Below are 115,343 nucleotides of genomic sequence, written 5' to 3' on the forward strand. Positions count from 1 at the left end.
CTTTCCCACGTAAAGTCGTTTCAATTGTTTCATTATCTGTAAAAAATACGTTGCGCATACGACTATCTTCCTTTCTGTAGACTTGTATGACAAGCATACAAGTTGGTTAGATTTAAGTAATTGATACCTTATATGGATATTACTCATATTATTCAAATGTCCGTTAACTTTTTATGAATAGCTTGCTAATTCATTTGACAATAGTATATTTTATGCCTATCTATTTCTGCTGTCAACTATTTTAGTAGAGCAATTTTTTAGTTATAAAGAGGTAGAAATTTCTGAATTTAATATCTTTTATCAATTTTCTTTTTATATAGGTACTAAGAACCCTCTTTATTCTATTCATCTCTTTTGGAAAGTCAAAATAATCCTTTAATATGGAAAAAATGTTTAATTATAAAAAATTTATTTTGAAATAATTTTAGTTTGCCTATAAAAGAATATTTTTTATTTTTTTGTCTATGCTGATTAGTGAATTACTATGAATATTCTTTCCTTTCTCTCTATACATATAAACTACATAGTTCTTTTTTATAATAATGGAGGTTATTATATGTTAAAACCAGATACAGCTATTATTTTTGGATTTCTTATCGAAGAAGCGGCCAGTCGATTAGACGATCAAGAGATTAAAGAAATTGCGTCTAAAGAGCTAGAGAATGGAGAATTGGTGTTTGAAGAAGCCAGTTATTTTTATAAACGCTTTTTTATCCCTGCTTCCTCTGAATTAAGACAAGCTCTTCGCCGAGAGGTCTTATCGCTTCATTTAACATTAAATCAAATTAAAAATGCTTATGGCAACGGATCCATGTCTAAGATTGCTCATATGCATCAAATTATTGCAGAAACTGAAAAATCAACAAACGAACTTAACAGACTTTTAAATCTTGCGTTCTATGAGGGTGAGGACGATCAGACATACGCCTCCTTCATGAATATTTTTTCAAATAAATCATAAAAAAAACCGCCCTTAAGGACGGTTTTTTTTATTGAACACCTTTCATTAAACGCTGAATTTTTGGCGAAATCATTAGTACAATTACACCTAAAATGACCGACACTCCGCCCAATGCAGCAAAATAAACAACTTGCGAAATGTTTTCATAGTATTGAACAAGCTGAGCATTGATTGCCTGCGCCGCTGCGCTTGTTAAGAACCATAAACTCATTGTCTGAGCAGAAAACGCTGCAGGTGCTAGTTTTGTGGTAGTTGATAGCCCTACTGGTGATAAACAAAGCTCTCCAACTACAACTAAGAAGAAGCTTAATACTAGCCATAGCGGGCTCGCTAACGTTTCGTTTCCATGAATACTAGCCGGGATAACCATGACAAGGAAAGAAAGCCCTGCAAATAAAAGTCCTAATGAAAACTTCTTTGGTGTAGAAGGCTGTCTGTTTCCTAATTTCACCCAAAGTGCTGCAAAAACTGGGGCAAATATAATAATGAATAACGGATTTAACGATTGGAACCAGCCAACTGGAATTTTAAAGCCGCCATACGTTAGCTGTGTATGATCTTTTGCATACGTTGCTAAAATTGTTGACCCCTGCTCTTGAATTGCCCAGAACATTACTCCAGAAATAAAAAGAGGGATATAAGCTAATACGCGTGAACGCTCATCAGCTGTTGTCTTGGGACTCTTATACATAACCACAAAGTAAATAATAGGAATAACAATCGCTAAAATACTTACAAATAAAATAACGCCTTCAACTGTTAAAATACCTGCTAAAGAAGTCAGTACAATAAAGATAGCAAGTACAACTACAGCAAGTGCAATAGTACCAAAAACTTTTTTGCGCTCTTCTGGTTTTAAAGGGTTTGGAACTTGTCTACCTGCACGCCCTAGGTTTTTACCTCGTGTAGCCATAAATACAATTAGACCTAAAAGCATTCCTACTGCCGCGATTCCAAAACCTAAGTGGTAGTTATACTTTTCACCTACTGTTGAAACAACTAGCGGCGCGATAAATGCTCCAGCATTTACACCCATATAGAAGATACTAAATCCAGCATCTCGACGGTTATCAGTCGGGCTATACATATCGCCCACAACGCTTGAAACGTTTGGTTTTAATAAACCTGTTCCAATGATAATCAAGAACATTGAAATAAACAGCGCTGTTACACCTGCTGGCAATGCAAGCACTAAATGCCCCAGCATAATAAATATACCGCCGTAAAACACCGTATTAGACGTACCTAAAATGCGGTCTGCAATCCAACCGCCAATAATTCCAGACATATAAACAAGAGAACCATAAATAGAAAAGATCGCTAAAGCGGTTCCTTGTTCCATTCCTAATCCACCGTTTGCAATTGTATCGTACATGTACAATACAAGTAGCGCACGCATTCCATAGTATGAAAAACGCTCCCAGAATTCTGTAAAGAACAAGGTAAATAAACCTTTAGGATGTCCGAAGAATCCTTTTTGAGGAACTGTTTCATACACTTTTTCTCTCTCTACCGACATATTCCTTAACCTCTCTTTCAACCGTAAACCACCATAGACAAAACTGTCAAAAAATTATGATGATATAAAAAAATAGAAACAAGAAAATTTTATTCTTATAAAATGATTCTGTCAATATCAGAATTTTACAATGAGTGCATAATATACGGTTTTTCATTATAAAATTGCACCTATAAAAAGCTTTAAATCAAGATTTCCTTTCTTAAAATATCTTTTTGAAAATTTTTTTATACAAAACCCTTGATTACAAAGCATCTGATTATCTACTTTTCATACAACCAGATAATATTTTTCTTTTTGGGGAATTTTTCTTTATATTTAAAAAGAAGCTTTATTCTTTTTAAATTATGCTTCCCTCAATCAAAAATATACTTTTTTAAAATAATAAAACCTTCTTTAAAAATGTCTCTTTTGTTATAGTAGATACTCTTTTTTCACCTATGTAATACTTTTAATATAAGTCATCCTCATTTTTTTATGTAAAAAAAGAGATAAAAGGTTTATTTTTCATCTCTTTTTTCACTGTGCCTACAATTTTACGTATTCACCATTTACCATTTGTCCTTTGTGAAGAGGAAACACACCTTCTTCTTTAGTGTATACAATCGTTCCTCTATTAATGGTAGTTAAAATAACGCTATTAAATACCGTTCCTTCATATATACTGTGCTTATGTTTGAAAACCATTCCTTCTTTTGTCACTTTTTCAGTTTGATCCAGATCAACGATAACCAAATCCGCATCGGCTCCTAGCAAAATGCTTCCTTTTTTGGGATATAAGCCGAATCGTTTAGCTGGATTGGTTGATACAAGCTTTGAAATGTGAGAAAGAGAAATCCCTCTAGTGATCGCTCCTTCACTAATCATTGCTTGCAAAGAGTACTGACCGCCTGATATTCCACCCCAAACTTTAAATAAATCATTCTGATGAGCTGTTTTTAACTCAATCGGGCAAGGAGAATGATCCGAAGAAATCATATCTACTTCCTCTGATTGAATACATGCCCATAATTTTTCTTTTTGACTCCTGCTGCGAAGAGGAGGTGCACACTTAGCCGTTACGCCAATTTCTTCAAAGTCTTCCTCTGTAAAAAGTAAATAATGCGGACAAGTTTCCAGCGTAACGTTCATTCCATTCTTCTTTGCTTCCGTAATAAGCTGCACTGCTTCATAGCTGCTAATGTGTACAAAGTGAAGCGGACATCCCGTTTCTTCACCGTACTCAAGCGCTTGCTTTACTGCGTTTACTTCTGCTACAACCGGTCGCGTTTCTAAATAATCTTTAATAGCCGTTTGCTTTTGCTTCTGTTTAGCCTGTTCAAGCTTTTGTATTAAGTCATTTCTTTCAGCATGCAGGGCAAGCACTTTATTTAGTTTTGCAATCTCTTTCATTCCTTCGTATAATGTGAGGTCATCTGAGAAATCAAATTCAGAACCTGCTTCTGACATAAATGCTTTAAAACCTATTACACCCGAATGAGCCATTTTGGCTAATTCTTCTTTATTACCAGGAACCAACCCTCCCCATAGACCGTAATCTACTACTGACTTTTGATCAGCCAGCTTTTTCTTTTCCCACAGCGCTGCTTCTGTTACGGTAGGAGGAACGCCGTTTAAAGGCATATCAAAATATGTAGTGCAGCCTCCTGCGGCCATAGATGCTGAACCGTAGTCAAACCCTTCCCAATGGTCTCGGCTCGGTTCATCAAAATGCACATGAATATCAATCATTCCAGGCAGAACATATTTGCCTTTAGCATCTACGTATTTTTTTGCTGGTATGCTAACACCTTGCGCTATTTCTGCAATCTTTCCTTTTTTAACACCTATGTCCGCTTTTACTATTTCGTCTTCTAACACGACCGAACCATCCCGAATAATTAAATCGTACATATTATCAAACTCCCCTTTACTTACTTCATCTTTTTGTTAAACGAAGTAGTCTGCTATTGTTCTATCATGCACTGTTTCCTTTAAAAAGTCTTTATCATTGTAAAGAACCCTGACACACAGACTGATTATTACGTCAGTTAATATAACTGAATTATCCGATTTTTTCATTCGCCATTTTGTCTAAACTTTTCTTTTTCATTTGGTCACTTTCACTAACTGAAAAGAGATGGAGACATAACTAAATCAACGGTCGAACAAATTGGATAAATGAAACCTACCTCCACTCTAACCATAAAAAAATCCGAACGAGTTTGATTCTCCATCAAGAATCAAACTCGTTCGGATCTTCCTTCAACTAATTTTGTCACAGTCTCTTTTAACTCTTTTTTACTTTTTGTGACATTGGCAACCTTACTGTAAATGTACTTCCTTTTTCTTGTTCACTTTCTACATCAATTTTGCCTTTATGTGTTTCTACGATCCATTTAGCGATTGCTAGGCCTAGCCCGTGACCTCCCATTTGACGGGATCGGGATTTATCAGCACGATAAAAGCGGTCGAAGATTCGATCCTTTTCGTCGGGATGAATTCCAACCCCTGTATCACGTACTTTTAATGTACATTCACTCCCGTGCTGAACCACTTGAATGTTTACACTTCCATGAGGAGTCGTATATTTAATCGCATTGTCTAACAAAATGTAAATCAGCTGAGTGAGACGCTCTTGATCTCCAGTTACAACTAATTTTTCAGGCGTATCCAGCTGCAAATCAATATGTTTAGAAATCGCTAGAGTTTCAACCGATTCCATTACCTTTTGTACCGCATCTGTAATATCAAATGGCATCATTGCTTTTTCTACTTTATTAGAGTCTGAGCGTGCAAGCGTAAGTAAATCACTGACGAGACTCGTCATCCGCTTCACTTCAGCTTTCATATTATTAATTAATTTTTTAGAGAAGGGATCTTCTGTTACTTCCTCCTGCATTTCTAAAGCGTTGATAGAAGAAAGCATAACGCTAAGCGGTGTCCTTAGCTCATGGGATGCATCCGCCACAAATTCTTTTTGCTTTTGGAAAGCTGTTTCAATTGGGACCATGGCACGTTTTGACATTAAGCGGCTGATATAAATGGCTACTCCTACAAACAGTACCGTAAGGCTCAGCATAATAATGAGGAGCCACTTTAACAGCTGATAAAGAAACGAAACGTCTTTTCCAATATAAAGCATCCCTAAAAATTGGCCTTTATAAAAAATAGGTTCCCCCGCCATCATTAAATCAATATCTATTTTGCCTTCCCCGTTTTGCCCTTTTACTCCTTCAATGTGCTCAAAACTAGGACGCGGGGCTTTTATTCGTTCTTTTCGCACTTCGTTTTCAATAGGGATCCATCCATCAATTAAATCTAACAAGTTAGAGCGAAGACGCTCACTCGCTTCGTTGCCCATAATAAGGTCCCCTTCAGGACTGATGACATAATAAAAAAACTGATCTTCACCGGCTACGACAATGTTTTTATACTCTTCTTTCGACTGTTGATTCGAACTGTTTACCGCTTGTTTAATTAAGATGCTTTGGACAATTCGAGACTCTTGTTTTAACATGCTATTTAAGTTTTGCTGCTGACTATTGGATACAACCACATACACCAATGCATAAACAATAAATACGAATAAAAGCAGAAACAGCATTAGCAATGCGCTGTATCGGAATGTTAAACGATTTTGCGTCTGGCTGAATAAATCTTGCTTTACTTTCTGTTTAGCCCTCGTAAGAAGTTTAGCTTTCAATTTTGTAGCCTACTCCGCGAATGCTTTGAATAAGATCTTGTTTGTTAAATTTCTCTAGTTTTTTTCGCAAAAGTTTAACCGTCGCATCAATCGTTTTAATCGAAACATCTGATTCATATCCCCATACCCTGTCTAAAATAATATCCCGGGAAAGAACTTGTCCTTTGTTTTTTACTAAAAAATCTAGCAGTTGAAATTCACGTGGACTTAATTGAATAAACTCCTCGTCAAACTGCACGGTTTGACTTGCTCTTTTTAATATCATACTGGCAATCTCTACTTCTTCTTCTAAAATTGGTGCATAATTACGACGAGCCAAAGCGCGAAGCCTTGCAAGCAGCTCGTCAATTTCAAATGGCTTAATAACGTAATCATCCGCTCCCGCATCTAAGCCTTGTATACGATCTTGAACCGCATCTTTTGCTGTTAACATAAGAATGGCCCCGGCGTATCCTTCTTTTCTTAGACGTTTACATACATCGATTCCGTCTCCATTGGGCATCATCCAGTCAAGAATTAACACATCATAATGTGCTTCAGATGCATAGTCATATGCATCATTCCCTTCCGTCACCCATTCGACGTTATAGCCTCCTTTTTTCTTCAGCATATAACTAACTAATTCACCTAGCTGCAAATCATCTTCTGCTAGCAGTACGTTCATTCTGCGTAACTCCTTCCTTCGTTTGATACATTTCCCTGCATCCTTTTGTTTACTTTATTATACAAAAAGAATCAGCAGAAACAAGCTGCCTCTACTGATCTCTTTTCATTTTAATTTTCCCTACCTGTATTAAGAACGAGAGCAAACTGCTGTTCAGCCGTTCGCATCTTTTGTACTTTTATGAATGACTAACGATTTGATTTGAATATGAAGGATTTGATCCATTAACAGTTTCTGTGACCTTTACAACACGCCGGCATATTTCAGCTCGTACACCTCTGTGCTTCAATTGTTCGACGATTTTTTCTAATTTGCTATAAGACGCTGTTTGTTTCATATCCATCCCCTCATTTCGTTAAGGTATTATTTATGAATCAAGTTTGTTTGTAATATCATACTTTTTCTTTAGCTTTTGTAACCATGTTGGATACTCTGTTTGGTATTTTTGATCAAGCAGCGTTTGCTTGATTTTTGCTTTGCTGTTTTCATATGTTGCTTTTTGCGCTTCTTTTTTGCCTGTTACTTTAATAATGTGATAACCGTATTCTGTTTTAACAGGATCACTTACTTCATTTACCTTCATTGAAAATGCTTTGTTGGCAAAAGCTTCGACCATATCGCCTTTTTTGAAGTATCCAAGGTTTCCGCCATCTGATTTAGAAGCTGTATCCGTTGAATATTCTTTTGCTAGCTTCGCAAAATCTTCTCCTTTATCAAGCTTTGCCTTTACTTCTTTTGCTGTTTTTTCGTCTGCTACTAAGATATGACTAGCTTTTACCTGTGCTTCTGTAGCTAGTGAATCTTTATTTTGATTAAAGTACGATTTCATTTCACTATCTTTAATATTAATAGTCGACTCGACCATTTTTTTTGCTTCAATATTCGTCTTTAAATCTTTTTTCAGCTCTGACAATTTTACACCGCTAGATGCTAATGCTTGATTTAGTGCATCTTCTCCACCGTACTGACTTTTAAGGTTTTCTAATTCAGCATTAATTTCTTTATCGGTTACTTTAATATTTTGTTTAGCTGCTTCTTTTGAAATGACTTTTTGTTCGATTAGTGAATCAAGGACACTTGATCCTCCTTGAGCAAGAAGAGCATCATACAGCTGATCTTTTGTGATTTTTTCATCACCAACGGTAGCAACTACCTTTGATTTATTCATTGCTACGGCACCAATAGCTACTGCAGCAATAATGACAACGGCTGCGATAATCATAATTATTTTGTTTTTAGACATCATTAAACTCCTTTTCCATTTCTCATTACTTACCTAAACTTAAACTTTTGCGCGTTGGTAACGGTTTAAGCTCAATTAAAGGCCTTGCAATCGTAGATACGTATTTACTCGACAACAGCCACGCCACTCCACAAGCTCCAATCAAAAGAATGCTGTATCCTTGTACACTTTCTATCCAGTCTCCAAAAGAAGATAAGCGAATATATTTAATCAGAAATCCATGTAGCAAATACACATAAAAGGTTTGAGCACCTCGAGATGTAAAAGACATCGTCTGTGTAGGGATCAAAGCTAAAAAGGAAACCGTCATTGCTAAGCTGATGCTATAAAATAGTGTACGAATGATCATTCCCTCTACTTGATTTACACCTAAGGAGGCATAAGATTTTGAACCAAATAGCCACTCCTTCTCAAAATCCGGTGCTACGTACTGGATCCACAGAGCAATAATGAGCAATGTGCCTCCAGCTATTTTCTTACAAGAAACAGACGTCAACTTTTTAAAATGTTCTTTTTTCATATAAAACCCTGCTAAGAAGAAGGGGAAGAATACAAATGTTCTAGAAAGACTTAACGTTGTTTCTAGCGGTTCACATAAGCCAATCATAATTCCTAAAACTGCCGCGACGGCTAAAGGATATTTGATCTTTGTAAAAATGAACAGCATCGCATTCCAACAAAATAAACTTAGTAAAAACCACAGTGACCAAGCTGGCTGAAATACTGAAACTTCAAATGACGATTCATCATACAGTTTATAATCGTATACCGCATAGATAAGTTGAAAGATAATATAAGGAAGTAATACTTTCTTCGCCATCTTCCACATATATCCTTTCTTTCGGTATCCTTTTGCAAAATATCCGCTTATTAAAATAAACGCTGGCATATGAAAAGTATAAATAAATATGTAGAGTGTTCGTAACCACTGTTCATCATTAATGAAGGGAGTTAACAAATGGCCAAACACTACCAGTACAATTAAGATAAATTTCACGTTATCAAAATACGCATCCCGCTTAGCCATTTGACTTCCTCCTTTCTTTTACGTTCTATGGATTTGTACGACGTGCTGCTGCGAATATCTTTTCTTTACATCCCTTACTATACATAGTGAAAATGAAAAAACAGTGAAAACTTTTCTTTTTTCTATTTTTAAATAAGGCGCCGCTAAATAAGTTTGACAAATGACGCCTCTTTCTCTACTATATAGATACGCACCCTATCCAATTCAATTTCGCTTGTTGCGGGACACTTAACCAGTACGGATGGATAGGGTGTTTTGTATGCAAAAAAGCAGAAGACCTAGGTCTTCTGCTTTTTATTTTGCTATAGGCTGACTGTCATCTTTTCCGTTTTCTTTTTTACTTTTTAAATAATAAAACAGATAACAAAAAAGGACAAATGGGATACCGCAGTATAATGCGATACGCTGACTCTTATCAAAAGCAAGTCCTACACAAGCAGCAAAGCATAAAACGAATGCTAAGATAGGAACGAGAGGATATAAAGGAGCTTTGTAAACAAGCTTTGATACATCATTTCCTTCTTTAATATAGCGTCTTCTGAACATAAAATGAGAAGCTGCAATAGCCATCCATACAGCTACCACTGCAAATCCAGAAATAGAAACTAATACTAAGTAAACAGTAGTTGGTGCAACCACGCTTGACAGCAAGGACAGACAAGCCACTCCCATGCTGATAAGCAACGAATTAAACGGAACTCCTTTAGACGTTACTTTCCCTAACCAGCTGCTAACCATTTTTTGATCGGATAATGACCAGAGCATTCTCGAGCATGCATATAAGCCTGCATTAGCGTTTGATAGTAAAGCTGTTAAAATAACCAAGTTCATAATATCTGCTGCATAAGGAATACCTATTTGATCAAACACCGTCACAAAAGGACTTTCTAACACTCCTGCTTGTTTCCATGAGATCAACCCAGATAGTACAAACATGGCGCCGATAAAGAAGAAGAATGTACGCCAAATGATATTTTTAATGGCTCGAGGTATGTTCTTTTCTGGATCTTCTGTTTCTCCCGCCGTAATACCAATTAATTCTGTTCCTGAAAAAGCAAAACTTACGGAAACCATTGTAATTAATACAGGCATAAGTCCATTTGGAAATAAACCACCCTCTCCTGTAAAATGAGAAAGCATCGGCGCTTTTTCATGACCGCTAAGGGGAATGAATCCAAACATCGCTGCTGCGCCTAAAATAATAAATACAATAATCGTTAATACTTTAATACTTGAAAACCAAAATTCTGTTTCGCCGAAAAAACGTACAGATGTTGCATTTAAACCAAATAATAAAAGAGCAAACAGCGCGCTCCATATCCAAACGGAAACGTCAGGAAACCATCTTTGCATAAGCAATCCAGACGCTGTAAACTCCGAACCGACAGATACCACCCAAGTCAGCCAGTAGAGCCACCCAACCGCAAAACCAGTACCCGGCCCTATAAACTTTGTAGCGTATACTTGAAATGATCCTGACACAGGCATTGCTACGCTTAGTTCCCCTAGACATATCATGACTAAATACATAATTAATCCACCGATTAAATAAGCAAGGAGCGTTCCCCCAGGACCTGCTGCATTAATTGTATAGCCTGAATTAAGAAACAACCCCGTACCGATAACGCCGCCAAGGGAAATCATAAATAAATGACGGCTTTTCATTTTTCTTTGTAACTGATTCATAGATGTTGTATTCTCACCCATTATGTACCTCCTTTTTATAGTAAACCCATACAAAAACTTGGTTTTTTTACATATTCTCTATAGTCTCTTCTCTGCAGGAGTAGGCTCTATTTCTTCGATATGTACGAATCTTGTATATTGTATACAATATACACTTCTTAAATCTTTTTACGATTATATCATTTTTCAGATTTTTTACAACATTGAATAGTAAAAAATATTTCAATAATTCTATTTTTTATATTCTAACTAAGATTAAATGAAGTGATATGATATGATTATTTTTACATCTGTACGTTCTTTCTTGCTATTTTTATACTCTTTCATCACCATGACATGAACAGAAAGAACGGCTGATGCGATATTTATTTTAGGGGGAAACAATGAACAAGGGGCCTATGATTTATCATTCATTAAAAGATCATGTATATAACTACATAGCAAGTCAACTTCAAGAAGGTACACTGCTGCCTAACGACAAAATAAATGAAGCCAGTATTTGTTCTCAGCTGAATGTCAGCCGAACGCCTGTAAGAGAAGCGCTTATTAAATTAGCTTCAGACAACCTATTAGAATACAGACCGCGCAGAGGATTTACTGTAAAGGAAATTGATACACAAAAAAAACTAGAAGTATTTGAAATCGTCGGTGCTTTAGATGGTCTGGCAGCTGCCCTGTCGATTGATCACTTAACTGAAGAAGATTTTACGGAGATGGATGAGCTTATTACAAAAATCGATGTTTCGATTGAATTAGAAAATTATCAGGATTATCAAAAATATCAAACATATTTTCATCGAGTCTATTTGAACCGATGCAATAATGTGACCTTAAAAGAACAGCTTATGTCTTTACAAGACGGATTCATCAGACAAACGTACTTTAGCGATGACAATAAAGAGCTATACGCCATTTTACATGTAATGAATGAACATCACCGACATATTCTGAAACTTCTGCAGCAGAAAAAAAAGGCGGATGTTCAACTTTACCTTCAAAATGTTCACTGGAAAATCGAATACCCAGAAATGATTTGATTAAAAAGAGCTCGAGACATAACTAAATCAATTCAATCAACAGCTAGAAGCAACGAAATATATGAAACCTACGTTTATCATACCAATAAAAAAATCCGAACGAAGTTGATTCTTCATTAAGAATCTTCATTCATCGTTCGGATTTTTCTTTCACTAAAACACTTTTATCCCAGCCTCTTTTATTTTGCTATAGCAGAACGCTGCTTTTCTTCTTTTACGTACCAAATGAATTTCCCTGTATATCCGTAAATAATCGCTAAAATAATAGAGACAAAACTGAGCCACATAAACGGCAGATAAGCGAATGTAGAAATTCCAAGCGTTGTAGCTAGAAATACACCGTTATCCGTCCACGGAACCATTCCAGAAGTTAAGGTTCCTCCTACTTCTGAGTTACGGGCAAGCACCAGACGCTGTATTCTTAACTTATCATAACTTTTTTCCATAATTTTCGGTGTTAAAATTAATGAAACATACATCGCACAACCAAATATATTTCCTAATAACCCAACGAAAATAGTAGAAGTTGTAACGTTTCCTGAATTGACAAGAATTTTTTCAAATTTAGATAGCAGGACTTCTAAGACACCGAGCTCATCTAATAACCCGCCAAATCCTAGTCCAAAAATAATGACAATAATGGAACCTACCATGCTTAAAATTCCGCCACGATTTAACAGCTCACTTAAAAACGTGTTGTCGGTATTAATTTTAAATCCTTCATAAGCCGTATTAAATGCGCTCGCCACATCCATATGTTGAAAGACAACTGCCCATATAATTCCTAATAATGAACCAATCGCAATTGCTGGAAGAGAAGGTTTCTTTAAAGCTAAAAGAACAATGACAGCCAATGCCGGAATCAGCATCCACCCGCTGATATGGAATGTATCCAACAGCGAAGATTTTAATTCTTCTACCCGTCCAGCATCAAAATCTTTTCCCCCATACATAAAACCTGTTACCGTAAATAATACTGCTGTAATGAGGTAAGCAGGAATATCCAACACTAACATTGCTTTTACGTGATCAATAACATTCACTCGAGCCATTGACGCAGATAAAATGGTACTGTCAGAAAGAGGAGAAAGCTTGTCTCCAAAATAAGCTCCTGAAATCACAGCTCCAGCTACTAAAGGAAGCGGCATACCTAGGCCTTGTCCGATTCCCATCATCGCGATTCCGGCTGTACCAACCGTTCCCCAAGATGTTCCTGTTGAAATCGAGGTAATAGAGCAAATGATAAGTGTAGCAAGTAAAAAGAATGTTGGATTAATAAACTCTAATCCAAAATAAATAAGAGAAGGAACAACTCCTCCGGCAATCCATGTTCCAATTAACGTACCGACGGCTAATAAAATTAAAATAGCTTCTAAGCCGTTTGATATTCCTCTTGTAATGGCCCCTTGCAGCTGATTATACGTATACCCAAGTCGTACTCCTAGCGCCATAACAATAAACCATGAAATAAATAAAGCGAGCTGAATAGGTAAATTAAAAACAGTTGCAAATGAAATAACAACAGCTAAAAATAAAGCAAGCACAATCATTATTTCCCACATAGATGGTAAACGGGTTGTGTTCAAACTAGCTCCTCCTAAACTGGTATGTAGATTCTGGAATGTGGTATCGTTTAAGAGCAAAACGTCCTTATTTTTTAATTGTTCCTCTTACTGCTCCAACATATGTATTTCTATGAGTACTTAAACAATAAACTGCATCTTTTTAAGAACATAAAATAAGGATACTCGCGTAAACAATAAGCCATTTTCTTTTATCCAGTGGTCATAATACCATAAGAATGTGCTTTCTTACAAGACTCATTATAAAGCGCTTTCTGTTTGTTTATACATTTTAATATATAAATATATTTTCATTTATTTTATTCAACGAAAAGAGGAAAGTAATATGAAAGAATATGCAACGTTTGCAGGAGGATGCTTTTGGTGCATGGTCGCTCCTTTTGATCAGCTTACAGGAATCAGCAGTATCCGCTCGGGCTACGCTAGAGATAAACAAATCACTTCTAAAGCTTCTGCTCTTGTAGAAAAGAAAAACGACTACGTAGAGGCTGTGCAAATCGTATGGGATCCTTCTCAAATTACGTTTGAAGATCTGCTTAACCTATATTGGCAGCAAATTGACCCTACGGATTCCGCCGGACAGTTTTTCAGACCGCGGACCATCGTATCGAGCCATCATTTTTTATCATAACGAAAAGCAAAAAGAAGCGGCTCTCGATTCTAAAAGAAAGCTTGCCCAAAGCGGACGTTTTAACAATCCTATCGTCACACCTATTTTACCTTTTTCTTCTTTTTACGAAGCCGAAGAACAGCATCAGGATTATTATCGAAAAAATGCATTTCACTATAAATTATACAAAGAAGGCTCGGGGCGCACTGATTTTCTGACGCAGCATTGGCCCAAGGACCGCTCTTACCTTAAAAAGATTCTAACGCCTATGCAATATTTTGTTACGCAGGAAAACGGTACCGAACCTCCTTTTACAAATTTATATTGGAATAACAAAAAACAAGGAATTTACGTTGACCTTCTAACTGGAGAAGCACTGTTCAAAACGTCAGATCAGCTTCCTTCTCATACAGGCTGGCCCATTTTTAAGCGCCCTATCTTATACGGAAACATAAAAAAAGTGCCGGCGCAGCATTCAACAGCGCTAAAAAGCAAAGAAGGAGATAACTATCTAGGTTTACTTTTAACAGAAGAAAACAGCGAATACTATCAAGTAAATTCTGCGGCTCTGCGCTTTGTTCCAAAAGAGACGCTTAAAGAAGAAGGCTATGAAGATTTTTTAATTTTGTTTTGATGCCTATACTTTTTTAAAAGGGTAAAAATAAGCGGTTACTTTCTTTGCGTAGTGTACAGTTAAATCATGATGATCCGCCGGACGCAAAAAAGGCTGAGTGAGAGAATCATCTCTTATTTCACACTCTCCTTTTTGCAGCTCCCAAGGGTCATGATAAAGATCTCCTCTGTAGACATTTCCTTGATGAGTGGTAAATAAGCAGTAGCGCTCTGTAAGCCAATGAGCTAGTTCTCCTTTTTTACTGTGATAGGACGGAGAAGTACCTCTATATGTAAGCTTTACTCGCTCTTTTTTTGAGTCTTTGTGCGTTCGAACTGACTGAAAAGAAATATAGTTCTGAGTTTTGTTGAATGTCATAGCAGCGCGGTAATAAGGCAAGTGAAAAAACTGACGAGCAATCCATACTCCTAGTGGATTGCTTGCGTCTAAACTAAAAAAATAAACGCCTTTTTCCCCTTTATATGTAACATAGGTACGCACATTTAGCTCATATAACCGTGAAAAGATGGGCATGGCGGGCGTTCCTTTGAATCGAATGTCTGTCATCGTAAAAGGCACAAGCGCAATCCACGCTTGACCGTTATAGGTATCAGGCTCTAACTGACTCGGCAATAAAGAAGCCAAAAATGCCGGATCCACAGGCCAATGAATAAACAGTAAATCTTTCCACGTTTGCTTCATTATCCAATTGTTTTTCACTTCTTGTTCTCTCCTTTTTCTAGATGTTCTTTTCCATCAATTCAGCGGCTGCCGATTTCCCTGACAAATATGCGCTTTCTAACCGTGAGTGGTTCGTCTTGTCTTCCCTTCTTAAAAAAGCATCTCCTGCCACCAGTAGCGACGGCATAATTTCGATAAAGGGCTGGTGAAGAACTTGTTCAACCTCTGCATAGCGCCATTTTTTTAACTGAATGCTTTTAATATGATTTGCACCTATCGATTCTTTTATTTCATTTTTTATCGCCCGCAGCAACTCATGTTCATGTTTATCAAAATGTTTTTCTGACCAGTCTGTATTCATATATACGCTAAGAACAGGCGTCTTTGATATTCCTTTTTGCTCATGATTCACGATTCTTTGAATGGTGCCAGATGGATTCGTGAGTTGACCATGATCACCAAACAGCGTCTCTGTGTAAAGCTCCACGATAGCAACCAAGCAAGGACTGAATTTCAGTGTTTTAAGAATAGATTGGTCCACCTGTAACCTGCTGTTATTAAGCATCTCAATAACCTGAGGAGACGGAGGTGTAAGAATGATATCAGTCGCTTCAAAAATCTCATTTTCTTCTGTATACAGCTGGTACCTTCCGTTTTGAAAATCAATGGTTTGAACTTTTCGATTCAAGTATACGCGTAGATCTTTTGCTAAATATTTAGCTAATGCATTCATGCCATTTATACTTTGATAACGAGGGTGATGCTCACCAAACCACTTCTTAACCTTTCTATCAGCTATCCATTTATTTACGGCTTGCTGAAATTCATCGGATCTCACTGTAAAAAATTGAGCTCCGTGATCTGCTTTTCCATCCCCTACTCTTCGTGTAGCCATTCGTCCCCCTACACTTTTGCCCTTATCAAGAAGAAAGACCTCTATTCCTGCTTTTTGTAATTCAGCCGCAGCTGTAAGGCCGGTCATTCCTGCACCTACTATTCCTACTCGTTTCATTTTTTCCTCCTTATTTAACTCATTTACTTACAGTATAAAAAAAGCGGAATAATTGAGCTAATTTAAACTGTCTTTTTCATTTACCTTCGCTCCTGCTTGTCTCAAAAAAATAGTCTACGATTCCTTTCATCTGAGTATACTTGTCGTATACAAATATATCTTTACCTGCTAGCACGTCTATAGATAGGAGGACCGTCACATGATGCTCTATGATATTAAGCACAAAGTATATTACGAAGTATTTAATACAGCTCGCCCTAAAATGAAGGACGCTCACCAAGGACGAAGCTGGGGATATGTTTATAAAAATCTCAATGGACAACCTACAAAGTTCTGGATTGACTTTACACACGGTCGTTTTATGTACTTTCAAGTTGAAGACAAGTGGTATCGCGTGCAATATTTGCAGTCCAATGATAAGAAAAAAACAGCGGATGTCTTTAAAGGCGCTCTCATTGATTTGATTTTAGATGGAATGGATCTCAAACTAGTACGAGGAAACTTTGAGAAGAGAAGACTCTTAGCTTTATAACACATAGAAAAACAGCCGTAAAAGCAGTCCTGCTTTTACGGCTGTTTAATTGTACGAGGAGTAATCAATATTTCAACCCTTCTATTTTTCGCTTGCCCCTCTGCTGTATTGTTAGATGTCACGGGTTTGAACTCTCCAAACCCTTTTGCACTGAACATGCTTGGATTAAGCTTATCGTTTTTTAAGATAGCTTTCATAAAGTTAACGGCTCTCATCACGCTTAACTCCCAGTTGGATTCAAAACCAGCGTTCCGAATAGGTACGTTATCGGTGTGACCGCTAATAATAATATTACGAGGAGGATCAATCACCAAAAGCTCTGAAATATCATTTGCGATTTTTGTATCTTCACTCCGAACTTGTGCTCTTCCCGAATCAAACAATACATTGTCTCGAATGGAAATTAAGAGACCTTCCTCTGTTAGCGAAGTCTGCAATTGATTTGTTAAGTTTTTCTTTTGAATATACGCATTAATTTTAGATTGAATTTGCTGAAGCTCTTCTTGATCAGCTTCTCGAATGGTTTGCTCCTTTTGTTCGCTCGTTAACGATTGTGAAGAAGCAGGAGACTGATTGGGAGCTGTCTCTACTTCATTTGTTTTTTCCGTACTTTTAGCTGCAGGAGTATTTGAAGGCTGAACCGCTTCTTCAGATTCCTGCAGAGATTGAAATTCCATCACGCCCGTTCCTCCAACGAACGCTTCATTAAATGCGCGGGAAAGGTTTTTAAATTTTTGCGCATCCACTGAGCTCATTGCAAACAATACAATGAATAAAGCAAGTAAAAGTGTAAGCAAATCTGAGTAAGGAAGCAGCCAGCTTTCGTCAACATGGTCCTCTTCATGCTTTCGTTTTCTGCGTCTACTCATTTATGCCCACTTCGCTTTCTTGAAGAAGCTTTTTACGTTCCGCTGTTGGCAAATAGGAAGCCAGCTTTTGCTCAATTACTTTCGGTGTTTCTCCTTCTAGAAGTGAAAGCACTCCTTCGATCATCATATACTTTACCTTTACTTCATGTTTCGATTTACGCTTCAGTTTATTTGCAAACGGATGCCATAGTACATACCCAGTAAAAATACCAAGAAGCGTAGCAACAAACGCCGCGCTGATCGCATGTCCTAGCGTATCCGTATCTTCCATGTTCCCAAGCGCAGCAATTAACCCTATAACAGCTCCAAGTACACCCAGAGTTGGAGCATATGTACCTGCTAAAGCGAAAATACTTGCACCCGTTTGATGTCTCTCTTCCATAGCATCAATTTCTTCAGACAACACGTCTCGTATATAATCCGCACTTTGACCATCAATAGCTAAATTCAAACCATTTTTTAAGAAAGGGTCATCTACATCAATAATTTGGGCTTCAAGTGATAGTAACCCTTCTTTTCGAACAACTTGTCCCCATTCTGAAAACATGGATACTAAATCAACGGGCTGCAGCATTTTTTGTTCTTTAAACAGGACACCAAACAGTTTTGGGACTCTTTTGATTTCATTTGAAGGAAATGCAATCACTACTGCTCCGACGGTTCCGACAATAATAATTAAAATAGCAGCCGGATTTCCTAACACAGATGGATTAACCCCTTTGAAAAACATGCCTACAATAAGAGAGGCTATTCCTAAAATCAGTCCAATAAAAGATGTTTTATCCATATGTAATTCTCCTATCCTTAACTTCCTGTTCTTTCTTTTTGTGTATTTTATCCTCATCTTTTATTTCGACTATTTCATAGAATTTTTAAGCTTTTTATGAATCATATTTACAATTACATCTTTTCTCTATTATAAAAACACTTTTTTCAACTTTTCATACAGAATATCTGAAGGTCCAGCTATAATCGCTACAATTTGATTTTCCACATAAATAGCAGCCGTCATCTTATTATCAATATCAGCTAAAATTGCAAACCCGACGTTAATATTCAACTTTACTCACCTCTGTAACGTTGTTGTTTATTCAACATATAAAAAGAACAGTCTTACCATTTATTTTTCCGTGTTTTATTGACATTTGTAAATTTTATATTAAGATTATGTAAATGAGTTGACAAAATGGAGGTGATATTATGCTACTAGAAAAATACTGTAAAGACACTGATTTAATGATTATCCAGTTTACAATCGAACTAACAAAAGATATTCACGCTAAAATCTCCGCACGTACTTTATTTTATGAAGAACAGGTGATACGTTATGCTGAAAAAAGAATACGTTCTTTCTTACATCCTCTTTCCCTTAAACATACGCTGAAATTTGTCTATCAATCTGAAATACTACAAACCATTCTATTCAAATTAAAACCAACTTTTGAACAGCAGCACGTACTGCGCTGTATTTCATCTTAAAAAGGAGTTCCCTTTAGCGGAAACTCCTTTTTGATTTGATTCTACGATATAGACGATATGCTTTTCTGATAACGTTTAAAAGCGGATACGGCAAGCGGATATGGTATTTATCAATAAACGGATAAAAGGTGTAATAAGCTTTTACAAGGTCTGTCCATTTTTTATCAATACCCTCCTTATAAAAGTCAGAAATATCCACCACATATCCTCTTCCATCTTTCATCATGACATTTTTGCCATGCACATCATACGGGTTTAACCCCTGGCTTCTTGCATAGTCCAAAGCTTTGTTCACATCTTTTATGACTTGTTCTGGAATCTTTATTCCCCGCTGTACAGCATCATACAAAGTAACACCTGTAAGTCTTTTTAAAATCAAGTACGTCTTTCCCTCATGAAAAAGTTGAGAATAAGCTGGGTGAACGCCCAGCTTTCTATACACTTGCGCTTCTTTTTTTACACCATAAACGTCTCTTCCGTATACTTTTACGACAAATTCAGGATAATTCTCGTGCGTAAACACACCGGCATAGTTTCCTTTACCAATAAGTACCCACTCTTTTGTTTTGTTCGTAACTTCAACTGGATCATAGTCACTTTCACTTTGAATCTTAACTTGCGTTAGTAATGATGTTTCAACTAGCGACACTAACTGTTTAATTGTTTTATCCATAGTCCCCTCTAAAAATCCTTCAGTAATCTCTATCAAATATTATCCTATGATAAATCTCAATGCAGGATGTGTCAATAAATTGACAGCCTGATATAAAGAGGGAAAGGATTCCCGTTCATTCAAGACTGCGTGTGAACTTTGTGAACATTCACATCCAGTTCTTCTTTCATATTCAGCATAACACCCGCCATCGGAGCAATAGGCTCGGGCTTAGTCAGTTGAAATAAAAAGCGCTTTGTCATTTCTGACAGAAAAATAGTTACTATTTCAGTGATATAGTCCATGCCTCTTTCCGCTTGATGCTCAATCCCAAGCGGCATATACATATAGCTTGGGACATCAATGGACCCTCCTTTTTCAAAACGGTCAGGTAAAAATTCACTTGGCTCTAAAAAGTAATCTTCATGGCGATGCATCATATAAGGGCTAATTAACATAATCTCCCCTTTTTTAATGCTGTAACCATCTATTTGTATATCTTCACGTGCTTGACGCCCAAATAGCCAAAGAGGCGGATACAGCCTCATGCTTTCAGCAATTATTTTGCGCATATAGGTCAAATTTTTGGTTGAAAGTGATTCACCGCTAGCATAGGCTTGAATTTCTTTATGCAGCTGAAGGTGCTCCCTAATATTTTGAGACAGTAAATGAATAGACCAGCTGCATACGTGCGTAATCATTTCATACATCGAAAGGAATATAGAATTTAGCTGTTCGTATATTTCTCTTTCATCGATGTCTTCCCCGTGAGAATTTAATACACACTGCAGTAAGTCATTTCCTTCGGTTTTGTTTTGAACACGCATTTGAACGCGTTCAAAAAGGAGTTGTTCTAGCTGCTCATCTGAGTCAGGCTGGTGCAAGGGTAGACGAATATAAATTTTGCCTAACTTTTCTTTTTTTCTCATAAGCGCTTGAACATAGTGAATTTTGTCTTTATCCTCAATCGAAATGCCAAATACAAGTTGAAGGAGTACAGCTACGACTATCTGTCTTATGTCTTTTACTATCGTTCGAAGCTGCCCTTCTTCCCACGTTTCCGTATGCTTTTCAATTATTTTTGCGATTGCTTCCTTATTATAAGTTAGATGTTGTTTAAGTTGTGAGGGTTGAATGGGGCTCATGTATAATGCTTCATCTGTCCATAACATTTCTTCACCCAGCAGCGTTTTAAACATATGCGTTAGTTTAATTTTTTGAAACGCCTTGCTGTTTGTAATGACTACATCTTTAATAAGTTGAGGGTCTCTCGTTACATAAAAGCGTTTGTGCGCAACTCTAAATGTTGCAATTTCTCCATACTGAGTCAAGTTTTCCAAAAAACCCAATGGGTTCTCTCTAAACTTTTGCAGGTGACCGGTAAGCTTATACGACGAGGGGCCCTGTATAACCGGCAATGTTATCACTCCTTTTCTAAAAATGCGGGACTTAAACAAATAAAAGAGTAGTCCACTAAAGACTACTCTTTTTCACACAAAGATATGCTATTGATTTTCACAAAAAATCTTACTTATTATTCCATATTGATCCATACGCTTTTCACTTCAGTGTAATTATCAAGCGCATAGCTTCCCATTTCACGACCAATTCCCGACTGCTTATAACCTCCAAACGGGCTTGCTGCATCAAATACGTTGTAACAGTTCACCCAAACTGTACCCGCTTTAATACCATGAGCAATATAGTGTGCTTTCTTTAAATCCTGTGTCCAGACGCCTGCTGCTAGACCATATGCTGTATCATTTGCTTTGGCAATCAAATCATCAAGATCGTCAAACGGCATAGCAGCTACAACCGGACCAAAGATTTCTTCACGAGCAATCGTCATCGAATGATCGACATCTGCAAAGATAGTCGGTTCTACGAAATAGCCTTGATCAAACGGTATGTTTCCTCCTGCGAGTACTTCCGCTCCTTCTTCAATTCCTTTATCAATATAGGTTTTCACTCGTTTTTGCTGCTGCGCAGATACAAGCGGACCCATTGTTGTCTCATCAGCTAATCCGTTTCCTTGTTTAATAGATTTCGTTTGAGAAACTAAATCAGCTACGACATTATCATATAAGCTTTTTTGGACATACAGACGACTTCCAGCACAACATACTTGTCCCTGGTTAAACATAATACCTGAAAGCGCACCAGGAACAGCTTTTGTTAAGTCTGCATCGGGGAGGATAATGTTTGGTGATTTTCCTCCAAGCTCTAACGTCACACGCTTTAAAGAGTCGCTAGCTTGTTTCATAATTGCTTTTCCGACAGCAGTAGATCCTGTAAAAGCAATTTTATCGACAAGATCATGATGAACGAGCGGTTCACCTGCTGTTTTCCCGTAGCCTGGCACAATGTTTAGCACGCCTTTTGGGAATCCTGCTTCATCGGCTAGTCGAGCTAAGTAAAGTGCAGAAAGAGGCGTTTGCTCGGCTGGCTTGAGCACAATTGTACATCCAGTTGCCAAAGCGGCTCCGAGCTTCCAAGCGGCCATTAAAAGCGGGAAGTTCCACGGAATAATTTGGCCAACAACTCCTACTGGTTCATATCTCGTATAGTTAAAATACGCTCCTTGCACAGGAATAGTTTGTCCAACCATTTTAGTTGACCACCCTGCAAAGTAGCGGAAATGTTCGATGGCTAATGGAATGTCTGCATTTGATGTTTCACGAATTGGTTTTCCGTTATCAAGCGTTTCAAGCTGCGCAAGTTCCAATTGATGTGTTTCCATTAAATCAGCTAATTTATAAATAAGTCGACTTCTTTCAGCTGCTGACATCTTTGTCCAAGGTCCATGATCAAAGGCTTCTCTAGCCGCTCTGACGGCGCGATCAATATCCTCTGGATTTGCTTCAGCTACATCTGCCAACTTTTCACCCGTTGCTGGATTTACTGTTTCAAACGTTTTTCCTGAAACAGAGTCTACCCATTCGCCATTAATGTATAGCTGTTTAACTGCTTTTAAAAACTCCACTACTTTCGGACTCATTTCAACTTTTTTCGCTCCAAGATTTTGCATCAAATACATACCTCCCCACGAATTTTGAAAACGCTAACAATGAATATTTTACCATGTTATCTAGTAAAATCAACAATTTTGCATAAAATATTCTGAATTTTTCTACATGCATTCTAGCTATCTAAAACTTATCTTACTAGTACAAATGTCGAAAGAGGCGAAACGTTTATTGTATTTCCTTTCACCGTACGGAGCGTTTTTGTTCCGGCCCGCTCGCCGTCAACAAGTAATCTCCACGTTCTGTTAGAAGGCAAATGAACCGTTTGAGCTTGTTTATTTGCATTATGAATCACCATTATTTCGTTTGCTTTATCTTTATTAGCTTTAGCATTTAACGTATAACCTACTACGTTTGCTGGTGCATCAACAAAGCGTAAATTTTGATGAATAGCCTGTGCACTCGTCATTCTAAATGACGAATATTGCTTTCGCAGCGCAATAAGTCCCTTCATGTAATTTACTTCTTGTCTGAAAGCTGCTCGGCGCTTCCAATCTAGCTGATTGACAGAATCGGGTGACTGATAGCTGTTATGGTCTCCGCCTTTTGTTCTCATAAACTCTTGACCTGCATGTATAAAGTTCATTCCTTGAGATGTTAAAATAATAGAAGAAGCAAGCTTGTGCATTTGCTTTTTCGTTTGCTCGGTGTCAGCAGGGTTCGTCAGCTGAAGCTTATCCCATAACGTATGGTTATCGTGCGCTTCTACATACGTAACAACTTGATCTGGATCTTCATACGTGGCAGTTGAACGATCATAATCAATTCCAGCTGCTATACTTTGCTGTATGAGCTTTTCTTGTCCTTGCTTTCCATTCACAAATCCGTTGTCATGATCAAAAAATACGCTGCCTTTAAGACCATCCCGCATACCGTCATTAAAGTGAGCGATGCGCTTCATATCCTGAGCGTTTTTCTGGTTAGCTTTGAGCTTAGCGTCAAGCTCGGTTCCTAGATCCCAGCCCTCTCCTAAGACGATAATGGAAGGATCAAGTTCATCTAACTTCTTTCTCACTTCATTCATTGTCTTTGTATCGTGAATCCCCATTAAATCAAACCGAAACCCGTCAATGTGGTACTCTTTTGCCCAATACGCAACAGAATCTACGATAAACTTCCGAACCATTTTCCGTTCAGACGCCGTGTCGTTTCCAACACCTGTTCCGTTGGATAGAGTTCCATCTTCTTTATAACGGAAGTAGTAGCCTGGAACTAGTTTATCAAAACTATGCTCACTCACTGCATACACGTGATTATAAACAACGTCCATTACCATGCGAAGCTGCTTGTCATGAAGCGTTTGAATCATTTGTTTGAGCTCAATAATTCTAGTCTTAGGATTATATGGGTTTGTTGAATAGGAGCCTTCTGGGACGTTATAATTTTTCGGATCATATCCCCAGTTAAACTGCGGCTCGTTTAATTTCGTTTCATCCACCGTACGATAATCGTAAATAGGCAGGAACTGGACGTGCGTTACACCTAAATCTTTAATATGACTGAGTCCTGTTTTTACTCCATTTGGTCCTTTCGTATTCCACTCCGCTACGCCTAAATATTTTCCTTTGTTTTTGATACCGCTCTCTTTTTGAGACGATAAATCTCGTACGTGCAGTTCATAGATAATGGCATCTTCTGGATTTTTAAATTTCGGCTTATTTGTACTCCACTTTTTCGGATTTGTTTTAGCCAAATCTACGACGACTCCGCGATCTCCATTGACCGTTGTTGCTCGTACATATGGATCAACCGCTTCATTCCAGACGTTCCCAATTTTTACTTTGTACGTATAAATTAGTTCATCTTGATTTCCTTTTAACTCCGCTTTCCACGTTCCTTTTTCACTTTTAGTCATAGAAATTTCTTTTAAAGCTTTCGAGTTCCATGACGAATAAGTCACTAGCTTGGCTTCGCTTGCAGTTGGAGCCCATACGCGAAAATTTGTTTGTTTCTTAGAATATGTGTTTCCTAAATCGTTTCCGCTATATGCATACTTTTCGTCAAATTCTTTCGTACGCACGACATTTCCATTGACTACATCAGCTGATCCGTATCCTTTTTGCTTAACTCTATACGTTTGTGTAACGTCCAGAGGCTGTTTTGTTATGATTTTAACTTTAGTAGTAACAGAGTCTCCTCCCTCTTTATAAGGTGTCACTTTCTCAATTTGAGCTCCGTCAATTTCAATGTCTCCTACACTCTTAGAAGAATCGAACGGTACGTTTGTTTCTAATGTAATTTGATTAAATGCATCCATCGTCGCCTTCATGATTTTCCGAGTGATATCTACTACAGCTCTATCATAATAAATTCGATTTTGCCCTTGAACAATCCATACTTCTACATTCCCATCTTTCCCAACCTTGGTAATAAAGCGGTTTCCTCCGTCTTTATTTTCCCAATCGCTATCACTAGTAGAATGGCGTACAATAAAACCAATTTTGTCAAATAAATTACCACTTCCACTGTTAATTGTGTAAGTTGCTTTCTTCCCAAAATTCGTGTCTTCCGTAAATTCGATTTGCTTGCCTTCTTTTTCATCACCTGGCCATGTCCAAATGTTCCACCCGCTGTAATCTCCATCGTACCGATGATAGTTTAAGGTAACGTTTACTTTATCAAATTCCGGTAAATCTCGATATTCACCGTCAGGAGGAGACGTATATGTATGTTCATCTCCACTTTTTACCCATACTTCTCCTTCACCGTTCTCCACTGAAACGAAGCGGTCTCCTCCATCTTTTTCCCACGACTCGGTTCGTACAATAAAACCTACTTTGTCATAAGTACCGGGTAGTTCAACTTCCGCTACTTTTCCAAATTGATCTTCCCCTGTAAATGCGTAAGGCTTCCCTTCTCCTCCTTCAGGAAAAACCCATAATCCCCATTCTTTTGTATCGTTTGAAGCAGGCTGATAGTGAATCGTGAGTTTTGTGGTATCCGCTGCAGATGCAAACGATTGCATAAACGGGCTAAAAAAAGAGCTTACTAGTAAGAGTAAAGCCGTCAGTACCATTGCATATTTAGTCCAACTACGTTTCAATTAAAACCCTCCCGTAAAATAAAGTACGTACACATTTTTCACTATAACCTTTTTTGAAAACGTTATCATAAGTATTTTTTCCTATTTTATGCGGATAAAGAAAAAAAATCCATAGTTAACAATGTTAACTATGGATGCCGTATCTCTTTTACACTTCTGCTGTTTCAGGTGAGATGGTTTGATCGTTGTATACGTTTGTATCTAACTCTTTTGTTAGTTTACTAGTTACGACTCCGGCTGTCATGCTTCCACTTACATTAAGTGCCGTACGTCCCATATCAATCAGTGGTTCTACTGAAATTAATAAGCCTGCTAGCGCTACGGGCAAATTCATAGAAGATAATACAAGTAAAGCCGCAAATGTCGCTCCTCCGCCAACCCCTGCTACGCCAAACGAACTAATTGCTACAATGGCAATCAACGTGAAAATAAATGAAGGCGTTAAAGGATCAATACCTACCGTTGGTGCAATCATAACGGCTAACATAGCTGGATATATTCCAGCGCATCCGTTTTGACCGATTGTAAGACCAAATGAACCTGCAAAATTCGCAATTCCTTCTGGAACCCCTAACTGTCTTGTTTGTGTGTTAACATTCAAAGGCAATGCTCCAGCACTCGTACGAGAAGTAAAGGCAAACGCCAATACAGGAAATACTTTCTTAACATATGTGATCGGATTTACACCGATGATTGTTAGAATAACTAAGTGAACGATAAACATAGCTGCCAATGCGACATATGATGCTACAACAAATTTTCCAAGTTTAACAATTGCATCAATATCACTCGTTGCTACTGTTTTGGTCATAATTGCAAGTACCCCATAAGGAGTTAAACGAAGAATGAGCGTCACTACACGCATGACAATTGCATAAAGCGTATCAATAATTTTTGAAAATAACGCCGCTTCCTCAGCTTTTTTACGCTTCACGCCTAAATACGCAATTCCAACAAATGCGGCAAAGATGACAACGCCAATCGTGGAAGTTGATCGTGCGCCTGTTAAATCAAGAAACGGGTTAGCAGGTAATAATTCTACTACTTGCTGCGGAATTGTTTTTGCTTCTAAACTAGATAAATTGTTTTCCAAGTCCTCTCCGCGCTGAAGTTCCGCTTCCCCTTTTGTGATTTGGACAGATTCTAAATTAAAGCTCGTTGTTGTAAAAATACCAATTGCAGCTGCTATCGCTGTTGTAACAAGCAAAATGCCAATAATTAAACTACTAATCTTTCCAATGTTGCTCGTCAATTTTAAGCGAGTGAATGCCGCTACGATCGACACAAATACAAGCGGCATGACAATCATTTGAAGAAACTTCACATATCCGCTTCCTACAATGCTAAACCAATCGGCGGTCGTTATCGTTACTTCATGCGTCGGACCATACACCCACTGAAGAGCAAAGCCAAAAATAATCCCTAGTCCAAGCGCCGTAAACACACGCTTTGAAAATGATACATGTTTTTTCTGCATCATAAACAGCCCCGCAAGCAGTGCCAGCATAATAAGGATGTTTAGAATGACTAATAAGTTATTCATAGATGTTCCCCCTGTGATTTTTCCATAATTTATGTCTCTATTACTTATAATACAACAATACCAATAAGTCAACTAGGTTTTATATTTTTTCCTAAAGACAGTTTTTTTGAATAATTTTGACAAAACAAAAAAGCTAAGGATTTTCCTTAGCTTTCTATTTTACGCTTGTATGTACTTCAGTGGTCTTTTGCTCCGTTACCAGAGATGGCCTTTCTTTCATCAGACCGGATGTACTACAATTCATATATAGGATTACATTTCATATATAGGATTACATTTCATATAATTCATTCAGCCATTTTACAAACAAATGTCTGGGTAATTCTAGTTCGTGAAGCTCGACATATTGAATATCAGATAGCGTCGTTCCTCTAGCCATATAAAAGTACCACTGCCAGCCAATATCTTTAGCAATGGCATAAGATTTAGCTAGATCTTGCCTATTATCTGTCTGCTGCATATCATTCATCCACTGCGTTTCATCCGCTTCATACTCATAATAATGGAGAGTATATTTATCACACCAATACGCAAGGTCTTGATGGGAAAACGGATTTTCTCCGTCACATACTTGAAGCAATAGCATTCTTAAATTTTCCGGTGTATACGGTAATATAATTTTTTGATCTGCACGTCTCATTTTGCTACCTTCCTGACATGTTCGTTTCTTTTATTACATCATGTACAGCTGCGTTTAGCAATAAGAAATGGATGACGTTTTCATTACTTTTCGTTTACAACATTTCATTTGCTTGCAAAAACCGCCGTATCTTCGACATACAGAGGCAGTCGGATTTTAACAACCGTCCCTTTTTTCTGTTCACTCTCAATCTGCAGGGTACCGTGATGATCATGAATAATTTTAGAGCTGATTGTTAATCCAAGCCCCATTCCTTTTTCTTTTAAAGTAAAAAACGGTTCTCCTATATGTTCTAGACGGTCTTTAGAAATTCCTACTCCTTCATCTCTAACTTCTATAAAAATATGGTCATCCTGCGCTGTTTTGATTGTGATATAAATATTTCCAGGCTTATCCATGGCTTCAATTGCGTTTTTAAAAACATTAAGTAATACTTGGATAAGGTGATTTTTATTTCCATATACACTAGCGTTATTTGTTTGTTCATCGTATAAGAAGTCAATATTTTTCAATAAAGCTTCATGGGAAGTTAGACTCATTACATACTTAACCGCTTCTGTAAGAGAAAACACGCGAAAATGTTCACTTTCAGGTTTTGACAACAGGAGCATTTCACTAACAATACCATTAATTCGTTCCAGCTCATCAAGCATGATATTAGCATACCCTACCGCGGATCGGTCTGTTTCTTTCATGAGCTGAACAAACCCTTTAATACTCGTAAGCGGATTTCTAATTTCATGGGCAATTCCAGCAGCTAATTCGCCTACTACAGAAAGCTTTTCCTTTTTTATCAGAAGCGCTTCTGCAAGCTTTTGCTGAGTGATATCTCGTCCAATCGTAATAAGAGCTTTTCTTGAGCCATCATCAAAAAACACAGGTACTTTAATGACGTCAAATGTTTTGACCTCGCCGTTTGGTATTTCAAATGCTTCTTCCATGCGTACCTTTTCCTTTTTTCTCCAAGCTTCTTCATCCGATGAAATACAGTGTAAGAAAGCCGCTTGAAAGAAAGGCACAAGCTCCCCAAGCTCTGCATCGGTTTTACCCCTGTAATCAATACCCTTTAAATGATAAAGTTCTCTTCCAAAATCGTTCACCGCCACCCATTTGCCAGCTCCATCTTTAAAACAAATAAAATCTGGCATTGAGTTTATTAATGTAGCAAGCTGATACTGTTCATCAGACACCTGGGTATAAACCGAACGCTTATGAAGTAAATAAAACGTGCCAGCCGTTATGCCCACTAGTAAACTATCTTTTATCAAACTGCTAAGAGCATATGCTCCTTTAAAAAATGCCATTGTTTGAAAGACGGTGTACACCCCTAAAAGCAGAAGACCCGTTACCGCCGCTGCTTTTCGTACACCCTCCCTATTTTTTATCAATATTTCCCACCAGCCTTTGTTTTTTATGTGAATACTCTCTATGTTTCATCAATTAAGTTCTGAATATTCTTCTTACTTTTAAACTAGTTTACCTTATTTTTTTATTCTTATCTAATACCTTTTCTTATTACTTTTGACACAGTTTCTTTTATCCTCTTTATTTGTTTCCGCATTTTCATTTTATTTGAATTATTTTCTCTATTAAAATAGGAATTTAGATACGGAATATCCTGGAACATTTAGGTAATAATACTCTTTTTTGTATTTTCTTAATATTGTAAATTCGAATAGTACCAACTACATCGATAAATTTAGGGGGATTTTAATGAAAAAAACCGTGATTTCTTTGGCTGTAGCCACAAGTTTGACTTTATCTTTTACAAGTGTACAAGCTTCTACTTCTGCAAATGCTTCTCACCATCAAAGTTCTGAACAAAAAGTATTAAAAAAAATCAATGCTGAGAAAATTTATCAAGACATTGCGTATCTCTCAAAAAAACCTCGTGTGGCAGGAACTGAAGCTGAACGCGAAGCTGCTACATTTGTTCAAAAGCGTTTGTCTAAACTAGGCTATGAGAGCGAAGTGGAACCTTTTACCTTTACCGGTTACACACCAGCAGCTAGTTTTTCACTAAGCGTAAACGGTACCGGCTACTCTCCAACAACTTTTACTTATAGCACCAATGGAAATGTCACAGCTGAAATTGTCGATGGAGGGCTGGGTACAAAAGATAATTTAGCAAACAAAGATGTGACAGGTAAAATTGTATTAGTTCAGCGAGGCACTATTACTTTTGGTGAAAAAGTATTAAATGCTGCTGAAAAAGGGGCTGCAGCCGTCATTATTTTTAATAATACAGACGGTGAGCTAAACGGAACGCTTGGCGGCGCTAATGATAACTACATTCCGTCTCTTGCTGTTACCAAAGAAGAAGGTGAAAAGATTCTTACTTCTATTCAAAAAGGCGAAAAGCCTTCAGGTACAGTAAAAATTGAAGGAGCTGTCGTAAGTGAGCGAACATCTTATAATGTAACCGCTGCTAAACCTTCTACTTTTAAGAAAAAAGGAACAAATGATATTATTGTAGTAGGTGCTCATCATGATTCTGTGGCCGGAGCACCTGGGGCAAATGACGATGCTTCTGGAACAGCAATGGTGCTTGAATTAGCTCGCGTATTTAAAACTCTTCCTACCGATACAGAACTGCGATTTGTTACATTCGGAGCTGAAGAAGTAGGCTTGCTAGGATCCGAGCATTATGTTAGTGAGCTATCTGAAAATGAGAAAAATCGTATTGTTGGAATGTTTAATTTAGACATGGTAGGAAGTCGAGATGCGGGAGATTTGGTGATGAATACAGCTGATGGAACACCAAATCTTGTCACAGAATTAGCTCAAGCTTCAAGTACAAGATTAAATGGATCACCTACGCCATTCCAAGCTGGCGGCCGCAGTGATCACGTTCCTTTTGCAGAGGCAGGAATACCGGCTGCTCTATTTATTCACAGTCCGTCTGAACCTTGGTATCATACGCCTGAAGATACCCTTGATAAAATAAGCAAAGAAAAACTTCAAGATGTGGCTGAGATTGTTGGAACAGCTATTTACGATCGTTCCCGTCCAGACCAACAAGGTTCTTCCGTTAAAAAGAAAGCAACATTTAAAGCTCCTCATCTTTATCACGAGCAAGATGTTAAATAAGAATCTATCCCTGTTATTCATACATGACCAAAAAAGAGATGTTTATGCATCTCTTTTTTTGATAAGCAGATTTCTCAAGGTTTTAAATCCATTATGCTACAATTATTATAGAGGAACCTCACTTATTGCTTACATAAAAATTTTGAACAAAAGAGGTGTATTTTTTGGATTTTACGGTAGACCATTCAATTCTCTTATTATCCATTCTCCTTGTCATAGGGGTACTTACTGCAAAGTTCTCTACTCGCCTTGGGGTCCCTTCGCTTGTACTCTTTATTATTGTAGGAATGGTTGTTAGCCACTACATCTACTTTGACAATGCTCTTTTAACACAAGGATTCGGAATATTAGCGCTTATCATTATTCTTTTTGATGGAGGCGTGCAGACCAAATGGAAAGATGTTAAACGCGTTGTTCGCCCTTCCGTTTCATTAGCTACTTTCGGAGTCCTCATTACGACAGTTTTAACGGGTGTACTTGCCAAATATATTTTAGGTGTTACTTGGCTTGAAGGCTTTTTATTTGGGGCAATCGTTGGCTCTACAGATGCTGCAGCCGTGTTCTCTGTACTAGGGACACAGAACATCCGCCAAAAACTAAACTCCACGCTAGAAGCAGAATCTGGTTCCAACGATCCGATGGCCATTTTCTTAACCGTTTCTATTATTGAATTAATTCAACATCCAGACTCTCCTATCCTCTCATTAATCTTTAATTTCTTTTGGCAAATGGGAATCGGGCTGGTACTTGGTTTAGTACTTGGAAAAGCATCCGTTTGGATTATTAATCGAATTAATTTAGATTCTTCTGGGCTTTACCCTGTGCTCACATTGTCATTGGCCGCCTTAACCTATGGAATTTCCACATTTGTAGAGGCAAGCGGTCTACTTGCTGTATACGTAATGGCAGTGGTAGTAGGAAATGCAGATCTAACTTATCGTCACACAATTGTCCGCTTTAACGAAGGTTTTGCATGGATGATGCAAATTTTAATGTTTATTTTACTCGGCCTTCTTGTCTTTCCTAATCAACTGCTAGATATCATTTGGCAGGGTATACTGTTATCTCTTTTACTTATGTTTGTCGCTCGTCCACTCGGCGTATTTCTTTCGATGATGTTTGCTAAATACTCATCCAAAGAAAAACTGTTTATTTCTTGGGCCGGTTTAAAAGGAGCTGTTCCAATTGTATTGGCTACTTATCCTATGATGGCAGGTTTGGAGAACAGCACGCTCATTTTTAACGTCGTTTTCTTTGTGGTCTTAACTTCCGCTCTTCTTCAAGGAGCAACAATCGCTCCTTTAGCCAAATTTCTAAACCTTTCTCAAGGTGAAAAAGAGACGGTTCCTCACAGTCTCGAGCTTGTTTCGATGGGCAAAACCAAAAATGAAATGATTGAGTTGAAGCTCGTGGAACATGCAGATATATCAGGTAAATCGCTTGAAGAACTTCACCTCCCTGAAGACATTTTAGTGACTGCTGTTATTCGAGATGATAAATTACTTACACCTAGAGGAAATACACAAATTTTTGCAGGTGATACATTATATATTCTTATTTCGAAGAAAAAACGAGATAAAGTAAAAGCATTTTTCCAAAAAAATACGTCTGATGGGGACGAAAGAGAAGGAAAAACCAGTTAAAAGATTAGCTAAAGCTTTTACTAGAAAAACAGCACCCGCTTATTGAACGGAGTGCTGTTTTTGCTGTTGCATCAAATAAAGAGATTTATAATTGGGATGATGTTTTAAAAGTTCTGAGACCGTTACAAATTTATACCCCTCTTCCTTTAACTTCGGTAAAATTTGTTTTAATGCTTCAATGGTTTGAGTTCGATCTCCTCCCGTATCATGAAACAATACAATATCTCCTGACCTGGCATGGTTAAGCACTTGACTTACAATTTTACCGACGCCTGGATTTCTCCAATCAAATGTATCTTGATGCCAAGACCAAAGAATAATCGTATACTGCTGATTTTTAGCAGCTTTTACTACCCGATCGTCATAATAACCAGTAGGTGGACGAAACAGGTAAGGTTTTATTCCTGTAATAGCTTGTATACGTTCATCCGCTTTTTCAATTTCTTGTTCAATTCTCTCTACTTCCTGGCCCCTTACTTTCAAATGGCTATATGTATGATTAGCAAGTTCATGACCTTCACGAACTTCTCTTTGAGCAAGCTTGGGAAATGACGTTATTCGATCGCCGACTACAAAAAAAGTTGCTTTGGCACCGTATTTTTGCAATAAATTTAAAATAGTCGGCGTATATTTAGGATCTGGTCCATCATCAAATGTAAGCGCAATTAACTTCTCATCTTTCATGGGAACTTCCCACACGATATCTCCTTTTCTTTCATAATAAAATCTGCTCTTCTTTGCAGCATCCACCTGAATACCGTAGAAATTAATGGAAACAATAATAATAATTGACAAGCACCATTTCACTCAATGACCTCCTTTTTTGTCTAGGTGTGATTCATGCGTATTGTCAATAAACGCTTTAATACCAACTGCAAATAATCGTTCATCACCCAAACACACGCGCTGTTGACGGCGATTAGCTGCAGAAGTTGATTTACGGTTTTTCATAGTCTTCTCTCCATTACTAATTGATTGTGTTTTTAGCTTTACCAAAAAGTCAAAAATAAACCTACGGGTTCTAACATGGCGAAAACATTTTTATATAGTAATTACACGCTGTCTAGCGTTTTGAATAGGAGATATATACATGCGAAAATTTTATTTAGCGCTTCTGTTAATGATAAGCGGAACCATGGTTATACTGCCTTCTGTTAAAGCAATCAGTGAAAGCAACGAGAAACATCAGCAGCTCACCGTAAGCGAACAAGGATATTCTCTTTCATTGCCCGGTGAATATACGCTTCAAAAAGAAGAAGATGGAAAAGATATTCTTTTTTCAACCAAGACTCCCTATACGTGGATGCGAATTGAAGTCCTTTCCGGGAAAGAAAGTACAAGCACATCATATCTAGATCGTTCAAAAGAATTGTTTGATGACCAGTTTGGAAAATCGTTAAAAATTTCTTCTACATCCCCATTTATTCAACCCGTTGTGTTTGCATCTATGTCTGGGAGTAAAAAAGAAACGGCAAAACTATATGTATTAAGAGAAACAAAGGGGCACCCTGCTTTAAAAATCACGATGGTTACGGCTAAAAATTCCGATGATGAAAAAAAGTTAATTTCAATTGTTAACTCAGTAAAAACGCATGAATGAAAATAGATAAGGAAGCCAGCTATGAAAAAAAAGATATTTCTTGTTTGTTTTATATGTTTGATGAGTGGCTGTTCAACTGCTTTTCGCGAAGAGCTTATCAACACACAAAAAGAAATTCCAAGAGAACGCTTGCCACAGCAAAACTTCACCTATCCTTACAAAGGAAGCAGCAGAACAGATGTAGGTTATCTTAAAAGAAGCAGTAATCAAAACTATACGCTTTACGTACTAGAAGGATACGAGTTTACAGAAGAAGAGCCCCGAAAAGATGTCATTTACAATAAAAAAAATGATGCTTTGTGGATGCGGATTGAAGTGTTTCCCTCAAATAAAAGTGTAGAGGAGCTGAAGAAAGAAACAAAAGAAATTTTAAGAGCTGGCTTTTCGGAAGTGGCTTCCCTTGACACGCACCTCATTCAATCTAGCTTAGAGATAGAAGCTGCGTACAAAGCGTCCGATGATAAAAGTAATGCATACGGCTTTCTTGTTCGAAAGCAAAATCAACACCCTACTTTCCGATTAACGATCTTTGCTCCTAAATCCGAAAGGGATTTAACTCCGCTTTTGGAAATGGCGAGAACGCTTCAAAATGCATAAATCAGAAAAAAAGTCGGTTTACAAAGTGTGTAAACCGACTTTTTCTTTATTTCATATCTAACAGTTTAGTTTTTAAATCTTTTTCCATTTGATACAGCTCTGATTCTGCCTCGGTACGCTTCGTACGCCCTTCTTCTTGTATCTTTAGTACTTCTTCTAACGTAGTAATCAAGTCGGACTGCGTTTTTTTCAATGTTTCGATATCGACAATCCCCGCCTCGTTTTCACGAGCTACTTCAATTGTATTCTGCTTGAGCAGCTCTGAATTTTTAGTAAGCAAGTCGTTTGTTGTCTTAGATACTTGTTTTTGGGCTTCCATTGCTTTCTTTTGGCGTAATAAAGTGGTTGCGATGACTACTTGATTTTTCCAAAGTGGAATAGCTGTTAAAATAGAGCTTTGAATTTTTTCCACAAGGGTCTGATTGACTTCTTGAATTAATCGAATCTGCGGTGCACTTTGAATGGCAATTTGACGGCTCAGCTTTAAATCGTGCACTCGTTTTTCTAGCCTATTGATAAATTGATTTAAATCATTGACCTCCTGAGCCATTAAGTAGTCATTTTTTTGAGAGGCTGTTTGCTGCAGCTGGGGCAGCGTTTCATTCTGCAGCGCCACTAACTTGTATTCTGCCGCTGCAATGTAAACGTTAAGCGCCTCATAAAACTGTTTATTTTTATCATATAAGCTATCTAACATTGTAATGTCTCGATACAGCATTTGTTTTGAGCGCTCTAACTTATCTGCAATTTTATCAATTTCAACATTAATGCTTTGATATTTTGTTAATAAATTTTGAATAGGCCTAGAGACTCCTGAAAACAATCGACCGATGACTCCTTTTTTCTTTGAAGAAAAGTCATCGGGATTTACTTGGCGAATCTTACTCATCAAATCTCCTATAACGTCTCCTACTGGTCCCGTATCTTTCGTTTGAACATGCTGTAGTACAGATTGAGAAAACTGAGATAGTTCTGACTGAGCTGCTACCCCGTACTGTAAGATAGCCTGCTGATTTTTATAATCAATTTGATTTGCGATTTTCTGTGCTTTTTCCTGATATTCCGGTGTCAAATCATCGTATGTGTTTCTTTTTGCAGCGCGAGTATCCGGTTGTAACTGCGGGGTAGGCGAAGCAAAAGGATCATCAAGCAGCGCATCTAACGATTTATTTTGATCATATTCTTTCATCATAAAATCCCATCCTTTGCATTTACATTACTTTGTGCGATTAGTAGCTGTCGGTATATACGGCTGCTCTTCTTCAAATGCTTGCTTTAGCACTTTAAGCTCTACATCTAATGTCAGCTTATCTTGTGAAAGAGCATTTGTTAATAAATGCTCATACTTCCCTGATAACCCGCGCAGCATGTCTTCCGCTTCATGAAGACTTTCTTTTACTTCTATGCTTTTCGTTGGTTTTGATAATAAAAACATATACCTTTCAATGACGGTAACCGTTGATTGTAAGTAGTTCGTAAAAAAGGGCTGAACATCTTTATATCGTGCGGGCTCTTTTTCTACCATTTCAATGATGCTTTTGCCTACTTTGTATAGTTTAGAAAGTTCTGTCCACATATGAACAGACCGAATTTTAAAACGATAGCTTCCAATGGTTCTTAATTGCTTTCTTGCCTCTTTTACTTGATGACGCACGTATGCAATTTCTTCTCTATATGGATTTTGATAATGACGTCGAGCACTGCTCATAATAAAAAACAGGCTCATCACGACCATTACTCCTATACTAATGCCAACGGATTGAATCATCGTGGTACTGAATCCAAAATAGCTGACCGGAACGGCTACTGCTCCTGTTACCCAAATGGCAAGAATCTTTTTTATGATTCGAACGACTTTCATCGCTTTCACTCCTATCTTAAATGTGACCGAACTTTTAAACGTATACATATTATACCATTGTCTTCCCATCTCTTAAAACGATTACTGTTATAATTTATATACGGATAAATCCCTTAAAAGTTTCACAAAACAAAAAAACAGGCAGCTTTTATAGCTGCCTGTTTTTTATTGATCTTCGCGCTTGTTGTAATCATACTTCGAACGTTCAATTGGTTTGAACCCTTCTGGTGTATGAAAGCGGAGTAAGTCTCCGTAAACAAGTTTATCTGATAGTTCTAGCTTTTTCTTAACTAGTTCATCATACTTATCATACTGTTTCGCTTCCTTATCTGAAAGCTGCTTGCCCGTTGCGTTGTCATACACTTTCTGATCAACTTTTGTTACCTTCGGTGTAACAAAATCACCGTTACGGAAAGGTACAACTTGCTGATGTTCTTTTGATAATAAGTCTGTACCAAAGTCAATATAGTCTTTTGTATCAAGACCTAATAAATGCATCACTGTTGGACGAACATCTACATCTCCACCATACGTATGATTTACGCCGCCTTTAAGGCCTGGTGAAGTAATAAATAATGGTACGCGCTGCAGTTGAGCTTGTTCAAAATCATTGATGTTTTTACCCATTACTTTGCCCATTGCACGCTTATGGTTTTCAGAAATACCATAGTGGTCACCGTACATCACAACCATCGTATTGTCTGCTAAACCAGAGGCCTGTAAGTCCTCAAAGAATTGCTTAATTGATTCATCTAAATAACGAGCCGTTTGGAAGTATTGGTCAACTGACTTATCTCCCGTATTATGAGGTCCAATCGTTTGGTCTTCCTTATCTAATGGATAAGGGAAGTGGTTTGATAACGTAATGAACTTCGCGCTAAATGGCTGCTTTAAGCCTTTTAGGTACGGCATTGATTCTTTAAAGAATGGTTTATCTTTTAAACCATAGTTCAGCGTATCTTCGTCTGACATATTGTAATAAGCTGAATCAAAGAATTTTTCTACACCCATTGATTTATACATCTCATCACGGTTCCAGAACGATTTTCCATTTCCGTGGAACACAGATGTTGTATAGCCTTGCTGATCTAGAATACCAGATAGCGACTGATAGGTGTTATTTGCTTTTGTTGTAAATACAGAACCCTGAGGTAAGCCGAATAATGAGTTCTCCATCATGAATTCAGCATCTGACGTTTTACCTTGCCCTGTTTGATGGAAGAAGTTATCGAAATACATTGTGTTCTGATCTTTTAATAGTGAATTTAAGAATGGCGTTACTTCTTCACCATTTAACTTATAACCAATCATAAATGACTGAAGTGATTCTAATGAAATATAGATAACGTTTTTGCCTTTTGCTTGACCGAAATATTCTTTGTTCGGCTCAGCATACGTTGCTTTTGCATAGTTCTCTACCTCAGCCACATCACTGCTATCTGCTAGCGCGCGCTGTGCTGAAGATTTCGAGCTCTGGATGATGTCATAGATCGTATAGTTATACGTTCCTAAATATTTTACTAAATAGTTGCGGTCAAATGTTCTCGTTAATAGTTGAGGACGATCCATTTCCGCTAGTGCAATGTTGGCACTTAAGAATAAAATCCCTGATAAAAATACACCTGTCACAGTACGTCGACTAATTGTTGCTGGTAAGTCAACTTTTTTCCATAGTACTAAAACTAAAAGAATAAAGAAATCTGTGAAGTATAAAATATCAGTTGGGCTGATTAAAGCCATGGCACTGCCGCCTAATTGACCAAAGTTGTTTGACTGAGTCAATACAGGAACAGTAATAAAATCATTAAAGAAGCGATAGTACACTACATTTGCGTACAGGATGAATGAAAGTAAAAAATTCATTCCAAGCAGTGCTCGTACTTTTCCGCGCCCTTTAAATAGTAATGCAATGGCAAAAAAGAAAATTGCCGAACCAATTGGGTTTATGAAAAGTAAGAACTTTTGCATAAAATTATCTAGCCCTAAGTTAAATTCGATACGATAAACGGTATACGTTTTAATCCAAAACAACAAAACTGCAATTAGAAATAACGGCAGCTGTTTCGAAAAAATATTTTTACCGTTTGTCATGAGCTGTTTCATATTCCCACCTCTGTCTCTATTGAAATTTAAGCTCACTTTTATTTTTATAGTAAATGTAAAAAGAAATCTCCCTTACAAAAAATGTAAGAGAGCTAATCTGTTCTTTCACATTTTAACTCTTTAAAAAAAATTGTCAACACCGCTACGTATAATTTTCACCAAACGTGAGAAAATAACTACTTTCTTATTCCCAGCTCTATCGGCTTTCAAACACAAATATATCCTGCGCTTTTTTCTTCTCACTATTTAATACGGACAGCTTCTCTTTAGGTTTCACTATTTTATATTTATTTTTTATTTTGTCCACTATACATATAAATTTAACACTTGCCTTAGTTTTCCTTCTGCTTTACAAGAGAATGCATAAAAGCACTTGTGAATATTTGTTATATCAATGCCTCTTATTTTCTTTTCTTTCTACAGTAAACCACATATTCTGAGTTATTTCTTTCTTTAAATATGAAAAAAATGTGTCAGTTTGCATCGAAAATTTTTATTTTTTTACCTTTTTGTTTATAATATAAATTATAAATATTATTTGAAATTTCAGATCTCTTTAATATTTGATCTAGAAAGTGCATTTTTTATATAAAATTGGAATGAGTACGGGCTACGTATACTTGTATACCTAGAAGTTTAAACGTCTTACATTTTTATAAAGGAGAAAAAATGAAAGAATGTATTGTTTTCATTACAAATATTATTAATGTATTGCACGATGGATTAATTTATATTTTTTATTTACTAGGATTTTCTCTTTCAGATAAAGAACTTCACTTCTGGATTATTGGCATTATTGGACTGCTCACGTTTTTAAGCGTTTATATGATCTTTAAATTATTGTCAAAATGGAAATTTAGTATTACAGCTATTTCTTTTATCTACACTCTTACCGTTATGCTTGTCTTAGTTTTTGCTATTGAAATTCAGCAAGGAATTACCACTCGAGGCAACATGGAATTTGATGATGCCATAGCAGGCTTATGGGGATTTTTAGTGTTTTTTAGTATTTATATCGCCTTTGCTTCTTTTTTTCTTTTATCCAAGAAATTATTGTCTTCAAATAAGGAGAAAAAGATAAAAACCGAGGCCCCTACTCGGAGCCAAAGGCACGTTAATTAATTTCGTTTGAGTTTTAAAACGACTTGATGAATCCGTATTCGATTATATCGTTGAACCAAAATAAACGGTACGTTTGCAATAATCGCATAAATAACCATCCAAACACCTATAGAAGGAGAGTTCCATATAAAAAAAAGAATAGAAGGAAGTATGCTGATCCAGTGAGTTAACTCTGCTCGATTTGTTTCCATTAAAAAAAGCTGTGCATATTCCTTCGTTCTACTCTCCCATTTCTTTTTATAAAACCCTCGTTTAAATAGCTTTCCTGCATCAGGAAGCCACGTTTTCCATCGGTGTACCCCGAATTTTTTATATATTCCAACTGTTTCCCAGCTGTGAACCTTAAACAGCGCAAGGTCTTTTTTTAAATAAAAGGCAGAAATTTTTGTGCACCTGTAGGCGATGAACATGTGAATCACAAACCATGCCATGATATTAATTAAGAGCTGAGCGCCTGTCATTTTATCACTTTCTTCTTTTTTTCTTCTTCTATAGATATGCTGCGTTCTTTCCATTTAACTTGCTTTCTCACCGCTGTTTGGATGAAAGACCATACGAATAGGCCAAGAAAAAACAGCACGTGAATAGGAAATAAGCACAAAGAAAAAAAAGTAAACGAACCTATTTTTCTTAAGCTATTAAATAAGAGACTGACATAGCAAACATAACTGCTAATTGCCAAGCCTGCATGTTGATTCCATAGAGTAGGTAAAAAAAGAACATAATTAATCATGCTAGTAAGCCATAAACTTACTAGAAATAAATAAATGGCTTCCGTTTTCCCCGCACCTGAAGCAAAGCTTTTACTCCACCCTCTTATCAGGCTTTTCATACCATCTGGATACATGCGCATGGAAAGAGCTCCTTGTCCACTCATACACGTAATAAATTCACCTTGTTTGCTCATTTTCTCAACCAGTGCCATATTTTCAACCACTTCTTTTTTTATCCCTTCGTGACCTCCGCTTTGAAAGTAGGAGGCTGCGCTGCAAAGCAAGCACTGCCCGAAACCGACGGAAGGACTTTTCCAATTTTTAAAGGGGTGAAAAGCGCCAATCGATGCAAACGTAACATAGTGAAATAAAGCAGAAAACATTTCATAAGGCCTCTTAACAAGATGATAAGGATGAACCGACAGCACCCCCCCTTGCTGTTGATAGTAGAAAAATACTTTTTCAATTCCGTCTTTCTCTACTGTAAGATCAGCATCTAAAAACAAAAGCACCGAGCCTTTTGCTTCTCTTGCTCCATTCCAGCATGCCCATGACTTTCCTAACCATCCAGCTGGAAGTGTCCCCGGGTGCACTACTTTCACGCCAAATGCTTTGGCTACCCGCTCAGTATGATCTGTTGAGTTGTCATCTACAACAATCACTTCAAAGTCAGCGTTCTGTAACTGGAGTGACTGCAATAAAAAGGTAAGGTTTTTTTCTTCATTTCTAGCTGGAATAATAATGGATAAACATGACATATCGTTTCTTACTATTTTTACACGTTTAAATGTAGGGATAGTGATGACAAGCGTACCTGTCAAGACAAGAGCAACCAGTAAAAAAGACATCTCTTTCTCCTTTCCTTCACGTATGAAAATTAGCGAACTGGACAAAATAAAAAGTTGTAGACCTATTTTTATTTTGCGTGAAGTCATTTTATACACATTGTTGACAACTCGCTTTTGTTTTATAAGGAGGAAAAAGATGAAAAAGAAAGTAATTGTTGTAGGCGCAGGTTTAGGTGGTCTGTCAGCTGCTATTCGTCTGTCAGCTGATGGATATGATGTAACAGTCGTTGAAAAAAGCGAGCGAATTGGCGGTAAGTTAAATATTCGCAGCGGCAAAGGGTTTTCTTTCGATACGGGACCTTCTATTTTAACAATGCCGTGGGTGCTAGAGCAGCTGTTTGACAGTGCAGGCCGCAATATCCACGACTACTTGACAATAGAACGAATTGAGCCTCAGTGGAGAACTTTTTTCCAAGATGGAACACAAATTGATTTGACCAGTGACCTTCCTCGCATGCTTCAGCAGCTTCAAGAACTTGCTCCAGAAGACATTGAAGGTTTTTTTGACTATTTATCTTATGCAAATAAAATGTACGAATCGAACTTAAAAAGTTTTTATAAAAAAAGTTTATCTGGACTGCACGATTTACGAACGATGCACACGGTAAAAGAACTGCTTCAAATGGATCCAATGAGATCTATGGATGCTACTACACGCAAATATTTTTCAAACAAACATTTGCGTCAATTGTTTAATTTTTTAATTATGTACATCGGCTCTTCTCCTTATCATGCACCGGCTGTATTAACACAGCTTGCTCACGTTCAGCTAGGATTAGGTATTTATTACGTAAAAGGCGGAATGTACAAAATTGCTGAAGCGATGGATAAGCTCCTTCAAGAACTTGGCGTCACTGTGCATCTAAATACGCCGGTAAAAGAAATCACAACAAGCGGAGCAAAGGCAACTGGAATTACACTAGAAAACGGTGAAAGCCTATCAGCAGATGTTGTGGTATCTAATCTAGAAGCCATTCCAACTTACCGCTATTTATTAAAAAATCATGCGCAAGCAGCTAAGCAAACTCAGCAGCTTGCAAAATTTGAACCTACTGTTTCTGGCCTTGTTCTTTTATTAGGGGTTAACAAACAGTACAAACAGCTTCAACATCATAATTTCTTCTTCTCAAAGGATCAGAAAGAAGAGTTTGATACAATCTTTAACAAAGGTCAAGTAGCCATGGATCCGACAATTTACATTGGCGTATCGTCTAAATCAGACCCTACGCAAGCTCCTGAAGGAAAAGAAAACCTGTTCGTTCTTACTCATGTACCTCCTTTAAAAGAAGGCGACGACTGGGCTGCATTAAAAGACCGCTACCGTGATGTCGTACTAAAAAAGCTTGAGGCAATGGGATTAGAAGACTTACGTTCCAGCATTGAGTTTGAATATACGTTTACTCCTAACGATATCCAAGAGCTTTACGGCGCTAACGGTGGGTCCATTTATGGCGTAGCAACTGACCGTAAGAAAAATGGAGGGTTTAAAATTCCGGCAAGAAGTCAGCTTCTTTCTAACCTTTATTTTGTAGGAGGCTCTACACACCCTGGAGGCGGCGTGCCGATGGTGACATTATCAGGTCAGCTTACAGCGGACGCGATTAATGAAGATTTTCAAATTCCTCGTATGCAAAAAGATATTGGATAATGAAAAAGTGCAGGAAATTCCTGCACTTTTTTTAAAAGTTCATTTTTGACTGTCCACCGTCTACGTTTAATGTCGCACCTACTATCCATGAAGCTTGAGAAGATGCTAAAAAAACAACGGCGTTTGCCACTTCTTCTGGCTCTCCAAAGCGCCCTGCGGGTATTTCATTTTCAACAAACTGCTTAATCTTTTCCGGATTTTCATCCATTCTTTTTTTCCAATTACCCGTTTCATGCAAGATGCTTCCAGGCGCTACTCCATTTACACGAATTCCTTTAGAAATCATTTCATCTGCAAACGACTTTGTAAAGCTGATAAGCGCTGCTTTTGCGTTATTGTACGTGACTTTCCCTCCACTTTCTCTCCCAAAAATAGACGTAACATTAACGATTGCCGCATCTTTTGTCATACGAGCTGCTGCTAGCTTGCTCAAGTGGACAGCTGAAAAGTAGTTTAGCTCCATTGCTTCCTGAAAAAGAGATAAATCTGTTTCCATTGCCGTGCTTCCATTACTTCCTCCAGCGTTATTAATTAAAATATCAATACTCCCAAAGTCGTTAATGAATTTCTTAATTAACGCAACTCTATCCGCTTCGTTTGTTAGATCTGCTGTATATGTACGTACGTTTTCTAATTCTGACTGTGCATGCTGTAATGCTTCCTCTCCTCTTGCAGCAATTCCAACGTTTGCTCCTTCTTGAATAAACAAAGCAGCTATAGCTTTCCCAATCCCTTTTGATCCACCGGTAATGAGTACATTTTTACTTTGCAACTGTAAATCCACACGTATCCCTCCACGTTAAATGATAACTACTATACTTTCTATCATATCCCACCGCGTCTCAAAATTAAAATCATATACTACTTTACCTTTTACTTCCTTTCAAAGTGTGTTCTTTATGGATACATTCTTTGAATTTATTGTCAGAACTCTTAGCAAAAACAAGCCTTTGCGTGATATAATGCTTTTTGGTGTAAATGTTTTCAAATTGGGGGTTTTTTAATGCAACAAACGTTTTCAACGTCTCAAAAAGTTAAGCAGTTCGTTTTTATTTTATTTCCGATATTGGTCACCCAGTTTGGAATGTTTTCAATGACTTTCTTTGATACGATGATGTCAGGAAGAGTTAGTGCAGATGACTTGGCAGGGGTAGCAATTGGTTCGAGCTTATGGGTGCCTGTTTTTACAGGGCTAAGCGGAATTTTAATGTCTATTACACCAATTGTTGCACAGCTGGTGGGAGCTAATCAAAAGAAAAAAGTTCCGTTCTCTGTCATTCAAGGGCTTTATGTCTCCATTTTAATGGCCGCTGTTATCATTTTAATCGGCTTTTTTGTTGTTAGTCCTATCTTAAAAGGAATGAATTTAGAAGCAAACGTGATGCGCATTGCCAAACAGTATTTAATCGCTTTATCTTTTGGTATTATTCCGCTTTTTATTTATACGGTTTTACGAAACTTTATTGATGCTTTAGGGCAAACTCGTACGTCTATGCTGGTCACCATTTTAGGGCTTCCGATTAATGTGGCTTTAAACTATGTATTAATCTTCGGTAAGCTGGGCTTCCCTCACTTGGGTGGCGTAGGCTCTGGTTATGCAACGGCCATCACATATTGGTGCATACTTGTCATATCGATTTTAATTATTCATAAAAAAGAGCCTTTTTCTAGCTTCGGTTTATTTAAAAAATTTCACCGTATCTCATTTTCTGCCTGGAAAGAAATATTAAAAATTGGTTTACCTATCGGTTTTTCCGTATTTTTCGAAACAAGTATTTTTTCAGCTGTCACGCTGTTTATGAGCTCATATAATACCATTACAATCGCTTCTCACCAAGCAGCTATTAATTTTGCCTCATTTCTCTATATGATTCCACTGAGTATTTCGATGGCTTTAACAATCGTTGTAGGATTTGAAGCGGGTGCTAAACGGAATCAAGATGCACGAAGCTATAGCAGAATTGGTATAACAATTGCTGTTGGCATGGCTTTTGTTTGCGCAGGTCTTTTATTTACTCTTCGAGAATCCGTAGCATCTTTATATACAAAAGATGCAGAGGTACTGGCATTAACTTCTCACTTTTTGATTTATGCAATTTTCTTTCAGCTTTCTGATGCTCTTCAAGCTCCTATTCAAGGTGCGCTGCGAGGATATAAGGACGTAAATGTAACCTTTTTAATGTCCTTGGTATCTTATTGGGTAATTGGTCTACCTTTAGGCATTGTGTTAGCAAAATACACCGATTTGCAGGCGTTTGGCTATTGGGTTGGACTAATTGCTGGGCTCGCTGCAGGAGCAACAGGACTTGCGTATCGTTTGATAAAAATACAAAAAAAGCAGCTGCTAGAGGAGGATAAATCTTCTCGAACGGCTTAAACCAAAAAAGAACGTTCTCAAAAGAACGTTCTTTTTTGGTTTAAAGATGGATGGATATTCTTCCTTATACTAAGACCTAAAACTTCTTATTTATTTAAGGTACGCTCTAACTCTTGTAAAAGCTGTTCCGCACCTTTTTTACTTAACACAACGTTTCCATTACCAAAGGTTAAGTTTTCACGCGTAATTTCCCCAGTTACTAAGCAAGCACCATACGGGCTATACTTTTGTAAAATAATGATATCTTCATCAACATATATTTCTACTGGATCACCTGTGTTGATATTTAAAATACGGCGCAATTCAATAGGAATTACTACGCGACCCAATTCATCTACTTTTCTTACAATTCCTGTAGACTTCATAAAATCCATTCCTTTCATAGTAAACAAATAATATCTTCTCGATACAAATCTAGTCAAATTCGTCAGAGTTGCTAAAACCAAAATGCTTGAATGATGGTCTGATAACGGTTTATAAGTTCTTAAAATATGGCAAATAACGTATTAAATAGATTTATATACACTTTGTATCATATCAATTCGTACACTATTTATGAATAGTGCATAATCTTTAAAATCGAATTCATCCATATATGTTAAAAGTGTGTATTTTATCCATAATATAACTATATATCCATCTTTTACACTACTTTGTACCCATTTTATAACTTTTATTCCGACATAAGACGACAAAATCAGCTATAGAAAAAACGTGTCTTTTCTAACTAAAGACACGTTCATTTGGACCCGAAGTTGTCACGAATAGCTTTTTGAATCATAGCTTCACACCGCTCCAGCTCTACTTTTAATTGTTTTTTATATAATTTAGCTTTCTCTTCTCCCTCATTTGTAAATGTATAATAAACCACTTCTTGAAGCTTCATTCCTTCTTTTTTACGCTTCACCTGTTTGAGGACACCGTCTTCAATCAAGTCATGAAGAGCTTTGTATACCTCAGAATGATTAGGTTTGAATCCAAAAGGTCGAAATTCATCTCTCAACACATCTAATAACCGAAGGCCATACAGACGCTCTTGCTCCGTCATTGTAATCATATATAATTTTAAGAAAGCACGTTGTTTTAATAGAAAACCACTGGATGTACGCTTTTCTCTCATCTCAACTTCCCCCTTCACATACTTGCTTTCATTTAGAATAATAGAAAGCTCTATACGTAATTATACTTTTTTTATTCTACATAATCCTTCTTTTTCACTCAAAATCTCTTTTTTTCCTCACATTTTTTCACTTATTTACGCATTTTTCTCATTCTTTGTAAGCAGGCATTGAATTTTCTTTTTTTCATATATATAGAAGGAATTTACGTGAATATAAGGAGGGGTTCCTTTGAGTAAAAAATATGAAGAGATTGATTGGGGTTCAATTCAGCATAAGGTAGAAGATATGCTTGGAAATCACTTTTGGAGCGATTTAAATCACATCTTGCCAAAGCGATTTCCAAACGTCGATTTATATGAAACCGATAAAGAAGGCATTATCGTCGTTGAAGTTCCTGGACTACATTCCACTAACGACATTCAAATTAAGTTGGACGCAAATATATTAACAGTTGAAGGGAACGTTCCTTATGCTTATGAAGCATCTAAACAAAAGCTAAAGCTGAACGAACGCCATACAGGCGTATTTTCTCGCACGGTCAAACTTCCTTTTCACTACACGGACGAACCAGTTCGCGCTAAGTACAAAAATGGTTTATTGGAAATTCGACTGAATAAGATAGAAAATGATCAAACCATTGCTATACAGTTTGAAGATGATTAACTGCACGTAACAAAAACCCTTCTGCTAGCAGAAGGGTTTTTGTTAGAGCGCTGAACTTAACACAACGTTTCCTTTTGGCGTCTTATTATTCGCGTTCGGTTCTAAAGTAATGGCCATAACATCCCACTTTTCACTCTGTTCTTTTTGGCTCATCGTATAGACCACTGTCCCATTTCCATTTTTATCTGTTACAAAAGCACCTGCCGGGTGAGGCTTATCACCTTTTATGAGCCATACCTGATAGACTTCATTCCCTTTTACATTTTTCAAGTTATTCGCTTGAATGACCACATTTAAATTTCCACCTTTTTTCGTCAGAGATGCTGTTGCTTCACCAGAAACATTCGGCTCTGCCTGCAGCTTCATCGTTTTCTCAGATGTAAGAGGTTCATTTTGAGGAGCAACCGAAACATTTGGTTCTTGTTTGCCTTTGTCTCCATCTTTCAACAGAAAGTAGCTGTTTCCTACAAGGGATAAAATAAGTGCCGCAGCTAATCCAATAATGACGGATTTTTTATTTGATTTCTTAGACGCAGCATATTGTTTTTCATTTTTTAAAGCTATTGATTCTCTCTTTGTCTCACCTTGATCTTCTTCGAATACATTTGCAAGTATTCGCTGTTTCATTTCTGGAGGAGGAGATTGCTCTGGTGTCAAATACGTTAGATCTCCAAGAACTTCCTCCAGTTCTTTTAGTTCATCCTGACAGCTTTGACAGTTTTTTAAGTGCATTTCAAACTCTTTTTTCTCATGGGAAGTCAACTGATCATTATAGTAATCAATTAGTTTATCGCACATACTCATGAATCAGCTCTCCCTTCTGCATCGGTACCTAAATATGTTTTTAATTTCCGCAACGCTAATCGCACCCTACCCTTTACTGTTCCTAATGGGATTTGCTGCTCTTCTGCTACTTTTTGCTGCGTTAATCCCTTAAAATAAACGGATTGAATAATCTTTTTTTGGTCTTCAGACAATTTTGATACAGCGTGCCGTACTCTCTGCTGTTCTTCTTTCCACTGAAGATGCTCGTCAATCTGAGGATGATCATCTTCAATAAAATCAAAAATTTCTTCTGAGAAAATAGGATCGTTTTTTCTTTTTCTCACCATATCAATCGCGGTGTTTCTTGTAATCGTAAACAGCCATGATGAAAACTTCCCTTTTTCATCGCTGTAAACTCCCTTTCCTCTCCACAGCTTAATAAATACTTCTTGAACAGCTTCTTCAGCAATATCAGAGCTATTTGTTAACCGGTATACAAACGAATAAAGAATTCGCTCGTACTTGTCATACAGCAGTTCAAGGGCTTTTTTGTCTTGTTCTTTTATTCTATTGTATAAGACAACGTCGTTTTGCTCTTTCATACCCTTCTCCTTTAACTCTTATGAGTCCTTATTATATAATCGAATTACCTTTGCATTTGGATCACTTTCACATCTTTTAAACGTACCTTTATTTTTCAAAAATGACAAGTAATTATACTTTTTTTATGGAATAGGAGCGAAATTGTCCAATGAAACATTTGATTCTTTTTGATGGCATATGTAATTTATGTAACAGCAGTGTTCAATTTATTATTAAACATGATGAACAAGCTTTGTTTTCTTTCGCCTCTCTTCAATCAGATTTCGGAAAGCAGCAGCTCGCCTCTCACGGCTTACTTCCTGAGCAATTAGACAGCATTGTATATATCCATGGAAAACAAAGATATATAAAATCAACGGCTGCTTTAAAAATCGCCAAGCGCTTAGATGGACCCGTTAAATTTTTATATGCACTTATTATCATTCCTGCGCCTATTCGAGATATCGTATACAACTGGATCGCTCGCAACCGATATAAGTGGTTTGGCAAACAGCAGCACTGCATGCTCCCAACTTCTGATACAAAAAAGCGATTTGTCGATGACTAAAAAAGCTCGGCACATAGAGAAAAAACGATTCCAAAGAGGCATATTTTTATGTTAAGAAAGTCTATTCATAAAAAAATCCGAACTGATTCAACATTCTAATGAAAGAATGCTGAACTATAGTTCGGATTTTTTATCTAACATATGGTTGTATGAGCTTTTTTAGCTTCCACCCATTGCTTTTTTATTCGTTGCTTCAATTGCCTGCTTCATTGTTAAGAAAAAGTCTTGTTCTTTCATCACTTTTAATCCTTCGGCAGTAGCGCCGCCTGGAGTTGTTACTTGCTCTCTTAAAGACGCAGGATCTTTGGTTTCATGCAGCATTTGTACAGAGCCATACATCATTTGAATAACTAAATCTTTGGCTGTTTTTTCGTCCACACCGTAAGCAGTCGTTGCATCAATTAACGATTCTGCAAAATAATATAAAAACGCAGGTGCACTGCCAGTTACAGCCGTTAGCTCATGTACTTCTTTTTCTGAACACTCATGCGCTTCACCAATTCCTTTTAAAATCATTTGAAGCACTTCTTTATGCTCTTTTGTTGCAGAAGTTCCAAGTGTATACAGGGACATCGATTGCCCAATCATAGCAGCTGTATTTGGCATAATCCAAGCGACAGGCGTTTCCTGAGGAAGGTGGTTTTCTAAATAACTCGGACCAATTCCTGCAGCTAACGTTACAACAAATTGCTGATTTAAATGAGTCGAAAGTTCCTTGAGAACGGAAGGATGCGCCTCGGGAGGCATCGCTAAAATAATAACGTCCGAATTGTCAACTTCCTGGCGCCAATTTTGCGTCGTTTGTACGCCGTACGTTTTTTCAACTCGCTGTAACCGACCGATATCTCCGTTGTTTGACATAACCACTGCCTCAATACTATCAGCGCTGCTCGTAACCAAGCCAGCCGCTACGGCTTCAGCCATTCGTCCTGCTCCAATAAATAAAATTCGCTGTTTTTTCATCTGTTACTCCCAGTTATATGTCCAGAATTCTTCTCTTGTTAATAGACGTTCCATTTGCGGATAGTCAGATAAGCGATCGAAGTCAATTGCGTTCATCATTCCTTCTGTTTGAGAACGATGGGCTTTTAACGCTTCAATTTTTTTATCTTTCATCGCTGTTACATCAAAAATAACATCTGGTTCTCCAATATGTTCAATACGATCTTTTGAAAACGCATGACACCAAACAACCGGACGCTTTTCTTTTGGCATACGTTTTACCGCTTGGATCGTAGCTGCTCCCGTGGCATTGTGATCAGGGTGTACTGCAAAGCCAGGGTAATGCGTTAAAATGTGAGTCGGCTTTACATCGTTAATAATTTCTTCAATTTTATCTGCAAAAACATCAATATCAAGAAATTCTAGCGTTTTATCACGAAGCCCTAGCATACGCAAGTCTTGAATGTCTAAAACGTTTGCTAAATCTAAAAGTTCTTTTTTTCGGATTTGAGGTAGAGTTTCACGGTTAGCAAACAGCGGTCTACCCATGTTTCGTCCCATTTCACCTAGCGTAACACAAGCATATGTAACGGGCGTTCCTTTTTGTCTAGCTTGCGTGATCATTCCTGCTGCTCCATATGCTTCATCGTCAGGATGCGGAAATACAATTAATAATCTTTCTTCCATGTTCTATTCTCCTCTCTTTTCTGTTATGAAAACGGATGTTCACTTAATTGAAGGGCAACTGCTAAACGACCTTCAAAGTCATGCCCTGCTAAAAGAAGTCTGCCTTCTTCATCAATTTCCCAATCTGTTAATCCCTCTGCATAAATCCACCCTAAATCAATTTGAAGACCTACACGATAAGGACCTTCTCCAGTTATCTTTCCGTTTGAAATAGTGACTTTACCATTGCGAATAAAAGCCCCAACTGTCATTACTTTTTCATTTACGTGTGAAGCATATGCACCGTTTGTCGTTTCAAGGTGTACATATACGTCTTTATTTAAAAATGTTTGTATTTTTTTTTGAACTGTTTCTTTATGAATTGGTTGCACGCTTGTTACTCCTTTCTCATGTTCATAAATTGTATTGTACTAAAAATCAGGAGCGAATCCTAATGTTTAGTTCTAGACTTTGAATTCCTTTATTCCATCGTTCATAATCATACATAAATGTTAATTCTTCCCAATTCAACATACTGATTTCTTGAATGTCTATAATAATCTCAGCGAGTTCACGGCTAAGCATACCTAGTTCTTTTCCTTCTGCTAGCTTTTTTTTGTAACGATTAAAAGCTGGATCTAATTGTTCAATTTGTGCATAAATTTCATGGATAGAGCCATATTGTTGAATAAGAGGCAGTGCGGCTTTTTCTCCTACACCTGGAACGCCCGGAATATTATCAGATTTGTCACCAAGCAATGCTTTTACGTCCACCCATTGACGAGGATGAATATTATATTCTTCTTGAAAGTGCTTAAAGCCATAAACAAGATCGCCAACCTGCTTTTTAGCAATAATTTGCGAAATATGTTGATCTAGGAGCTGAAGCAAGTCTCGGTCGTTGCTATAGATGTACCCTGGACTTTGCTTTTCCTTACTCCACTTGCTTGCAAGTGCTCCAATTAAATCATCTGCTTCATAAGAAGACAATGACATTTGATAAATGCCTACTGTATCAAAAAATTGCTTTAACGTTTCGTACTGCTGAATCAGCGGATCAGGCAGCTCTGCTCTTGTTTGCTTATATAAAGCGTATGTATCTTTACGTTTTGTATCCTCGCGTTTAACATCCCAAGCGACGAAAATATGGCTTGGCTCATATTGGTGAATCAATGCATGCATTTTTTGAATCGTTACTCTCAGGGCATTCGTAAATTGGCCCTTACTGTTTCTTGTCAACGCTGCTTCATCTCTTCCATAAGAAGTAGCAAAATAACAGCGGCTTAATAAATTAAATCCATCAATTACTAATAGTGTTTCGTTCACATAGTCACGTCCTTTGAAAACTTTGCTCCTTTAGCTTTTAGAGCAAACATACTATAGCACTTGTTCTTTGCACGCGTCAATGAAGTACACAAAGCTCAAAACCCGCCCATTTTTTTCTCTCAATGTAAATGTAGTATAAAGATGTTAAATTGTTGTTATGATTTATTCGTTTGACTTTTAGAACTTTTGACTATCCTATAAAATGAGGATGAAAGATCAATCCTACAAATGAAGGTGAAAAAAGTGAATAAAAACACGATGATTAAAACATTAAAAGTTATATCTGTTGTGTCGCTTCTCGCTTTGTTATTTATCATTGCTTATGATCGTTCCATGTCTACATCCATGATTATTTTGTTCAGTTCGCTCATTTTCTTTGTATTTGTACTTAGCGACTTTTTTTTCGATCGCAAGCCGTGGGGATTAAAAGGCCTTCAATTATATATATCACTGATGTTATTCATCATTGCCATTTTTGAAATGCATCAAGTTGTCAGTTCACTTTGCGTTATTTCCATTATGGCTCTACCAAAAGTTATTGACGAATTAGCTTAAGCGCGAATGATAAATGATAAAATCCATGATCACAATGATCATGGATTTTATTACGTTTTGAGTAATTTTTCAGAGATGCGAAGAGCTTCTTCTATGCCAAATTTACGCACTAAACTGATGGCTTCCTTTATTTCTCTCTTTTTCAAATCATGAGTCGGATTTAAATTTAACAACACTTGAATAACAACTAAATCCCGCATCGTAAACATCATATTCTTTTTCATATCTCGCTGAAATGTATACTGTTCTTTTAAGAGCCGGTCACTTATTGCTAACACTTTCGACTCCGGAAGATGTAGCTGCGCTCCTGCTTCTTGACAAGACCACAATTTTTTCACTCGATCTTCAGCATTCATATTTGCGACTCGTGCATATGTAATATCGCTGTTTTCTTGGCGAATCTCTATCTCTTTTAACGTTGGCTTTAGCACCGTTTTTCGCTTAGAGACTTTTTTCTTGTCAACTCCTGTATCCCTGAGGACTCTGCCGTGAACGGTATAAATGTCGTATTCATTTTCTCTTTTTACATCTTGTTTATTGTATTTTGGAAAATAACCATTCACAAGCATCGTTCTCAACATATCTAATTCTTTTTTTAATCCATGAACTTCAATATATCCAACCGCATGAATTTCTTTGTGGAATTTTTTTGTATTGCTAACACCTTTTCCTGCAACGTGAGCTCTTACTCTTTCTGATAGAGAGCCCGTCGTGGTTCCGATATACAAAAGCCGGCCGGGTTCATCAAAGAAAAAATAAATGCCGGGAGCGGAAGGCAATTGTCCCATTTCTGCTGTACTTAGCAGCTTTTGCAATACTTGCATGACTGCTAAATCAATTTTTGCTGTCATTATTTTTGATAACCTTTTAACATTTCTTCATATACTTTTAGATGCGTATGTACAGTTTGAAGAAGCGGTACGTGTATAGACGATTTTTCAGCTAACTTCAGCAAATATCCTTGAAGGTGGTCTCCTTCAATTTGAGAGCTTTTTTCCATGTCGCGCTGCATCGATGACTTCATGTCATACGTCATTTTGTCCATCGTATTCATATGCTGTTCAATGATTCCTTCGGCTAATGGTGCATCGTAGGCCATCATAATATTTTCCACTTCTTTAAAAAGTTCTTGCACAAATTGACGCCCGCCTTTTGCTGCTAAAACTGGTCCAACAGGTGCGCGCATAAGAGTAGTCATGCCTGACATAACCGTAATAAACAAATACTTATGCCACATATCCTGTTCAATATATGAACTTTTCACAAACGAAGCTTTTGTACCACTGAACGCTTGCTCAATCAGTTGTAATCGTTCTGTGTCCTTCTGCTTAAATTCACCAAATACAAGTCTGTGAGCAGGACTCGTCTGGACGACCTCTCCATCTTGGTTTAAAGTAGTTTCAATAAAGCACAGCCCTCCAATGACTTTCTCTTCCCCAAAAGCTTCCTGCAATGGAGCGACATGAGCCATACCGTTTAACAAAGGTATTACAACGGTCTGATTCCCTACAAAAGGACGGACATCTTCAATTGCTTGTGTAAGATGATAAGCCTTCGTTGTGAACAAAATAACATCATAAGGTCCTTTTACCTCAGATTTTGTAATAGCTTGTACAGGTGAAGTGAAGTCACCGTGTGCACTTTTAATCACAAGTCCGTTTTGTTCCAGCTCTTTTTTTCTGCGTTCTCTGACAAGGAAAGTAACATCTTCTCCTTTTTCCACAAGCCTGCCTCCAAAATAACCGCCAACGCCGCCTGCGCCTAAAACTAATATTCGCATAACTTTTGCTCCCCTTTTCTTTTTCTTTTATTGTAGCACAGCTAGTTTGAAATTTTATAATATTCTTATTTCATTGTATTTTGAGTTTTCTACAAAAGATAGCCATAGCGCTTTTAAAGTTGTTATAATGAATACAAAAAAGCATAAAAATTTACGTTTAGACATTTATCCCCTCTTGGATATACGATTTACCAACCCGTAATCGGAAAAATTCCGATTTAAATAATGTTATTTACATAGGAGAGACTGAAATGAAAACAGAAATCTACATTTTATCTGGATTTTTAGGCAGCGGAAAAACAACGTTGCTTAAACAGCTGCTTCAGCAAGAAAAAGATCGTAATCGCAATATTGCTGTTGTGATGAATGAGCTTGGCCAAGTTTCGATTGACTCAAATGAAGTAGAAGAAGACACGCCCTTAAAAGAATTGCTAAATGGCTGCGTGTGCTGTACGATTCAAGGTCAATTTGAAACGCAGCTTCATTCACTTTTACAGGAGAACACATTGGATGCTATCTATATAGAAACAACGGGAGTTGCCCATCCCATTGAAGTATTAGATGCTTGTATGTCTCCTCTTTTTGCGCATCAAGTTACGATTAAAAGTATTATCACCACACTGGATGCGACAAGATGGAAAGAACGTGGTTCCTTAAGCATTCAACTTCAAAAACTTCTTCAAGAACAAGTAAAACATGGGGATGTAATTTTATTAAATAAAACGGACATGCTGTCTGAGTCAGAAAAGTCTTCCCTGCTTTTTGAGATTCAATCCATTAACGCTAGTGCAAGGACATTATTAACGACATTTTCCCGCGTGAAGCTTGATGTGATTCAAAAAGCTCAGCTGTCTCAAAAACAGCCGCACCTTAAGGCTCATGTTGAAGATCATCTTCATTTGAAAACATTTGTATATGAGTTTACAAAAAAAGTGGATCTTGAATTATTTGAAAATTGGCTTCGCCAAATGCCAGATACCATTTATCGCATTAAAGGCTACATGCGCTTCACTCATTCGAATGATACGTATTCGTTTCAATATTCATACGGCATGCCTCTATATATGAAAGAAATGATGAAGCTGCCCACCACTCTTGTCTTTATAGGTGAAAACCTCGATCACGCTAAGATGAAACAAGAATTATTTAATCTTGAACAGCAATCTCATTAAAAATCCCGCTCTAGGCGGGATTTTTTTATTACTTATAAACAGGCATTTTGTACTCTGCGCAAAATTTCATATGCACGATTTCCGGCTAACTCTGTCAATTCTTCAAATTTTTCATCTCTTTTCAAATCGAGTTCAATAATTTCTTTTGCCAGCTCAATAATCTCTTCTTTTTTCAATTGTTGCACAGCCATGTAAAACGCCCTTCCCTTTTAGAATTTATGTATATTCTCACATTTATTTTCTATTCATCATTTTGAAAGCAAGTGATTAACCACAAGGCTTTATCCTGTATGGTTAACCACTTGGGATCGAGTTAATCATTAGTTTATAGGACTCTTTTCCCTATTTCATTATTTATGTCACTTTTTCTCACATAGTAATTCAAAAATATAACATATATATGTTAGAATGTATTACATGTTATAATTTTTTGTATTTTTTTCCTTTATAATAACATACTACTACGTACTCAGGGGTGAGGGAGATTGTCTACGAATGAAGCGTCATATCGAGATAAAAAAGTCATGTCTATTGGGATTGTAAAAGAATTAACCGGTTTATCAGAAAGACAAATTCGCTACTATGAGAAAAGAAGCCTGCTCTTTCCGGACCGAACCAATACGGGTATCCGGAAATATTCGTTTTCAGACGTCGAACGATTAATGGATATTGCCGATCGTATAGAAGAAGGAGTTCAAACGAGTGAAATACGCACAGAACTGGCTAAAAAAGATGAAGCGAGAAAAATGAAAGAAGTAAAAAACCAAATGCTTCAAGGTCAGTTGAACGCTCATTTCAAGCGGAAGCTATAAAGTATACATACGGTGACTTTTCCGTCTCCGTTTTTATTTCTTTACAGCAGACAAAAAAGCGCATATCTAAAGATATCCGCTTTTTTGTCCGTTAAGCTGAACGCCCTTTAAAGAATTTCGGCTGATGAGAGCTCATGAACTTAGTTTTAGATAAAATGAACATAACCGACCCGCCCCAAATGAACAAAAAGGCAATCATTTCCACGCTAGAAAACGGTTCGTGATACACGAATACCCCTAATAAAAGCGTCATGGTAGGAGCAATGTACTGCAAAAAACCGACCATCGATAGCGGAATAAACGGGGCTCCTTTAGCGAAATACAATAGTGGCATAGCTGTAGCAACACCGCCTCCAATTAAAAGAGCACTCACATCAAGCGACTGAAGGGAAAAACTTGAAGATCCTTTCACTAAAAGAAAAATAAAATAAATAACTGCAATAGGTGCAACCATCATCGTTTCAATCGTTAATCCTACTTTTGCTTCTAACTGAATAGTCTTTTTTACAAGACCGTACAAACCAAAGCTAAACGCTAAGCTTAATGATACCCATGGGATATGTCCGTATGTAACTGTCATAACGATAACACCTATAGCAGCCAATCCAACAGAAGCACCTTGCCAAAAATTAAGCTTCTCTTTTAAAACGACTATGCCAAGCAAAATACTAACGAGCGGATTGATGTAGTAACCTAAACTTGTTTCAATAATATGATTATGGTTAACCGCCCAAATGTAAACGAACCAGTTGATGCTGATCAGCACTGAAGCCACAAATAAAATGACCGCTTGTTTCGTATTACGAAATAATAAACCAAGCGTCTTCTTTAAAGAACTCATTTGCTTTGTCACAAGCAAAAGTAAAAGCATAAAAACAAATGACCATATAACGCGGTGAGCTAGTATTTCATTCGCATTCACCTCGCCAAGAAGCTTCCAGTAAAGCGGAAAAAGCCCCCACATAACGTAAGCGCTGGCTGTATAAACAATACCTGCTCGTTTAGAATCTTGATTCATCTCTCAACCTCTTTTCTTTATCTCTCTGTCTCTTATCATTATAGATGCATTTACCTCTTTTTTATAGCTTTATTTTGCCTATCGAAATAGCTCAAAAAAAAAAAACGATCGCTTTTAGCTCGACCGTTTTTTATACATTATTTTTTAGGTTGTTTAAATACTTTGGCACTGCGAATATACTCTACGTCTTGTACATTTTCTCGCGCGTTAGCGATTCGAGCCGCAGCAAAGAAATAATCGGATAAACGATTTAAATACTGAAGCACCGCCACATTAATTTTATGCTCACGCTGCACGCCAACAACAAGCCGTTCTGCGCGGCGTGTAATCGTCCGACAAATATGAAGCGTTGTCGCTGCAGGTGTGCCTCCAGGTAAAATAAAACGCTCAATGGCCGGCGCTTCTGACATATAGACATCAATGCGCTTTTCAAGTACTGCTATCATGTCATTCGTTACTTTGTACGGATGATCATCTTTTGCAAATGCTAAATCACTTCCACAGTCAAAAAGCTCATGCTGAATCGTAACTAGCTCTTCTTTTACATCTTTTAATGTTGCTTCATCCAGCTGATAAATCGCTTGACCTACAAAGCCATTTAGCTCATCAATCGTCCCGTATGCTTCCACTCGAATATCATCTTTATTTACTCTTCCTCCAATTAAGCTTGTCTGCCCTTTGTCCCCTGTTTTTGTGTAAATGTTCATTGTATTTCCTCCTTCAATCGATTAGCAATTCCGTACCAAATGTGATCTACTTTCTGGGCATGTGCCGCCAAATGCTGATACGCATACCCGCATTCATCTCTCCACTGCCGCTCTATTGGATCTAAAGGAACAATGCCTTTGCCGACTTCAGTTCCAATCACTATTAACTGTTCCCATACACCGCTGTCTCTCCACTTCTGTATGACCTTTTTAACAACAAGATGCGGAGCCTCCAGCTCGCTATGTATTAATTCCTTAACATAGTGCTCAAATCCTTCTAGCACAATGTAACTTTCTTCAAACTCAATGGCCGGTAAAACGGGGTCTTCATACAAACAATGCCATTTTATCGACTCACTGGCATACTGCTGCTTCACCCATTTTCTTTTGCCGGTAAATGCACCGCCGAATACGAAATGCATGCTCTTCTCTCCTTTGCCTGTTTGTATGTGCACGTTACTGAAAAACCTTCTCCATAAGAAAAAGAAACATCCCAAAGCGACGCTGTCTGTTTAAAATGGGACGCAAGTAAACGCAGTGGTCCGCCGTGTGAAACAATAGCAATGTGACGCAATTGCTGACTAGCCGCCAAATCGACCGCTTCTTCCCAAGCTTCCCAAACTCGGTTTGAAAATCCTGAGAAGCTTTCACCATTCGGAGGCGTATGTTCTGCCCAGTGATCGATCCAATTTCTATATGCCCGTATGTTTTTTAAATCTTCATACGTCTTCTCTTCCCAATCTCCAAAATGCAGCTCACGCCAACTTTCCCTTTTAATCACCTGAGATTTAGGAAAAACAATTGAACTTGTTTCTAGCGCTCTTTTTAAGTCACTGGAAATAACGAGCTCCGGCTCTAGAGAAAGCTCTTTTAATTCATTTTTCCCTTCTATACTTAAAGGCGGATCACTCCACCCTATATATTTTTTTTGTTGATTTTCAAGCGTCATGCCATGGCGAATACATGTGATAACCAAAGAATTATCCATAAAAACGTTTCTCCTCCTTCAATGGTTGCACCTATAACATCTCCTGTTACGCCACCAAACTGCGAACGATAAAACCGTATCCAGAGCCATAAAAAACCGGCAAAGAAAAAGATAATGAATTTATTGTCTATAAAAACAATGAAAATAGCAACTAAGAATAGGCTCATGACGATAAATGCATAAATAGACCATTTGGTGACTCCTTTTTGAAAATAAGCAGCAAGCCCCGTATCTTTAGCGGGCTTATCTCTCATGACTAAGAAAGCGGCTCCGATTCTTGGAAGTGTAAAGACGGTTATACATGCCCAAACCGATAAAGAAGAAAGAGACGTTAATTCATAGATTGCACTAAAGCGCAGCAGAAGCAGAACAATAAGAGAAAGAATAGCAAAAGACCCAACGTGCGGATCGCTTAAAATCTGCAGTTTCTTTTCCTTTGACTGATGGGAAAAATACGCATCACTTACATCCATCCACCCGTCTACATGAAGACCACCCGTTAAAACAAGCGGCAAAAGCAAAACTAAAATACTGCTAACAATAGCAGTGATAGGTGAATAGTGAAGCAGCTGTAAAAAGCTATAAAACATTAAACCTAGTAATATGCCAATCCAAGGCAGGACAAAAAGTGAGCGTGCCGTTCTTTTTTCAGTCCATTGAACGGTTTTAGCCAGTGGTAAGATCGTAAAAAACTGAAGAGAGATTCGTAGTATGGCTATCCATTCTTTCATTTGCTTACACATTCCTTTCCTTTTTTAAAACGGGAAAGTCCCGCTTCTACACAAATAGCCACATCTGCTTTTTCTACAATATACTGATGTAATTTCCCTAACATATGCATATAGCTATATGTCGGCTCCTCTAACACGCCCGCTTCAAACAGTTCATTAGATACTAGCACGACCGTCTGAGACTGCGCAAACAGCTTATCGAGCGCTTCTATCATCTGACGAAAAACCTCTTGTTTACCTTCTTTTGTTTGCCACCTTTTTTCGGTTAAAAAAAGCTCATTGGCAAGCCAGTTTGTGACACAGTCCAAGAGTATAGTATCATCACTTCGAAGGTTTGGAAGAATTTGTTGTAAATCTACAGACTGCTCGATCGTTGCCCAAGGCGTGTTCGCCGCTTGACGTTCTGCTTGATGAAGCTGGATACGTTTTTGCATTTCACTATCTGTTTGCCGGCTTGTGGCAATATAAACAGCGCGCTTTGTATAAAAAGTTTGAACCATGTTCTCCGCTGCACGTGATTTGCCGCTTCGAACCCCTCCGCTAATAAAGATGATCATATTTCATCGAGTCCTTGTTTGATTACGTTAAGTAAATAGTCATTTTCTTCTTTCGTTTTCACAGCCAAACGGATATAGCGTCCATTTAAAAATGGGAAGTTTTCAGTATGCCGAGCTACCACACCGCGGCTTGCTAAATAGATAAGCCAATCGCGCGTTTTAATAGAAGACGGAACGCTGCAAAGATAATAGTTTGTTTGAGACGGAGAAACCAAAAGCCCCCATTCTTCTAGTTGACTCAAGATCCGTTTTCGTTCTTGTTTAATATAATATACGGTTTTTTTCACAAAATCTTTTTCATCTACACATATCATCCCTACTTGCTGCGACAATCCGTTTACACTCCAAGGAGGTTGTTTTTTAGACATCTTGCTAATGATTTTTTCATTTGCCAAAATATAGCCAAGGCGAAGCCCCGCAATATTAAACATCTTTGTCATCGAACGCACAACAATGAGATGTTCATAGTTTAGAATAAGAGAATCAAATGAAGGCTGATGTTCGACAAAATCAATAAATGCTTCATCAATTATTAAGTATGTACCATGATGAGCAGCAGCTTTTACTACTTTCATCCATTCCTGGTGACTATACATAACGCCCGTTGGATTATTTGGGTGACAAATCCATAGTACTTTTATATCCGGAAGAATACTCATAATCAACTCTATATCCCAGCTCCAGCCATTTTCTTCAGCTAAAGGAACGTATGTCACTTCACATCCATACGCTTTACTTGCCTGTTCGTATTCGACAAACGTCGGCTGTACAATCCCCGCTTTCTCTCCTGAAAATAAAGAAGCAATAAGGAAAAACGCTTCAGCGGCCCCATTTGTGGGCAGCACTTGGGCAGCGGAAACATGATGATGAGCTGCAAGTTTATTTTTTAGTTCTGTTACTTCAGGATCAGGGTAACTAAACGCAGCTTCCTTGAATTCGTTCCACTTTTCGTGAAGAACAAGGGGAGCCCCTAAAGGATTTGTGTTTACGCTAAAGTCTTTTAGATGCGACAAATTCTCGGCCCCTATTGCTTTTAAAAAGACATTGGGGTTAGCTCCATGTGTAGGTAATAGCACTAATAACTCCTCCTAACAAAAGATAGAATAACCACGTAGCATAGACCGTCCTTTTCATAATGAAAACAGCTTGTTCAATATGACCGGCTTGCAGGGGAATGAGTGGTTCGCCCATTTTTGCACGATTAGATTCTATGCCTTTATATGTATTAAGCCCGCCGAGTTGAATACCTAAAAGAGCAGCCACTGCACTTTCCCCGTATCCGCTATTTGGACTTGGATGCTTCTTAGCATCGCGCTTAATCAAACTCGTTACATGCCAAAGAGAATATTGGCTTTTCGCTACATTAACAGCGGTCATCACCACTGCAGTTAACCGACTTGGAATATAGTTTAATACGTCATCGGTTTTTGCACTAAAATAGCCGAACAGAAAGTAGCGGTCATTTTTATACCCAACCATTGAATCGCATGTGTTAATAGCTCGGTAAAAAAAGGCTAGGGCTCCTCCTCCTATAAATGCATAAAAAAGCGGAGCTGTAATACCATCACTTGTATTTTCAGCCACGGTCTCTACCGTCGCTCTGGCAATTTCTCCTTCTGATAAACGATCCGTATCTCGTCCCACAATCATGCTTACTTCATATCTAGCTTTCTCCATATCTCCTAGCTGAAGCGGCTTTTGCACCTTATAAGCAGCTTCGCTTAAGGAACGAGTGGATATAGTAGTCGCAATCATTACGCCCTCTACTAAAACACCTAGTATAAAATGAACTCCGTACAAAGCATGAAGGAATAAAAAAGGAATAACTCCTGCGAGCACCACCATACTTATCACAAGAAGCAATCCTTTGAATCGTTTTCCTGCGCCTTTATTTAATCTGGAATCCATCCAATAAATCCACTTGCCAAACCAGCGAACGGGATGCGGCCAATTTTCTGGGTCACCTATGATTCGGTCAATGAGTAGAGCAATCGTCATGGCTGTCAGGTGTGCAATCATCGCTTGTGCAATACTCATTTCTTCACCTCTTTTCCTTAAGTGCCTGCTCTAAGCTTATTTTTACCAGCTTGGCTACCGCTTGACCTAAAGCGGTCATAGAGCCTGCATATTCATATAATGGTCCTTGCTGAGACGCTGCAACTGAGATACTGTCCGTAGATGTTCCCGTAGCAATCGTCTTTGTAGCTGGATCTATGACACCCAGCTGTGACAGCGTTTTTGTTTTGGCTTCTGTAGCGGCAATAAAAAGCTGTAAAAACGCCGCATCCGTTAGCGTGCCTTCCACGAAAAAAAACATATTAATTGTACCGGGAGAGGAATAGAAAGGGACAGCTTCGTCAGCTGTAATATCCACTGCGTTTCCTACTCCAGCCGTTATCACGGAAGCTACTCTTACTCCGTAGCCTTCATAACAGTAAACCGCTCTTTCTTTTAACCAAACCGCTGTCATCAACCCTACGATTTGCTCATGGCGCACATTTTCTTTCATCAAATATTGCTCATACTCTAAAGAAGGAGTATCTGAATAATAGTCTTTATGAACAAATCGATTGTAAAAGGTGTCCGTTTCCGTGATGCCTGTTCCTAAAACGCCTGAGCTGTATGTTTTATAAGAAGTCTCGGTTTTCATGATTAAAAGCTCAGGCCGTTCTTCAATTTTAAGATGTGAAAAGGGACCAATCCCCTTTTCGATTCGAACTGGAATATGGTCCCTCTTTTTATTTATTGTACACCTCAGGGTATACTGCTTTTGCTAAGTCCTCTAAGCCATCTACAATACGAGGTCCTAAGCGGTTGATTTTGTTTTGATCAACCTTTTCAATATTCCCCTCTTTTACAGCAGTCATGCTGCTCCAAGCGGGACGCTTCATAATCTCATTTTTGTCTGCATCATACGTTGCGACAATAACGTCAGGGTTTAACTTAACAACTTGCTCTTCAGAAAACTTAACCCAACCCTTTTCACTAGCCGCTACGTTATCAGCACCGATCATAGTAAGCATTTCGTTCATGAACGTACCTTTTCCTGTTGTATAAATCTCAGGAGCTCCCGATACCTCTATCCATACTTTTTTACGATCTTCTTTTGAAATCGTTTTTGCTTTTTTCTCAATTGAAGCTACTTTTTCTTTCATGTCTTTAATTGTTTGATTAGCTTCTTTTGTTTTACCCGTTAATTTACCAATTTGCGTAATAGAATCATAAACCGTATCAAACGTTGTTGAATCTTTTACAACAAATACCGGAATACCCGCACTTTCAATTTGTTTAAATACTTCATCTGAAACGCCCATACTTGAAGCGTGTGCCAGCACTAAATCAGGATTTAAAGCAATAACTTTTTCTGCATTAACGTTCATATCTCCCACCTGCGCTTTTTTCTTTACGCTTTTAGGATAATCATCGTTGCTTGTGACACCGACTAATTCTTTTTCAAGGCCAAGGGCATATACAATCTCCGTATTACTTGGCATTAATGAAACAATTTTCTTAGGCTGTTTTTTCAACGTAATTTCTTTATCACGCGCGTCTTTTACCTTCACTGGAAACGCAGCTTGTGACGTTTGTTCTGTATCTTGCTTCGTTTTTTTATCACTGTTGCTTTGGCTGCCTGCACCGCATGCAGCAAGTACGATGACTAACAGCGCAATAATGGAATACGAAAGCCATTTTTTCATCTAAATACTCCCCCTATATATTGTTCATTGTGAATACGAAACCTCCACGTTAAAGAAAAAGCAAATGATCATGCAAAAAGCAGCGCTATCCCGTTTTTTCCGCTTTGACTATGTATACTGCTCGGCAGCAGCTTCAAAATAAAAAAGCTTTACTTTCAATTGAAAGCAAAGCAGGTAACGTCAAGATAAGCAGGAAAAGAATCCGTTCACTATACTTGATATGTATGTTCATTACCCTGCTTCACCCTTCCTCGAAGGTTTCACAGCTAACAATAAGGCAGGTCTCCTGACTTACGCACAAAGCGCTTACAGTGGCGGGACCGCGCTGGTTTTTCACCAGACTTCCCTTTTCACTCAATCTTTAAATTGAGACCTTATTGCTTTACGATTATTCACTTGTCCTAGTATACCCCACTCATCGAAAAATGGAAATAGCCATTCTCACAAAAAAAGCTGCGAGAATGCTCTCGCAGCTTAGGGAATTAAAGAGTTGCTAAAAATTCACGGACCGCTTCAGGCGTTTTAGCATTTGCACTGTGCAGGTGCGCAATTTTTTCACCGTTTTTATATACAAGAAGAGAAGGAATACCCATTACATTGTTTTCAGCAGAAAGTTCTTCAAACTCATCCTTGTCAATTTTAAACCATGCTTTATCTGTATTTTCGTCAACGATTTCATCAATAAACATATCCAAACGTTTGCAATCAGGACACCACGTTGTCGTAAAAATCCCAACGCTTAGTGTTTCATTCTTAATTTGTTCGCGAAATTGTTTTTCTTCCGTAAATTGTTTCATTGTGTTACCTCCAGCGTCTATTCGTTCCTTCCTACAATTCTATAGTAAGAAGTCTGACTTCATTATAAACGATTTTTTTATCGTTGTGCTAATGTTTCAGCTTATTTAGACCATAACGGTTTTAGACGTAAAAAAATGCTAGCTTAAAAAAGCTAACATTTCGAAATTGTAGAATGTTGTGTCTATTATCAGCTGAACCACTTAGGCGGCATGTTTCGGTTCCAATAAATTTTCCCTAAATCATAATGCTTTTGAAAATTATCTGCGGCCGCATGATAGTGAAAATTAAACCAGTATCCATCTTTTGGAGGATTTTCACGCCGTACATGAAACCGTATTAAGTCCTGACCGGTTTCCCGGTCATATACATGGAAAATCTTTTCACCGTAGCCAGCAGCAGGGTGCTCGCTTATCTCGAGATTCTGAATTGACTGTTCACGTTCAGTGCCAATGTCGGTCAGCACTTCTTCAATTTTAGGTAACACTGCTTGACGAAATTCATCTTCAATGACAGGACCAATTTTTGTTCCGAATTTTTCCACTGACTGTTTTTCAGCTGATTCCATTGCATACGTAACAAATGATGAAACGTCTTCATATTTTGGTTCTTCATATGGCAAATGAATATCTTCTATAACAGCTGTGACAGGAGTTGTTTCTCTTACATACCCTGCTTTATGTTGCTTGTCCGCTTTTGCATCATCAACGTATAAATATTCTGGTGGAGTGACAAGCCCAAATGTAAATACTGTAATAAATACAATTAGCATTCTTTTTATCCATCTAGGCATTCGTATCTTTCCTTTCTCATCTTTCCCCATATGGTCTTTTCATATTGTAAAATTCATTATCATAACTCACTAGGTATTGTAACATACTTATTAATTTTTTACCTATATTTGCTTATTCATTTATTCTGTCTACGGGCATTTGACGACTTTTCAGTTACCACCTTCCTTCTTCTGTTTGAGGTTGTCACACCGAGCGGAAACCTATACAAGATATTCCTTTTTTGCTGGATGCTCAAACACAAAAGTATTTTTATGTTCAAAAATATATCATACTTTTATGAACTTTAGATGAAATTCATAAAAAAAACTTCCAAAACTTTTTAATTCCTAAAAGGTTTTGGAAGTCTTTTCAATGAGCGTAATTAATTTTACTTTTTTGGTTATTTTTGTATATCAATTGTCCCGTAATGAAATTTTGATGTTTTTCGTTTTTGCACAGTAAATCCATGCTCTTTAAAACGACTGCTTTTCCAATGATCTTTTAGCACGACCTTTTGTTTGGCTACTCTTTTTGCTTCTTGTATAGCCATTGGCGTCAGCGTGGTATACAGTGCTATTGCTTTAATACCGTTAATTCCATTCGATTCCTCAATTTGTTCTTGAAACATAGGATCAAAGTAGACAACATCAAAAGAATTATCTTCACAACACGCCAAAAACGATTCAAAATTTTGATGAACCACGTTTATACGCTTCATTGCATCATTCAACTCTTGTACGTCACTTTCCCAATTTAAAAGTCCTTGTTTGACTAAATAAGCTACATAGCGGTTGCCTTCTAGTCCGACAACTTTCCCACTTTTCCCTACCGCTGCGCTCGCCATCATACTATCCGATGCAAGACCAAGTGTACAGTCAAGCACGCTCATTCCTTTTTCTAAACCAGCAGCTTCAATAAACGGATCACGTTCTCCCCGCAGCCATCTCTTCACTCTAAACATAGCGGAGTTTGGATGAAAAAAAATAGGTTCCTCTTCATTTTGGACGTGCAACTCTACTCTATTTTTACCGACAACCAGCACGTCTGCAGCTTCAAGATTTTGAAGATCTGCAACAGATTTCTTCTCTCTTGTTACAAAAGGTATACTTAAATCAGCGGCTACTTGTTTGGCTTTTACAATCATCTGTTCATTTGTTCGACCAGCAGTCGTAACAATCACTTTCATAACTCCCCCTACACTGTTTGGCTATTTACATAAAGAAAAAGGATGCCGATAGACATCCTTTTTCTTATAAAGTATATGCGATTTTTCTCTAAAAATCTATATACTAGATGTGACAAAAGCAGGACATTTTATGAACAGTGCTGCTTAAAGCCATTTAAAATGTTTTCAAAAATAACTTCTAACGGCTGACCTTCAATTTCATGTCGAGGAATAAAATGAACAACTTCTTTTCCTTTTAAAAGTGCCATAGACGGTGATGAAGGCTCAATGTCCCCAAAATATTCACGCATTTTAGCTGTTGCTTCCTTATCTTGACCGGCAAAAACAGTTACCACTTGATCTGGTTTTTGCTCAGACTGTAAGTACGCTTGCGTTGCTGCAGGACGTGCTAAACCAGCAGCGCATCCACAAACTGAATTAACGACAACAAAAGTTGTTCCTTCTACGTTTTCCATAAAATCAACTATGGCTTCCTCTGTTGTTAATTCTTCATAACCAGCTTGAGTTAATTCTTGACGCATTGGTTTAACTAACTGACGCATATATTCTTCATATGCCATTGACATATTAACATTCCTCCTAACAATCATTCACGCTAAAAGCATACTATAAAAACCAGGAAAAATCTAGCTACTCACTCTTCAAATCCTTATCGCTGTCTCGTTCTCCTTTTTCATTTGACAAAAAAAGATTAAAACCGGGTCATATCATCTAATTTTTTTCCATAAAAATGTCGATTTTTACTATTAATATTCCATTTTTTGTACTATAGTAGTAAATAGTAGTTTAGTAGAAAGGATTTTCAAATTGAACCAGCGATTTAAACCGAACAAACGATTTAAGCCAAACAAACGATTTTATGCATTTTTGTCTTTAGTGTTAGTGATCGTCGCTTCTTTATTTTTTATTACAGAAGCCAAAGGAAGTGAATCCGCTGCATCTCAGCAAGTCTTAGCATCTACTGCATTGCCGCTGAAAGAAGCTGCATCTTCAGCACAGCCTGAGAAGCTGCTTAATACACTTCACCATAATATGTATGTAGGAAATACCGTGAACGATCAAAATCAAGCTCTTACACAGCCTGTTTACCTTACGTTTGACGATGGTCCAACGCCTGATACCCTTCACATTTTAGATGCTTTGCGTCAATATAACGTAAAAGCAACTTTCTTTATGTTAAAGTATCAAATTGACGCTCACCCTGAAATTGCTAAAAAAGTAGCACAGGAAGGACATGCCATCGGCTGTCACGGCGTCTCTCATGATATTCATGTCATGTATAGTGAAGACGGCGCCGCGTTAAAAGAAATGCAGGAGTGTCAAGCGACAGTTAAGAAAGTAACCGGTGTTGACAGTAAGTTAATCCGCGTTCCTTACGGCAGCGTTCCTTATTTAAAAGAGCCGCACCGTACAGAGTTGCTAAGCCACTTTAAATTATGGGACTGGAATGTAGACAGTGAAGACTGGGCACTTCGTTCTGCACCTAGAATTATTCAGGGCCTTGAACCTCATATTCAAGGGGTTAACTCCAACGGAAGAACACCCGTCATTTTATTTCATGACAAATCCTTTACGGCACAGTCTCTGCCGACTATTTTGACTTACTTAAAACAGTCCGGTTATCAGCCTATTAAAATTGATAACACGATGCAGCCTATGCAGTTTCCAACTCCCGCTGCAAAACAGTCATAAAAAAAGATCATTCAAGTGAATGATCTTTTTTTATGCTTTTCTGCTTTCCGTCATTTGTTTCCAAACAGAACCCTTTGCTTCTTCTCCGCCTTCGATACGTTCAATCGCTAGCTTGATTTGTAAATCTACCTCAAATTCTTTGTCATTCTCTGCTGCTTTTAATGCAGGAAGAGCCGTCTCATCCCCTACCTCGTATAAATACATCGCTGCACGCCAGCGCACAAGCTTGTTTTTATCACCAAGGGCTTCACACATTGCCGGAATACCTTCTTCAAAACCTAAATCCGACATGCAGTCTCCAGCAGTACGGCGCACAGTGACTGATTTATCTTTTAATGCTTTGTATAAATAAGGCAGTACCGCTTTTGATTCAATCATTCCTAAGTAGACCGTAGCTAAGCGGCGAATAGATGCTTTTTCATCATCAAGCGCTTTATTTAAAACGTCTAAATCAGCTTCTGTTGGATCCATTTGTTCTAAATGGGCATAGCGCACTGACCAATCGTTGTCTTCTAGCATCTCTTCTGTAACTTTATAGGTTTTACGCGGCTGTACCGTTTTTCCGCCTTCTTTTTCTTCTTGTGCATTGGCTACAAGGCGAGTTAATCTTTCTTGCGGATATGCTGCTGCTAATTCTTCCACTACTTCGTCTCCGATAGCCGCTAACTCTCCGTAACGAACGCCTTGTTCTTTCCATTTCCGTTCTAACACTACATTATCTGAAAAGCTTTGAAGCTCTGCTACCGCTTTTGCGAATCGTTCAGGCAGACCAAATCGCTTTTCTTCATTTCCATCCGTTAGCTTAACTTGCATTGGTACGTTTTTGAACATTTGAACGGACACATTGACCTCACCAAAATGCTCATTCATTTTGTGCTGTTCGCTGCTGCTTTGCAAATCTTCACCAAACGCTGCACGAACTTGCGGCAAAATTTGCTTCCAGTCATATTTAGCATTTCGCTCTACTGCTAAGAAGTCCGCTACGTGATAGACTCCTTTTACCCCTTCTACTTTCAAGATGTCTTGAACAACTTCAGGCGCTGCTTCAGCATTTTTTTCCGTATAGTTATTGCTTTTCCCGCCTGATAGCACTTCGTCTAAATTAATTTTCATTGTATTCGGACTTGGCGTTGGCTCAATTGATTTAATGTTCATATCGTATCGTACTCCTCTCATTAAAATTGTAGCATGTGGCTTATACTCAGTCTAACGACTTGTTTACGCGTTTTCAATTTCTTCAATTAGCTCTGAAAGCTCTGCCCAGCGATCAAGCAGTGCATTTAATTCTTCATTTGCTTTTTCTTGTTCTAACGATAGGTTATGCGCTTTTGTATAATCGCTGCCCACCTGTTCAATTTCACTTGTTAAGCGTTCAATTTCTTCTTCTTTTGCTGCAATATGATCTTCGATTTCTTCCCATTCTTTTTGTTCTTTATACGTTAAGCGACGCTTTTTCGTTTTCTCCGGCTGTTTTGGCTTTTCTTCTTTCACTTTAGCCTGCTGAACCATTGCCTGCTTCTTTTTCACCGCTTCTTCTAATTGATCTGTATAAGCGCCAAAATAAGTCGAAATGTTTCCTTCTCCTTCAAAGACAAGTAAGTAATCTGCTACTTTATCTAAGAAATAACGATCATGCGATACCGTGATAACAACACCTGGAAATTCTTCGAGGTAGTCTTCAAGCACCGTTAGCGTTTGAGTATCCAAATCATTAGTCGGCTCATCTAGCAGTAAAACATTTGGGGATGTCATCAACAATTTCAATAAATATAAACGACGGCGCTCTCCTCCGGACAACTTTTGAATCGGTGTTCCGTGCGTATGTGAAGGAAATAGAAATCTCTCAAGCATTTGCGATGCAGAGATCATTTTCCCATCCGTCGTATGAACAACTTCTGCCGATTCTTTAATATAATCAAGCATGCGTTGATTCAAGTCCATATCATCGCTTTCTTGAGTATAGTAAGCAATTTTAACCGTTTGTCCTCTGTCAATTTCACCGCTGTCCGGCTCAATGCGTCCTGCAATCATATTCAGCAGGGTAGACTTTCCGCTTCCATTTTTTCCGACAATTCCAATTCGGTCTTGTTTTTTCACGATGTGCGTAAAGTCTGAAAGAATGATTTTATTTTCATACGTCTTAGACACATCTTTTAATTCAAACACTTTTTTCCCAAGGCGGCTGCCTGCTAAACTTAAATCCAATGATTCTTTTTCAGAAGAATCGAGTTTTCCCTCTAATTCATCAAATCGCTGAATACGCGCTTTTTGTTTAGTCGTACGCGCTTTTGCTCCTCGGCGAATCCAAGCCAATTCATTGCGATATAAGTTGCTTAATTTTGCTTGAGTTGCTTTTTCCTGCTCTTCTCGAATCGCTTTTCCTTCTAGAAAAGCAGCATAGTTTCCTTTATAGCTATATAAATTTCCACCGTCTAATTCAAAAATTCGGTTTGTAACAGCATCCAAGAAATAGCGATCATGAGTAACAAGCAATACGGCTCCTTGATATTTGGATAAATATTCTTCGAGCCATTTAACCGTCTCATAATCCAAGTGGTTAGTCGGCTCATCTAAAATTAATAAATCAGGTGTTTGAATTAGGCTTTGGGCAATTGACACGCGCTTTTTCTGTCCACCTGAAAGTTCGCCGATTTTTGCACTCATATTTGAAATTCCCAGCTTCGTTAAGATCGACTGTGCGTTAGAATTGGCTTCCCACGCGTTCATCGCATCCATTTTCTGCTGTAAATCATACAGTGTCTGCTGGTTCTTCTCGTTTGCAGAATCTTGCTCTAACGCATATAGAGCTAGCTCATAGTTTTTTAATAAATTAAGAAGGGGCGTATCTCCGCTGAAAACTTGCTCTAAAACCGTTAAGTCTTCATCAAAATCCGGATGCTGAGGTAAATATGTCACGCTGTAGTCTTTAGCATGAACAATATCCCCTTCATCTCCCAGCTCTAGACCTGCGATAATTTTAAGAAGCGTCGATTTTCCTGTTCCGTTTACACCAATTAAGCCGATTCGCTCATTTTCCGTAATTGTAAACGTTAGCTGATGAAACAGCTCTTTTTCTCCATATGTTTTTGTTAAGTTTTCAACAGTCAGCATTTTCATAATGATAATTCCACTCTTTCTTAAATTGAACTAAAAATTCTTTCATATATGTATGTCGCTCTTGCGCTAGAGACCGTGCTGTTTGAGTATTCATTAACGCAGTCAGCTTTAACAACTTTTCATAAAAATGAGCAATAGCCGTTGATTTTCCGTGTCTGTATTCTTCCTCTGTCATCTCACTTCGTACAGCAATGTTTTCGTCATACAGAGCCGTGCCTTTAGAACCTGCATACACAAACGTACGTGCGATACCAATCGCACCAATTGCATCTAAGCGATCTGCATCTTGAACAACTTGACCTTCAAGCGTGGCCATAGCCGGACGGTTTCCGCCTTTAAATGACATCGTTTGTAAAATATGAACGATATGCTTGCAGTTCTCTTCTTCTACGCGCTGACTCTTCAGCCACTCCCGCACTTCTTCATACGCTTTTTCAACATCTTCCACTAGCTTATCATCTACCACATCGTGTAAAAGCGCGGCTAGTTCAATAACTTCCCGGTTGCCGCCTTCTTTTTTATATAAAAGCACTGCATTTCGACGCACGCGATCGATATGCTGCCAGTCATGTCCCGTCGTGTCATGCGCAAGCTTTGCTTGAACCCACTTTTCCGTCTTTTCTATTTTGTTCATTTGCTCACCTCAATTATATCCACCATTATTTTAGCACAAAGTAAGGCGCTCGTCTCACTGACAGCTGAGCACCCTTTGAAAACCCTGGCTGAAAAATAAAAAACAGATGGAGACCCACCTGCTTTTACAGCAATTCTTTTATATCTTTTTGAATATCTTTTGGTGCAGTTTGAGGTGCGTATCGCTTCACGACTTCACCTTGACGATTCACTAAAAACTTTGTGAAATTCCACTTTATCGCTTTAGAACCTAGCAGGCCAGGTGCTTGTTCTGTTAAGTATGCAAATAACGGATGTGCATGCTCACCTTTTACATCTACTTTTGCAAACATTGGAAACGAAACGCCGTAGTTTAACTCGCAAAATTGTTCAATATCATTTGAACTTCCTGGCTCTTGACCACCAAATTGATTGCAAGGAAAACCTAGAACCGTTAGACCGTTTTCTTTTTCTTCTTCATACAGCGCCTGTAAATCTTTATATTGAGGGGTGAAGCCGCATTTGCTAGCTGTATTCACAATCAACAGTACGTCACCTTGATAGTTAGATAGTGATACGTCTTCGTCTTTAATTGTTTTTGCAGAGTATTCATACACGCTCATTAAAACGCCTCCTTTTCCCTATTGTAATTCACTTTATTTCTAGAGTACAACTGAAACGCTCTTACGATTTGTCGTAAAGAACCTTTAGCTGATCAGTCGTTTGCAGCATATAATCAATCATTTCGATTAAATCTCCTACTTGATCTTCGTAAATGAATCGGTTAAAGGTTACCGCAATATTGTTTTCATATTCGTTTCCTCCAACTTCATGAGTAATACGCTGCTTAACCACTCTTGTTGTTCCCCAGATCCTTTCACACATTTCCTGTATGTTTCTAAACTCAGCTTCTTCAAACGGTTTTTGTTTTTTCAGCTGAAAATGAATATAAACTGTACAACCTGGTTTTTCTACACGGGAAGGCGTTAATTCCGCATGAATATTATCCAAGTCGGTTGATAAAGTTAGCGACGCGGTACAGCAAAAATGCTGTTGAAAAGAAATGCGGTACGTTCGAGTAAACTGAGCTAAGTCTACAAAATCTTCGCGATTCGTAACAGATACTTGTCCAGATAAGTCAAGATCATAGATCTCTCCTTCTACAACTACTTTTAAATTATCAAATACAATTGGATCAAACATTTCAACTACTTCCTTTTTTATAAAATACGAACAGTCAACTCTTCTTCTTTCTTGCCAAATTAATTCATAACATACCTGTTATTTTGTTTTATCTCATAAGAAAAGCGATGCCAAGGCATCGCTTTTCTCTTAAAAAATACCTAGTGCATGTCCATTCTCGTCAATATCCATATTGAGCGCAGCAGGTTTTTTTGGAAGTCCAGGCATTGTCATAATTGAACCTGTTAGCGCCACGAGAAAACCAGCGCCGAGCGAAGGACGGAATTCCCTCACTGTAATCTTAAAATCAGTTGGTCGCCCCAGCTTCGTCTGATCATCACTTAACGAATACTGCGTTTTGGCCATACAGATCGGCAGGTGATCCCATCCGTTTGCTTCAAATTGCTGTATTTGCTTTAACGCTTTTGGAGCAAAATCTACGCCTTGTGCTCCGTATACGGTTTTAGCAATAGCTTCTACTTTTTCTGGAATCGAAGCTGACACATCGTAAAGAGGAGAAAACTGACTTTCCGTCTCGTTCATGACTTCAAGAATTTTTTCAGCAAGCATGACGCCGCCTTCTCCACCTTTTTCCCATACTTCTGTTAAAGCAACTGGAACATTCTTTGAAGCACACCAATTCATAAGCGCTTCTACTTCACCTTTTGAATCTGTTACAAAACGGTTCACGGCTACAACATAAGGAACGCCGAATGCCTGAATCGTTTCAATATGTTTTTCAAGATTTTCAATTCCTGCTTCTAAAGCCTCAATGTTTTCTTCATTTAAACGCTCTTTAGGAACACCCCCATGCATTTTCAGAGCGCGAATTGTCGCAACGATTACCACCGTTTCTGGTTTAATATCTGCCATACGAGCTTTAATATTTAGGAATTTTTCTGCGCCTAAATCTGCTCCAAATCCCGCTTCTGTTACTACGTAGTCGCCTAGTTTTGCAGCCATTTTTGTTGCAATGACGCTATTGCAGCCGTGGGCAATATTAGCAAAAGGACCTCCGTGAATGAGGGCTGGAGTATGTTCCAATGTCTGTACAAGGTTGGGCTTAATCGCGTCTTTTAAAAGAAGAGTAAGCGCTCCTTGTGCACCTAAGTCCGCAACCGTTACAGGCTCATTATCCATGTTGTAAGCTACAACAATAGACGCTAAGCGACGCTTTAAGTCTTGTAAATCTGACGCTAAGCAGAAAATAGCCATAATTTCTGATGCAACGGTAATATCAAAACCATCTTCTCGAGGAACACCTTGCATCGGACCACCTAATCCAACGACAACCTGACGCAGCGCGCGGTCGTTTAAATCAACCACTCGTTTCCACGTAATTTTACGTGTATCAATGCGCAGTTCATTGCCTTGATGTATATGGTTATCCAAAATAGCGGCCAGCGCGTTGTTAGCTGTTGTAATGGCATGCAGGTCTCCAGTAAAGTGCAAGTTAATATCCTCCATTGGAAGCACTTGAGCATAACCGCCTCCAGCGGCACCTCCTTTAATTCCCATTACCGGACCAAGAGATGGTTCACGCATGGCTACAATTGCTTTTTTACCTAATCTATGTAATGCCTGAGCTAAGCCAACCGTCACTGTCGACTTACCTTCTCCTGCTGGAGTTGGATTAATAGCTGTAACTAAAATCACTTTTCCATCTTGTTTTGTGTGTAAACGTTCCATAACGGATAAAGAAAGCTTGGCTTTATAATGTCCATACGGCTCTAACTCGGCCTCTAAAATATCTAGCTGCTCGGCAATCTCTTTAATCGGTTTAATCGTTGCCTCTTGTGCAATTTGCAAATCACTTTTTATTTGCTTCTTAGTTGTCATATAAAAACCCCTTTTCTGCTGAGAATTCTTTTTAAACACTTCATCAAAAAAGGATAAAATCCGTTTTCTGGGGGAGATATGAAGTTTAATAAATACAGGAACAACTGCTCTATAAATTTTACTGAGTTTCAGTCATGCTAAAAAAGCATAGCAACGCTCCAATTTAACCTTATTGTACCATTTCATTTTAGCCATTACGCATATTAATGCTCTTTTTTTTCAAAATTCAATTGCTTAATATTCTGTATATTCCTATAATAGTATATTGTACATAAATGTTGAACCTCATCTTCACGTGAGAAAGAACATTTATACGCGTCATTACTTCGAAATCGAATAGGAGGAATTTTATTGCCTATTAATATTCCACGTGATCTTCCGGCAAAAGAAATTTTAGAAAAAGAGAGAATTTTCATCATGGACGACGTGCGCGCTGTTAACCAAGAAATTCGCCCGCTTAATATTGTTATCCTAAACTTAATGCCGGAAAAAGAAAAAGCTGAAACGCAATTATTACGTTTACTCGGGAACTCACCGCTGCAAGTGCATATTACACTTCTTTACACGGCAAGCCATAAAGCAAAAACAACGAGTAAAAATCACCTAGATCAGTTTTATAAAACGTTTGAACAAATTAAAGAACGAAAATATGACGGAATGATTATTACAGGAGCACCTGTAGAACATATACCATTTGAAGAAGTAAACTACTGGAAAGAACTTCAAGAAATTATGGATTGGTGTAAAACAAATGTGACTTCTACCCTTCATATCTGTTGGGGAGCTCAAGCCGGACTTTATCATCACTTTGGGATTGACAAGCGACCTCTTTCTGATAAATGCACGGGTGTATTTACACATGTTGTATCGAGTGAAGAGCCCATTAAGCTGCTGCGAGGATTTGATGATGTCTTTTATTCTCCTCATTCGCGTCACACTGATGTAGACATGAATGAAGTGAAAAATCATCCTGACCTTGAGCTTCTTTCCTACTCTGAAGAAGCTGGTGTTTATATGGCGATGTCTAAAGACGAAAAGTTTGTTTTCGTGACAGGCCACCCAGAGTACGACGTTCAAACACTGCAAGAAGAATTTCTTCGAGATACAGAAAAAGGACTAGAACCAAAGCTTCCGGAGCACTATTTCCCAAACAATGATCCTGACAAAAACCCTTTAAAAACATGGCGTTCTCATGCCAACCTGCTGTTTATGAATTGGTTAAACTATTATGTTTACCAAGAGACTCCATATCTGTGGGAATGAAAGAACCGATCTATCCCAGTGTTCAATTAAATTACGCATGCTCTTTTTCATGTTGAAACTGCAGCGGCCTAGAAATAAATTAGAAAACCTGCCGCCCGTTTAGAGCGCAGGTTTTCTTTCTTTTTTATTTCCTAATTAAAGCTTTTTTTTCAGAAATCCAGCTTCGACAACAATGATTTGAGAACCCAAAGTTTTTACTCTCTTCCTCATCCTTCTTCATCCTCGTCTAGCTTTGTTTCATCCATTTCCTTCTTTTGTTCTTCTATCATTGTGTCCAGCCATTCAGGCGGCTTTTCACCTTGGTTTTCATTGTATACTTCTGAAGCATCTTTTTCCTCTAAAGAGGATAAGATGTCATGTATATCATTTTGATTGCCCAAAATATTGCCAAATCCCTGACTCACTTTTTTATGACTTCTAAAATTTGTCGGAAAGTTATTACCAAAGTTTACAGCTGAAGCATCTTCGATTGTACCAATATGAATGTCACCTATGCTAAAGATTGATTCTAGAGCCTGATTAGACTCCCTCATTTTTTCTGTATGGATTAGTTTGTAAGGGACACTTCTTTCATTAATTTTAACTGATATTTCAGAAGGACCCTTTTCTTTATTTTTTGCTTTATTATTCTGACTACCCGATTTCCGATTAACATCAGAGTCATTTGTTGTTTTTTTACCTTTCTTTCTCGGCGCTTGATATTGATTCGTTTGCGCAGGAAAAGTATTACCAATATTCAACGTTCCACTAAGTTCCTTTACATCAATATGTTCTAAATAATAAGACAGTTCGTCCAAGTTCAGTGTTTCAACGTTCTTTATATCTAAATGAAAAGATTGGACCTTTTCTTTTGAAAGTTCATTTACGTGTTTTTCTAAGCTTGCGAGCCTTTTTTCAATGTTTTTGAGTATATTCAACACCTTTTCATCCATAGAGTTTGACCCCTCATTTGTTTTAACACTTTTAGCCCATTTACAACATATAGTAGTGTATTAGATAACTTTAATTAATGTCTCATATGTATCGGGAGGAATTATGAAAATAGATCTCCGTTCTCCGCAAATCATTTTTGATGACCTCACCGTAAATACGGTTAAAAACAACGCAGGAGTATTTATAGGAAAAAATATGCAAAAAAATTGGGAAACTACAATCAGCAGCAGCAATTCAGGTTTTGGCACAATTTCGGGAGATGATAATCAACTATCCTACAATACACATCTTGTTCTTGGTGAAGATGATGTAAATGACTCTTTTAAGCAGGCCGCAAAAGAAGCTTAACTCTACGATTTTACTCATCATTTTTTTTAGGGGTTTTCGCCACGGTGGTATTATTTAAAATTTTATTAGAATGACCAACTATTTTTCCAAAACCGTCAGAAATTTGACTTTTATGACTCCATTTATATTGAATATTAACGCCATAAAATAGGCCTGAACTGTTTTGAATTTTATTTACTTTGATGGAATGATAATGAATATTGGCCATAAAAACACCTCACAGACAGCAATTTATTTCAGTTAATACCATATAAAACTCAAATACATGATCTTATGTTTAAATTCTTATCTGCTTCGTCTCTTTAATCATTTAAGCTTTTACGCCTTTTCTATGATATTTACTCCATTTACTATAAAAGTATTCCTCTCATTACTCTTGAGTGTTATTCCTCTAAAATAAGCTAGCAAAAAAACCATCTGTATAAAAGATGGTTTAAGCCTGTTACTCATATATCCTCCCCACTCTGCCAAAATAACCGATTGATAGAATGCCTAATTACTTTTACTTCTTTAACTTTGTGTAACAGGAGCATTGTTGAAATCTATGTGTTCAGAAAAATTGGAATCAACGACGTCATTATCGTTAATAACATTTACCATTTGAGAGGCAAAGTTATTATAGCCAATTATTTCACCAAACCCCGTATTACTTTTCCAATTCACTTCCCAATCTGATTGAGTATTTTCTCCTGTGAAAATACCAGAGTTATTAGAAATATACGTAACATTAAGATTAGTAAATTTTATAATCAACTTTTCTCAACTTCTTTCATCTTCTTTTTCCTAGAACTGAGAAACTGGCTGAGGATTAATATTTTCAGGCTGAGTAATTGGCGTATCACAAACATCCTGATCATTAATGATATTCGTGCTGCCCAATATAGCTGAATTTATAGCAAAACCGTTTCCTAAGTTAAATTTACCTTGGGAATTCCAATCTGGCTGGCTATTTTGACCTGAAGCAATTACTGAATTGGACACCATACTTACCACGTTTATTTGGTTGAAAATGACGGAAACAGGCATTAGTCCATTCCTCCGCTTTCTAAAATTTTAATGTAGTATATGCGTCCGTTTAAAGTATGGTTCAATTGATTTTCTGCAATTAACATGTTCGTTAAATCTATCGCCACTAAATTCATATATGTTCTTCTCGTAAACCCTTTGTACTCCCCTACCTAGTAAGTTTAAAACGGGAGTTTCTTAATCTCCCTGAATAAGGTGAAGCATTCAGGCATCACTTCTTCCTTGTAAGCGGCCATGTCTTGTAGTTTGTATTTAGAACATAGTTTTATCAAATAAAGAAAAGAGATTGAGACATCACGAGATCAATCCAATCCCAGAAGAAACGAACGGGATAAAAAATCGAGTATGAATCGCCTATGACACTGCTGTTGATTTCGGTGCAATACCTTACTTTTTATAGGATGATGTTGAGCTTCCTCGCCGTTTGCGCTCCTGCGGCGAGTTCTTATCTATTTAGCTTTTCTAAACCTTGTCCTTCAACCAATCGCTAGAATCAGCTACATACATAAGGTCTACGTTCAGCCTATCCATGAAAAAAACCGAACGATTCACCGCTCGGATTTTTCTTCAACTAATATACGTTTGTCTCAGCCTCTTTAAAGTTCTTTAATATATTCAATGACCGAATCTGGAAATTCGTTTCGAATTCCGCAATTCCCACAATAAAATCCGCTATATTCGTCTGTCGCAACGTACTGTCTTAAAAGAAACAATGTTAACCTGTTTGGGAGACCGCATTCTGTGCAAAACGCCAGGTATTTGCTGCGCTGTCTGTTTGCTGACATACGTTTCATCCTTTCGATTAACTATAGAAAGCGTTTTCTTATTTATATGGAGCTTTCTTATTAGTTTATGACAGCAATTACGGTCTATCTCCAATTATTGTCGCGACGAGAAGGGCGGAATAAACGCAGAATTAAATTAATTATAAGCACAATAGCCAAAATGTTAATTAATAACCCAAAAATCCCGCCCAGTGCACCCATATGACCAAGCAAACCGCCAAATAACATCCCTGCCAGACCGCCGTACAGCAGTCCACGAGCGAATCCTCCTCGTTTTGAACGGGTAACGCCTCGATTTACAGTTCCATTTCTGCGATTTGAAAAATTAGATCTCGGCTCATTTTGTCTAACGCTTGGCTGTCTATTAAACGACCGCTTCCCCGAACGATACGACCTTGCACTTACGTTATAGTCGTCGTGATAGGAAATATATTCAGCTAAGGGAGATAAACTTAGCGAAAAAATCAATGCTACGGCAATCATTATCTTTTTCATCTGCTTTTTCCTTTCTTCACCTAATAGTAACTGTTTATTATAGTGCGCTGTTTCATGCATATCATACGTTTTGACACAAAAGGGCATTTCAGCTTCATACAAAATTTTTAATCGGGTATCATAACGTTATACTTTGCCCTAGAAAGGAGCGTGCATGTACATGATACGAAGAATTAGTATACTGCTGTTCACACTGTGCTTCTTATTTAATGGAGCCCTTCCTGCACTATGTAAAGCGGAACAAGTAAAAAATGTAGCTGTGCGTGACCGTTTGCTTTATCAAGGTAATAACCATCTAAAGCAAACCGCCCTAACATTTGATGATGGACCGGATCCGCGCTTTACTCCACATGTATTGGATCAATTGAAAAAGCATGGTATTAAAGCAACCTTTTTTCTTATTGGGGCAAAAGCTCATGAACATCCTGAGCTGGTGAAGAGAATGGTAGCTGAAGGTCATGCTGTTGGGATTCATACCTATTGGCACCCCAACTTACTAAAAGAATCGACTGAAAAGTTTCACTGGGAAATTGCCAAAACTCAGGCTATTATTAAAAACATTACCGGGTTTGAAACACAGCTGTTTCGTCCTCCCTATGGAAATTTAACGCAAGAAATGATCAGCGAGCTGCCAAATGAAAATGTCTATGCGATTAACTGGTCTTCTGATTCATTAGACTGGAAGCAAATCCCAGAAGCAGAAATAACCAAGAATGTATTTAAGAACATGCACGCTGGAACAATTGTTTTGATGCACGACGGCGGCCATTGGACCATGGATCTTTCCAACACCCCAAAGTCGCTGGACACCATCATTCCTAGACTTAAACAAGAAGGATATCATTTTGTGACCGTCCCAGAACTTTTGCACATCCCTTATCCAAAAAATTAAGCTCCAACGAGTTTCTGATTTAGAAACTCGTTGGAGCTTTACAATTTTCTTTAATAGAAAGTAAATATGCCTCCCCCTACAAAAAGAGCGTGTCAAAAGATCTAATACAAATCCATCTTAAAACTCAAAAATATGCCTTATTCCTTCAAAACGTTATCATACTAAAGATACAAAAAGAGGCATTCTTTTTTTGTTCCATCACTCTACAATAGAGGGAATTTACGGATAACCTCTAAAATAGGTTTTAAGTTGCATAATTAGGAGTAAATATTACTATAACTACTCTCATATTTTTAGACAAGCTGCATATGTATAAAATGAGAGAGTCGAACGCATTCCACATATCCCTAAATTTCTTCTTCTCACAAAAAAATTGACGAACTTTTTTTGTCAACAGGTGCGTATAGATATGATAGAATTCCTATATAATGACCTGGATTCATTTCTAAACAAGGAGTTTTGACTATGATTAATGAACAAGAGACGTTGTTATTTATTAAAGAACTTGGCCGCTTGTTGAAAGACTATCAAAACTGTTCAAACGCCTCTGTAAAAAGTGAAATATATAAAGATATCGTGTTGTTGAGCAATGTTATCCAGTTAGATCACGTGAACGTTTCTTACGCTTAGAAAATCCTTTTTATTTCTTTATAAATTTCAGTTTTTCTACCATAACTACAGAAAAGGAAGAAAAGAGACGATTTCCATCCATCTCTTTTCTTCCTTTTCTCGTTCTCATATTTTCATGGTTATTTAGAACATAGTTTTATTAAAATTTTCATAGAGTTTTTCGAGTGTCTTCGGTCCAACTATTCCATCTACCTGCAAATAAAGTGCTTGTTGAAAAGCTTTTACCGCTTTGAGAGTGGAAGACCCGAATATACCGTCTGCTCCTCCAAAAAGAGAATAGCCTAAGTGAATAAGCATACGTTGAATTAACTGTACTTGATTTCCTCGATCTCCGTATTCAATTAGCACTCTTGAAACCTTTTCCGTCTGTTTCTCAGGTTTTTTTCCACTTCGAAGCTCCGACAAAGATAAACCGAATGTATATTGAAAATGAGGATAATCTTTTAAGCTTTTCCAATCTCCTCCCCATTCCAACCCGATCCTTTTTCCTACCTCTCCCGCTTTGTTCCATCTTCGATCAATGGTCCAGTCAACTTCTCCGTTGTTATCAAGCAGCGCAATATCAATAGCTAGTCCATAATTATGATAAGAATAGCCGCCTTTGGCATTAGTCACGATACTTCCTGGTGTTGTTCGGCCTTGTGAATATAGTTTGTGCTGCTGCTCTATCGATCTAAATCCTTCAGTGATCACAATAAATATACTTTCTTTATATGCTTGCCTAATGAGCTCGTACGATTTTTCTCGCACTGTTTCATGTACATTCTGCAACTTATTTTCTGCTTTTTTTAACAGCTTGTCTAATGATAAATCGCTCATACTCCCCACTCCTTAACTAGATGGCTTCTCCTTATATATACGTATAAGACGAACTCTAAGGGAGGCATCCAGTATCAGTTTATGCGGAAAGTAGTTAAGTGGTGCAACAGTGACGCCTGCTGTGTAGAGCTGCTGTTATTTCAGTACCCAGTGGCTGATAGCCTTCGCTACTCCGTTATTGACATTTGTATCTGTCACCCAGTCCGCTGCTTCTTTTACAGCTTCCTGAGCATTTCCCATGGCGATTCCACAACCTGCCGCTTCAATCATAGCCATATCATTTAAGCTGTCTCCCATTGCAATGACTTCATCCATTGAAATGCCCAAACGTTCACATACAGTCATGATCCCTTTTGCTTTGTTAATACCAAGTGCATTAATTTCTAGATTCGTTAAACTAGAATTGCTGATTTCAAAATCTGAAATGCCTGCTATTTGTTTCAGCACTTCTTCTCGTAAAGCATCATCTGGAATATCGTAGCCAAACTTCAGCCATTCCTGTGAAGCAATATCTTCTGGAAATTCATCTCTCCATACTTTATCCGTCGTCACAGCCCAGAAGTTAAGCTTATGCTCTTGCGTTAGATTCCACATTTTCTCAATGTGTGAAGCATCAATTAACTTTCGTTCTACAAGCTGTCCAGATTCATCCCAAATTTCACTTCCGTTTACTGTAATAAGGTAAGAAGACAGCTGAAGAGACTGCGCGTATTCACGGCATGTTAAAAGAGATCGCCCCGTGCTTAATACCACATGAACACCTTGTTCTTGAGCTTTAGCAATGGCCGCACGATTTTCTTCAGAAATTTCTTGCTGATCGTTCAGCAGGGTTCCATCCATATCTAGTGCAATCAGTTTAAATTCTTTCTTTTCATTTGTTTGCATCTTTCTCTCTCCTTCTCATCAATAGTAAGTATGACCTTACGGTGAGCATTTGGCTTATACTATGTAACTCTTACTATAACTGTAGCACAGGAGCATTTCACTCTGCATCAGATAAGCGCTAAAATGGTCAATTATTCTATGGGGAATAATTGAAGGAAAGCAGCATACCTTTGCCGTAATTTATATTTAAAGCTTTTCATTTTTATTTATTTCAACTAGAATTTTGGTAAAAGGATGTGAATGTTATGAACACTATTATTTCACCGGCTGACTTACATACTGCATTACAGCAACCCCAACACTCCATTGTGTTGCTTGACTGCCGATTTACCCTTGGAAAGCCTGAGGCAGGAGCAGATGCTTATCAAAATGAGCACCTCCCGGATGCTCATTATTTGGATTTAGAAAAAGATTTGTCCTCTGTGGCTACTTCTCACGGAGGCAGACACCCGCTGCCCGATGTTCAAAAGCTCGCTCAGAAGCTCGGCAACTTAGGAATTAATGCTGATTCCAGAGTCGTCGTTTATGATGAACAAAACGGAATGATGGCTTCAAGAGCATGGTGGCTACTGCGATATATAGGAATTGAATACGTACAAATTTTAAATGGAGGTTTTAATAACTGGAAACAATCGGGATATGAAACAACTAAGAGCGTTCCAGCATCTTCTCCTCAAACTTTTGTACCTTTCGTTCAACAAGATTGGGGAGTTGCAGGAGTTGAATACGTAAAAGAGAATCTTCATAATCCTAATGTTGTTCTTGTCGACTCTCGTGAAAAAAAGAGATATCTCGGCTTAGAAGAACCCATTGATTTTGTAGCAGGACATATTCCAGGCGCCATTCATTCTTTTTGGCAAGATGTGTTAACTTCAGAAGGTTTATGGAAAACAGATAAAGAGTGGAAGGAGATGTTTTCAGCTATTGATTCTCACGCTGAAATCATTGTATACTGCGGATCGGGTGTATCTGCTTGCCCTAACGTTTTGGCTTTAAAATCAGCCGGTTTTCCAAATGTAAAATTATATGCCGGCAGCTGGAGCGATTGGATTAGCTATCGTGACAATCCAATCGAGAAAAACAGATAGACAAAGAAGGCTCAGTCTCACCAAAAGTATAGAGACTGAACCTTCTTTTTTTGTATTTTTCTTATTAGCCGCATGCTATTTACTGAGCCTCAACATAAAATCATGAAGCCGATCTAAGGTAAGCAAGTTTTGATTACATGCTTCGCTATCTTGACAAATATAATTTCCTCGTTGGGTAAATGTTCCTTGAACAGTTCCTTTGATTTCAGCAGTGAACATACCGACTTCCTCGTAGCTGTGGCAAAGTGTGCATATTCCCTTCTGGTTGATAGGCTTAAATGTTCCTTGAATACCTTTTAGCTTCTCGGTATACGAATCCTGCGCTACGATAAACTTTTTGTTTGAGCCTTTATCGACCCAGCTAACATATGAAATGCTCCCTAGATCAATGGTATCAACTGAAGGAATCTTTAACTTTTTCACTTTCGGAAACAATTTTTTAACGCCAGCTTCTGTAAACGATTTAAATGGAATCACGTAAGGCTTTATCGTTTCTAAAAACACCTCTGCTTGTTCTTTATTTTTAACTTCAGCAACCGGTAACAATAACTCTTCCTGTTCCTCAGTAAGAACTTCAAACGCGTTTAATACTTTTTCTTTTGCAAGAGCTTTTAAAGCCTGCAGCACATCGGAATTGTTCACTGTTCCATATCCATTGATAAGAATTTGCGTTTGGCTTTTGATAAAGTTATATTGATCATTTCTTATAAACGCTTCCACGATCTTCACTCCTTCTTCAGGTAATCAGCTACTTTTTACTTTACCGTATGGATTCCTTTTACGAAATGTAAAAAATAAATCAGAAATAAACTATACCTAAAAAAGCGCGGGCATTCAGTCGCCCGCGCTTGATTTTTACCGTTGCGTTTTATATACAATTTTTTTGATGGTTTCGGTTGATAAGAAGTATTCACGGGCTAGCTCCTCGATTGAAGCTCCTTTTTTGAACAACGTCTTAATCTGTTCGTTTCGCTCGTCAATCAACTTTCTTCCACCAGAGCAAGTGCCCCATTTCTTCCTTGCCTTCTGCGGCTTCGGAATATAAATGGTTTCTCCTTGAATATATTTTTGAATTTCACTAATCAGCTCTTCAGGTAAAATATTTGTTGCTTTTACATACGTCATTTCTGCCAGCTCCTTATGTGATTTTGCTTATACAATAAGGGGCAAAGCCGTATATATTAGAAATGAGATATGCTCGGTTAGGCGATGTCTATTACTAAACCGTCCACCCCATGCAAAGTATCGCCTCTCTAATATCAGGCTTTGCATGAGACGCTGCAGTATCCGGTAAATATCTTTTATTCACCATTTATTACACCTCCGCTTTACATCGAATGGAAACCAAGCTTGTAGAAAATTACAATTATTGGCTCAGATTTTATTATAAGCTATCTGCAATCTTGCAGACAATACCTTCTTACTTATAAAGATGACACCGTAAATAAAACGAACTTGCAGTGAGCTCGTTGTTCTCCCTGCAAGTTCGTTTTATTTTTGTTATGAACGCTTCTGCTTTTTGTTAGCTGAACTGCTTTGAACACCTTGTTCAGAAGTGGTCGTCCCTTGTCCTTCTACATTTGGTGAACCTAGCTCTGATTTTGAGCGGTCTTTTTTAATTTTACTCATGTCACTCACCTCCAGTTTGTAGTGTACCCTTTGTACAGCTACATATAAGGAGACGCGTGCTGTTTTTATTGTTTCTTGAGCATAAATAGCCATAGAAACGTTAAGGCTTGCTTTAATTCATTTGGGAGCTGTCCAATCAGCTTATCAGTAACATTTCGCTTATATACACCTTCGCCATCGATTACTTCCCATCCATTTTCTTTTGCAAGCTGTTCAAACTCCCACGGCATCATCGTATTGCAAATAACGTCTTCCCCATATAGTCTTTGATAACTGTTGGTACGAGGCTGAGCAGTTGGCCCAAGAATACCTACGCATGCATATCCTCCTGGTTTTACAACTCGGTACAATTCCTTCAAAGCTAATCGAGGATGCTCAGTCCATTCTAACGCATTGATTACCATAACCCCTTCTACTGATTCAGAAGACAGCGGGAGCTTCATAATATCAGCTTGAGCGAACGACAAATTTTCACTTTTATGCAGCTGCGATGCTTTTTGAATCATTTCTTCCGATAAATCAAGACCGATTGTTTTGTATCCAGAAGCAGCTAGAAGAGATGTCCCAAACCCATCACCGCAGCCCACGTCTGCCACTATACCACCTGATTTAAGATGTTTTTGAACAAATGGAATCACTGTTTTCCGACTTCCGTTTTTCCACATTTCTTCACTTCGGCTATTCCAAAATGATACTTTTTGGTTCCACTCGTCTTGAGCTTGATCATGCCAATTAAATGTTGTCATTTTTTATCCCCTTTGCACTCTTTTCTTTACCTTATCACTTTTTATAATGAATAAAAACGACTATTTCAGCAACCATATAGATGTAAAGGAAGGTGTTTATTTGTATGAAAGAACGTTTCGTTGCAGTACGTAAAAATGCAGACGGTGACCTCTTAGAATTCCAAACGGCTTCAGGAGACGTTTTAACCTATGAAGAAGCGTTAAAGAAAGTAGAAGCTGGGGACGTTGAGCATGTGAGTACCTTTGTAGGGAAAGACGGCGGTACGTATATTCGCAGCATTCCTGACCATGACAAAACAAATAATCTCGATGCATTGCCATCGTTTTAAAGGAGAATGGATATGACAAAAAAGAATAACAAAGGAAGCGCTAATCAAAGTAATCCAAAAACGCAGCACCACCTTGTTGAAATGGGTGAAGAAATTTCAAGCGGGGATAATTCAAAGGGAAACAAACGCAACAAAGATCAGTCTAGTAAAACACAATAAAAAAAGCCGTGCTTTTTAGCACGGCTTTTTTTATTAATGTTGGCTTGGAAGACCTAATGTTGAAAAATCTCCTGTTGCTACGCTTGTTCCAACTGAAGCAACACCTGCTACTAATGTAAACGCTAATGCCATACCGACTAATACTTTTTTCATAATTATTTCCTCCTCTTTCTTTGATTTGACTCTAGTGTATCACAGGATAAAAGTAGATGAATTCCTTTCTATCAGCATTTATCACCTTAAAACCATGGATTTCCTCCATTTTGATAGAAATTTCTCAAAAATTATAATGATAGGAATATTTTAAACAAATAGAGCTTCAAGTTCTTTTTCTACTAGCTTGACGAATCGCTCGTTTCGCTGCAAGGTGAAAATGGTCATAGACTTTTCCATATATTCTTTACCTTGTTCAATTTTACCTAATTTGATTAAGCTCTCTCCTGCTTGGTAATGAAGTTCTCCAAATAAATACATTGATTCATTACTAATGCACAAATCGATTCCTCGGTTGCTATATATCAATGATTCATCATAGTTACTCATATCTCCAAGCGTTTTGGCAAGTGCATTTAAAATTCTAATTTTTATATTTTCGTCTTTTGTTTGGGGCAGCTCATTTAAGCTTTTGAGTGCTGTTTGATATGTATCTAGAGCCTGTTCATACTCTTTCTCTTCATAAAGAATAATCCCAATGCTATTTAAAATTTCAATTTCTCTTTCTTTATAAAACGTTGCTGATTGCTTAGTAAGCTCGATCGCTTGGTACATTTTAGACAGCGCATCTTCTTTGTTGTGATGAATGTAATACACGCAAATACCTTCGTGCCACATTAAAAACTGCTTGTTCAGCGGATTTTGAAACAGGGGACTTTCTTTTTCTTTTACAATGATATTATGAATAGCATCATAATCTCTCTGACGAATATATTGACGAATTAACGATTGAACCGCATCTACGTAATCAAGTCGAGGTGATTCTACACTATCAAAAAAGTAGTTAACATCTACGCCAAGGCGCTTAGAAATTTTATAGAGGGTAATGCTTGATGGATATTCTTCACCGTTTTCAATTTTGCTGATTTGCGCTTGTGTACAAATGTCTCTTGATAATTCTTGTTGTGTCAACCCTGCCATTTTGCGAAGGTCTCTCATAACACTCCCAATTCTATACTCTCTCATCTCTTTTCTCACCCTTACTTTCACATAATATATTCTCTCTATAAACATATAGTGCTTTTATTTAGATAGTCAACTGTAAACACGCTAAAAATTTATGCAATGTTTCGAAATTGACCATTCCCTATAATAGCAAATTAATCTATAAGAGTAAAATAGTGTATTATTTTTCTTCTCTAAAAAATCCGAACGATAAATCGTTCGGATTTTCCTTCAACTAACATATTTTTGTTCCAGCCTCATTTACATTTTCATTTATAAACAGGATATCCAACAAATTTAAAGTCTTTACCAATTGAAGTAACAGAAAGACGCTCCACGTCCACTGCATCCCACATCTTTTCTACGCCTTTTCCTTCTAGAAAAGTAGGAGCTTCTTTTCCTCCTGAAAGCTTTGGAGCCATATACAGCACCAATTTATCAATTAAACGATTTTCTAGAAATGCGGCATTCACTTCGCCGCCTCCTTCAATTAAAAGAGACGACACAAATTTCTCACCTAGTATAGAAAGCATATCTTCAAGATTTACTTTGTCCTCACCGCTTGTGACAAATACTTCGACGCCTTGTTTCTCAAGCTGTTCTTTTTTTTCTTTTGAATAGCCCTGACTTGTAAATACCCATGTTGGGGCTAAAGAATCCGTTGCTAGCTTGGAATCAAGGGGCATACGCAACTTCGAATCCATCACAATACGAATCGGGCTTCGGCCGCCTTCGATGCGAGTTGTCAGCTCGGGGTTGTCCTTAATGACCGTGTTCACCCCTACTAAGATACCCGCCGTTTCATGACGAAGCTGATGTACATCCAAACGAGCTGCCTCAGACGTAATCCACTTGCTGTGAGAAAAAGCAGTAGCTATTTTACCGTCTAACGTAATCGCTGACTTTAACGAAACAAACGGCTTCTTCGTTACAATATACTTATTGAAGACTTCGTTCATTTGACGTGACTCTTCTTCACATACACCTGTTATGACCTCAATGCCTGCTTTTTCTAAAATTTCAACTCCATTACCTGCTACTAAAGGGTTGGGGTCTAAAGTTGCTATGACCACTTTTTTTACACCGGCTTCAACCAGCGCTTCAGCACAAGGACCTGTACGTCCGTGGTGTGAACAAGGCTCTAGCGTTACATAAGCAGTCGCTCCTTGTGCTTGTTCGCCAGCCATTCGCAGCGCATGAATTTCAGCGTGAGGCTCTCCCGCTTTTAAATGCGTACCGATTCCAACGATTCGATTATCGTTTACAATGACAGATCCTACAAGCGGATTTGGATCTGTTTGTCCTTTTGTTGCTTTTGCGTTTTGTAAAGCTATATTCATATAAAATTCGTGATTGATCAAAGAAGAACCTCCTCTTTTAAGTGTCCTGAACGTTTAACTTTGGTGTCTAGATACTTTTCATTAAACTGAGATACATCTCCCCAAAGTGGAACGCGCCCTGATAAAAGTGCACCGTTTTTCTCAAGTGCGATTAGCTTTTTCGGATTATTCGTAATCAGCGTAACAGGTTTTTGACGCAGCACTTTTAACACACTGATGGCCTCGCTATAGCTGCGAGTATCATCTTCAAATCCTAACCCTTCATTCGCCTCTACCGTATCAAATCCGTTTTCTTGAAGAACGTATGCCATTGCTTTGCTGAATAGGCCAATGCCGCGTCCTTCATGATTTGCTAAATAAAATAGCGCTCCGCTTCCATTTTCGACAATCATTTTCATCGATTGTTTTAATTGAAAACCACAGTCGCAGCGTTTGCTTCCGAATATGTCTCCCGTATGGCAGATACTGTGCATACGAATGAGTGCCTCATGCGATTCTTGAAAATCTCCGTACACAAGAACACTCGATTGCTGCATGTCAGCTAAATTAGCTCCTTGCATTTTTTCAATAAGCTCTTCCGTACTTAAAGATCCTTCTTTTACATTATCAGAACGCAACCATGAATACCAACTAAATACTTGTGTCTCTCCATCTAGATTCACCGGAAGCGTGATAGGTCCTACTATATAAATAAAATGATCATCATTTTTTACTACATTAATTTTATCTTTTAAAATTGAAACAACTTTTTCGTTAATCACAGTCATTTCCTCCTCTTATGTGTCTTTCACTTATCTACTCTTTTCACATTGTGCTCAATCTCTCACATGAACAAATATTTTTTCTAGCACTTCACTACATTTATCTTTTTTAATTGATGTATTAGCTTACTAAAAGTAAGTAACTTTACTTGCTTAAAGTATTATATGACGATACATTTATCTTGTAAAGCTTTTATGTTCTCTTTGTTACTTTTAGTAATTAACTTCTTTAATTATATAAATTATATAATTAAAACATAAAAACGTAAAGTAATTTATGTTCTTTAAGTAATTAAATTACACAACACTAGATAAAATGCTGACTTTGTTTTATAATATAGGAAGAGAATGGAGGTAATAACATGGACGGTTTAGCACTCTGCCCGCGTTTTGAAAAGGCTGTTACTATACTAACGAAACGTTGGACGAGTTTGATCATTTTTCAGCTGCTTTCCGGCTCACAGCGGTTTTCTCAAATGCAAGAAGCACTTCCAGTAAGCGGAAGGCTCTTATCCGAGCGCTTAAAAGAATTAGAGCATGAAGGAATCGTCATTCGTACGGTTATTCCGGAAACTCCTGTTCGAATCGAGTATTCGCTATCCGACAAAGGATTAGCACTGGCGCCGGTAATTCAGGAAATTCAGACATGGTCCAGTGAGTGGATTACAAAAGAAGAAGTGGAATAAAAGAAATCTCTAAAGAAATCAGGAAGGCTTCAATATCGATGTGCTCACAGCCGTTTTCTTTAGAGCTCCATAAATAAAAAAGGCATGCTCTCCTTGAGCACGCCTTTTTTTATTTATATTATTTTCCTAATGATTCATTTTGAGAAATAATACGCTGTTTCTGGCTTTTTCGGCCGTGCAATACAAGGTATACTGCTATAGCTAAAAGAGCAACAATGGAACAGAATACATACATTCCTTTATATCCGGCTGCTGTAGATAAAATACCTAATAAAAAGGACCCTAACCCCATTCCAGAGTCAAAAAACACAAAAAACGTAGCCGTGGCGACACCTCGGCGATGAGGAGAAGCTTTTTTTACAGCAATGGATTGAAAACTTGATGTAATCGTTCCAAATCCTAATCCAATCAATGCTCCAGCTAATAAAAACACCCAGCTTGTTGTCGCTTGGCTAAGCAAAAAGATACCGATAGCTAGAGATAAAATGGACGGATATACCACGCTGTTTTCTCCGTATTGATCAAACCATTTTCCAGTAAAAGGTCTAGAAGCTAATAAGCACACCGCGTATACAACAAAGAAAAAGCTTGAAGCTTGCGTAAAGCCCATTTCTTTTGCATACATAGACACAAACGAAATAACACTTGCATATGAAAAAGCTACCACAAGGCCAGCAACAGAAATAGGCAGCGAACGGTATTCAAAAAACGCCGCAAGACCTTTAGCTGGCTGTATTTTATTTGTTGCAGAAGAAGCTGGCTCCACCTCAGGTACACGAAGTACTAAACTGCATAATGCTGCTAAAACAGAAGATACAATCGCAACGGTAAAGACCGCTGTATGACCCAAAGTATTTGTTAACGTTAAGCCTACAAACGGACCCACTACCATCGCTAAATTCATGAACGTCGCATAGTATCCCATCCCTTCTCCTTTTCTCTGTTCAGGGATTACATTTGCAACAATTGCTCCTGTAGCAGTTGTGCTCATTCCAAAACCAATACCATGAAGCACACGCAGCAGCAGCAGCGCTGATAATGAGTGGATATTCATATATAAAATAGAACCAATTAAAAAGATGAAGACACCTATTAATAGGACTTTCTTTTGTCCTAATGTTGTCATCCACTTACCGGCTAGCGGTCTGAACACAATGCCGGAGACTAAAAAAATTGTCACAATTAACCCTAAGCTTTGCTTACTTGCATGAAGTTCATCCGTTGCAAACAGCGGCAATGTGACAGTTAACATATAAAAAATGACAAAAACAAAAAAGCTAGTCAGTGAGACCGCTAAAAAATCTTTTGTCCATAATTTCGATTTCTGCATGATTTTCCTCCTTTTATCTTTTCATTCGTACCTATTTATTAAAACAAACTAAAGCATAGTCCATAAATAATATGTATACGAATTATCTCAACTCAAACTATTATAGGGTTCATATATGTAAGTGTCAACATGTATTTATCGATTTCATTTTTCTATAGAAACAAATCGATAAATGAAACCTACATTCACCATCACAATGAAAAAATCCGAACGATTAATCGTTCGGATTTCCCTTCAACTACATTACTTTTATCCCAGCTTCTTTTAGAAGCGTCACTTTTTTAAATGAGAAATAATTTGATCCGTTACTTCACCAGTAGTTGCGCTGCCTCCAACATCTGGTGTAATGATACCCGATTCCGTCACTTGCTCAATAACCTCTAACAAATGACTGCCTAATTCTTGTTCACCGAAATGATCCAACATCATTTTAGCCGTCCAAATCTGTCCGATTGGATTTGCAATTCCTTTTCCGACAATATCAGGAGCAGACCCGTGCACCGGTTCAAACATCGAAGGATATTTTCCGTTCACATTAATATTTGCAGCAGGAGCAACGCCAATACTCCCCATAATAGCAGCTCCGATATCTGTTAAAATATCTCCAAATAAATTGCTTGCCACAATGACATCAAAACGACTTGGATTTGTTACGAAGAAAGCCGCCAGCGCATCGATGTGCTGGGAATCTGTTTCAATATGAGGATAACTCTTTGCAACATCTTGAAACACTTCGTCCCAAAACGGCATGGAATGAACAATTCCGTTTGACTTCGTGGCGCTTGTAACTTTGCCTTTTCTTTTAGAAGCTAATTCAAAAGCATAGCGCATCGCTCGTTCTGTTCCTTTTCGAGAAAAAACCGCATTTTGAATCGAAATTTGATCTTCTCCTTGATATATCCGGCCTCCTACTTCACTGTATTCCCCTTCACTATTTTCACGAACAACAATTAAATCAAAGTCTTTTGGGTTCGTTAGTGGAGATGCGATGCCTTTTAGCCTCTTGGCCGGACGAATATTAATTACCTGCTGAAATTCTCGACGAATCTTAATAAGCAGACCCCATAGCGACACGTGGTCTGGCACAAGATTTAAATTTCCTACGGCTCCTAAAAAAATTCCGTCAAAGTCTTGAAGCTGCTGTAGCCCATCTTCCGGCATCATTTGTCCGTACTTCAAATAATAATCACAGCTCCAAGGAAATTCTGTAAATTCAAATTTTAATCCCCCGTGAAGCTCTGCAATCGTATGAAGAACTCTAACTGCCTCTGGAACAACTTCTTTCCCTACTCCATCTCCTGGTATATTCGCTATTTTTAACGTTTTCATCAAAAGTCCCCCTGCGTCTTTTTATATAGATTTATACACAATACCTCATGGATTATACTCTTTTGATTATACGCAGGGAAAATAATCATCTCAAGAAAATTCAGAATATACAAACCGTAAAAAAGACATCCCTCAAAGAGATGTCTTTTTCAAATCGGCAAAAACACTCCAGGTGCTTCCCCATGCTCATCGTCATCGAGCCACCATTTAAAGCCTTCCTGTGCAACTAATTTTTGTGCTTCTTCAGGGCCTTGTGAACCAGATGGATATTCATAAAGCGGCAGCATATCAGCTTCAAATGCATCTAATACTGGCTGTACCCACTGCCAAGATAGCTCTACTTCTTTCCAATGGGCAAAAAATGTGGAGTCGCCGATTAATGCATCGTAAATAATTCGTTCATATGCCTCCGGCACACTTTCTTCTTCTCTTGAAAACGTAATACGAACCGGCTCAATCACACCATTTTTTAATGGATTTTTGCTATTAAGCTGCAAAGCGACGTTTTCGCTTGGGCTAATTTCAATAATAAATAAGTTTGGCGCTACTTTATCATAAGGAGTTTCATACAGACCTTTTAACGAATCTTTAAATTCAATGACGATACGAGTTGATTTTTCTTTCATTCGTTTACCCGTTCGAATATAAAAAGGAACACCTTTCCAAAATGGATTATCAATCCATAAGCGAGCGGCTACAAACGTGTCATTTTTAGAGTTTGCTTCTACGCCGGGCTCTTCTTTGTATCCTTTAACAGATTTGTGATCAATTTCTCCGCTTCCGTATTGTCCTCGTACAACATCGCGAGCTACTTCTTGTGCTGGAATTTTCCTCAGTGACTCCATTACTTTTTGCTTTTCTTCTAAAATGTTTTCTGAGCAAATTCGTTTTGGAAGATGCATGGCTGTCATCATGAGAACCTGCAGCATATGATTTTGAATCATGTCGCGTATGGCTCCCGTATGATCATAATACCCTGCACGATTTTCAACACCGACTGTTTCACTTGCCGTAATTTGGACGTTCGCAATGTGTTTGTTATTCCACAATGATTGCAGCACGGGGTTCGTAAATTCAAGCGCTTCTAAATTTTGCACCATCGGTTTACCTAAATAATGATCAATTCGATAAATTTCTTCTTCTTTAAACGTACTGCTTAGCTTTTCATTAAGCTTTCTTGCAGAAGCAAGATCATGTCCAAATGGCTTTTCAATCATAAGACGCTTCCAGCCGCTCGTTTGGTCTAAGCCGCTTTTTTTTATATGCAGCGCAATTACATCGAAGTATTCTGGTGCTACGGACAAATAAAACAAACGATTTCCTTTACTTCTATGAGTTGTTTCTTGCTCATTCACAAGCTTTAGCAGCTGTTTGTAATCTTCTGTTTTGCTTGCGTCTACTGCTTGGTAATGAAACAGCGACAAAAAATCTTCCTCGTTACTTTCCATTTTCCGTCTTGAAAAATCGTTTATAGATTGCTTTACACGCTCTTTAAAATCCTCATGAGATAGCTGCTCGTATCCTGATCCAATAATAGAAATAGTATCAGGGAGCTTTTTGTCTGTAAATAAATTATAAAGAGCAGGAAAGATTTTTCTTTTTGCTAAATCACCCGTTGCGCCAAATAAAACAAAAGTTAAGGACTCCACGTTTTTTCCTCCCGTCAGGTTGTATGTATGATGGATTTTCTCTTCTCCTAGCTTACCTCTGTTTATTTGGGAATATCCTTTTTTCATCAAAAAGGACGCTCACAAGTGCGAGCGTCCTTTGTTATTCACATTAAAATATTTGTCATTCCCCACAGCAGCAAAAAGCTAAGCAAAATGGTCATATTTGAAACGGTCCCGACAAATTTCTGATCGTATTTGAATTCTACTGCGTAAGGTAAAACGGATCCCGCTACGGGTAGAATGAAACAAACTAAAATTGTATACCGGAACATATCTTCAAATGGAAGCAAGAAAAACAGCGCAATTCCTACGCCAAGTCCGATCACGTAGCGAATGCTTAAAAACATGATAATTTTTTTTAAGTAGCTTTTTTGGAACGAAAAATTTAAATATACGCCTAAAAGCAAAAGAGAAAGCGGCATATTCGCTTTAGAGATAATACCTGAGACGTCTAATACATATGCTGGTAAATGAAGGCCTATAATCGCAAGAAGACAAATGATTACATAGGTAAGAAGCGGCATCGATTTTAATACTTTGTATAAAATCTTTTTAAATTCAATGTCAATATCATCCCCTGAGTAGTAGCTGCCAATTACGTAGCATAAAACAAAAATAACAAAAGCATTTCCGACATCAAACATACCAAAGTATTTAAGCCCTTCTTTTCCCCAAATGCCTTCTACTAACGGATAGGCAAACATTCCAATATTAAACCCTGGAATCATCATCGTCAGCATGCCTTTCACCTTTCGCTCATCTTTTCGAAAAACAAAAATTCCGACTGCAGCTAACAGCAAGCCATAGACAATCCCAATAACTAATAGTAAAATAAGCGATCCATCAATTTTAATACTGCTGAATGTAACAATAATCAAGCAAGGCATTGTAATATTAAAAATAATTCTTGCTAAAGCTTCCCCGTCTTTTTGCTGAAGGAGGTTTGTTCGTTTTAGTATGTATCCTAATAGAATAATTGTAATGGAATACAAAAACTGACTGTTAAAGCTACTCATAGACCTACTCCCTTACCTTCTTTTATACTTATTTAATCGATTGTTTTACCCTGTCTTTTTTAATCCTTGTTTCATTATAATATAAGCAGCCTAAAAAGAAACTAGAGAATTGGATGCAGTTTACCTATTTGTCAGACAAAAACAGCTTAGAAACAAACGCAAAAACTTTCTTCTAAATTAATTTTAAAACAGGACATTTTTCTTTTTTATGGAATTTACTTAAAAGGTATGAGTATTTTCATGAGGAGGAAGAAACGTGAAACGAAAAATGATAGCGCTTACTTTTTCTGCTGCTCTTTGTTTTTCCGCTTCAGGATCTCTTGCTGAAGCTGCTAACAAAACAGATGTCATTCCAAATGCTGATCAATCAGCAGAAACCTATTTTGACGGAGCGAACGGGAACTGGCTGACGACTAAAAACCCGGCTCAATATCAGCAGGCTACGCTCTATGGAAACATCGGGCTTACTCCTTATAACTGGGGAAAAGCTGAAAATGAATCAGGCTGGTATCGAATCAATCAGCCCGCTGCGGTTAAAGGAACGCAAGTAAATGGAATTTTTGAAGACGCTCAGTTCGTCATCCGGGTTCCTGATAACTGGAATGGAAAACTTGTGGTAGCCGGCATTCCTGCTACGCGCAACGAAACGTCCACCGATTTATTATTCAGCGATTACGTTCTTAAAAAAGGCTATGCGTTTGCTGCAATTGATAAAGGAACACAAGGAGAAAGTGATCCTACCGATCCTTTTGCTAAAGTAAAAAATGCGCTTGCTAATGAAGACGACAGCGTAGCAGAATGGAATATGCGCTATCGTCAAATGACAAAAGCAGCTCAGCAATACTTGACTACTCATTACTCAGACAAACTAATCAATCCGGCTAATCGAAAAAACCCTGCAAGCGATTTGATTCGCAACGATCATAAAGTACCCACGTATGCAATTGGCATTTCAAACGGCGGATACGTTGTCAGATATGCACTTGAACACGACGATCCAAAACAAACCAAAGAGCCTCGTTTATTTGATGGAGGCGTCGATTGGGAAGGCGTATTGTGGAGTGCAAAAGCGCCAAATTTAATCAGCTCACTAACACCGGTTGTAAACAACGCAGAAGAAGCGCTGTACGGAACGGGAAAAGAGCAGAAAAAAGCTATTAAACAAATGTATAAAGCCGGCCTTCCGAAAGGATCAGAAAAACTGTGGAGTTATCATGATCAAGTGTACTGGGCGGTCACTTTAAACATTTACCGTGACCACTTTGATCCGACAGCTCCAGGAAGAACAAACTGGCACAACTATTTAAACTTTACTTCATCAGGCCTGCGCGACCGTTCATGGGACTACATCTTTGAAAACTATCGCTATCAAACCCGTCCAAAAAGCGTAAAAGAAAATGTAGCAAAAGTAGAAAATACGGGCGATATCGATGTGCCTCTTATCAGTATGACTGGCTCTCTCGATTCACTTATCTTCCCGTCTATTCACGCCGAAGGCTATGAAAAACTCGTTAAAAAAGCTGGCAAGGCAAATCTTCATCGCCTTTATACTGTGAAAAACGGAAATCACGTTGATAGCTTAGTGTGGAATAAACAAACGGATCCAAATCAAGAGCTTCAGCCCCTGCTCCCATATGCTCATCAATCTTTTGATTTGTTAGTAGACTGGGTAGAAAATAAAAAAGCAGCGCCTGCAAGTAAAGATATTAAAGCACCTCAAAATAACCTTAAAGTAATCGACATAAAATCCGGGGAAGAAGTAGATCCTCGCTGAGGTTGAGATATAACGAAGTGAATCCAGCCTAAAGACGAACAAATGAGATACATGAGCTGGACTGCTTGTGACACCGCAGTTGATTTCCGTGTAAGGCTTCGCTTTCCGCGGGCGGCCGCTGAGCCTCCTCGTCGCTTGCGCTCCTGCGGAGTCTCACCTGATCCGCTTTTTCCGCAGGAGCCTTTACCTTGCCCTCCAATCAACTGCTAGAGGGAACGAAACAGATAAAACGATATGTACCATCACAAAAAAACGAACCACTATTCAACATGTTGATTAGTGGTTCGTTTTTCACTTGGGCTAAAATACGTTTGTCCTAGCCTCAGTCTTCATAATAATCAAGATAGAGATGACCCGCTGAGTCTGCTTGCCCTAAAAATACTTTGTCGACTGCAGCACCTTTCTCTTTGAGCTGTTCTTTAACCCACGCTACGCTATACCCCAGCTCATGAACCGCTTCTTTCATTATATTTCCATCCATGATAATCGTTTGAGGTAATCTTGTATGTTCTTCTTTCAGTACTAAATCTTCACGCGTAACGTTCTGCTTTTCTTTTTTTAACAGCACGCTTAATTCGCCGTTTGTTTCGAGCATGGCAAAAGCTACGTCTTCCACATAAAAGATGTCTTTTTTCCGAAGCTGTTCCATGAGCTCATCTACGGTATATTTTTCTTTTTTTACATTTTCCTCAAGAATTTTTCCTTCTTTAATGAGGATCGTCGTCGTCCCTTCCACCGCTTTTCGAAAGCTAATACTTTTTAACGATACGTTTGAGACAAAAATAAGAAACGATGCCCACACTAAAATCGCGACTACCCCATGACTTGCCTGTAAATCTACGTCCATTGAAATGGTTCCCGCAATATCTCCAATCGTAATGCCAACGATATATTCAAAAAAAGAAAGTTTGGATAACTGTTTTTTTCCTAACAGCTTTGTAATAAAAAACAAGCCAAGTAAAATCAGCACCGAACGAAGTACTACTTCCATCCAATGATTCAACGCATGCACCTTCTTTACTAAAATTGATGTATCTTTTATTTTGTGCATATTTGTATGTATCAAAGCAGATTTTCATCTTCCATTATTTACATACCTTTCACGGCAGGTTAGAGTAGAAAGAAGTAGGAAACAAATTGGGGGACTTATGATGAACGATGAAGTGTTAACCATATTTAACAACCAACAGCAGCGCATAGGAACAGCGTCTCGCAAAGAAGTTCATGAAAAAGGCTATTGGCACGAAGCGTTTCACTGCTGGTTTGTCAGCCGCGAAAATGATATAGACTATATTTATTTCCAAATTCGCAGCGAGCAAAAGCAAGATTACCCCGGTGCACTCGATATCACAGCTGCCGGACATTTGCTTCATACAGAAACCGCTGAGGACGGTGTAAGAGAAATTCACGAAGAGCTCGGCGTCAACATTTCATTTGATGAATTGCTTCCTTTAGATGTCTTTAAATACGAAGTATCTCAGCCGCACTATGTTGATAAAGAATTTGCACATGTATTTTTATACTACAGCTCTCACCCTCTTAGTGCGTTTACGTTGCAGCAAGAAGAAGTATCAGGCCTTGTAAAAGCGCCTTTTTCTCACTTTTGCGAACTGTGGCTTGGAAATCAAACAGAACTGATCATTGAAGGGATAACAAATGAAAAAGAGCCAATTCACCGTACAGCATATAAAAGTGAATTTGCTCCCCATCCCAAAGCTTACTATAAAACAATTATTGCATGTATTAGTCAGCAGCTGAATTCAGCAGAAAAAGCTTAGAATCCTAAGCTTTTTTTGCTAAAAAAATCATATATGTTGCACTGCCAAGCGCAACAAGCTTGCCGCTGCTGTCTTCAATTTTCACTTCTCCAACAGCAAGCGTTTTGCCGCGGTGAGACAATGTAGACTTTGCAACTAAATATTCGCCTATACCCGGCCTTGTGTAATTTACTTTTAACTCAACTGTACTGGCACTTTCCTCCTCAGAAAGAGAAGAACGCACAGCCGAACCAACAGCCGCGTCGATAAGCGTGGCAATAACGCCTCCATGAACCGTTCCTCTTCCTTGCAGAAGCTGCGGTTGAATCGTAATTTTCAACTCTGCATATCCTTTTTCAAGCAGCGTTTCTTCAATGCCAATATAATCCCAAAACGGAATCATCCCTTTACTCGTTCGTTTCATTAATCTCATCCTTTACATAAATAAGCTATGTAGGAAATTCTAGAAAGGCTGGAGAAATCCTGTTTTTACATACAAAAAGCGCCTGCTCTTTATCTTTAGCAAGCGCTTTTTATTTCTCTATTTTTCAAATAAAAACTGCACTTTGTTTTCTTTCCATTCTAACTTAGCGTTAAAAGTCTTATCACCTTTTTTAAAGCCTTCAATCAAGTCTGTCTGCCCTTCGCTTAACAGTTTTTTTAAATTAGCCTGCGTGACTGTTTTACCTAAAATCTTTTTCGATACGGTAAATGTACATTTTGTTTTTGCATAGTTTGAGCATCCGTAAAATGAACCTTTATCGACTACTTTTCCGTCGCAAAGCTTACATGAACCAAACGATTTAGAAGAAAAGCTTTTACCTTTTCCCTTGCCTTTTCGCTGAATGGATTCAGTGTCATATCCACTGAAGTTCCACTTGCTTTCTGCTTCGACAGCGTCTTCAATAATTTTAGCTGACAGTTTCTTTGTTTGTTCCATAAAGGCAGCGGCCGATGCTGCTCCTTCTCCAATTTCAGCTAGACGCTGCTCCCACTTAGCCGTCATTTCTGGTGAAGCTAAAATTTTATCTCCAATCGCGTCAATCAATACCTTTCCTTTATCAGTCGCAAACACTTGGTTTTTTTTCACATCAATATATTTACGATCTTTAAGCATTGTAATGATTCCAGCACGCGTTGCTTCTGTTCCTAAGCCTTCTGACTTTGCTAGAATTTTCTCCAGCTCATCGTTATCTAAATGCTTACCCGCTGTCTTCATCAGTGTAATCAACTGACCTTCGGTGTAGCGTTTTGGAGGCTGTGTTTTGCCTTCTTTTACGTCTACCTTCATAACTTTACCTTCTTCCCCTTCTTGAACATTCGGAAGAATGACATCGTCGTCTTTCTCATTTTGAAAAATTACCTTGCGCCAGCCTTCTTGAATTTGCTGCTTTCCTTTTGAAATAAAAGCTGCTCGCTTTTCCACAAGTGTCGTAATCGTTGTGTAGTCGAAAATCGCTTTTTCGTAGTGTGCTGCAATTAGCCGTCTTACGACTAAGTCATAAATTTTCTGTTCGTCTCCTGACAGTTTGCTCGGGTCCTTCACTTGTTCCGTTGGGATGATCGCATAGTGATCGCTCACTTTTTTTGCATTTACGTAGCGTTTATTTCCTAGAATCGAAGGGTAAGGAAGCGGAAATAAATGTTCATATTCAGAAAAAGCGCTCAGCTTTTCTAAAATCTCAGGAAACGTTTCCGCTTCGCCTTCTGTTACGTAGTTTGAGTCTGATCGTGGATAAGAAACAATTCCTTTCTGGTACAGCCCTTGCAGCACATCAAGCGTCTTTTTAGGTGAAAACTTAAACGCTTTATTCGCCGTTGCTTGAAGTGACGATAGGTTAAATAACAAAGGCGGCTGGAACTCTTTTCGCTCCGTTACGAGTTCATGAACTTCCGCGTCTTTGCCTTCGCAAAACTGAGCAATTTTATACGCCATTTCTTTTTCTTTAAGACGCGACTCTCCGTCTTGATGCCATTTGCCTTCATACTTCTTTCCTTCAATATCAAACTTAGCAAGCACTTCCCAAAAAGGCTCTGATTTAAAATTATCAATTTCCTTTTCACGCTTTACAATTAAAGCAAGCGTTGGTGTCTGCACGCGCCCTGCTGAAAAAACATCTGACATGCCATGCTTTTTCAATAAGATACTATACACGCGTGAAGCATTCATCCCAACGACCCAATCCGCGCATGCTCTTGTATAGGCTTCATAATAAAGGTTGCGCGTGTCGCTTTCGTCTTTTAACTGTTGAAACCCCTCATAAATGGCTTTTGGCGTTAACGAAGAAATCCACAATCGCTTCATCGGCTTATGCACACCTGACAGCTGAATGATATTACGAACGATTAATTCTCCTTCGCGCCCCGCATCTCCCGCATGTATAATTTCTGTGACCGTCGGCTTTTTAAGCAATTTTTTTACCACTTGAAACTGCTTTGCTTTTGAGCGCGTCACTTCATATTGAAAACGGTCTGGAATCATCGGCAGCGTGTCAATTGACCACTTTTTCCACTCCGGCTTATAATCTTCCGGGCTCACAAGCTGACATAAATGCCCCACTGCCCACGTTACATATGCTCCGTCTGTAAACACTTCATTCGGTGGAATCTCTAAATAGCCGTCGTGACGCTTCGGCTTGAACTGTGAAGCGAGCGTCGATCCTTGATCCGGCTTTTCTGCAATAATTAACTTCATGTATTTAATCACCTTACATTTCAAATTTCCATGTGAAACTTATTCAGTTTTATTATTTTATCATAGAAAGAGCTGTTGGAGTATGAATGGGGAGAAAAGTAGTTTCAATGAGAAATACATATCCCATTTTAAAAGCGTGTCAGTGTCCGTTATACTTTTTCAATAAAAAAGCTGTAGATTATTTTCTACAGCTTCGATACACATCTAAAATTTTCTAATAACAGCGATTATCCTATTGACTGAAACACATCTCTTTTAGGACATGTTATGAAATAATTAATAGCCAAATATACAAACCAACAAGCGTAATAAACAATGTCGGAATCGTTAAAATAATACCCGTTTTAAGATACGTTCCCCAGGAAATTTTCACGCCTTTTGTTGAGAGAACATGAAGCCATAAAAGCGTTGCTAAAGAACCAATCGGGGTAATTTTCGGACCTAAATCCGATCCAATGACGTTTGCATAAACGAGCGCTTCCTTGATTGTGCCAGCTGCGTGTGTTGCATCGATTGCTAGTGCATCAATCATAACGGTTGGCATATTGTTCATAATTGATGAAAGAATAGCGGCAGTGAATCCCATGCCAATTGTTGCCGCAAACAGTCCATGACTAGCCGTTGCTTGGATCACATCAGCCAGAATTTCTGTTAAACCAGCATTACGCAAGCCGTATACAACGACATACATGCCGATAGAGAAAAAGACAATCGCCCATGGAGCTCCCTTTAGCACTTTTTTTGTATGAACCGCTCGGCTTTTTTTTGCCATCATCAAAAACAGAATAGCAATAATACCTGCGATGATCGAAACGGGGACGCTAAAGAATTCTCCAATTAAATAGCCTAGCACTAGCAAAACTAAGACAATTCCAGATAGCCGGAACATCTTTTCATCTTTGATGGCATCCACTGGCTTCTGCAAATCTGCTACATTGTATTTCTTAGGAATTCTTTTGCGGAAATACAGATACAAGACCATAATACTTGCAAACAGAGAAACCAAATCTGGAACAATCATGCGTGATGCAAATTCAGAAAAGCTAATGCCAAAGAAGTCGGCTGATACGATATTCACTAAGTTACTAACAACAAGCGGCAGCGAAGTTGTATCCGCAATAAATCCACTTGCGATAATAAACGGAAAAACCATTTTATCGTCGAACTTTAATGCCCGAACCATGGCTAAAACAATGGGTGTTAAAATCAAAGCTGCTCCGTCATTAGCAAATAGCGCTGCTACAACGGCTCCAAGAAGAGACACGTAAACAAACATACGCACGCCGTTCCCTCCTGCAGCTCTAGCCATGTGAAGCGCTGCCCATTCAAAGAAACCAATTTCATCTAAAATTAAAGAAATAATAATAATAGCAATAAACGTAAGAGTCGCATTCCACACAATGCTGGTTACCTCAAGAACGTCTTGAAAATCAACAACACCTGCCAGTAAAGCAAGGATAGCTCCCCCACAAGCCGACCAGCCGATTGATAAATTCTTCGGCTGCCAAATGACAAAAATTAGTGTTACTAAAAAAATCAATGATGCTAGTACAACCGATGCCACTGTTTAAACCTCCAATTATTCACAACAACTAATACGCAGTCCTTGTTTTTCTAGCTCTTTTAAACGTTCGTCCTGACTTGGTACAGATTCAAGTATACCCAGAACAAATTTATAGTACTGGCTTTCCTTATTAAGAGAATAAAAAACCCATTGCCCTTTTCTTCTTTCCTTCACAAGCTCAGCATCTCTTAATTTTCGCAAATGTTGACTAATTGAAGGTTGGCTAGCTTGATAGATATCTACGAATTCACACACACAGCATTCATTGTTCTCTATTAATTTCACCATCGAAAGCCTTGTTTTATCTCCCAATAATTTTAAGATTTGAGCTGCCTTTTCAATACTATCTATAGATTTTGTACTCATTAATGAACACCTCCTACTCCCTTTCAGCCGATGTATAATAATGGGCTTATGTATTAATGCTTCATTACTATAATTGATTTCTAACTGATTTACAATTTTTTAGTGAACTAAAAGTGATTTAGTAGTTGTTTAAGGATTGGATTTAAGAAATTATTTTCCCCTACTAATTTAAGTCAAATCTAGCATACGATACTATAGGTATGTTTTCTCGTAAAAATGCTCCTAATGTCCTTGGACAAACATACATACTTATTTTGTCTATCTGAATAAAATATAGAGAAAAATAAGAAAGGATGATTACGATTAAAAAACATTATTCCTATTATAATCCGCAAGATGGTAAATATTATGTAGACAAGCCTTACTCTCTTAGAGACGATAAAGTATCCCCCTCTGCTGCCCCTAAAATCCCTTTAAAAAATACAGCCGATAGAGCTTATAAAATTCCTGTATTCCTCAGCCACCCTTCTATGCTTAATGCTACTCAAACAAGATTTCTTAATCGTTTAATTGATGAAATTGAACGTGCTCTTCTTTTCCCTCGTACACTGCCTGATACGGAGCAATATCCTAATAAAACGATTACAAGCGTTCGCCGAATGATACTCTCTAGCTATGGATTGATTGCGGTGAATATGCAGCAAGTCTTCGCCAATTATACCATGACGAATATTCCCGGCGGTACACCTCCACCACCATCATGGGAAGGTGCTCCGTTTTTACAAATAGAGCCAAGCATGGGTTACCAACGAGGCCTGCCTTTACTTCTTATCAAAGAATCAGGTGTCAATAGTATAGGCGTATGGAATCCATCAGTAGTTCCGTTCTTTATCATTGAATGGGATTCTTCAAAGCCGCTTGATGAGTTTTTTAACCGTGTTGAATGGAGAGAAATATTTCAAAACTGGATAGCTCAAGTGCGAAATGGCTACTTTATTCAAACACAGCCTTCCTATCGATACGGCCCGGATGATTTATAGAAAGAGTTTCAACCGAAAAGCACTTTCGAAAGCTATTTCTATAAAACAAGTTGGAATGCGAGGTGAATATAATTGACTTTAATTAATAGCGGGACATGCGTAGGAGTTCTATATCGAGCTAATGCCGGTGCCTCTTGCAGAAACGGGTACTGTGTTCATAATGGAAGATTAGTAGGCGGCGTCATAAGCTCAAATGCCGGTACCTTAACGGTTACAATAAGCATCGATAACACAAAGTTACAGACCTATAATGGTATTCTTCTAAGTCACCGAGCCGTAAATCGAACGACAGGGCAAGTCACGCAGCAATATTTGTATTTTAGAAAAAATCAATTGGAAAAGGTAGAAGTCACACCTTATACACAATATAGTGACCCTAGCTGTCAAAGAGAAAGTCATTACAACATCCCTGATATTATCTATCCCGGTGAATGTGTAGGAATCAGATATCGGTCAGAAGATGAATGGCATATAGGAAACGGGCGATATCTATATTGGACAGGCCAAGTGAATCACTGTATATTTGATGAACGTCCACAAAGTACAAATAGACAATTTTTACGTCAGATTTGGTACGTACACTGGATACTTGACCCAAAAAATGAACGAAATATTATACCTCAAAAGACCTCTCGAGGACGTGGATCTCCAAGAGGTGAACGTAGAATTTATGCTTTTAAGAATCTGCTTCCAGCTAATGGTGAGACGGTCCTTGTAAAAGCTGCTTCTCCTGTAAATTCTGCTTCTTGGCCTTTTCGTATTATCTATCAGTAAGAAAAACAGATTGTAATCCTTAATGCTATTACAACTCCCATCCTCCACCTAGTTTCCTCTCAAAATCCCACAAATAGGCCGAGGTTAATTTGAACTGCCCCTCCAATGGTTAACCATTGGAGGGGCAGTTTCTTATGACTTTCTGTTTTTATTTGTCCATACGCTTCTCTACTTTATTTCCTTGTACTGCTTCCCTTTTTCTCTTTTTTGTAAGAAAATAGAGGCACTAATCCAAGAGGTAATCGGAATAATAATGGCTACACCAATGCCTCCGCTTAAAATAGAAATGACTTCCGCACAAAAAGTTTTTGAATTGATAATGTCTCCAAACGAATACGACAATCTCTTAAACCAGATAATTAATGTCAAATATCCGCCTACAAAGGCAAAATACAGTGTATTGGTTGTGGTGCCCAAAATATCTCTTCCGATTTTCAAACCAGAATTGAAGAGATTCTTTTTAGTTACGGACGGATCATGAACAAATAATTCATTCATAGAAGACGAAATAGATAGCGAAATATCAATGATCGCTCCTATGGCACCCATAATAATTGTACAAATGGCTATTTTAGCAAAGTCAATTCCAACATAAAGTGAAAAAGCGTTAATTTCTTCTTCCTGTTCTTCTCCAAATCCTTGAATCATTGCATGATGTTCAATAATAAAAATAAAGAGTACTAAAACAGCTAAGGTAATAATCGTTGAAACAAACGCAGCAAGCGTTTTACGATTGAATTTATTAATATAAAATAAATTAATGCAGCTAATGATTGTACAAGCGATTAACGTAACAACAATCGTATTTTTTATAGACAGCATAAAGAGAATGGTGAGAAAAATAACGCCAAAATTCAAGAACAGCGCAAGGAAAGACCGGATTCCTTTTTTTCCGCCCACAATACTCATTAGAATAAATAAAATAAGAGCAAGCAATAGTAAAACGTTCACTTTCTGTTCCCCTTTCTAAAAATAAAAAGAATCGAAAGATAGAGTGTAATGGGAATCGTTAAAACAATGCCAACGCTGCCAGTAAGAGCACGGATTAACTCCAAGGAGAAATTCATCGAAAACGTATATCCTAGAGGAGAGCCATTCTTTAAATAAAGAAGAACCATTGGGATTGTTCCGCTTATATATGAAAAAAATAAAATATTCGTCATAGCTCCCATGATGTCTCCGCCAATTTCTTTGCCTGATTTCAGTAAATCTTTGCGCGCAATCTCTTTATTTTTTTCATATAGTTCATAGACAGAAGAAGTAATCGTAATCGCTACATCCATAACAGCTCCTAAAGATCCTATTAATACCTCACTCATAAATATTTTTTGAGGAGGAATCGTTACAAACTCCATTCCTTCATAATGAAGGCCATTAGAATCTGTCAGTTGCATGACACCATACGCGATTAAAAGAGAAACAAATGTACCTATTAAAGTTGAAATAATCGCTACATGCGTTTTTTCTTTATTACCGCTTACTAATAACAAAGAAATAACCGTAAAAAGAACGACAGCTACCATACATACAGCTAGCAAGCTCACATTTCCTAGTGCTAAATATACATTGAGGGCCCCGATTAAAAGAACAATATTAATAAATAAGCTAATGATTGAATAAAAACCTTGTTTTCTTCCAATAGCCAGCAAAATTAATATAAATAAACCAGCGACAGCGGTAACCTGCTTGTCCCGCTTCACTCCTTCAATCGTTCCATTTAGAGCATGCTGTGAATTCTTTTCTAAGGAGACAAAAAGATCTGTTCCGACAGTATACTTTTGATCATAAGCACCTGAATATGAGTACGTATTCTCTAAATGGATAAGCCTTCCTTTATATTTTCCGTTCATTATTTTAGCAACAATTTCCTGAGAGTATACGGTATCTTTGTTATGATTTAAATCAGCAGATTTGTTTTTTTCTACAACATTCGTCTTCACTACCTCAGCTATTGGTTTTTTATAAAGAGAATAATTGTGGTTTGTTACAATGAGCGCTATACACAAACAGCAAATCCCTAATATGTAGAGAAAAATTTGTTTCCGTGATGATTTATTGGACTTTATTTTCGAAAAAAGGTTCCTTATGTGCTGAGCATACAAAGTAGACATAAATACTTTCCTTTCTGGTTATCAGTTGAACGCAGAGCTTTTGAACATGAAGAGACTGCAAAGAGATCCAAATTCCCTTTGCAGTCTTTTCATTCGTTTATTATGAGCGTTATAGAGCAAGACATACTCCAAGTACACAAGACGCTTAAACCTACTGTTTTTTCCCTTCCGTACTGTATCAGAGAAAAATGAAATTATAGTGAAAACATAGAACGATTTATCTACTTCACTAGTTTTTTATGACTATCTTATATAATCATAGGAATATAAAAACAAATAGAAAACTGGCTGCGCTATAATAAGTTGACTTTATAGCTACTAATTAGTTATAAAGCTCATGAAAAGCGACAAATAGTTGCTAAAAACAAGGAGGTTATTTCATGTTAACGAAAAAAACACTTGTCATGCTTTCTACTCTTACGCTTGCAACAACATGCGTAGCATTCGGCACTCCAACTACTGAAGCAGCTACTAAAGATGCCTACTCACAAAAAATTGAAGCTAAAGCAGAAACGAGGCCTACGCTTCGTAAAGGTTCCCACTCTAGCTACGTAAGAGACTTACAGCAAAGCTTAAAGGATGTGAAGTATAACACATCAGTTGATGGCATTTTCGGTACGCGAACGCAAACTGTAGTAAAAGAATTTCAAACCGATCACCGCTTGTCTCCAGATGGTATTGTTGGCCCCTTAACATGGGCAGCTTTAGATGAGAACAAGGTAGAAAGAAAGCAATTTCCTGTCAGCACGGCTATTGCATTCGGTAAAAAAGAACTCGGTGACAACATTGTCTTCAGTACAGACGACCGCTTACGGAAAGATAACAACGATAAAGCTTACTATAGATTCGTAGCAAAAAATAAAGACTGGATGGATCAAGGGGGATCAGGTACCATAGGCTGGTATCATATTTACAAAAGTGGAGATGTGATTGAAGAATCCAATTAAATCTATTTGCAGATAACCGTTCGAAAAAAGCCTTTATAATCACTCTTTTGAGTGATTTACTGCCCGCCTTACAGAATGCTAAAATTTAAAGGAATCATTCCGTAGGTATTTTACTTGAACAAGAACAGCTGCTACTCCCCGTAGCTGTTCTTGTTATTTTTTTAAGTAAACATACAAAAAGCAGCATGTAAACATTCCACACGCTGCTTTTTGCAATTACATGACTACTCTGCGGGTCGAGGTCCTGCTTCTCGTCCTGAGCTTTCTACCGTTAGTATTGGCCGAACGGTGACATCTTCATTTACACGAATTTGGCACGATAAGCGCAAATGATCTTCAATTGAACTTTCTGAGTATGCATTTTTCTCCACGTGTGTTAAATCACAATATTCACCTTCGAGCACTTCTACCCTGCAAGTCGTGCATTTAGCTTTCCCGCCGCACCGATGAAGAATATTTGTACCGTTGTCTTCAAGTGCCAAGACAAGCTTTTTTCCTTTTGCCACTTCAAAACTTCCGTATCCTAAAACGGTTACTCTTGGCATATATCTCCCTCTTTCCCTCTACTGTATCCAAGCGATTTGAATTACACTCTATGCAGTTTTTTTGTTGCATGCCTAAGTTGCAATCCATTATTTCTACTGATTGCGACGTCTGTTTGTACGTTACGGACCCCTTTTACATGCCTAGATCCAATTAAGAAGACCATCGTTTTGTAATACGGCAACCAAAACGACAAGCCCAAGTATAATAACAGGTATTAGTGCCTTTAAAATTTGATACTTAGATAATTCTATGCGCTGAGGCTCCTTTAACAAATGACTTTGATTTAACTCAGTATTGCTTTCACTTTCTTTATGATTCATGTTCCTCTGCCTTTCTATTTTTTTATAGTGCGGTTCGTATCTACTTCTGCTGAAATAACAAAACTAGACACAAGGTTTCTTCATAAAAACCATCTTAACCTTTTTAAGAACATGCTATACTAACAATTCTGTTTTAAAATAAGTCTCTATCATATGTTTTAAACAAACAAATTCACCTTATTTCCCTTCTTAATAGCGTTTCTCACATCGCTAAACGCACAAGCAAGGTCGTTATTTATAATCAAAAGTAAAACCCCATAACGAGTCATGAGGTTTTACTTCGTACGTTGGTTTTTTGGAATTTTAATTTGTTTAATATCTCCCAGCACATAAATATAAAAAATTAAGCCTAGCAACAATACAATTCCCGCTACCATAAAGCTTAGGTTAAAAGAACCTGTTTTATCTAAAAGGTACCCTGTTAAAGCTGTAGCTATAATTCCTCCAAACAAATTATTAGCTAAATTAACAATAGAACTAAGAAGGGAAATAGAGCCTGCAGGTGCAATCTCTGCAGAAATAGACCAGCCGATTGGTGCGGTTGCAGATATACCTGCCAGTCCAATCGAGATACAAATCATCGCTAAGACGACACTATTAGTGAAAATAGAGCCTAAAAAAACAAACCCTAAGCATAATCCTATAACAATGATGGTGCGATATACTTTTTGACTGTCATAACCTTTTTTTATGAGGTAATCAACAAGCCACCCGCCTACTAAAATGCCAGCAAATGTAGCAATTAGCCAAGGTACTGCCGTAAGCAGGCCCGATGACATGATATCCATACCGTATTTTTCTTTTAAAAAAGTTGGCAGCCACGTTAACAGTAAATTAAACGTATATCCATAGCCTGTAAACCCAATCATTAGCCCCCAAACTTTTCGATTCGTAAATAATACTTTCAAGGTATGTAAAAATTTTGATGTTTGCTCATCGTTTGCATTTAGATTATTTTCTTGAATATACTTCAACTCATCATCTGATATGCGTCTATGCTTTTCTGGCTTTTCGTAATAAAACCAAAACAGCAGCGTAAACAGCACGTTTATAATTCCAATGGATAAAAATGCTGTGCGCCAATCAAATTTGGTGATGAGAAATGCTACAAGAGGCGCGCCAAGTACATTTGAAAATTTGGCCGCTGAATCAAACAAAGAATTTGGTAAGCTTCTTTCATTTGGAGGAAACCATAGCGACGTAGCTTTTGATGCTGCCGGAAATGCAGAAGCACTCATTATTCCTATTAAAAATCGGACAATATAGAGAAGAAGTTTTCCTTGCAAAAAAGCCATCGACATCGTTAATAAACTCCAAATCACCATACCGACTCTTGTCACCCATGCTACTCCGAACCGATCAAGCAAGCTTCCCGCAGGTATTTGCATGATCGTATAAGAATACGTATAAATGGAAAAGACAATTCCAAGCTCTGTTCCCGTTAAGTGAAATGCATCTTGTATTGCAGGAGCGGCCACTGACACCGCTACACGATCAAAATAGTTTAAAATAATCATACTGCTTAACAAAGATGAAATGAACCATCGTGTGCGTCCTGTTCGCTTTACTGTATGTTCACTCATAGCTAGCTCCTTTCATCAGTAGTTTGTTCGTTTTATTACCGTAGCATTCTACTTAATACCGCAGCTAGAAGACACTACATAAAACCTAAGCTCACCCTACCCATAAAAAATCCGAACGATGAATCGAGATTCTCAATCAAGAATCTTGATTCATTGTTCGGATCTTCTTTCACCAAAAATACTTCTGTCCAGCCTTTTTTCTCGCTAACAGTCTATTTTGCTGAAAGCTCATCTTCCGTTACCCACTTATGATTTTTCACTTTCTCTCCGCCTGTAGTCGGCGTGTAGTCTACCATATATACCGTTGTTTTTTCGGCTGAATCAATCGTTGCTTTTGCCCCTTTCATACCTTTCATATGATCTGCTTCAAGCGTCACTTCGCTGCCTGGCTTTAACTGCTCGTTACCCGCACCTTTTATTTCTTCTTGAATAACCCACTTATGATTTTTTACTTTTTCCCCGCCAGTCTTTGGCGTATACGAAACGGTATAGGCCGTAGTATCGTAAGCACCAACAATCGTTGCTTCAGCCCCGTTCATGCCTTTCATATGATCAGCTTTCATAATGGCTTTATCTCCAACTTTATATGTTGGATTTTCAGCTTGCTTTAATCCTTTTGGAACCTCTCCTGAACTAGAGTGATTCATCTCTGAGTGATCGTGCATGGATTCATTTTTGTCAGCTGAAGGCTTTTCGTGACTAGAATCGTTTCCGCATCCGCTTAGTCCAATAATGACAGATGCACCAAGAATAAATAGCTGTTTTTTCATAACAGTCCCTCTTTTCCACCTAATAAATTTTAAAATAAAAATCCTTTAATCCTTAGAAACAACTTATCTTTGCATACTCTTCTTCTTTTCTTTATTGTAGCCAGACTTTGTGCAGATTTTGTGAAGATGAAGGTAATTAGGTACGAAAATTTCCTGTGCCTAAAAAAGGCCTTCGTATGAAACACTTACCACTAGGAAAAAGTATAAAAATAAAAGGAGGAAAGAAACATGCTAAAAATACGCTTTGCTCTATCCTCACTCTTACTTGTAGTTAGCTTGGTGATGGGAGCCCCCTTTGCTTCCGCACAGTCCACGCTCTCACCTAGCGTACAAAAGATAGAAGTAACGTCCATTAAAATGAAAACACTCAAAACGTTTATCGATGAACAAGATATGAATACATTCACCAATAGTATAAAAAAGGCTGAGCGCATGAAACTTCTCTTAGATGAAGAATCTGCTGGGAGCATCGATTGCAAAATGACCATTACCTATGGAGATGGTTCTAGCCGTCATTATTTCATTTGGATTATGGATGATGGACGTGATGTGTTAATTGCTCAGCAAAAGCATCCAGAAGACCTTCATCTTAAAGGGTATGAATTGAATCAAAAAAATTCCTTGCACCTGACAAAGCTGCTAAAGAATATTCTTTAGCAGCTTTGCTTTTGGATCACTTTCACCGAGAGTGGCTCGATGACTCCAATATTTTTTAGTTTATATTTCCCACACAGCATATACTGCTATAACGGCAAGCACGTACAAAATAGCTGAGATGATCCACTTTTTCATACCTTATAGCCTCACTCTCTGCAATCGCAGTGCATTTAATACAACCGATACGGAACTAAAAGCCATCGCGGCACCAGCAACCCAAGGAGCTAACAGCCCAACTGCTGCAATTGGAATACCGAGCGTGTTATAACCCATCGCCCAGAATAGATTTTGCTTGATATTAGAAATCGTTTTTCTACTCATTTCAATCGCATCTGCAATGCTCATCAAGTCTCCTCGCATCAGCGTAATATCAGCGGCTTCCATCGCTACATCCGTTCCTGTTCCGATGGCCATTCCAATATCAGCTAACGCAAGTGCAGGAGCATCGTTAATACCGTCTCCTACCATTGCGACTTTTTTACCTTGCTGCTGAAGCTTTTTCACTTCTTCTGCTTTGCCTTCTGGCAACACTTCTGCTATAACGTGCTCAATACCCGCTTGCATCGCAATAGCCTGAGCTGTTTGACGATTATCTCCGGTAATCATCATCACTTCTAAGCCCATCTCTTTTAACCTAGAAACTGCTTCTTTAGAAGTCTCTTTAATAGTGTCTGCAACAGCAAGCATGCCGGCATATTTTCCGTCAAGAGCAACGAGCATGGCCGTTTTTCCTTCTCGTTCTAAATTTGTCATTTCTTCTAAAGCTGCATCAATATTCACTTTATGTTGGTTCATAAGCTTTCTTGTTCCTACTAACAGCTCTCGTTCTTGTACAGTTGCCCTTACTCCATGCCCTGGAATCGCTTCAAAAGATAACGGATCTTGAATTTCTATACCTTTATTTTTTATACCTGCTACGAGTGCTTGAGCTAGAGGATGCTCCGATAAACGCTCAGCTGATGCAACTAACTGTAATAGCTCATTTTCTTCGTAGCCCTGTGCAATACGTACATCGGTTAGCTCAGGCGTTCCATTTGTAACAGTTCCCGTTTTATCTAAAAGAATCGTATCGATTTTATGCGTCGCTTCTAAATGCTCGCCGCCTTTAAACAAAATACCAAATTCTGCTGCGCGGCCCGACCCCGCCATAATGGAAGTTGGAGTAGCTAAACCTAATGCGCATGGACATGCGATCACTAATACGGCGATAAGCTTTTCTAAAGCCGGTGCAAATTCGCCAGGCACAATCCAAATGTACCAGACAAAGAACGTAAGAAGAGCAATTCCAACCACAATTGGCACGAATATACCTGAAATATAATCAGCTAATCTCTGAATAGGGGCTTTAGACCCCTGCGCTTCTTCTACTACTTTAATAATTTGCGCAAGCGCCGTCTCTTTTCCAACGTTTGTAGCTTTTATTTTTAGAAAACCATTTTTATTGAGTGTGGCTCCAATTACTTTATCTCCAATGCTTTTATCTACCGGTACGCTTTCCCCTGTCAGCATGGACTCATCTAAAGCCGATTGTCCTTCAATAATCTCTCCGTCTACAGGTACTTTTTCACCGGGTTTAATAAAAATAACTTCGCCTTTTTGCACTTCTTCCACTGGAATTTCAATTTCCG

General features: G+C 38.0%; 122 protein-coding genes, 1 pseudogene and 1 riboswitch (2 of these 124 cut by a window edge). Of the genes and pseudogenes, 32 read left to right on the top strand and 91 right to left on the bottom strand.

Annotated features, from left to right (window positions below; genetic code table 11):
- On the bottom strand, positions 1-58 hold the start of the coding sequence (locus tag ACRPLQ_RS16530) for an NAD-dependent malic enzyme (protein ID WP_034269256.1). 1,652 nt of this gene lie to the left of the window's left edge; 58 of the gene's 1,710 nt are visible here — the first part of the coding sequence; it begins with the start codon at positions 56-58; the stop codon falls past the left edge of the window.
- Positions 59-556: 498 nt separating this feature from the next.
- Between ACRPLQ_RS16530 and ACRPLQ_RS16535 the strand changes: the two genes are divergently transcribed.
- On the top strand, positions 557-961 hold the full coding sequence (locus tag ACRPLQ_RS16535) for a hypothetical protein (protein ID WP_048021248.1): 405 nt from the start codon (positions 557-559) through the stop codon (positions 959-961).
- Between the two features lie 28 nt (positions 962-989).
- Here the strand turns inward: ACRPLQ_RS16535 and ACRPLQ_RS16540 are convergent, their stop codons facing one another.
- The 8 genes from ACRPLQ_RS16540 to ACRPLQ_RS16575 form a co-directional block, all read right to left on the bottom strand.
- Entirely contained in the window at positions 990-2,480 is a 1,491-nt protein-coding gene (locus tag ACRPLQ_RS16540; protein ID WP_033578798.1) for a peptide MFS transporter, read from the bottom strand.
- Between the two features lie 528 nt (positions 2,481-3,008).
- Positions 3,009-4,373 carry an allantoinase gene (locus ACRPLQ_RS16545; RefSeq protein WP_063247284.1) on the bottom strand — a complete coding sequence of 455 codons (1,365 nt, stop codon included), beginning with the start codon at positions 4,371-4,373 and terminating at the stop codon, positions 3,009-3,011.
- A gap of 376 nt (positions 4,374-4,749) precedes the next feature.
- Positions 4,750-6,165, bottom strand: a complete 1,416-nt coding sequence (locus tag ACRPLQ_RS16550) for a sensor histidine kinase (protein ID WP_047751108.1) — start codon at positions 6,163-6,165, stop codon at positions 4,750-4,752.
- A complete protein-coding gene (locus ACRPLQ_RS16555) occupies positions 6,155-6,829 on the bottom strand; it encodes a response regulator transcription factor (protein ID WP_028413601.1) in 675 nt (224 codons plus the stop codon). Before ACRPLQ_RS16555 ends, ACRPLQ_RS16550 begins: the two co-directional genes overlap by 11 nt.
- Positions 6,830-7,007: 178 nt before the next feature.
- Positions 7,008-7,166, bottom strand: coding sequence for a hypothetical protein (locus tag ACRPLQ_RS16560; RefSeq protein WP_155017217.1), 159 nt, complete (start codon positions 7,164-7,166; stop codon positions 7,008-7,010).
- 30 nt (positions 7,167-7,196) lie between these two features.
- Positions 7,197-8,072, bottom strand: coding sequence for a peptidylprolyl isomerase (locus ACRPLQ_RS16565; RefSeq protein WP_033578796.1), 876 nt, complete (start codon positions 8,070-8,072; stop codon positions 7,197-7,199).
- A 25-nt stretch (positions 8,073-8,097) separates the two neighbouring features.
- Positions 8,098-9,099 (bottom strand): acyltransferase family protein, encoded by a 1,002-nt coding sequence (locus ACRPLQ_RS16570; RefSeq protein ID WP_033578795.1) that lies wholly within the window; start codon positions 9,097-9,099, stop codon positions 8,098-8,100.
- 294 nt (positions 9,100-9,393) lie between these two features.
- Entirely contained in the window at positions 9,394-10,806 is a 1,413-nt protein-coding gene (locus ACRPLQ_RS16575) for an amino acid permease (protein WP_034269273.1), read from the bottom strand.
- Between the two features lie 362 nt (positions 10,807-11,168).
- Between ACRPLQ_RS16575 and ACRPLQ_RS16580 the strand changes: the two genes are divergently transcribed.
- On the top strand, positions 11,169-11,822 hold the full coding sequence (locus ACRPLQ_RS16580; RefSeq protein WP_430078519.1) for a GntR family transcriptional regulator: 654 nt from the start codon (positions 11,169-11,171) through the stop codon (positions 11,820-11,822).
- A gap of 179 nt (positions 11,823-12,001) precedes the next feature.
- On the opposite strand, the gene nhaC is transcribed toward ACRPLQ_RS16580, so the two are convergent.
- On the bottom strand, positions 12,002-13,408 hold the full coding sequence (gene nhaC, locus ACRPLQ_RS16585) for a Na+/H+ antiporter NhaC (protein ID WP_114895101.1): 1,407 nt from the start codon (positions 13,406-13,408) through the stop codon (positions 12,002-12,004).
- 322 nt (positions 13,409-13,730) lie between these two features.
- Here nhaC and msrA point away from each other — a divergent pair.
- A pseudogene (gene msrA, locus ACRPLQ_RS16590) lies at positions 13,731-14,649 on the top strand (peptide-methionine (S)-S-oxide reductase MsrA).
- 3 nt (positions 14,650-14,652) lie between these two features.
- Here the strand turns inward: msrA and ACRPLQ_RS16595 are convergent.
- Positions 14,653-15,348 (bottom strand): YqjF family protein, encoded by a 696-nt coding sequence (locus ACRPLQ_RS16595; RefSeq protein WP_165635942.1) that lies wholly within the window; start codon positions 15,346-15,348, stop codon positions 14,653-14,655.
- Positions 15,349-15,367: 19 nt separating this feature from the next.
- Complete coding sequence (locus tag ACRPLQ_RS16600; RefSeq protein ID WP_430078524.1) at positions 15,368-16,321, bottom strand: NAD(P)/FAD-dependent oxidoreductase; 954 nt, start codon at positions 16,319-16,321, stop codon at positions 15,368-15,370.
- Between the two features lie 199 nt (positions 16,322-16,520).
- Between ACRPLQ_RS16600 and ACRPLQ_RS16605 the strand changes: the two genes are divergently transcribed.
- A complete protein-coding gene (locus ACRPLQ_RS16605; RefSeq protein WP_013056747.1) occupies positions 16,521-16,853 on the top strand; it encodes a hypothetical protein in 333 nt (110 codons plus the stop codon).
- 35 nt (positions 16,854-16,888) lie between these two features.
- Here ACRPLQ_RS16605 and motB read toward each other — a convergent pair whose 3' ends face one another.
- From motB to ACRPLQ_RS16620, 3 genes are all read right to left on the bottom strand, one after another.
- Positions 16,889-17,722, bottom strand: coding sequence for a flagellar motor protein MotB (gene motB / locus ACRPLQ_RS16610; RefSeq protein WP_430078527.1), 834 nt, complete (start codon positions 17,720-17,722; stop codon positions 16,889-16,891).
- Positions 17,715-18,509: a flagellar motor stator protein MotA gene (motA, locus tag ACRPLQ_RS16615; RefSeq protein WP_013056745.1), complete on the bottom strand. Its 795-nt coding sequence runs from the start codon at positions 18,507-18,509 to the stop codon at positions 17,715-17,717. The genes motB and motA overlap by 8 nt, the downstream gene beginning before the upstream one ends.
- A 129-nt stretch (positions 18,510-18,638) precedes the next feature.
- Complete coding sequence (locus ACRPLQ_RS16620) at positions 18,639-18,782, bottom strand: hypothetical protein (RefSeq protein WP_014460421.1); 144 nt, start codon at positions 18,780-18,782, stop codon at positions 18,639-18,641.
- A 140-nt stretch (positions 18,783-18,922) separates the two neighbouring features.
- Between ACRPLQ_RS16620 and ACRPLQ_RS16625 the strand changes: the two genes are divergently transcribed.
- Positions 18,923-19,201 carry a hypothetical protein gene (locus tag ACRPLQ_RS16625; protein WP_014460422.1) on the top strand — a complete coding sequence of 93 codons (279 nt, stop codon included), beginning with the start codon at positions 18,923-18,925 and terminating at the stop codon, positions 19,199-19,201.
- A gap of 13 nt (positions 19,202-19,214) precedes the next feature.
- On the opposite strand, the gene ACRPLQ_RS16630 is transcribed toward ACRPLQ_RS16625, so the two are convergent.
- From ACRPLQ_RS16630 to ACRPLQ_RS16660, 7 genes are all read right to left on the bottom strand, one after another.
- Positions 19,215-19,874: a serine/threonine protein kinase gene (locus tag ACRPLQ_RS16630; RefSeq protein WP_028413611.1), complete on the bottom strand. Its 660-nt coding sequence runs from the start codon at positions 19,872-19,874 to the stop codon at positions 19,215-19,217.
- Positions 19,875-19,993: 119 nt separating this feature from the next.
- Positions 19,994-21,280 (bottom strand): cytochrome P450, encoded by a 1,287-nt coding sequence (locus ACRPLQ_RS16635; RefSeq protein ID WP_080963438.1) that lies wholly within the window; start codon positions 21,278-21,280, stop codon positions 19,994-19,996.
- A gap of 107 nt (positions 21,281-21,387) precedes the next feature.
- On the bottom strand, positions 21,388-22,881 hold the full coding sequence (locus tag ACRPLQ_RS16640) for an aldehyde dehydrogenase family protein (protein WP_432236243.1): 1,494 nt from the start codon (positions 22,879-22,881) through the stop codon (positions 21,388-21,390).
- A 128-nt stretch (positions 22,882-23,009) separates the two neighbouring features.
- Entirely contained in the window at positions 23,010-25,895 is a 2,886-nt protein-coding gene (pulA, locus tag ACRPLQ_RS16645) for a type I pullulanase (RefSeq protein ID WP_432236244.1), read from the bottom strand.
- 175 nt (positions 25,896-26,070) lie between these two features.
- The gene (locus ACRPLQ_RS16650) at positions 26,071-27,465 is read right to left on the bottom strand and encodes an L-cystine transporter (RefSeq protein WP_221777486.1); all 1,395 of its coding nucleotides are present in this window, start codon (positions 27,463-27,465) and stop codon (positions 26,071-26,073) included.
- Between the two features lie 271 nt (positions 27,466-27,736).
- Positions 27,737-28,105 (bottom strand): hypothetical protein, encoded by a 369-nt coding sequence (locus ACRPLQ_RS16655; RefSeq protein WP_013056739.1) that lies wholly within the window; start codon positions 28,103-28,105, stop codon positions 27,737-27,739.
- Positions 28,106-28,209: 104 nt separating this feature from the next.
- Complete coding sequence (locus tag ACRPLQ_RS16660; protein WP_165635940.1) at positions 28,210-29,493, bottom strand: ATP-binding protein; 1,284 nt, start codon at positions 29,491-29,493, stop codon at positions 28,210-28,212.
- Positions 29,494-29,818: 325 nt separating this feature from the next.
- On the opposite strand from ACRPLQ_RS16660, the gene ACRPLQ_RS16665 reads away from it, so the two are divergent.
- Entirely contained in the window at positions 29,819-31,195 is a 1,377-nt protein-coding gene (locus ACRPLQ_RS16665; RefSeq protein ID WP_034269289.1) for a M28 family peptidase, read from the top strand.
- Between the two features lie 164 nt (positions 31,196-31,359).
- Entirely contained in the window at positions 31,360-32,838 is a 1,479-nt protein-coding gene (locus ACRPLQ_RS16670) for a potassium/proton antiporter (protein ID WP_033578784.1), read from the top strand.
- Between the two features lie 39 nt (positions 32,839-32,877).
- Here ACRPLQ_RS16670 and ACRPLQ_RS16675 read toward each other — a convergent pair whose 3' ends face one another.
- Positions 32,878-33,645 (bottom strand): polysaccharide deacetylase family protein, encoded by a 768-nt coding sequence (locus ACRPLQ_RS16675; protein WP_033578783.1) that lies wholly within the window; start codon positions 33,643-33,645, stop codon positions 32,878-32,880.
- Positions 33,646-33,789: a hypothetical protein gene (locus ACRPLQ_RS16680; RefSeq protein WP_013056734.1), complete on the bottom strand. Its 144-nt coding sequence runs from the start codon at positions 33,787-33,789 to the stop codon at positions 33,646-33,648.
- Positions 33,790-33,928: 139 nt separating this feature from the next.
- Here ACRPLQ_RS16680 and ACRPLQ_RS16685 point away from each other — a divergent pair, with 139 nt between their 5' ends.
- Together ACRPLQ_RS16685 and ACRPLQ_RS16690 are read left to right on the top strand one after the other, a co-directional pair.
- Positions 33,929-34,438: a hypothetical protein gene (locus tag ACRPLQ_RS16685; protein ID WP_165635938.1), complete on the top strand. Its 510-nt coding sequence runs from the start codon at positions 33,929-33,931 to the stop codon at positions 34,436-34,438.
- Positions 34,439-34,459: 21 nt separating this feature from the next.
- Positions 34,460-35,035 carry a hypothetical protein gene (locus tag ACRPLQ_RS16690; protein WP_432236176.1) on the top strand — a complete coding sequence of 192 codons (576 nt, stop codon included), beginning with the start codon at positions 34,460-34,462 and terminating at the stop codon, positions 35,033-35,035.
- 46 nt (positions 35,036-35,081) lie between these two features.
- Here the strand turns inward: ACRPLQ_RS16690 and ACRPLQ_RS16695 are convergent, their stop codons facing one another.
- From ACRPLQ_RS16695 to ACRPLQ_RS16705, 3 genes are all read right to left on the bottom strand, one after another.
- A complete protein-coding gene (locus ACRPLQ_RS16695) occupies positions 35,082-36,227 on the bottom strand; it encodes a toxic anion resistance protein (protein WP_028413621.1) in 1,146 nt (381 codons plus the stop codon).
- Between the two features lie 24 nt (positions 36,228-36,251).
- A complete protein-coding gene (locus ACRPLQ_RS16700) occupies positions 36,252-36,896 on the bottom strand; it encodes a 5-bromo-4-chloroindolyl phosphate hydrolysis family protein (protein WP_028413622.1) in 645 nt (214 codons plus the stop codon).
- Between the two features lie 165 nt (positions 36,897-37,061).
- Positions 37,062-38,999, bottom strand: coding sequence for an LTA synthase family protein (locus tag ACRPLQ_RS16705; protein ID WP_013056729.1), 1,938 nt, complete (start codon positions 38,997-38,999; stop codon positions 37,062-37,064).
- Between the two features lie 669 nt (positions 39,000-39,668).
- Here ACRPLQ_RS16705 and ACRPLQ_RS16710 point away from each other — a divergent pair.
- A complete protein-coding gene (locus ACRPLQ_RS16710; RefSeq protein WP_013056728.1) occupies positions 39,669-40,121 on the top strand; it encodes a hypothetical protein in 453 nt (150 codons plus the stop codon).
- Here the strand turns inward: ACRPLQ_RS16710 and ACRPLQ_RS16715 are convergent.
- The gene (locus tag ACRPLQ_RS16715) at positions 40,118-40,636 is read right to left on the bottom strand and encodes a glycosyl-4,4'-diaponeurosporenoate acyltransferase (RefSeq protein WP_228307693.1); all 519 of its coding nucleotides are present in this window, start codon (positions 40,634-40,636) and stop codon (positions 40,118-40,120) included. The genes ACRPLQ_RS16710 and ACRPLQ_RS16715 overlap by 4 nt on opposite strands.
- Entirely contained in the window at positions 40,579-41,682 is a 1,104-nt protein-coding gene (locus tag ACRPLQ_RS16720) for a glycosyltransferase (RefSeq protein WP_034269311.1), read from the bottom strand. Before ACRPLQ_RS16720 ends, ACRPLQ_RS16715 begins: the two co-directional genes overlap by 58 nt.
- Positions 41,683-41,818: 136 nt before the next feature.
- Between ACRPLQ_RS16720 and ACRPLQ_RS16725 the strand changes: the two genes are divergently transcribed.
- Positions 41,819-43,330 carry a phytoene desaturase family protein gene (locus ACRPLQ_RS16725; protein ID WP_028413625.1) on the top strand — a complete coding sequence of 504 codons (1,512 nt, stop codon included), beginning with the start codon at positions 41,819-41,821 and terminating at the stop codon, positions 43,328-43,330.
- Positions 43,331-43,361: 31 nt separating this feature from the next.
- Here ACRPLQ_RS16725 and ACRPLQ_RS16730 read toward each other — a convergent pair whose 3' ends face one another.
- Entirely contained in the window at positions 43,362-44,114 is a 753-nt protein-coding gene (locus ACRPLQ_RS16730; RefSeq protein ID WP_028413626.1) for an SDR family NAD(P)-dependent oxidoreductase, read from the bottom strand.
- A gap of 219 nt (positions 44,115-44,333) precedes the next feature.
- Between ACRPLQ_RS16730 and ACRPLQ_RS16735 the strand changes: the two genes are divergently transcribed.
- Positions 44,334-45,707, top strand: a complete 1,374-nt coding sequence (locus ACRPLQ_RS16735) for an MATE family efflux transporter (RefSeq protein WP_028413627.1) — start codon at positions 44,334-44,336, stop codon at positions 45,705-45,707.
- Positions 45,708-45,793: 86 nt separating this feature from the next.
- Here ACRPLQ_RS16735 and ACRPLQ_RS16740 read toward each other — a convergent pair whose 3' ends face one another.
- Positions 45,794-46,072, bottom strand: coding sequence for an AbrB/MazE/SpoVT family DNA-binding domain-containing protein (locus ACRPLQ_RS16740; RefSeq protein ID WP_025752053.1), 279 nt, complete (start codon positions 46,070-46,072; stop codon positions 45,794-45,796).
- Positions 46,073-46,446: 374 nt separating this feature from the next.
- Positions 46,447-46,827, bottom strand: coding sequence for a helix-turn-helix transcriptional regulator (locus ACRPLQ_RS16745; protein ID WP_013056721.1), 381 nt, complete (start codon positions 46,825-46,827; stop codon positions 46,447-46,449).
- A 229-nt stretch (positions 46,828-47,056) separates the two neighbouring features.
- Between ACRPLQ_RS16745 and ACRPLQ_RS16750 the strand changes: the two genes are divergently transcribed.
- Positions 47,057-47,491 carry an Hsp20/alpha crystallin family protein gene (locus tag ACRPLQ_RS16750; protein ID WP_013082862.1) on the top strand — a complete coding sequence of 145 codons (435 nt, stop codon included), beginning with the start codon at positions 47,057-47,059 and terminating at the stop codon, positions 47,489-47,491.
- Positions 47,492-47,533: 42 nt separating this feature from the next.
- Here ACRPLQ_RS16750 and ACRPLQ_RS16755 read toward each other — a convergent pair whose 3' ends face one another.
- Positions 47,534-48,295 carry an anti-sigma factor gene (locus ACRPLQ_RS16755; protein WP_028413628.1) on the bottom strand — a complete coding sequence of 254 codons (762 nt, stop codon included), beginning with the start codon at positions 48,293-48,295 and terminating at the stop codon, positions 47,534-47,536.
- Positions 48,292-48,858 (bottom strand): RNA polymerase sigma factor, encoded by a 567-nt coding sequence (locus ACRPLQ_RS16760; protein ID WP_028413629.1) that lies wholly within the window; start codon positions 48,856-48,858, stop codon positions 48,292-48,294. The genes ACRPLQ_RS16755 and ACRPLQ_RS16760 overlap by 4 nt, the downstream gene beginning before the upstream one ends.
- 149 nt (positions 48,859-49,007) lie before the next feature.
- On the opposite strand from ACRPLQ_RS16760, the gene ACRPLQ_RS16765 reads away from it, so the two are divergent.
- Entirely contained in the window at positions 49,008-49,406 is a 399-nt protein-coding gene (locus tag ACRPLQ_RS16765; protein WP_028413630.1) for a thiol-disulfide oxidoreductase DCC family protein, read from the top strand.
- Positions 49,407-49,565: 159 nt separating this feature from the next.
- Here ACRPLQ_RS16765 and proC read toward each other — a convergent pair whose 3' ends face one another.
- Genes proC through ACRPLQ_RS16785 form a run of 4 tightly spaced genes read right to left on the bottom strand, consistent with a single transcriptional unit; the run spans position 49,566 to position 52,340 of the window.
- Positions 49,566-50,369 carry a pyrroline-5-carboxylate reductase gene (gene proC / locus ACRPLQ_RS16770; protein WP_028413631.1) on the bottom strand — a complete coding sequence of 268 codons (804 nt, stop codon included), beginning with the start codon at positions 50,367-50,369 and terminating at the stop codon, positions 49,566-49,568.
- Between the two features lie 3 nt (positions 50,370-50,372).
- Complete coding sequence (gene bshB2 / locus ACRPLQ_RS16775) at positions 50,373-51,035, bottom strand: bacillithiol biosynthesis deacetylase BshB2 (RefSeq protein ID WP_013056715.1); 663 nt, start codon at positions 51,033-51,035, stop codon at positions 50,373-50,375.
- A 23-nt stretch (positions 51,036-51,058) separates the two neighbouring features.
- On the bottom strand, positions 51,059-51,406 hold the full coding sequence (locus ACRPLQ_RS16780) for a YojF family protein (RefSeq protein WP_013056714.1): 348 nt from the start codon (positions 51,404-51,406) through the stop codon (positions 51,059-51,061).
- 46 nt (positions 51,407-51,452) lie between these two features.
- Entirely contained in the window at positions 51,453-52,340 is an 888-nt protein-coding gene (locus tag ACRPLQ_RS16785) for a 5'-3' exonuclease (protein ID WP_430078534.1), read from the bottom strand.
- Between the two features lie 243 nt (positions 52,341-52,583).
- Between ACRPLQ_RS16785 and ACRPLQ_RS16790 the strand changes: the two genes are divergently transcribed.
- Positions 52,584-52,895, top strand: a complete 312-nt coding sequence (locus tag ACRPLQ_RS16790; RefSeq protein ID WP_016763842.1) for a hypothetical protein — start codon at positions 52,584-52,586, stop codon at positions 52,893-52,895.
- A gap of 50 nt (positions 52,896-52,945) precedes the next feature.
- Here ACRPLQ_RS16790 and ACRPLQ_RS16795 read toward each other — a convergent pair whose 3' ends face one another.
- Positions 52,946-53,746, bottom strand: coding sequence for a GIY-YIG nuclease family protein (locus ACRPLQ_RS16795; RefSeq protein ID WP_154988945.1), 801 nt, complete (start codon positions 53,744-53,746; stop codon positions 52,946-52,948).
- Positions 53,746-54,675 (bottom strand): 2-dehydropantoate 2-reductase, encoded by a 930-nt coding sequence (gene panE / locus ACRPLQ_RS16800; protein WP_028413634.1) that lies wholly within the window; start codon positions 54,673-54,675, stop codon positions 53,746-53,748. The genes ACRPLQ_RS16795 and panE overlap by 1 nt, the downstream gene beginning before the upstream one ends.
- 251 nt (positions 54,676-54,926) lie before the next feature.
- Here panE and ACRPLQ_RS16805 point away from each other — a divergent pair, with 251 nt between their 5' ends.
- The gene (locus ACRPLQ_RS16805; RefSeq protein WP_335706707.1) at positions 54,927-55,847 is read left to right on the top strand and encodes a CobW family GTP-binding protein; all 921 of its coding nucleotides are present in this window, start codon (positions 54,927-54,929) and stop codon (positions 55,845-55,847) included.
- Positions 55,848-55,879: 32 nt separating this feature from the next.
- Here the strand turns inward: ACRPLQ_RS16805 and ACRPLQ_RS16810 are convergent, their stop codons facing one another.
- Entirely contained in the window at positions 55,880-56,038 is a 159-nt protein-coding gene (locus ACRPLQ_RS16810) for a hypothetical protein (protein ID WP_013056708.1), read from the bottom strand.
- A gap of 294 nt (positions 56,039-56,332) precedes the next feature.
- On the opposite strand from ACRPLQ_RS16810, the gene ACRPLQ_RS16815 reads away from it, so the two are divergent.
- The gene (locus tag ACRPLQ_RS16815; protein WP_013082852.1) at positions 56,333-56,659 is read left to right on the top strand and encodes a MerR family transcriptional regulator; all 327 of its coding nucleotides are present in this window, start codon (positions 56,333-56,335) and stop codon (positions 56,657-56,659) included.
- Between the two features lie 91 nt (positions 56,660-56,750).
- Here the strand turns inward: ACRPLQ_RS16815 and rarD are convergent, their stop codons facing one another.
- The 14 genes from rarD to ACRPLQ_RS16885 all read right to left on the bottom strand — a co-directional run bounded on the left by rarD (position 56,751) and on the right by ACRPLQ_RS16885 (position 67,678).
- On the bottom strand, positions 56,751-57,677 hold the full coding sequence (rarD, locus tag ACRPLQ_RS16820) for an EamA family transporter RarD (RefSeq protein ID WP_432236177.1): 927 nt from the start codon (positions 57,675-57,677) through the stop codon (positions 56,751-56,753).
- 137 nt (positions 57,678-57,814) lie between these two features.
- Positions 57,815-58,384 (bottom strand): cob(I)yrinic acid a,c-diamide adenosyltransferase, encoded by a 570-nt coding sequence (locus ACRPLQ_RS16825; protein ID WP_430078540.1) that lies wholly within the window; start codon positions 58,382-58,384, stop codon positions 57,815-57,817.
- Positions 58,381-58,806, bottom strand: coding sequence for a bifunctional adenosylcobinamide kinase/adenosylcobinamide-phosphate guanylyltransferase (locus ACRPLQ_RS16830; RefSeq protein WP_033578770.1), 426 nt, complete (start codon positions 58,804-58,806; stop codon positions 58,381-58,383). Before ACRPLQ_RS16830 ends, ACRPLQ_RS16825 begins: the two co-directional genes overlap by 4 nt.
- On the bottom strand, positions 58,758-59,372 hold the full coding sequence (locus tag ACRPLQ_RS16835; protein ID WP_028413638.1) for a histidine phosphatase family protein: 615 nt from the start codon (positions 59,370-59,372) through the stop codon (positions 58,758-58,760). Before ACRPLQ_RS16835 ends, ACRPLQ_RS16830 begins: the two co-directional genes overlap by 49 nt.
- On the bottom strand, positions 59,330-60,103 hold the full coding sequence (gene cobS, locus ACRPLQ_RS16840; RefSeq protein ID WP_028413639.1) for an adenosylcobinamide-GDP ribazoletransferase: 774 nt from the start codon (positions 60,101-60,103) through the stop codon (positions 59,330-59,332). The genes ACRPLQ_RS16835 and cobS overlap by 43 nt, the downstream gene beginning before the upstream one ends.
- Positions 60,100-60,660 (bottom strand): bifunctional adenosylcobinamide kinase/adenosylcobinamide-phosphate guanylyltransferase, encoded by a 561-nt coding sequence (locus tag ACRPLQ_RS16845; RefSeq protein WP_432236178.1) that lies wholly within the window; start codon positions 60,658-60,660, stop codon positions 60,100-60,102. Before ACRPLQ_RS16845 ends, cobS begins: the two co-directional genes overlap by 4 nt.
- On the bottom strand, positions 60,657-61,736 hold the full coding sequence (gene cobD, locus ACRPLQ_RS16850; protein WP_409405124.1) for a threonine-phosphate decarboxylase CobD: 1,080 nt from the start codon (positions 61,734-61,736) through the stop codon (positions 60,657-60,659). The genes ACRPLQ_RS16845 and cobD overlap by 4 nt, the downstream gene beginning before the upstream one ends.
- Positions 61,711-62,697: an adenosylcobinamide-phosphate synthase CbiB gene (gene cbiB / locus ACRPLQ_RS16855; RefSeq protein WP_033578767.1), complete on the bottom strand. Its 987-nt coding sequence runs from the start codon at positions 62,695-62,697 to the stop codon at positions 61,711-61,713. Before cbiB ends, cobD begins: the two co-directional genes overlap by 26 nt.
- 4 nt (positions 62,698-62,701) lie before the next feature.
- Positions 62,702-63,310 (bottom strand): adenosylcobinamide amidohydrolase, encoded by a 609-nt coding sequence (locus tag ACRPLQ_RS16860; protein WP_432236179.1) that lies wholly within the window; start codon positions 63,308-63,310, stop codon positions 62,702-62,704.
- Positions 63,311-63,398: 88 nt separating this feature from the next.
- Positions 63,399-64,358, bottom strand: coding sequence for an ABC transporter substrate-binding protein (locus tag ACRPLQ_RS16865; RefSeq protein WP_182028700.1), 960 nt, complete (start codon positions 64,356-64,358; stop codon positions 63,399-63,401).
- A gap of 259 nt (positions 64,359-64,617) precedes the next feature.
- Positions 64,618-64,750, bottom strand: a riboswitch (cobalamin riboswitch).
- A gap of 90 nt (positions 64,751-64,840) precedes the next feature.
- Complete coding sequence (locus tag ACRPLQ_RS16870) at positions 64,841-65,155, bottom strand: thioredoxin family protein (protein ID WP_013056696.1); 315 nt, start codon at positions 65,153-65,155, stop codon at positions 64,841-64,843.
- A gap of 188 nt (positions 65,156-65,343) precedes the next feature.
- Complete coding sequence (locus ACRPLQ_RS16875; protein ID WP_028413645.1) at positions 65,344-65,946, bottom strand: YpjP family protein; 603 nt, start codon at positions 65,944-65,946, stop codon at positions 65,344-65,346.
- 380 nt (positions 65,947-66,326) lie between these two features.
- Positions 66,327-67,106: a class I SAM-dependent methyltransferase gene (locus ACRPLQ_RS16880; protein ID WP_182028733.1), complete on the bottom strand. Its 780-nt coding sequence runs from the start codon at positions 67,104-67,106 to the stop codon at positions 66,327-66,329.
- A gap of 134 nt (positions 67,107-67,240) precedes the next feature.
- Positions 67,241-67,678 carry a BrxA/BrxB family bacilliredoxin gene (locus ACRPLQ_RS16885; protein ID WP_432236180.1) on the bottom strand — a complete coding sequence of 146 codons (438 nt, stop codon included), beginning with the start codon at positions 67,676-67,678 and terminating at the stop codon, positions 67,241-67,243.
- A gap of 241 nt (positions 67,679-67,919) precedes the next feature.
- On the opposite strand from ACRPLQ_RS16885, the gene ACRPLQ_RS16890 reads away from it, so the two are divergent.
- Complete coding sequence (locus ACRPLQ_RS16890) at positions 67,920-68,804, top strand: polysaccharide deacetylase family protein (protein ID WP_028413647.1); 885 nt, start codon at positions 67,920-67,922, stop codon at positions 68,802-68,804.
- 30 nt (positions 68,805-68,834) lie between these two features.
- On the opposite strand, the gene ACRPLQ_RS16895 is transcribed toward ACRPLQ_RS16890, so the two are convergent.
- From ACRPLQ_RS16895 to ACRPLQ_RS16920, 6 genes are all read right to left on the bottom strand, one after another.
- Positions 68,835-69,959 carry a conserved virulence factor C family protein gene (locus ACRPLQ_RS16895; RefSeq protein ID WP_034269350.1) on the bottom strand — a complete coding sequence of 375 codons (1,125 nt, stop codon included), beginning with the start codon at positions 69,957-69,959 and terminating at the stop codon, positions 68,835-68,837.
- A 63-nt stretch (positions 69,960-70,022) separates the two neighbouring features.
- Positions 70,023-71,921 carry an ABC-F family ATP-binding cassette domain-containing protein gene (locus tag ACRPLQ_RS16900; protein WP_034269353.1) on the bottom strand — a complete coding sequence of 633 codons (1,899 nt, stop codon included), beginning with the start codon at positions 71,919-71,921 and terminating at the stop codon, positions 70,023-70,025.
- Entirely contained in the window at positions 71,902-72,555 is a 654-nt protein-coding gene (locus ACRPLQ_RS16905; RefSeq protein ID WP_432236181.1) for an HD domain-containing protein, read from the bottom strand. Before ACRPLQ_RS16905 ends, ACRPLQ_RS16900 begins: the two co-directional genes overlap by 20 nt.
- Positions 72,556-72,679: 124 nt before the next feature.
- Positions 72,680-73,156 (bottom strand): glutathione peroxidase, encoded by a 477-nt coding sequence (locus ACRPLQ_RS16910; RefSeq protein WP_028413651.1) that lies wholly within the window; start codon positions 73,154-73,156, stop codon positions 72,680-72,682.
- Between the two features lie 61 nt (positions 73,157-73,217).
- Positions 73,218-73,736: a hypothetical protein gene (locus ACRPLQ_RS16915; RefSeq protein WP_033578762.1), complete on the bottom strand. Its 519-nt coding sequence runs from the start codon at positions 73,734-73,736 to the stop codon at positions 73,218-73,220.
- Between the two features lie 129 nt (positions 73,737-73,865).
- On the bottom strand, positions 73,866-75,554 hold the full coding sequence (locus ACRPLQ_RS16920; RefSeq protein WP_098999868.1) for a formate--tetrahydrofolate ligase: 1,689 nt from the start codon (positions 75,552-75,554) through the stop codon (positions 73,866-73,868).
- 351 nt (positions 75,555-75,905) lie between these two features.
- Between ACRPLQ_RS16920 and metA the strand changes: the two genes are divergently transcribed.
- Positions 75,906-76,817, top strand: coding sequence for a homoserine O-acetyltransferase MetA (metA, locus tag ACRPLQ_RS16925; protein WP_013056685.1), 912 nt, complete (start codon positions 75,906-75,908; stop codon positions 76,815-76,817).
- A gap of 206 nt (positions 76,818-77,023) precedes the next feature.
- Here metA and ACRPLQ_RS16930 read toward each other — a convergent pair whose 3' ends face one another.
- Positions 77,024-77,749 carry a hypothetical protein gene (locus tag ACRPLQ_RS16930; RefSeq protein ID WP_028413655.1) on the bottom strand — a complete coding sequence of 242 codons (726 nt, stop codon included), beginning with the start codon at positions 77,747-77,749 and terminating at the stop codon, positions 77,024-77,026.
- A gap of 103 nt (positions 77,750-77,852) precedes the next feature.
- Between ACRPLQ_RS16930 and ACRPLQ_RS16935 the strand changes: the two genes are divergently transcribed.
- Complete coding sequence (locus tag ACRPLQ_RS16935) at positions 77,853-78,098, top strand: hypothetical protein (RefSeq protein WP_033578760.1); 246 nt, start codon at positions 77,853-77,855, stop codon at positions 78,096-78,098.
- Positions 78,099-78,108: 10 nt separating this feature from the next.
- On the opposite strand, the gene ACRPLQ_RS16940 is transcribed toward ACRPLQ_RS16935, so the two are convergent.
- The 4 genes from ACRPLQ_RS16940 to ACRPLQ_RS16955 all read right to left on the bottom strand — a co-directional run bounded on the left by ACRPLQ_RS16940 (position 78,109) and on the right by ACRPLQ_RS16955 (position 80,404).
- Positions 78,109-78,306, bottom strand: a complete 198-nt coding sequence (locus ACRPLQ_RS16940; RefSeq protein WP_034268305.1) for a hypothetical protein — start codon at positions 78,304-78,306, stop codon at positions 78,109-78,111.
- 575 nt (positions 78,307-78,881) lie between these two features.
- Positions 78,882-79,082: a hypothetical protein gene (locus ACRPLQ_RS16945; RefSeq protein ID WP_223260161.1), complete on the bottom strand. Its 201-nt coding sequence runs from the start codon at positions 79,080-79,082 to the stop codon at positions 78,882-78,884.
- Between the two features lie 638 nt (positions 79,083-79,720).
- Complete coding sequence (locus tag ACRPLQ_RS16950; protein ID WP_014460480.1) at positions 79,721-79,909, bottom strand: hypothetical protein; 189 nt, start codon at positions 79,907-79,909, stop codon at positions 79,721-79,723.
- An 84-nt stretch (positions 79,910-79,993) separates the two neighbouring features.
- Positions 79,994-80,404: a hypothetical protein gene (locus tag ACRPLQ_RS16955; RefSeq protein ID WP_028408813.1), complete on the bottom strand. Its 411-nt coding sequence runs from the start codon at positions 80,402-80,404 to the stop codon at positions 79,994-79,996.
- Positions 80,405-80,564: 160 nt separating this feature from the next.
- Between ACRPLQ_RS16955 and ACRPLQ_RS16960 the strand changes: the two genes are divergently transcribed.
- Complete coding sequence (locus ACRPLQ_RS16960) at positions 80,565-81,296, top strand: polysaccharide deacetylase family protein (RefSeq protein WP_033578758.1); 732 nt, start codon at positions 80,565-80,567, stop codon at positions 81,294-81,296.
- A gap of 465 nt (positions 81,297-81,761) precedes the next feature.
- Positions 81,762-81,926 (top strand): hypothetical protein, encoded by a 165-nt coding sequence (locus tag ACRPLQ_RS16965; RefSeq protein ID WP_013056680.1) that lies wholly within the window; start codon positions 81,762-81,764, stop codon positions 81,924-81,926.
- A 123-nt stretch (positions 81,927-82,049) separates the two neighbouring features.
- Here ACRPLQ_RS16965 and ACRPLQ_RS16970 read toward each other — a convergent pair whose 3' ends face one another.
- Both ACRPLQ_RS16970 and ACRPLQ_RS16975 read right to left on the bottom strand, forming a co-directional pair.
- Entirely contained in the window at positions 82,050-82,745 is a 696-nt protein-coding gene (locus ACRPLQ_RS16970) for a peptidoglycan-binding protein (protein ID WP_432236182.1), read from the bottom strand.
- 135 nt (positions 82,746-82,880) lie between these two features.
- Entirely contained in the window at positions 82,881-83,630 is a 750-nt protein-coding gene (locus ACRPLQ_RS16975) for a Cof-type HAD-IIB family hydrolase (RefSeq protein ID WP_028413660.1), read from the bottom strand.
- Between the two features lie 245 nt (positions 83,631-83,875).
- On the opposite strand from ACRPLQ_RS16975, the gene ACRPLQ_RS16980 reads away from it, so the two are divergent.
- Entirely contained in the window at positions 83,876-84,718 is an 843-nt protein-coding gene (locus tag ACRPLQ_RS16980; RefSeq protein ID WP_063247259.1) for a sulfurtransferase, read from the top strand.
- 75 nt (positions 84,719-84,793) lie between these two features.
- Here ACRPLQ_RS16980 and ACRPLQ_RS16985 read toward each other — a convergent pair whose 3' ends face one another.
- The 4 genes from ACRPLQ_RS16985 to ACRPLQ_RS17000 form a co-directional block, all read right to left on the bottom strand.
- Positions 84,794-85,438 (bottom strand): FusB/FusC family EF-G-binding protein, encoded by a 645-nt coding sequence (locus ACRPLQ_RS16985; protein ID WP_165635884.1) that lies wholly within the window; start codon positions 85,436-85,438, stop codon positions 84,794-84,796.
- 135 nt (positions 85,439-85,573) lie between these two features.
- Positions 85,574-85,852 (bottom strand): CD3324 family protein, encoded by a 279-nt coding sequence (locus ACRPLQ_RS16990; protein WP_321201920.1) that lies wholly within the window; start codon positions 85,850-85,852, stop codon positions 85,574-85,576.
- A gap of 366 nt (positions 85,853-86,218) precedes the next feature.
- On the bottom strand, positions 86,219-86,347 hold the full coding sequence (locus ACRPLQ_RS16995) for a YuzL family protein (RefSeq protein WP_013056674.1): 129 nt from the start codon (positions 86,345-86,347) through the stop codon (positions 86,219-86,221).
- Positions 86,348-86,412: 65 nt separating this feature from the next.
- Positions 86,413-87,093, bottom strand: coding sequence for a class I SAM-dependent methyltransferase (locus tag ACRPLQ_RS17000; RefSeq protein ID WP_028413664.1), 681 nt, complete (start codon positions 87,091-87,093; stop codon positions 86,413-86,415).
- Between the two features lie 104 nt (positions 87,094-87,197).
- Here ACRPLQ_RS17000 and ACRPLQ_RS17005 point away from each other — a divergent pair, with 104 nt between their 5' ends.
- Both ACRPLQ_RS17005 and ACRPLQ_RS17010 read left to right on the top strand, forming a co-directional pair.
- A complete protein-coding gene (locus ACRPLQ_RS17005) occupies positions 87,198-87,422 on the top strand; it encodes a DUF3892 domain-containing protein (RefSeq protein WP_013056672.1) in 225 nt (74 codons plus the stop codon).
- Positions 87,423-87,434: 12 nt separating this feature from the next.
- Positions 87,435-87,581, top strand: a complete 147-nt coding sequence (locus ACRPLQ_RS17010) for a hypothetical protein (protein WP_013056671.1) — start codon at positions 87,435-87,437, stop codon at positions 87,579-87,581.
- A gap of 303 nt (positions 87,582-87,884) precedes the next feature.
- Here ACRPLQ_RS17010 and ACRPLQ_RS17015 read toward each other — a convergent pair whose 3' ends face one another.
- The 3 genes from ACRPLQ_RS17015 to ACRPLQ_RS17025 form a co-directional block, all read right to left on the bottom strand.
- Positions 87,885-88,760 (bottom strand): helix-turn-helix domain-containing protein, encoded by an 876-nt coding sequence (locus ACRPLQ_RS17015; RefSeq protein WP_014460489.1) that lies wholly within the window; start codon positions 88,758-88,760, stop codon positions 87,885-87,887.
- Between the two features lie 248 nt (positions 88,761-89,008).
- Positions 89,009-90,100 carry a bifunctional diaminohydroxyphosphoribosylaminopyrimidine deaminase/5-amino-6-(5-phosphoribosylamino)uracil reductase RibD gene (gene ribD, locus ACRPLQ_RS17020; protein WP_033578754.1) on the bottom strand — a complete coding sequence of 364 codons (1,092 nt, stop codon included), beginning with the start codon at positions 90,098-90,100 and terminating at the stop codon, positions 89,009-89,011.
- Positions 90,097-90,840, bottom strand: a complete 744-nt coding sequence (locus ACRPLQ_RS17025; RefSeq protein WP_033578753.1) for a GTP cyclohydrolase II — start codon at positions 90,838-90,840, stop codon at positions 90,097-90,099. The genes ribD and ACRPLQ_RS17025 overlap by 4 nt, the downstream gene beginning before the upstream one ends.
- A 362-nt stretch (positions 90,841-91,202) precedes the next feature.
- Here ACRPLQ_RS17025 and ACRPLQ_RS17030 point away from each other — a divergent pair, with 362 nt between their 5' ends.
- Positions 91,203-91,526 (top strand): winged helix-turn-helix transcriptional regulator, encoded by a 324-nt coding sequence (locus ACRPLQ_RS17030; protein ID WP_014460492.1) that lies wholly within the window; start codon positions 91,203-91,205, stop codon positions 91,524-91,526.
- A gap of 118 nt (positions 91,527-91,644) precedes the next feature.
- Here ACRPLQ_RS17030 and ACRPLQ_RS17035 read toward each other — a convergent pair whose 3' ends face one another.
- The 4 genes from ACRPLQ_RS17035 to ACRPLQ_RS17050 all read right to left on the bottom strand — a co-directional run bounded on the left by ACRPLQ_RS17035 (position 91,645) and on the right by ACRPLQ_RS17050 (position 96,871).
- Positions 91,645-92,856, bottom strand: coding sequence for an MFS transporter (locus ACRPLQ_RS17035; protein ID WP_028413667.1), 1,212 nt, complete (start codon positions 92,854-92,856; stop codon positions 91,645-91,647).
- A 273-nt stretch (positions 92,857-93,129) separates the two neighbouring features.
- Positions 93,130-94,185 (bottom strand): tartrate dehydrogenase, encoded by a 1,056-nt coding sequence (locus ACRPLQ_RS17040; RefSeq protein ID WP_154991433.1) that lies wholly within the window; start codon positions 94,183-94,185, stop codon positions 93,130-93,132.
- A 149-nt stretch (positions 94,186-94,334) separates the two neighbouring features.
- On the bottom strand, positions 94,335-95,834 hold the full coding sequence (zwf, locus tag ACRPLQ_RS17045) for a glucose-6-phosphate dehydrogenase (RefSeq protein ID WP_034268269.1): 1,500 nt from the start codon (positions 95,832-95,834) through the stop codon (positions 94,335-94,337).
- A gap of 125 nt (positions 95,835-95,959) precedes the next feature.
- Positions 95,960-96,871 carry an AEC family transporter gene (locus ACRPLQ_RS17050; protein ID WP_028413669.1) on the bottom strand — a complete coding sequence of 304 codons (912 nt, stop codon included), beginning with the start codon at positions 96,869-96,871 and terminating at the stop codon, positions 95,960-95,962.
- A gap of 256 nt (positions 96,872-97,127) precedes the next feature.
- On the opposite strand from ACRPLQ_RS17050, the gene ACRPLQ_RS17055 reads away from it, so the two are divergent.
- Entirely contained in the window at positions 97,128-98,645 is a 1,518-nt protein-coding gene (locus tag ACRPLQ_RS17055; RefSeq protein ID WP_029714861.1) for a peptide chain release factor 2, read from the top strand.
- Here the strand turns inward: ACRPLQ_RS17055 and ACRPLQ_RS17060 are convergent.
- Both ACRPLQ_RS17060 and ACRPLQ_RS17065 read right to left on the bottom strand, forming a co-directional pair.
- Entirely contained in the window at positions 98,588-98,848 is a 261-nt protein-coding gene (locus ACRPLQ_RS17060; RefSeq protein WP_205689695.1) for a hypothetical protein, read from the bottom strand. The genes ACRPLQ_RS17055 and ACRPLQ_RS17060 overlap by 58 nt on opposite strands.
- Before the next feature lie 119 nt (positions 98,849-98,967).
- Positions 98,968-99,657: a DUF421 domain-containing protein gene (locus ACRPLQ_RS17065; RefSeq protein ID WP_228123063.1), complete on the bottom strand. Its 690-nt coding sequence runs from the start codon at positions 99,655-99,657 to the stop codon at positions 98,968-98,970.
- Between the two features lie 136 nt (positions 99,658-99,793).
- On the opposite strand from ACRPLQ_RS17065, the gene ACRPLQ_RS17070 reads away from it, so the two are divergent.
- Positions 99,794-100,423: an NUDIX hydrolase gene (locus tag ACRPLQ_RS17070; protein ID WP_165635882.1), complete on the top strand. Its 630-nt coding sequence runs from the start codon at positions 99,794-99,796 to the stop codon at positions 100,421-100,423.
- A gap of 4 nt (positions 100,424-100,427) precedes the next feature.
- On the opposite strand, the gene ACRPLQ_RS17075 is transcribed toward ACRPLQ_RS17070, so the two are convergent.
- The 4 genes from ACRPLQ_RS17075 to ACRPLQ_RS17090 all read right to left on the bottom strand — a co-directional run bounded on the left by ACRPLQ_RS17075 (position 100,428) and on the right by ACRPLQ_RS17090 (position 105,027).
- On the bottom strand, positions 100,428-100,826 hold the full coding sequence (locus ACRPLQ_RS17075; RefSeq protein WP_033578746.1) for a PaaI family thioesterase: 399 nt from the start codon (positions 100,824-100,826) through the stop codon (positions 100,428-100,430).
- Between the two features lie 117 nt (positions 100,827-100,943).
- Entirely contained in the window at positions 100,944-103,097 is a 2,154-nt protein-coding gene (locus ACRPLQ_RS17080; RefSeq protein WP_367078301.1) for a DNA topoisomerase III, read from the bottom strand.
- Between the two features lie 265 nt (positions 103,098-103,362).
- Positions 103,363-104,661, bottom strand: coding sequence for an arsenical efflux pump membrane protein ArsB (locus ACRPLQ_RS17085; protein WP_033578744.1), 1,299 nt, complete (start codon positions 104,659-104,661; stop codon positions 103,363-103,365).
- Positions 104,662-104,676: 15 nt separating this feature from the next.
- On the bottom strand, positions 104,677-105,027 hold the full coding sequence (locus ACRPLQ_RS17090; RefSeq protein WP_028413676.1) for an ArsR/SmtB family transcription factor: 351 nt from the start codon (positions 105,025-105,027) through the stop codon (positions 104,677-104,679).
- 293 nt (positions 105,028-105,320) lie between these two features.
- Between ACRPLQ_RS17090 and ACRPLQ_RS17095 the strand changes: the two genes are divergently transcribed.
- The gene (locus ACRPLQ_RS17095; RefSeq protein ID WP_228307684.1) at positions 105,321-106,007 is read left to right on the top strand and encodes a hypothetical protein; all 687 of its coding nucleotides are present in this window, start codon (positions 105,321-105,323) and stop codon (positions 106,005-106,007) included.
- A 72-nt stretch (positions 106,008-106,079) separates the two neighbouring features.
- Positions 106,080-106,781, top strand: coding sequence for a hypothetical protein (locus tag ACRPLQ_RS17100; protein WP_165635870.1), 702 nt, complete (start codon positions 106,080-106,082; stop codon positions 106,779-106,781).
- Between the two features lie 168 nt (positions 106,782-106,949).
- Here the strand turns inward: ACRPLQ_RS17100 and ACRPLQ_RS17105 are convergent, their stop codons facing one another.
- Together ACRPLQ_RS17105 and ACRPLQ_RS17110 are read right to left on the bottom strand one after the other, a co-directional pair.
- On the bottom strand, positions 106,950-107,732 hold the full coding sequence (locus ACRPLQ_RS17105) for a YibE/F family protein (protein WP_165635869.1): 783 nt from the start codon (positions 107,730-107,732) through the stop codon (positions 106,950-106,952).
- Positions 107,729-108,721, bottom strand: a complete 993-nt coding sequence (locus ACRPLQ_RS17110; protein WP_165635868.1) for a YibE/F family protein — start codon at positions 108,719-108,721, stop codon at positions 107,729-107,731. Before ACRPLQ_RS17110 ends, ACRPLQ_RS17105 begins: the two co-directional genes overlap by 4 nt.
- A gap of 551 nt (positions 108,722-109,272) precedes the next feature.
- Here ACRPLQ_RS17110 and ACRPLQ_RS17115 point away from each other — a divergent pair.
- Positions 109,273-109,839, top strand: coding sequence for a peptidoglycan-binding domain-containing protein (locus ACRPLQ_RS17115; RefSeq protein WP_165635867.1), 567 nt, complete (start codon positions 109,273-109,275; stop codon positions 109,837-109,839).
- A 224-nt stretch (positions 109,840-110,063) separates the two neighbouring features.
- Here ACRPLQ_RS17115 and ACRPLQ_RS17120 read toward each other — a convergent pair whose 3' ends face one another.
- The 3 genes from ACRPLQ_RS17120 to ACRPLQ_RS17130 all read right to left on the bottom strand — a co-directional run bounded on the left by ACRPLQ_RS17120 (position 110,064) and on the right by ACRPLQ_RS17130 (position 113,058).
- On the bottom strand, positions 110,064-110,384 hold the full coding sequence (locus ACRPLQ_RS17120) for a 2Fe-2S iron-sulfur cluster-binding protein (protein WP_432236183.1): 321 nt from the start codon (positions 110,382-110,384) through the stop codon (positions 110,064-110,066).
- A 596-nt stretch (positions 110,385-110,980) separates the two neighbouring features.
- Positions 110,981-112,288: an MFS transporter gene (locus ACRPLQ_RS17125; RefSeq protein WP_034264501.1), complete on the bottom strand. Its 1,308-nt coding sequence runs from the start codon at positions 112,286-112,288 to the stop codon at positions 110,981-110,983.
- A 212-nt stretch (positions 112,289-112,500) separates the two neighbouring features.
- On the bottom strand, positions 112,501-113,058 hold the full coding sequence (locus ACRPLQ_RS17130; protein ID WP_432236184.1) for a YdhK family protein: 558 nt from the start codon (positions 113,056-113,058) through the stop codon (positions 112,501-112,503).
- Positions 113,059-113,286: 228 nt separating this feature from the next.
- On the opposite strand from ACRPLQ_RS17130, the gene ACRPLQ_RS17135 reads away from it, so the two are divergent.
- Positions 113,287-113,715 carry a hypothetical protein gene (locus ACRPLQ_RS17135; protein WP_028413685.1) on the top strand — a complete coding sequence of 143 codons (429 nt, stop codon included), beginning with the start codon at positions 113,287-113,289 and terminating at the stop codon, positions 113,713-113,715.
- Between the two features lie 138 nt (positions 113,716-113,853).
- Here ACRPLQ_RS17135 and ACRPLQ_RS17140 read toward each other — a convergent pair whose 3' ends face one another.
- Positions 113,854-115,343, bottom strand: partial view of a heavy metal translocating P-type ATPase gene (locus ACRPLQ_RS17140; protein ID WP_049164168.1) — the 3' portion only. 928 nt of this gene lie beyond the right edge of the window; the window shows 1,490 of its 2,418 coding nt (coding positions 929-2,418); its start codon lies beyond the right edge, outside the window; its stop codon occupies positions 113,854-113,856.

Origin of the sequence: Priestia sp. TRN 1309 (assembly GCF_050846875.1) — a bacterium.
Classification (GTDB): Bacteria; Bacillota; Bacilli; order Bacillales; family Bacillaceae_H; genus Priestia; species Priestia zanthoxyli.

Coding starts and splice junctions, on each gene's coding strand:
- ACRPLQ_RS16640 (WP_432236243.1), bottom strand. CDS start 22,881: ATGCAAAATCTTGGAGCGAAAAAAGTTGAAATGAGTCCGAAAGTAGTG.
- ACRPLQ_RS16995 (WP_013056674.1), bottom strand. CDS start 86,347: ATGAGTAAAATTAAAAAAGACCGCTCAAAATCAGAGCTAGGTTCACCA.
- ACRPLQ_RS16655 (WP_013056739.1), bottom strand. CDS start 28,105: ATGAGACGTGCAGATCAAAAAATTATATTACCGTATACACCGGAAAAT.
- ACRPLQ_RS16980 (WP_063247259.1), top strand. CDS start 83,876: ATGAACACTATTATTTCACCGGCTGACTTACATACTGCATTACAGCAA.
- ACRPLQ_RS17130 (WP_432236184.1), bottom strand. CDS start 113,058: ATGAAAAAACAGCTATTTATTCTTGGTGCATCTGTCATTATTGGACTA.
- ACRPLQ_RS16920 (WP_098999868.1), bottom strand. CDS start 75,554: ATGACAACTAAGAAGCAAATAAAAAGTGATTTGCAAATTGCACAAGAG.
- pulA (WP_432236244.1), bottom strand. CDS start 25,895: ATGGTACTGACGGCTTTACTCTTACTAGTAAGCTCTTTTTTTAGCCCG.
- ACRPLQ_RS16535 (WP_048021248.1), top strand. CDS start 557: ATGTTAAAACCAGATACAGCTATTATTTTTGGATTTCTTATCGAAGAA.
- ACRPLQ_RS16975 (WP_028413660.1), bottom strand. CDS start 83,630: ATGCAAACAAATGAAAAGAAAGAATTTAAACTGATTGCACTAGATATG.
- motA (WP_013056745.1), bottom strand. CDS start 18,509: ATGGATAAAACATCTTTTATTGGACTGATTTTAGGAATAGCCTCTCTT.
- ACRPLQ_RS16555 (WP_028413601.1), bottom strand. CDS start 6,829: ATGAACGTACTGCTAGCAGAAGATGATTTGCAGCTAGGTGAATTAGTT.
- proC (WP_028413631.1), bottom strand. CDS start 50,369: ATGAAAAAACAGCGAATTTTATTTATTGGAGCAGGACGAATGGCTGAA.
- ACRPLQ_RS16835 (WP_028413638.1), bottom strand. CDS start 59,372: ATGGATAATTCTTTGGTTATCACATGTATTCGCCATGGCATGACGCTT.
- ACRPLQ_RS16690 (WP_432236176.1), top strand. CDS start 34,460: ATGAAAAAAAAGATATTTCTTGTTTGTTTTATATGTTTGATGAGTGGC.
- ACRPLQ_RS16760 (WP_028413629.1), bottom strand. CDS start 48,858: ATGAAAGAGCAAAACGACGTTGTCTTATACAATAGAATAAAAGAACAA.
- ACRPLQ_RS16715 (WP_228307693.1), bottom strand. CDS start 40,636: ATGGAAAGAACGCAGCATATCTATAGAAGAAGAAAAAAAGAAGAAAGT.
- ACRPLQ_RS16580 (WP_430078519.1), top strand. CDS start 11,169: ATGAACAAGGGGCCTATGATTTATCATTCATTAAAAGATCATGTATAT.
- ACRPLQ_RS17040 (WP_154991433.1), bottom strand. CDS start 94,185: ATGAAAACGTTAAAAATAGCGAATATACCAGGAGATGGAGTAGGGAAA.
- ACRPLQ_RS16710 (WP_013056728.1), top strand. CDS start 39,669: ATGAAAGAATGTATTGTTTTCATTACAAATATTATTAATGTATTGCAC.
- ACRPLQ_RS16875 (WP_028413645.1), bottom strand. CDS start 65,946: ATGCCTAGATGGATAAAAAGAATGCTAATTGTATTTATTACAGTATTT.
- ACRPLQ_RS16870 (WP_013056696.1), bottom strand. CDS start 65,155: ATGAAACAATTTACGGAAGAAAAACAATTTCGCGAACAAATTAAGAAT.
- ACRPLQ_RS16700 (WP_028413622.1), bottom strand. CDS start 36,896: ATGAAAGTCGTTCGAATCATAAAAAAGATTCTTGCCATTTGGGTAACA.
- ACRPLQ_RS16765 (WP_028413630.1), top strand. CDS start 49,008: ATGAAACATTTGATTCTTTTTGATGGCATATGTAATTTATGTAACAGC.
- ACRPLQ_RS16955 (WP_028408813.1), bottom strand. CDS start 80,404: ATGAAAAAGATAATGATTGCCGTAGCATTGATTTTTTCGCTAAGTTTA.
- ACRPLQ_RS16745 (WP_013056721.1), bottom strand. CDS start 46,827: ATGAGAGAAAAGCGTACATCCAGTGGTTTTCTATTAAAACAACGTGCT.
- ACRPLQ_RS16600 (WP_430078524.1), bottom strand. CDS start 16,321: ATGAAACGAGTAGGAATAGTAGGTGCAGGAATGACCGGCCTTACAGCT.
- ACRPLQ_RS17035 (WP_028413667.1), bottom strand. CDS start 92,856: ATGCAGAAATCGAAATTATGGACAAAAGATTTTTTAGCGGTCTCACTG.
- ACRPLQ_RS16905 (WP_432236181.1), bottom strand. CDS start 72,555: ATGAACAAAATAGAAAAGACGGAAAAGTGGGTTCAAGCAAAGCTTGCG.
- ACRPLQ_RS17090 (WP_028413676.1), bottom strand. CDS start 105,027: ATGAGTACAAAATCTATAGATAGTATTGAAAAGGCAGCTCAAATCTTA.
- ACRPLQ_RS17030 (WP_014460492.1), top strand. CDS start 91,203: ATGGACGGTTTAGCACTCTGCCCGCGTTTTGAAAAGGCTGTTACTATA.
- ACRPLQ_RS16810 (WP_013056708.1), bottom strand. CDS start 56,038: ATGGCTGTGCAACAATTGAAAAAAGAAGAGATTATTGAGCTGGCAAAA.
- ACRPLQ_RS16720 (WP_034269311.1), bottom strand. CDS start 41,682: ATGTCTTTTTTACTGGTTGCTCTTGTCTTGACAGGTACGCTTGTCATC.
- ACRPLQ_RS17120 (WP_432236183.1), bottom strand. CDS start 110,384: ATGCCAAGAGTAACCGTTTTAGGATACGGAAGTTTTGAAGTGGCAAAA.
- ACRPLQ_RS17005 (WP_013056672.1), top strand. CDS start 87,198: ATGAAAGAACGTTTCGTTGCAGTACGTAAAAATGCAGACGGTGACCTC.
- ACRPLQ_RS16705 (WP_013056729.1), bottom strand. CDS start 38,999: ATGAAACAGCTCATGACAAACGGTAAAAATATTTTTTCGAAACAGCTG.
- ACRPLQ_RS16935 (WP_033578760.1), top strand. CDS start 77,853: ATGAAAATAGATCTCCGTTCTCCGCAAATCATTTTTGATGACCTCACC.
- ACRPLQ_RS17075 (WP_033578746.1), bottom strand. CDS start 100,826: ATGAAACGAACGAGTAAAGGGATGATTCCGTTTTGGGATTATATTGGC.
- ACRPLQ_RS16945 (WP_223260161.1), bottom strand. CDS start 79,082: ATGGTGTCCAATTCAGTAATTGCTTCAGGTCAAAATAGCCAGCCAGAT.
- ACRPLQ_RS16895 (WP_034269350.1), bottom strand. CDS start 69,959: ATGAACATTAAATCAATTGAGCCAACGCCAAGTCCGAATACAATGAAA.
- ACRPLQ_RS17095 (WP_228307684.1), top strand. CDS start 105,321: ATGATTACGATTAAAAAACATTATTCCTATTATAATCCGCAAGATGGT.
- ACRPLQ_RS16735 (WP_028413627.1), top strand. CDS start 44,334: ATGCAACAAACGTTTTCAACGTCTCAAAAAGTTAAGCAGTTCGTTTTT.
- ACRPLQ_RS16845 (WP_432236178.1), bottom strand. CDS start 60,660: ATGATCATCTTTATTAGCGGAGGGGTTCGAAGCGGCAAATCACGTGCA.
- ACRPLQ_RS16625 (WP_014460422.1), top strand. CDS start 18,923: ATGCTACTAGAAAAATACTGTAAAGACACTGATTTAATGATTATCCAG.
- ACRPLQ_RS16950 (WP_014460480.1), bottom strand. CDS start 79,909: ATGTCAGCAAACAGACAGCGCAGCAAATACCTGGCGTTTTGCACAGAA.
- ACRPLQ_RS16970 (WP_432236182.1), bottom strand. CDS start 82,745: ATGAGCGATTTATCATTAGACAAGCTGTTAAAAAAAGCAGAAAATAAG.
- ACRPLQ_RS16560 (WP_155017217.1), bottom strand. CDS start 7,166: ATGAAACAAACAGCGTCTTATAGCAAATTAGAAAAAATCGTCGAACAA.
- ACRPLQ_RS16805 (WP_335706707.1), top strand. CDS start 54,927: ATGAAAACAGAAATCTACATTTTATCTGGATTTTTAGGCAGCGGAAAA.
- ACRPLQ_RS16605 (WP_013056747.1), top strand. CDS start 16,521: ATGATGCTCTATGATATTAAGCACAAAGTATATTACGAAGTATTTAAT.
- ACRPLQ_RS16575 (WP_034269273.1), bottom strand. CDS start 10,806: ATGGGTGAGAATACAACATCTATGAATCAGTTACAAAGAAAAATGAAA.
- ACRPLQ_RS16965 (WP_013056680.1), top strand. CDS start 81,762: ATGATTAATGAACAAGAGACGTTGTTATTTATTAAAGAACTTGGCCGC.
- ACRPLQ_RS16740 (WP_025752053.1), bottom strand. CDS start 46,072: ATGAAGTCTACAGGAATTGTAAGAAAAGTAGATGAATTGGGTCGCGTA.
- ACRPLQ_RS17015 (WP_014460489.1), bottom strand. CDS start 88,760: ATGAGAGAGTATAGAATTGGGAGTGTTATGAGAGACCTTCGCAAAATG.
- ACRPLQ_RS16825 (WP_430078540.1), bottom strand. CDS start 58,384: ATGAACATTTACACAAAAACAGGGGACAAAGGGCAGACAAGCTTAATT.
- rarD (WP_432236177.1), bottom strand. CDS start 57,677: ATGAATCAAGATTCTAAACGAGCAGGTATTGTTTATACAGCCAGCGCT.
- ACRPLQ_RS16900 (WP_034269353.1), bottom strand. CDS start 71,921: ATGAAAATGCTGACTGTTGAAAACTTAACAAAAACATATGGAGAAAAA.
- ACRPLQ_RS16545 (WP_063247284.1), bottom strand. CDS start 4,373: ATGTACGATTTAATTATTCGGGATGGTTCGGTCGTGTTAGAAGACGAA.
- ACRPLQ_RS16865 (WP_182028700.1), bottom strand. CDS start 64,358: ATGAAAAAATGGCTTTCGTATTCCATTATTGCGCTGTTAGTCATCGTA.
- ACRPLQ_RS16910 (WP_028413651.1), bottom strand. CDS start 73,156: ATGAGCGTGTATGAATACTCTGCAAAAACAATTAAAGACGAAGACGTA.
- ACRPLQ_RS16830 (WP_033578770.1), bottom strand. CDS start 58,806: ATGCATTTCGTATTCGGCGGTGCATTTACCGGCAAAAGAAAATGGGTG.
- ACRPLQ_RS16885 (WP_432236180.1), bottom strand. CDS start 67,678: ATGTCAATGGCATATGAAGAATATATGCGTCAGTTAGTTAAACCAATG.
- ACRPLQ_RS16915 (WP_033578762.1), bottom strand. CDS start 73,736: ATGTTTGATCCAATTGTATTTGATAATTTAAAAGTAGTTGTAGAAGGA.
- bshB2 (WP_013056715.1), bottom strand. CDS start 51,035: ATGGAAGAAAGATTATTAATTGTATTTCCGCATCCTGACGATGAAGCA.
- ACRPLQ_RS16960 (WP_033578758.1), top strand. CDS start 80,565: ATGATACGAAGAATTAGTATACTGCTGTTCACACTGTGCTTCTTATTT.
- ACRPLQ_RS16695 (WP_028413621.1), bottom strand. CDS start 36,227: ATGATGAAAGAATATGATCAAAATAAATCGTTAGATGCGCTGCTTGAT.
- motB (WP_430078527.1), bottom strand. CDS start 17,722: ATGAGTAGACGCAGAAAACGAAAGCATGAAGAGGACCATGTTGACGAA.
- ACRPLQ_RS17115 (WP_165635867.1), top strand. CDS start 109,273: ATGTTAACGAAAAAAACACTTGTCATGCTTTCTACTCTTACGCTTGCA.
- ACRPLQ_RS16565 (WP_033578796.1), bottom strand. CDS start 8,072: ATGTCTAAAAACAAAATAATTATGATTATCGCAGCCGTTGTCATTATT.
- ACRPLQ_RS17135 (WP_028413685.1), top strand. CDS start 113,287: ATGCTAAAAATACGCTTTGCTCTATCCTCACTCTTACTTGTAGTTAGC.
- ACRPLQ_RS17050 (WP_028413669.1), bottom strand. CDS start 96,871: ATGAGTAGCTTTAACAGTCAGTTTTTGTATTCCATTACAATTATTCTA.
- ACRPLQ_RS17125 (WP_034264501.1), bottom strand. CDS start 112,288: ATGAGTGAACATACAGTAAAGCGAACAGGACGCACACGATGGTTCATT.
- ACRPLQ_RS16630 (WP_028413611.1), bottom strand. CDS start 19,874: ATGGATAAAACAATTAAACAGTTAGTGTCGCTAGTTGAAACATCATTA.
- ACRPLQ_RS17010 (WP_013056671.1), top strand. CDS start 87,435: ATGACAAAAAAGAATAACAAAGGAAGCGCTAATCAAAGTAATCCAAAA.
- ACRPLQ_RS16940 (WP_034268305.1), bottom strand. CDS start 78,306: ATGGCCAATATTCATTATCATTCCATCAAAGTAAATAAAATTCAAAAC.
- ACRPLQ_RS17000 (WP_028413664.1), bottom strand. CDS start 87,093: ATGACAACATTTAATTGGCATGATCAAGCTCAAGACGAGTGGAACCAA.
- ACRPLQ_RS16795 (WP_154988945.1), bottom strand. CDS start 53,746: ATGACAGCAAAAATTGATTTAGCAGTCATGCAAGTATTGCAAAAGCTG.
- ACRPLQ_RS16930 (WP_028413655.1), bottom strand. CDS start 77,749: ATGGATGAAAAGGTGTTGAATATACTCAAAAACATTGAAAAAAGGCTC.
- ACRPLQ_RS16570 (WP_033578795.1), bottom strand. CDS start 9,099: ATGGCTAAGCGGGATGCGTATTTTGATAACGTGAAATTTATCTTAATT.
- cobS (WP_028413639.1), bottom strand. CDS start 60,103: ATGAAAGAATGGATAGCCATACTACGAATCTCTCTTCAGTTTTTTACG.
- ACRPLQ_RS16860 (WP_432236179.1), bottom strand. CDS start 63,310: ATGAAAACCGAGACTTCTTATAAAACATACAGCTCAGGCGTTTTAGGA.
- ACRPLQ_RS16725 (WP_028413625.1), top strand. CDS start 41,819: ATGAAAAAGAAAGTAATTGTTGTAGGCGCAGGTTTAGGTGGTCTGTCA.
- ACRPLQ_RS16680 (WP_013056734.1), bottom strand. CDS start 33,789: ATGAAAAACCGTAAATCAACTTCTGCAGCTAATCGCCGTCAACAGCGC.
- ACRPLQ_RS16665 (WP_034269289.1), top strand. CDS start 29,819: ATGAAAAAAACCGTGATTTCTTTGGCTGTAGCCACAAGTTTGACTTTA.
- ACRPLQ_RS16540 (WP_033578798.1), bottom strand. CDS start 2,480: ATGTCGGTAGAGAGAGAAAAAGTGTATGAAACAGTTCCTCAAAAAGGA.
- ACRPLQ_RS16685 (WP_165635938.1), top strand. CDS start 33,929: ATGCGAAAATTTTATTTAGCGCTTCTGTTAATGATAAGCGGAACCATG.
- ACRPLQ_RS16650 (WP_221777486.1), bottom strand. CDS start 27,465: ATGAATAACTTATTAGTCATTCTAAACATCCTTATTATGCTGGCACTG.
- panE (WP_028413634.1), bottom strand. CDS start 54,675: ATGCGAATATTAGTTTTAGGCGCAGGCGGCGTTGGCGGTTATTTTGGA.
- cbiB (WP_033578767.1), bottom strand. CDS start 62,697: ATGAGTATTGCACAAGCGATGATTGCACACCTGACAGCCATGACGATT.
- ACRPLQ_RS16755 (WP_028413628.1), bottom strand. CDS start 48,295: ATGAGTATGTGCGATAAACTAATTGATTACTATAATGATCAGTTGACT.
- ACRPLQ_RS17070 (WP_165635882.1), top strand. CDS start 99,794: ATGATGAACGATGAAGTGTTAACCATATTTAACAACCAACAGCAGCGC.
- ACRPLQ_RS17080 (WP_367078301.1), bottom strand. CDS start 103,097: ATGAAGTTAATTATTGCAGAAAAGCCGGATCAAGGATCGACGCTCGCT.